This window comes from Sphingobacterium siyangense (assembly GCF_007830445.1).
GTDB classification, from domain to species: Bacteria; Bacteroidota; Bacteroidia; order Sphingobacteriales; family Sphingobacteriaceae; genus Sphingobacterium; species Sphingobacterium siyangense.
Genome location: NZ_VLKR01000008.1, coordinates 1 through 115,343 on the forward strand (window position 1 = coordinate 1; position 115,343 = coordinate 115,343).

General features: G+C 38.8%; 104 protein-coding genes (1 of these 104 running past the window's edge). 64 read left to right on the plus strand and 40 right to left on the minus strand.

Annotated elements, in window-relative coordinates:
• The 6 genes from IQ31_RS27300 to IQ31_RS08870 all read left to right on the plus strand — a co-directional run.
• On the plus strand, positions 1-332 hold a 332-nt coding region (locus tag IQ31_RS27300; protein ID WP_483259534.1), incomplete at its 5' end, for a transposase.
• Positions 319-2,658: an ABC transporter permease gene (locus IQ31_RS08850; protein ID WP_145327805.1), complete on the plus strand. Its 2,340-nt coding sequence runs from the start codon at positions 319-321 to the stop codon at positions 2,656-2,658. The genes IQ31_RS27300 and IQ31_RS08850, both read left to right, overlap by 14 nt.
• Positions 2,659-2,691: 33 nt before the next feature.
• Positions 2,692-5,097, plus strand: coding sequence for an ABC transporter permease (locus IQ31_RS08855; protein WP_145327806.1), 2,406 nt, complete (start codon positions 2,692-2,694; stop codon positions 5,095-5,097).
• Positions 5,098-5,134: 37 nt separating this feature from the next.
• Entirely contained in the window at positions 5,135-7,519 is a 2,385-nt protein-coding gene (locus tag IQ31_RS08860; protein ID WP_145327807.1) for an ABC transporter permease, read from the plus strand.
• A 247-nt stretch (positions 7,520-7,766) separates the two neighbouring features.
• On the plus strand, positions 7,767-10,172 hold the full coding sequence (locus IQ31_RS08865) for an ABC transporter permease (RefSeq protein ID WP_145327808.1): 2,406 nt from the start codon (positions 7,767-7,769) through the stop codon (positions 10,170-10,172).
• A 27-nt stretch (positions 10,173-10,199) separates the two neighbouring features.
• Positions 10,200-12,596, plus strand: a complete 2,397-nt coding sequence (locus IQ31_RS08870) for an ABC transporter permease (protein WP_145327809.1) — start codon at positions 10,200-10,202, stop codon at positions 12,594-12,596.
• Between the two features lie 148 nt (positions 12,597-12,744).
• Here the strand turns inward: IQ31_RS08870 and IQ31_RS08875 are convergent, their stop codons facing one another.
• Entirely contained in the window at positions 12,745-13,368 is a 624-nt protein-coding gene (locus IQ31_RS08875; protein ID WP_145327810.1) for a hypothetical protein, read from the minus strand.
• Positions 13,369-13,564: 196 nt separating this feature from the next.
• Here IQ31_RS08875 and IQ31_RS08880 point away from each other — a divergent pair, with 196 nt between their 5' ends.
• The 6 genes from IQ31_RS08880 to IQ31_RS08905 all read left to right on the plus strand — a co-directional run bounded on the left by IQ31_RS08880 (position 13,565) and on the right by IQ31_RS08905 (position 23,267).
• Entirely contained in the window at positions 13,565-13,789 is a 225-nt protein-coding gene (locus IQ31_RS08880; RefSeq protein ID WP_070566237.1) for a helix-turn-helix domain-containing protein, read from the plus strand.
• Positions 13,790-13,993: 204 nt separating this feature from the next.
• Positions 13,994-16,435: an ABC transporter permease gene (locus IQ31_RS08885; RefSeq protein ID WP_145327811.1), complete on the plus strand. Its 2,442-nt coding sequence runs from the start codon at positions 13,994-13,996 to the stop codon at positions 16,433-16,435.
• 26 nt (positions 16,436-16,461) lie between these two features.
• Positions 16,462-18,909 carry an ABC transporter permease gene (locus IQ31_RS08890; protein WP_145327812.1) on the plus strand — a complete coding sequence of 816 codons (2,448 nt, stop codon included), beginning with the start codon at positions 16,462-16,464 and terminating at the stop codon, positions 18,907-18,909.
• A 254-nt stretch (positions 18,910-19,163) separates the two neighbouring features.
• Positions 19,164-21,557, plus strand: a complete 2,394-nt coding sequence (locus IQ31_RS08895) for an ABC transporter permease (RefSeq protein WP_075991149.1) — start codon at positions 19,164-19,166, stop codon at positions 21,555-21,557.
• A gap of 101 nt (positions 21,558-21,658) precedes the next feature.
• Complete coding sequence (locus IQ31_RS08900; protein WP_046672265.1) at positions 21,659-22,318, plus strand: ABC transporter ATP-binding protein; 660 nt, start codon at positions 21,659-21,661, stop codon at positions 22,316-22,318.
• 97 nt (positions 22,319-22,415) lie between these two features.
• Positions 22,416-23,267 (plus strand): transglutaminase-like domain-containing protein, encoded by an 852-nt coding sequence (locus IQ31_RS08905; RefSeq protein ID WP_312352434.1) that lies wholly within the window; start codon positions 22,416-22,418, stop codon positions 23,265-23,267.
• A gap of 8 nt (positions 23,268-23,275) precedes the next feature.
• On the opposite strand, the gene IQ31_RS08910 is transcribed toward IQ31_RS08905, so the two are convergent.
• Positions 23,276-24,445 carry a hypothetical protein gene (locus IQ31_RS08910; RefSeq protein ID WP_075991148.1) on the minus strand — a complete coding sequence of 390 codons (1,170 nt, stop codon included), beginning with the start codon at positions 24,443-24,445 and terminating at the stop codon, positions 23,276-23,278.
• 179 nt (positions 24,446-24,624) lie between these two features.
• Between IQ31_RS08910 and IQ31_RS08915 the strand changes: the two genes are divergently transcribed.
• The 12 genes from IQ31_RS08915 to IQ31_RS08970 all read left to right on the plus strand — a co-directional run bounded on the left by IQ31_RS08915 (position 24,625) and on the right by IQ31_RS08970 (position 34,678).
• A complete protein-coding gene (locus IQ31_RS08915; protein WP_088160311.1) occupies positions 24,625-25,275 on the plus strand; it encodes an epoxyqueuosine reductase QueH in 651 nt (216 codons plus the stop codon).
• Positions 25,276-25,377: 102 nt separating this feature from the next.
• On the plus strand, positions 25,378-25,914 hold the full coding sequence (locus IQ31_RS08920; RefSeq protein WP_088160310.1) for a YceD family protein: 537 nt from the start codon (positions 25,378-25,380) through the stop codon (positions 25,912-25,914).
• 14 nt (positions 25,915-25,928) lie between these two features.
• A complete protein-coding gene (gene rpmF / locus IQ31_RS08925; protein ID WP_046672269.1) occupies positions 25,929-26,120 on the plus strand; it encodes a 50S ribosomal protein L32 in 192 nt (63 codons plus the stop codon).
• Positions 26,121-26,226: 106 nt separating this feature from the next.
• Positions 26,227-27,165, plus strand: coding sequence for a phosphate acyltransferase PlsX (plsX, locus tag IQ31_RS08930; RefSeq protein WP_075991146.1), 939 nt, complete (start codon positions 26,227-26,229; stop codon positions 27,163-27,165).
• Between the two features lie 7 nt (positions 27,166-27,172).
• Positions 27,173-28,162: a beta-ketoacyl-ACP synthase III gene (locus IQ31_RS08935; protein WP_046672271.1), complete on the plus strand. Its 990-nt coding sequence runs from the start codon at positions 27,173-27,175 to the stop codon at positions 28,160-28,162.
• Between the two features lie 74 nt (positions 28,163-28,236).
• Positions 28,237-28,716 (plus strand): acetyl-CoA carboxylase biotin carboxyl carrier protein, encoded by a 480-nt coding sequence (gene accB / locus IQ31_RS08940; RefSeq protein WP_075991145.1) that lies wholly within the window; start codon positions 28,237-28,239, stop codon positions 28,714-28,716.
• A gap of 73 nt (positions 28,717-28,789) precedes the next feature.
• The gene (accC, locus tag IQ31_RS08945; protein WP_075991144.1) at positions 28,790-30,145 is read left to right on the plus strand and encodes an acetyl-CoA carboxylase biotin carboxylase subunit; all 1,356 of its coding nucleotides are present in this window, start codon (positions 28,790-28,792) and stop codon (positions 30,143-30,145) included.
• Between the two features lie 76 nt (positions 30,146-30,221).
• Positions 30,222-31,082 (plus strand): twin-arginine translocase subunit TatC, encoded by an 861-nt coding sequence (gene tatC, locus IQ31_RS08950; RefSeq protein ID WP_088160308.1) that lies wholly within the window; start codon positions 30,222-30,224, stop codon positions 31,080-31,082.
• 13 nt (positions 31,083-31,095) lie between these two features.
• Positions 31,096-31,542 (plus strand): ribose 5-phosphate isomerase B, encoded by a 447-nt coding sequence (gene rpiB, locus IQ31_RS08955; RefSeq protein WP_088160307.1) that lies wholly within the window; start codon positions 31,096-31,098, stop codon positions 31,540-31,542.
• Positions 31,543-31,720: 178 nt separating this feature from the next.
• Positions 31,721-33,295: a M28 family peptidase gene (locus tag IQ31_RS08960; protein WP_088160306.1), complete on the plus strand. Its 1,575-nt coding sequence runs from the start codon at positions 31,721-31,723 to the stop codon at positions 33,293-33,295.
• Positions 33,296-33,450: 155 nt separating this feature from the next.
• On the plus strand, positions 33,451-34,383 hold the full coding sequence (locus tag IQ31_RS08965; RefSeq protein ID WP_145327813.1) for a DnaJ C-terminal domain-containing protein: 933 nt from the start codon (positions 33,451-33,453) through the stop codon (positions 34,381-34,383).
• Between the two features lie 4 nt (positions 34,384-34,387).
• The gene (locus IQ31_RS08970; RefSeq protein WP_088160304.1) at positions 34,388-34,678 is read left to right on the plus strand and encodes a chaperone modulator CbpM; all 291 of its coding nucleotides are present in this window, start codon (positions 34,388-34,390) and stop codon (positions 34,676-34,678) included.
• 22 nt (positions 34,679-34,700) lie between these two features.
• Here the strand turns inward: IQ31_RS08970 and IQ31_RS08975 are convergent, their stop codons facing one another.
• From IQ31_RS08975 to IQ31_RS08995, 5 genes are all read right to left on the minus strand, one after another.
• Positions 34,701-35,591, minus strand: coding sequence for a hypothetical protein (locus tag IQ31_RS08975; RefSeq protein WP_088160303.1), 891 nt, complete (start codon positions 35,589-35,591; stop codon positions 34,701-34,703).
• 16 nt (positions 35,592-35,607) lie between these two features.
• A complete protein-coding gene (locus IQ31_RS27630; protein ID WP_088160302.1) occupies positions 35,608-37,341 on the minus strand; it encodes an energy transducer TonB in 1,734 nt (577 codons plus the stop codon).
• Positions 37,342-37,371: 30 nt separating this feature from the next.
• Complete coding sequence (locus tag IQ31_RS08985) at positions 37,372-37,740, minus strand: BlaI/MecI/CopY family transcriptional regulator (RefSeq protein ID WP_075991136.1); 369 nt, start codon at positions 37,738-37,740, stop codon at positions 37,372-37,374.
• A gap of 150 nt (positions 37,741-37,890) precedes the next feature.
• Positions 37,891-38,295: an alternative ribosome rescue aminoacyl-tRNA hydrolase ArfB gene (arfB, locus tag IQ31_RS08990; RefSeq protein WP_075991135.1), complete on the minus strand. Its 405-nt coding sequence runs from the start codon at positions 38,293-38,295 to the stop codon at positions 37,891-37,893.
• Positions 38,292-39,011 (minus strand): DUF1003 domain-containing protein, encoded by a 720-nt coding sequence (locus IQ31_RS08995; protein ID WP_088160301.1) that lies wholly within the window; start codon positions 39,009-39,011, stop codon positions 38,292-38,294. Before IQ31_RS08995 ends, arfB begins: the two co-directional genes overlap by 4 nt.
• A 362-nt stretch (positions 39,012-39,373) precedes the next feature.
• On the opposite strand from IQ31_RS08995, the gene bshA reads away from it, so the two are divergent.
• From bshA to IQ31_RS09015, 4 genes are all read left to right on the plus strand, one after another.
• Positions 39,374-40,516: an N-acetyl-alpha-D-glucosaminyl L-malate synthase BshA gene (gene bshA, locus IQ31_RS09000; protein WP_088160300.1), complete on the plus strand. Its 1,143-nt coding sequence runs from the start codon at positions 39,374-39,376 to the stop codon at positions 40,514-40,516.
• Positions 40,517-40,590: 74 nt separating this feature from the next.
• Positions 40,591-41,295, plus strand: a complete 705-nt coding sequence (gene pyrH / locus IQ31_RS09005; protein ID WP_075991132.1) for a UMP kinase — start codon at positions 40,591-40,593, stop codon at positions 41,293-41,295.
• Between the two features lie 28 nt (positions 41,296-41,323).
• A complete protein-coding gene (frr, locus tag IQ31_RS09010; RefSeq protein ID WP_088160299.1) occupies positions 41,324-41,887 on the plus strand; it encodes a ribosome recycling factor in 564 nt (187 codons plus the stop codon).
• A gap of 231 nt (positions 41,888-42,118) precedes the next feature.
• Positions 42,119-43,102: a sugar phosphate isomerase/epimerase family protein gene (locus IQ31_RS09015; RefSeq protein WP_227550265.1), complete on the plus strand. Its 984-nt coding sequence runs from the start codon at positions 42,119-42,121 to the stop codon at positions 43,100-43,102.
• A gap of 44 nt (positions 43,103-43,146) precedes the next feature.
• Here the strand turns inward: IQ31_RS09015 and purE are convergent, their stop codons facing one another.
• The 8 genes from purE to glyA form a co-directional block, all read right to left on the minus strand.
• Complete coding sequence (gene purE, locus IQ31_RS09020) at positions 43,147-43,656, minus strand: 5-(carboxyamino)imidazole ribonucleotide mutase (RefSeq protein ID WP_088160297.1); 510 nt, start codon at positions 43,654-43,656, stop codon at positions 43,147-43,149.
• Between the two features lie 8 nt (positions 43,657-43,664).
• Positions 43,665-44,807, minus strand: a complete 1,143-nt coding sequence (locus IQ31_RS09025) for a 5-(carboxyamino)imidazole ribonucleotide synthase (RefSeq protein WP_088160296.1) — start codon at positions 44,805-44,807, stop codon at positions 43,665-43,667.
• A gap of 31 nt (positions 44,808-44,838) precedes the next feature.
• Complete coding sequence (locus IQ31_RS09030; protein WP_088160295.1) at positions 44,839-45,342, minus strand: NADH-quinone oxidoreductase subunit B; 504 nt, start codon at positions 45,340-45,342, stop codon at positions 44,839-44,841.
• A 2-nt stretch (positions 45,343-45,344) separates the two neighbouring features.
• Complete coding sequence (locus IQ31_RS09035; RefSeq protein WP_088160294.1) at positions 45,345-45,935, minus strand: NADH-quinone oxidoreductase subunit A; 591 nt, start codon at positions 45,933-45,935, stop codon at positions 45,345-45,347.
• 335 nt (positions 45,936-46,270) lie between these two features.
• The gene (gene ffh / locus IQ31_RS09040; RefSeq protein WP_075991125.1) at positions 46,271-47,611 is read right to left on the minus strand and encodes a signal recognition particle protein; all 1,341 of its coding nucleotides are present in this window, start codon (positions 47,609-47,611) and stop codon (positions 46,271-46,273) included.
• Between the two features lie 133 nt (positions 47,612-47,744).
• Positions 47,745-48,440, minus strand: a complete 696-nt coding sequence (locus IQ31_RS09045) for a zinc metallopeptidase (protein ID WP_088160292.1) — start codon at positions 48,438-48,440, stop codon at positions 47,745-47,747.
• A gap of 443 nt (positions 48,441-48,883) precedes the next feature.
• Positions 48,884-49,480 carry an RNA polymerase sigma factor gene (locus IQ31_RS09050; protein ID WP_075991123.1) on the minus strand — a complete coding sequence of 199 codons (597 nt, stop codon included), beginning with the start codon at positions 49,478-49,480 and terminating at the stop codon, positions 48,884-48,886.
• Positions 49,481-50,013: 533 nt separating this feature from the next.
• Positions 50,014-51,285 (minus strand): serine hydroxymethyltransferase, encoded by a 1,272-nt coding sequence (glyA, locus tag IQ31_RS09055; RefSeq protein WP_145327814.1) that lies wholly within the window; start codon positions 51,283-51,285, stop codon positions 50,014-50,016.
• Positions 51,286-51,570: 285 nt separating this feature from the next.
• On the opposite strand from glyA, the gene IQ31_RS09060 reads away from it, so the two are divergent.
• From IQ31_RS09060 to IQ31_RS09090, 7 genes are all read left to right on the plus strand, one after another.
• Positions 51,571-51,921, plus strand: a complete 351-nt coding sequence (locus tag IQ31_RS09060; RefSeq protein ID WP_046674047.1) for a HesB/IscA family protein — start codon at positions 51,571-51,573, stop codon at positions 51,919-51,921.
• A gap of 214 nt (positions 51,922-52,135) precedes the next feature.
• A complete protein-coding gene (ileS, locus tag IQ31_RS09065; RefSeq protein ID WP_088160291.1) occupies positions 52,136-55,549 on the plus strand; it encodes an isoleucine--tRNA ligase in 3,414 nt (1,137 codons plus the stop codon).
• Positions 55,550-55,552: 3 nt separating this feature from the next.
• On the plus strand, positions 55,553-55,939 hold the full coding sequence (locus IQ31_RS09070; RefSeq protein WP_046674049.1) for a TraR/DksA family transcriptional regulator: 387 nt from the start codon (positions 55,553-55,555) through the stop codon (positions 55,937-55,939).
• A 55-nt stretch (positions 55,940-55,994) separates the two neighbouring features.
• Positions 55,995-56,645 (plus strand): lipoprotein signal peptidase, encoded by a 651-nt coding sequence (locus IQ31_RS09075; protein ID WP_075991120.1) that lies wholly within the window; start codon positions 55,995-55,997, stop codon positions 56,643-56,645.
• Positions 56,646-56,734: 89 nt separating this feature from the next.
• Complete coding sequence (locus IQ31_RS09080; RefSeq protein ID WP_088160290.1) at positions 56,735-57,679, plus strand: M20/M25/M40 family metallo-hydrolase; 945 nt, start codon at positions 56,735-56,737, stop codon at positions 57,677-57,679.
• 182 nt (positions 57,680-57,861) lie between these two features.
• Positions 57,862-58,776: an SDR family oxidoreductase gene (locus tag IQ31_RS09085; RefSeq protein ID WP_088160289.1), complete on the plus strand. Its 915-nt coding sequence runs from the start codon at positions 57,862-57,864 to the stop codon at positions 58,774-58,776.
• A 14-nt stretch (positions 58,777-58,790) separates the two neighbouring features.
• The gene (locus IQ31_RS09090; protein ID WP_046674180.1) at positions 58,791-59,318 is read left to right on the plus strand and encodes an acyl-CoA thioesterase; all 528 of its coding nucleotides are present in this window, start codon (positions 58,791-58,793) and stop codon (positions 59,316-59,318) included.
• Positions 59,319-59,425: 107 nt separating this feature from the next.
• Here IQ31_RS09090 and IQ31_RS09095 read toward each other — a convergent pair whose 3' ends face one another.
• The 4 genes from IQ31_RS09095 to IQ31_RS09110 form a co-directional block, all read right to left on the minus strand.
• Positions 59,426-59,833 (minus strand): EVE domain-containing protein, encoded by a 408-nt coding sequence (locus tag IQ31_RS09095; RefSeq protein ID WP_075991117.1) that lies wholly within the window; start codon positions 59,831-59,833, stop codon positions 59,426-59,428.
• 27 nt (positions 59,834-59,860) lie between these two features.
• Positions 59,861-60,211: a gliding motility protein GldC gene (gldC, locus tag IQ31_RS09100; RefSeq protein ID WP_088160288.1), complete on the minus strand. Its 351-nt coding sequence runs from the start codon at positions 60,209-60,211 to the stop codon at positions 59,861-59,863.
• Between the two features lie 104 nt (positions 60,212-60,315).
• Positions 60,316-60,561: a hypothetical protein gene (locus IQ31_RS09105; protein ID WP_075991115.1), complete on the minus strand. Its 246-nt coding sequence runs from the start codon at positions 60,559-60,561 to the stop codon at positions 60,316-60,318.
• 6 nt (positions 60,562-60,567) lie between these two features.
• Positions 60,568-61,938 carry a DEAD/DEAH box helicase gene (locus IQ31_RS09110; protein ID WP_088163450.1) on the minus strand — a complete coding sequence of 457 codons (1,371 nt, stop codon included), beginning with the start codon at positions 61,936-61,938 and terminating at the stop codon, positions 60,568-60,570.
• 176 nt (positions 61,939-62,114) lie between these two features.
• Here IQ31_RS09110 and IQ31_RS09115 point away from each other — a divergent pair, with 176 nt between their 5' ends.
• Together IQ31_RS09115 and IQ31_RS09120 are read left to right on the plus strand one after the other, a co-directional pair.
• The gene (locus IQ31_RS09115; protein ID WP_145327815.1) at positions 62,115-64,253 is read left to right on the plus strand and encodes a S46 family peptidase; all 2,139 of its coding nucleotides are present in this window, start codon (positions 62,115-62,117) and stop codon (positions 64,251-64,253) included.
• A gap of 118 nt (positions 64,254-64,371) precedes the next feature.
• Positions 64,372-64,551 (plus strand): histone H1, encoded by a 180-nt coding sequence (locus tag IQ31_RS09120; protein WP_070562307.1) that lies wholly within the window; start codon positions 64,372-64,374, stop codon positions 64,549-64,551.
• Between the two features lie 58 nt (positions 64,552-64,609).
• Here IQ31_RS09120 and IQ31_RS09125 read toward each other — a convergent pair whose 3' ends face one another.
• The 7 genes from IQ31_RS09125 to IQ31_RS09155 form a co-directional block, all read right to left on the minus strand.
• Positions 64,610-65,401: a GLPGLI family protein gene (locus IQ31_RS09125; protein ID WP_088160286.1), complete on the minus strand. Its 792-nt coding sequence runs from the start codon at positions 65,399-65,401 to the stop codon at positions 64,610-64,612.
• Position 65,402: 1 nt separating this feature from the next.
• Positions 65,403-68,120: an outer membrane beta-barrel protein gene (locus tag IQ31_RS09130; protein ID WP_088160285.1), complete on the minus strand. Its 2,718-nt coding sequence runs from the start codon at positions 68,118-68,120 to the stop codon at positions 65,403-65,405.
• 253 nt (positions 68,121-68,373) lie between these two features.
• Positions 68,374-69,162 (minus strand): GLPGLI family protein, encoded by a 789-nt coding sequence (locus IQ31_RS09135; protein ID WP_088160284.1) that lies wholly within the window; start codon positions 69,160-69,162, stop codon positions 68,374-68,376.
• 18 nt (positions 69,163-69,180) lie between these two features.
• Positions 69,181-71,904: an outer membrane beta-barrel protein gene (locus IQ31_RS09140; RefSeq protein WP_088160283.1), complete on the minus strand. Its 2,724-nt coding sequence runs from the start codon at positions 71,902-71,904 to the stop codon at positions 69,181-69,183.
• 183 nt (positions 71,905-72,087) lie between these two features.
• On the minus strand, positions 72,088-72,441 hold the full coding sequence (locus IQ31_RS09145; RefSeq protein WP_075991110.1) for a hypothetical protein: 354 nt from the start codon (positions 72,439-72,441) through the stop codon (positions 72,088-72,090).
• Positions 72,434-72,985 carry an RNA polymerase sigma factor gene (locus tag IQ31_RS09150; RefSeq protein ID WP_088160282.1) on the minus strand — a complete coding sequence of 184 codons (552 nt, stop codon included), beginning with the start codon at positions 72,983-72,985 and terminating at the stop codon, positions 72,434-72,436. The genes IQ31_RS09145 and IQ31_RS09150 overlap by 8 nt, the downstream gene beginning before the upstream one ends.
• A 7-nt stretch (positions 72,986-72,992) precedes the next feature.
• Positions 72,993-73,307 (minus strand): hypothetical protein, encoded by a 315-nt coding sequence (locus IQ31_RS09155; RefSeq protein WP_145327816.1) that lies wholly within the window; start codon positions 73,305-73,307, stop codon positions 72,993-72,995.
• Positions 73,308-73,414: 107 nt separating this feature from the next.
• Here IQ31_RS09155 and IQ31_RS09160 point away from each other — a divergent pair, with 107 nt between their 5' ends.
• The 16 genes from IQ31_RS09160 (at position 73,415) to IQ31_RS09235 (ending at position 90,972) form a co-directional block, all read left to right on the plus strand.
• Entirely contained in the window at positions 73,415-74,785 is a 1,371-nt protein-coding gene (locus IQ31_RS09160) for a dipeptidase (RefSeq protein WP_088160281.1), read from the plus strand.
• Between the two features lie 61 nt (positions 74,786-74,846).
• Positions 74,847-75,749: a LysR family transcriptional regulator gene (locus IQ31_RS09165; protein WP_088160280.1), complete on the plus strand. Its 903-nt coding sequence runs from the start codon at positions 74,847-74,849 to the stop codon at positions 75,747-75,749.
• Positions 75,750-75,829: 80 nt separating this feature from the next.
• Positions 75,830-76,810: a c-type cytochrome gene (locus IQ31_RS09170; RefSeq protein WP_075991105.1), complete on the plus strand. Its 981-nt coding sequence runs from the start codon at positions 75,830-75,832 to the stop codon at positions 76,808-76,810.
• 31 nt (positions 76,811-76,841) lie between these two features.
• Positions 76,842-77,312 (plus strand): DsrE family protein, encoded by a 471-nt coding sequence (locus IQ31_RS09175; protein ID WP_075991104.1) that lies wholly within the window; start codon positions 76,842-76,844, stop codon positions 77,310-77,312.
• A gap of 5 nt (positions 77,313-77,317) precedes the next feature.
• The gene (locus IQ31_RS09180; RefSeq protein ID WP_088160279.1) at positions 77,318-78,232 is read left to right on the plus strand and encodes a substrate-binding domain-containing protein; all 915 of its coding nucleotides are present in this window, start codon (positions 77,318-77,320) and stop codon (positions 78,230-78,232) included.
• Positions 78,233-78,298: 66 nt separating this feature from the next.
• Positions 78,299-79,090 carry a lysophospholipid acyltransferase family protein gene (locus IQ31_RS09185; protein WP_088160278.1) on the plus strand — a complete coding sequence of 264 codons (792 nt, stop codon included), beginning with the start codon at positions 78,299-78,301 and terminating at the stop codon, positions 79,088-79,090.
• Positions 79,072-79,830, plus strand: coding sequence for an ABC transporter ATP-binding protein (locus IQ31_RS09190; protein ID WP_075991101.1), 759 nt, complete (start codon positions 79,072-79,074; stop codon positions 79,828-79,830). The genes IQ31_RS09185 and IQ31_RS09190 overlap by 19 nt, the downstream gene beginning before the upstream one ends.
• 122 nt (positions 79,831-79,952) lie before the next feature.
• Positions 79,953-80,174 (plus strand): DUF2795 domain-containing protein, encoded by a 222-nt coding sequence (locus tag IQ31_RS09195; protein WP_028072584.1) that lies wholly within the window; start codon positions 79,953-79,955, stop codon positions 80,172-80,174.
• A 147-nt stretch (positions 80,175-80,321) separates the two neighbouring features.
• Positions 80,322-80,789 carry a hypothetical protein gene (locus IQ31_RS09200; protein WP_088160277.1) on the plus strand — a complete coding sequence of 156 codons (468 nt, stop codon included), beginning with the start codon at positions 80,322-80,324 and terminating at the stop codon, positions 80,787-80,789.
• A gap of 350 nt (positions 80,790-81,139) precedes the next feature.
• Positions 81,140-82,129, plus strand: a complete 990-nt coding sequence (gene trpD / locus IQ31_RS09205) for an anthranilate phosphoribosyltransferase (protein WP_075991100.1) — start codon at positions 81,140-81,142, stop codon at positions 82,127-82,129.
• Position 82,130: 1 nt separating this feature from the next.
• Positions 82,131-82,757 (plus strand): phosphoribosylanthranilate isomerase, encoded by a 627-nt coding sequence (locus tag IQ31_RS09210; protein WP_075991099.1) that lies wholly within the window; start codon positions 82,131-82,133, stop codon positions 82,755-82,757.
• Positions 82,754-83,938 (plus strand): tryptophan synthase subunit beta, encoded by a 1,185-nt coding sequence (trpB, locus tag IQ31_RS09215; protein WP_075991098.1) that lies wholly within the window; start codon positions 82,754-82,756, stop codon positions 83,936-83,938. The genes IQ31_RS09210 and trpB overlap by 4 nt, the downstream gene beginning before the upstream one ends.
• 3 nt (positions 83,939-83,941) lie before the next feature.
• The gene (trpA, locus tag IQ31_RS09220) at positions 83,942-84,703 is read left to right on the plus strand and encodes a tryptophan synthase subunit alpha (protein ID WP_075991097.1); all 762 of its coding nucleotides are present in this window, start codon (positions 83,942-83,944) and stop codon (positions 84,701-84,703) included.
• Positions 84,704-84,887: 184 nt separating this feature from the next.
• Positions 84,888-87,353: a phosphocholine-specific phospholipase C gene (locus IQ31_RS09225; RefSeq protein ID WP_075991096.1), complete on the plus strand. Its 2,466-nt coding sequence runs from the start codon at positions 84,888-84,890 to the stop codon at positions 87,351-87,353.
• Between the two features lie 350 nt (positions 87,354-87,703).
• Complete coding sequence (locus tag IQ31_RS09230) at positions 87,704-88,123, plus strand: HYC_CC_PP family protein (RefSeq protein ID WP_145327817.1); 420 nt, start codon at positions 87,704-87,706, stop codon at positions 88,121-88,123.
• Positions 88,124-88,386: 263 nt separating this feature from the next.
• Positions 88,387-90,972: a TonB-dependent receptor domain-containing protein gene (locus IQ31_RS09235; RefSeq protein WP_145327818.1), complete on the plus strand. Its 2,586-nt coding sequence runs from the start codon at positions 88,387-88,389 to the stop codon at positions 90,970-90,972.
• Between the two features lie 52 nt (positions 90,973-91,024).
• Here the strand turns inward: IQ31_RS09235 and IQ31_RS09240 are convergent, their stop codons facing one another.
• Positions 91,025-91,603 carry a Maf family protein gene (locus IQ31_RS09240; RefSeq protein WP_145327819.1) on the minus strand — a complete coding sequence of 193 codons (579 nt, stop codon included), beginning with the start codon at positions 91,601-91,603 and terminating at the stop codon, positions 91,025-91,027.
• Between the two features lie 2 nt (positions 91,604-91,605).
• Positions 91,606-92,124 carry a KdsC family phosphatase gene (locus IQ31_RS09245; protein WP_145327820.1) on the minus strand — a complete coding sequence of 173 codons (519 nt, stop codon included), beginning with the start codon at positions 92,122-92,124 and terminating at the stop codon, positions 91,606-91,608.
• Between the two features lie 875 nt (positions 92,125-92,999).
• Between IQ31_RS09245 and IQ31_RS09250 the strand changes: the two genes are divergently transcribed.
• The 7 genes from IQ31_RS09250 to IQ31_RS09280 all read left to right on the plus strand — a co-directional run bounded on the left by IQ31_RS09250 (position 93,000) and on the right by IQ31_RS09280 (position 102,252).
• Positions 93,000-96,431, plus strand: a complete 3,432-nt coding sequence (locus tag IQ31_RS09250) for a hybrid sensor histidine kinase/response regulator (RefSeq protein WP_145327821.1) — start codon at positions 93,000-93,002, stop codon at positions 96,429-96,431.
• A 17-nt stretch (positions 96,432-96,448) separates the two neighbouring features.
• Positions 96,449-97,258 (plus strand): CheR family methyltransferase, encoded by an 810-nt coding sequence (locus IQ31_RS09255; protein ID WP_088163449.1) that lies wholly within the window; start codon positions 96,449-96,451, stop codon positions 97,256-97,258.
• Between the two features lie 6 nt (positions 97,259-97,264).
• Positions 97,265-97,825, plus strand: coding sequence for a chemotaxis protein CheB (locus IQ31_RS09260; RefSeq protein ID WP_198386032.1), 561 nt, complete (start codon positions 97,265-97,267; stop codon positions 97,823-97,825).
• 22 nt (positions 97,826-97,847) lie between these two features.
• Entirely contained in the window at positions 97,848-99,449 is a 1,602-nt protein-coding gene (locus IQ31_RS09265) for a response regulator (RefSeq protein WP_145327822.1), read from the plus strand.
• 176 nt (positions 99,450-99,625) lie between these two features.
• The gene (locus tag IQ31_RS09270) at positions 99,626-100,159 is read left to right on the plus strand and encodes a plastocyanin/azurin family copper-binding protein (RefSeq protein ID WP_075991088.1); all 534 of its coding nucleotides are present in this window, start codon (positions 99,626-99,628) and stop codon (positions 100,157-100,159) included.
• Positions 100,160-100,373: 214 nt separating this feature from the next.
• Positions 100,374-101,780 (plus strand): dihydrolipoyl dehydrogenase, encoded by a 1,407-nt coding sequence (gene lpdA, locus IQ31_RS09275; protein WP_075991087.1) that lies wholly within the window; start codon positions 100,374-100,376, stop codon positions 101,778-101,780.
• 67 nt (positions 101,781-101,847) lie between these two features.
• Positions 101,848-102,252, plus strand: coding sequence for an acyl-CoA thioesterase (locus tag IQ31_RS09280; RefSeq protein WP_088160268.1), 405 nt, complete (start codon positions 101,848-101,850; stop codon positions 102,250-102,252).
• Between the two features lie 85 nt (positions 102,253-102,337).
• Here the strand turns inward: IQ31_RS09280 and IQ31_RS09285 are convergent, their stop codons facing one another.
• Positions 102,338-102,637: a DUF3817 domain-containing protein gene (locus IQ31_RS09285; protein ID WP_046674086.1), complete on the minus strand. Its 300-nt coding sequence runs from the start codon at positions 102,635-102,637 to the stop codon at positions 102,338-102,340.
• Between the two features lie 245 nt (positions 102,638-102,882).
• On the opposite strand from IQ31_RS09285, the gene lpdA (IQ31_RS09290) reads away from it, so the two are divergent.
• A complete protein-coding gene (gene lpdA, locus IQ31_RS09290; protein ID WP_070560650.1) occupies positions 102,883-104,271 on the plus strand; it encodes a dihydrolipoyl dehydrogenase in 1,389 nt (462 codons plus the stop codon).
• Positions 104,272-104,352: 81 nt separating this feature from the next.
• Here the strand turns inward: lpdA (IQ31_RS09290) and IQ31_RS09295 are convergent, their stop codons facing one another.
• The 4 genes from IQ31_RS09295 to IQ31_RS09310 all read right to left on the minus strand — a co-directional run bounded on the left by IQ31_RS09295 (position 104,353) and on the right by IQ31_RS09310 (position 107,252).
• Positions 104,353-105,357, minus strand: a complete 1,005-nt coding sequence (locus IQ31_RS09295; RefSeq protein WP_145327823.1) for a LacI family DNA-binding transcriptional regulator — start codon at positions 105,355-105,357, stop codon at positions 104,353-104,355.
• A gap of 127 nt (positions 105,358-105,484) precedes the next feature.
• Entirely contained in the window at positions 105,485-106,015 is a 531-nt protein-coding gene (locus IQ31_RS09300) for an HAD family hydrolase (protein WP_145327824.1), read from the minus strand.
• Between the two features lie 77 nt (positions 106,016-106,092).
• A complete protein-coding gene (locus tag IQ31_RS09305) occupies positions 106,093-106,572 on the minus strand; it encodes an ATP-grasp domain-containing protein (protein ID WP_145327825.1) in 480 nt (159 codons plus the stop codon).
• Positions 106,573-106,601: 29 nt separating this feature from the next.
• Entirely contained in the window at positions 106,602-107,252 is a 651-nt protein-coding gene (locus IQ31_RS09310) for an ABC transporter ATP-binding protein (protein WP_208734186.1), read from the minus strand.
• A 172-nt stretch (positions 107,253-107,424) separates the two neighbouring features.
• Here IQ31_RS09310 and sucC point away from each other — a divergent pair, with 172 nt between their 5' ends.
• The 3 genes from sucC to IQ31_RS09325 all read left to right on the plus strand — a co-directional run bounded on the left by sucC (position 107,425) and on the right by IQ31_RS09325 (position 111,153).
• Positions 107,425-108,618 carry an ADP-forming succinate--CoA ligase subunit beta gene (sucC, locus tag IQ31_RS09315; protein WP_046674091.1) on the plus strand — a complete coding sequence of 398 codons (1,194 nt, stop codon included), beginning with the start codon at positions 107,425-107,427 and terminating at the stop codon, positions 108,616-108,618.
• Positions 108,619-108,937: 319 nt separating this feature from the next.
• The gene (gene asnS / locus IQ31_RS09320; protein WP_088160265.1) at positions 108,938-110,383 is read left to right on the plus strand and encodes an asparagine--tRNA ligase; all 1,446 of its coding nucleotides are present in this window, start codon (positions 108,938-108,940) and stop codon (positions 110,381-110,383) included.
• A 149-nt stretch (positions 110,384-110,532) separates the two neighbouring features.
• Positions 110,533-111,153, plus strand: coding sequence for an L-threonylcarbamoyladenylate synthase (locus tag IQ31_RS09325; RefSeq protein WP_120333498.1), 621 nt, complete (start codon positions 110,533-110,535; stop codon positions 111,151-111,153).
• 365 nt (positions 111,154-111,518) lie between these two features.
• Here IQ31_RS09325 and IQ31_RS09330 read toward each other — a convergent pair whose 3' ends face one another.
• From IQ31_RS09330 to tilS, 7 genes are all read right to left on the minus strand, one after another.
• Entirely contained in the window at positions 111,519-111,953 is a 435-nt protein-coding gene (locus IQ31_RS09330) for an SRPBCC domain-containing protein (RefSeq protein WP_145327827.1), read from the minus strand.
• Positions 111,954-112,208: 255 nt separating this feature from the next.
• Complete coding sequence (locus IQ31_RS09335) at positions 112,209-112,772, minus strand: Crp/Fnr family transcriptional regulator (RefSeq protein ID WP_088160263.1); 564 nt, start codon at positions 112,770-112,772, stop codon at positions 112,209-112,211.
• Positions 112,773-112,783: 11 nt separating this feature from the next.
• A complete protein-coding gene (locus IQ31_RS09340) occupies positions 112,784-113,056 on the minus strand; it encodes a DciA family protein (RefSeq protein ID WP_227550177.1) in 273 nt (90 codons plus the stop codon).
• Between the two features lie 46 nt (positions 113,057-113,102).
• The gene (gene recF / locus IQ31_RS09345; RefSeq protein ID WP_145327828.1) at positions 113,103-114,206 is read right to left on the minus strand and encodes a DNA replication/repair protein RecF; all 1,104 of its coding nucleotides are present in this window, start codon (positions 114,204-114,206) and stop codon (positions 113,103-113,105) included.
• 33 nt (positions 114,207-114,239) lie between these two features.
• Positions 114,240-114,560 carry a DUF4834 family protein gene (locus IQ31_RS09350; RefSeq protein WP_088160261.1) on the minus strand — a complete coding sequence of 107 codons (321 nt, stop codon included), beginning with the start codon at positions 114,558-114,560 and terminating at the stop codon, positions 114,240-114,242.
• Between the two features lie 89 nt (positions 114,561-114,649).
• Positions 114,650-115,144 (minus strand): hypothetical protein, encoded by a 495-nt coding sequence (locus tag IQ31_RS09355; protein WP_120333501.1) that lies wholly within the window; start codon positions 115,142-115,144, stop codon positions 114,650-114,652.
• A 144-nt stretch (positions 115,145-115,288) separates the two neighbouring features.
• Positions 115,289-115,343, minus strand: partial view of a tRNA lysidine(34) synthetase TilS gene (tilS, locus tag IQ31_RS09360; RefSeq protein WP_088160259.1) — the 3' portion only. 1,277 nt of this gene lie beyond the right edge of the window; 55 of the gene's 1,332 nt are visible here — the last part of the coding sequence; the start codon falls outside the window, past its right edge; its stop codon occupies positions 115,289-115,291.

Here is a 115,343-nt window from a genome sequence, read left to right on the forward strand (position 1 = left end):
CAGAAATAAAGGGCGTGAAAATCTCCATCCCAAGCACTCCAAGAAAAAAAGACACTGCTTATCAAAAGCAGACAAAGCGCAAAAAATTTAGAACCAGAGCGGCAATAGAACCTATCATCGGACATTTAAAAACCGATTTTAGGCTGGCAAAAAATTACTTCATGGGAGAAACGGGACCACAAATCAATGCATTACTAGCTGCAACCGCTTGGAACATGAAGAAAATGATGGAACTACTGAAACAGAAAATTATTTTCTTATTTTATAAGATACAAATTATGCTGTTTTCTAATCCTGTTTTTAAAAATAAATTAAATAGTGGGTTTTGTTAAGGAACGACTAAGTATTGGTTTTTCCTTGTGCCTTCTCGTATTTGCTCTTGTCATTGAAGAAAATTCGTATGACAAAAGCTGGAGAAATGCGGATCATCTCTTTCGGATTGTGACCATAGATTCAACGGCTGGCCTTGAACGCCAAATGTCCAGAACATTCGTTAATTTAAGTACGGAACTCAAACAAGTATTTCCGGAGATTCAAAATGAGGCTCGGATAGAATCCAGAAAATATTATTTAAAACCGCATGCAAGCTCAGCACAGTCCATAGGCATACAAGTTTTGGAGTCGGAAATAAATATCTTGGATATGTTGAGCATCAAGGTTCTCGAAGGCAATCCCAAACAGCTGGTCCAAGGAAAAACAAACTTGCTCATCGGCAAAGAATTCAAAGAAAAGTACTTTAAGAACGAAAATGTCATCGGCAAAGTCATCCAAAGTGCCGACCCCTATACCGATAAGCCATCCGATTATATCATTACGGGTGTTATGGATAATCTTCCCTATAATTCAACGCTCAGAACTTCCGCCATTGCTTTAGTCCCCAAAATATCGATGGAATTAAGCAAAGATGGCTCAGGCTACTACACCGAACAATTTGTACAACTAAAACCCGGGACACCAAGAATAGATCTTGAGCAGAAACTAAATCATTGGTATAAAGGGTACCTCAGTCCTAACACAAAACATGTGACTTCCTTTCGCCTACAGCCTATTCAGGATATATATATGGAGCCGTTAGGCAGTGCAGATATCAGCGGCAACCAAAAAACAACAAACATATTTGTGGGTGTTGCCGTTTTGGTCTTTATTATTTCCTGCATCAATTTTATTAATATTTACGCTGTAAGAACAGTTAAAAAATTAAGAGCACTTCATATACATAAAGTATTGGGGGCCAGCCGAGCCCAGATGATCAGACGAATGCTGATAGAAACAATCCTACTGTTTTTTATTTCTGCATTATGTAGTTTGGTACTTTTTAGACTTGGATTGTCCCAACTGGAACACTTTATAGGCTATGATCTCGCTTATATTAAATCCATACAGCTCCCGTTGCTATTGGCATTTATCATGACTGTAATTGCCCTTGGCCTGCTAATTGGTTTTTATCCAGCATGGCTGATCTCTGGTATTAAGAGTTCAGATGCCTTAAAAAATAAGCTATCAAAAATTCCCCATGCAGAAGTCTTTATCAAAAAAATGCTTATCACAACACAGTTCAGCATTGCCATTATCGTCATCATTGGCCTTATAACAATCAAGTCCCAACTCAGCTATATGCAAGCAGCTCCCTTGGGAATGGAAGTCAAAAATGTGCTAAACATTGATTATTTCAACAAGGGTACACAAAATACAAATATAAAAGATCGCATTGGTCAACTTACCGGGGTTGAATCGGTCAGCGTCGCTGCCTGGACGCCGACAATCGGGTCAGGCTACCTTGCCAAGACAATCGTTGACAAGGACGATCCAGGGAAAAATATCCAAGTCAGTTTCATCGGTGGCGATGTCGATTTGTCCAAAACTTTGGGAATCCAGTTGGTTAAAGGTCGATTATTGACTCCTGAAGATTATACGCATGTTGAAATGGATCTGGGAGAAGACGAAGGTATCAATAATGCCCTTGTGACCGAAAGTACGGCAAAAAAGCTTGGGATAGACAAACTCGGTATCCTGTATAAAGACCTTCAAATTATCCCCGTCGGAATCATTAAAGATTTCCATAGTGAGTCTTTTCGTAGCAAAATAGTACCGACAGTAATTTTGGCAAAAGATTTTAACGGAAGCGGCAATATGCTGATAAAAGTAGGGAAAGGACAAGAACAACAAATCTTTCGATCGGTATCTCAAATTATACAAAATACCTATCCTGATAAACACGTTTCCTTCCATTGGATAGATGAGTTGATTGCAAAACAATATGAAAAAGAGAGCAAGCAAGTGCAATTGTTTATCCTATTCAGTGCATTGACATTGTTGATCTCCGCCTTAGGAATCACAGGATTGATTATGCAAAATCTCGAACAGCGTACTAAAGAGATTGGCATACGCAAAGTCCTAGGCGCAACAGTGCTCGACATATCACGTCTCTTTTCAAAAGATTATCTCATCTTATCCACCTTGGCTATTTTTATTGCCAGTCCAATAGCGGGGTATTTTTCAAAAAAATGGCTCGAAGATTATGCTTACAATGTGGGCGTACAATGGTGGTTCTTTATCCTTGCCGCGCTTGCCATCTTTTTGATCAGCATCATTACTGTCAATTTCCAAACAATACGTGCCGCACTAAACAATCCAGTAGATAGCTTACGAAACGAGTAAATATTCATTTATAGTAATAGAGGGGGCCTCAATATGATCAAGAATAATTTAAAAATAGCATGGAGAAATTTAACCCGCAATTTCTCCACTTCGTTTATCAACATCGTTGGGTTGGCCATGGGAATTGCAACCTGCCTTCTGATCAGCTTATATGTGACCGATGAATTTAGTTTTGATCGTTACAACGAGCATGCAGACCGTATTGTACGTGTTGTTTTCAGAGGAACAGTAAAGGGCGGAACGATCAATGAGGCACATGTGATGCCACCTGTAGCTTCGACTATGAAGTCAGAGCTGCCCGAAGTTGAAGAAACTGCACGACTACGAATCGGTGGATCCCCCCTATTTGTCGTCAATAATAAAGTGTTTCACGAAGAAAAAATGGCTTTCGTAGATGCTTCTTTCTTCAAAATTTTCACGCTCCCTTTTATTAAAGGGGATTTGTCTACAGCTATTTCTTCCCCAAATTCTGCAGTGATTTCAGAATCCACCGCCTTAAAATACTTCGGCACAAACGATGTTGTCGGTCGAGACCTCATCATCAAAGACAGTCCAAATATCCTCAAAATCAATGGCGTAATCAAAGATGTCCCTCAAAACTCCCATTTTCATTTTGATGTATTTACCTCTTTGGATGCACTGGAAGATTCACGATCAGATTCGTGGATGACCTCCGAATATTATACTTATGCGCTGCTTTCGAAAAATGCATCACGTGAAAAGCTCGAAAAAAACTTAGCCATCCTATTCGACAAACATGTTGCCACACAATTTATGGCAGGTTTTGGCATGAGTTACCAAGAATACAAGAAAACGGGAAATAAGATCGGTCTTTACCTACAGCCGCTCACAGATATCCATCTATATTCGAATTTCAACTACGACCTCAGCGCTCCGGGGGATATACGTTACGTTTATATTTTTAGTGCTATTGCACTCTTTATGCTATTGATTGCCACAATTAATTTTATGAATTTATCTACAGCCAATGGCTTTAGGCGGTGTAAAGAAGTAGGTGTACGAAAAGTATTGGGTGCCGACAAACAAAACCTGATGCGACAATTTATGCTGGAGGGCGTCCTCCTGACTTATATTTCCTTGGGAATAGCTTTGGGAATTGTTTTACTTGCCCTTCCTCTATTTAATCAGATTTCAGGAAAAGAGATTGAAATCCAAAAACTTGACGCTTTTAAAATTATCCCCTTCCTGCTGACTTTTGGTTTAGTCGTCGGTCTATTTTCCAGCAGCTATCCCGCGTTATATTTATCCTCATTTAATCCGCTCCGTGTATTAAAAGGAAAAATAAGTCGTTCGACTAAAGGCCTTAATTTGCGCAGTGGGCTTGTTGTATTTCAATTCATCATTTCCGTCGGACTTATCTTTGGAACCGTGGTGGTTGTTCAGCAGCTGGATTATATGCGTCATATTAAACTTGGATACAACAAGGATAATGTCCTTATTATACCGAGCTGGCCTTTGGGGAAAAACGAAAAGACATATTATAATTTATTGATGCAAGATAGCAGAATCAAGCATGTCTCTCATTCGTCCTATCTCCCTGCCGGAGAAAGTAACAACAACAATTTTTTCATCTATCCAGATGGCAATACTGATCAATGGGTCAAAACGATTCGTTACGATATAGATGAAGAATATATTCCGGTTATGGGGATGCAGCTTAAAGAAGGACGAAATTTCACAAAAACATTTGGTAATGACAGCCTTTCTGTCATCATCAATGAAACCGCAGCAAAAGATCTAGGTTGGAACGATCATAGCCTTGGTAAAATATTGACCAATAAAGACAACAAAAGCTATCGTGTTATTGGTGTCGTTAAGGATTTCCATTTTCGCTCTTTACATGAGCAGATCTCCCCGCTTGTGATGGTTCTTAGCGATCAAGCCGGGAGTTTGATTCTCAAAACCCAAACAGCCGATATGGAGAAGCTCATTCAAAAATTAGCCTCTCTCTATCGTTCCTTTCCAACAGACATTCCATTCAGCTATTCCTTTCTGGATGACCGATACGCACAGACCTACCAAGCAGAAGTGAAAACGGGTAAATTACTGAGCATCTTTGCGGGACTGACTATTTTTGTGGCCTGCCTTGGTTTATTCGGCTTGGCTATTTTCACCGCCAATCAACGCAGAAAAGAAATAGGGATCCGAAAAGTTGTTGGAGCTACAGTTCCCGACATCACGCGTATGCTTTCCACGGAGTTCGTCAAACTTGTGCTAATAGCCATTATCATTTCTTCTCCCCTATCTTGGTGGATGATGCACAAATGGTTAGAGAATTTTGCGTACCGTATTGAGATGCAATGGTGGATGTTTGTGCTAGCAGGAGCGCTAGCCATTTTTATTGCTTTAATTACTGTAAGTTCACAAGCGATACGCGCGGCCCTAACAAAGCCTGTTGACAGTCTACGTGATGAATAAAAAACGTTTATAATTATCGATACAATAACCTCAAACAATGATTCAGCTATATTTTAAATCAGCTTTAAGACAATTATTTAAACATGGCTACTATACGATGCTGACGATTTGCGGGCTAGGGTTAGCCATGGCCTGTAGTTTGTTTATCTACATCTACAATAGTTTCCAATTGAGCTTTGATCAGTTTCACGTCGATAAAGATCGAACCTTTTTAGTCGTACAAGATTTAAAATTGGACAAGATAGAACACAGCAAAGGGGGCGCTTATGCCATGTATGACGCCATATCTCGTGAAATTCCTCAAGTAGAAAAAACAGCATTATATATCGATAATAAAAATCTTACGCTACGTATAGAGGATCAATTATATCAGACAGCAGGCAAAGCGTCATTTACTTCCTCCAGCTATTTCAACATATTAAATTTCCCTTGGATACAAGGCAAACCGGAGGAACTGGATCAACCCAATACGGTAGCCTTGACTAAAAGTATTTCAAAAATTTATTTTAAAGATGAAAACCCTATTGGAAAAATAATTTTAGTAGATGGCAAATTCCCCATAAAAGTCATCGGTATCATCGATGACAGCAAGAGAAATTCCGATTTTCGTTCGGATATCTATATATCGTTAAATTCACTGACAAATTTATGGCAGATTCCCAAAGATGATGGATTCTTTCTCAATTGGGGCTATACTAATTCAAGTAACAACATCATACTAAAACTAAAACATACATCCGATCAGGCTGCTGTGGAGAAAAGCATACAAAAGCTAATCACGAAATATTGGGACAAGGATGTACTTCAATATTTTCATTATAAGCTACTGCCACTACCCCATTTTCATTTTGACGCGAATTATGGCAAAGGGACCCAACGAACCTTATTGAACATCTTAGTTGTTATCGCCGTGGGCATTGGTGGTATGGCATTTATCAACTATAGTAATATCGTATTTGCCCAACAAATGAACCGGAGCGTAGAAATGGGGGTCAGAAAAATACTAGGGAGTTCCAAGCAGCAACTGTATTACCAGTTTCTGATCGAAACCTTGCTGTTGACAGCGTGCTCAGTCTTATTTGCGTTATTACTATTGAGTCTTTCCATCTCCTGGGCCAATCAATACCTATTTGAAGATGAGCCCGTGCAAATTATCAACCTGTATTCATTTTTGGGTACAATTGGAATACTTTGGGCCGCTACCGCACTAGTCACCTCTGTTTACCCGCTGATCTTTGTAAATCGAATGAAAATCCAGCAAGCCTTAAAAAAGTTGACCTTAGGCCCATGGAGCTTAACCAGAAAATCTTTTATTGTCGTACAGAATGTAATCGCCATGATTCTTCTGATTGCCACGTTCGTTATTGTCTTACAGGTAAACCATCTCAAGCAGACCGATATTGGCTTTAATCGTGAACAAGTGGTTCTCTTTCCCATGACGAATAACATGCTGAAATCAAAAGAGAAAATTGTACATTTCCTTCGTGATCGAACGGAAGTGCAATCATTTACTTTCTGCGACAATCCGCCATCACACGAAAAAGTATGGGGTGGAACTTTTCAATTTGATAACAGATCAGAATGGGAAAAATGGCCTGCTAAGTATGCAATCGGCGATTCAACCTATATCAGGACCTTTCATATCAAATTATTGGCCGGACGGAATTTTGATGACAATCCACAAAATCCAGAGTTTTTAGTCAATCAGCAGATGGCTACTACATTGGGATTTAAAAACCCAAATGATATCCTTGGCCGAAATCTGAATGCTGGCGGGCTCAATGAAGAGCACATCGGAAAAATTGTAGGTGTGGTTGCAGATTTTAGCACCAATTCGCTCAACGAGCCTATATCCCCTACCGTAATTGGCTACAATGAAAGCCGATTAAAAAACCTGGCCGTTAAGTTTAAGGGACATAAGCAAGATATATTATTGAAAACGCTAGCGCTACAATGGAAAAACTGGTATCCTGATGAAGTTTTCCAATATAAGTTTTACGATCAGCAAATTGCTAACCTTTACAAAAAAGAAGCGTTGGTTGAAAAACTTATCTGGATTGCGGCTATTGTATCGCTATGTATCAGCTCACTTGGTTTTTTAGGTTTGCTGTCCATCAATATCCTCAAACGCACAAAGGAAATTGGCATACGAAAAGTACTTGGCGCTTCCGTTTCAGGTATTGTCATTTTGCTATCTCAGGACTTTTTCAAGTGGATGGCTATTGCCTTCACCATTGCCACTCCTGTAGCATATTATCTCATGGAGCACTGGTTAACTAATTTCCCATTCCGAATAGAAATTAGCTGGTGGATCTTTTTCCTTGCTTTCTGCACTGGATTAATCTTGACGTTATCGGTCATTACACTGCAATCCATCAAGGCTGCAATAGCAAATCCGGTCCATAGTTTACGGAACGAGTGATTGACTGCTTCGGCATGGAAGAGGATCTCCAGCTACAGGCATCCGCCGAGCTGGAGATTGAATGCTGTACAATATTGAACGGCAAACTGTCCGATATCGAACAGCATTCAGCAGCACATCAGCAATAAAAAAACTAACTATCAACAACATACACACTTGGCCAAACATTTGTATTTTTAGTTTTCTATGTCGAGGCCCCATTATACAAACAGCTTCATGAACGGAATAAATTCTTATTACAAAGACAATGAACTTTACAAACTTTAAGATTGCTTGGCGAAATATTCGAAAGAAAAAAGTGCAGAACCTGATCAATCTAATTGGATTGACCTGCGGTATTACTTTTCTACTACTTGTAGGCGCCTATGTATGGGATGTACACCAAGTGAATAGCAATATCAAAAATATTGATCGGCAATTTTTGTTGCAAAGCAAGTATAAGAAAGAAGGATTTGGTATTAACTTAACCACGTTAGGGGCGCTCCCCAAAGCCTTACATGAGGAGTATCCTAATCTCGTCTCTAATTATTATCGGATTGATGGATTGACAGGTATCGTAGCAAACGGAGCAACAATCCATGAAGAAGGGATGTCTCTCGGAGATCCTAGTCTATTGACGATGTTCGGATTCCATATTCTAGCGGGTAACGCCAATACTGCCCTGAATAATCCTTTCTCAGTTGTCATCAGTGACAAAGCAGCCATAAAATATTTCGGCCATGCGGATGTACTTGGAAAATCGCTACAAATAAAAAATTTCAAGGGTGAAAAACACGATTTTGAAATTACAGCAATCATCAAATCCGATGTCCAAAATGCCATTATGGATCTCACAAAGAATATGCATGCAGACATATTTTTACCGATCATCAACGAGCAATTCTTTGGCCGATCTATAGACAATTGGAATAATCCATATATTGCCGGCTATATTGAATTGAAGCCAGGTGTCAGCTCGGAACAAGTAGATGCTGCCATAGAGACACTGGTAGGCAAAAATACAGATAAGGAATTTTTCAGCCAATATAGCCCTAGTTTAAAACCATTGAAAACCTATTATTTAGACGACAACCAGGGGGCTGTTCGCAAAATGATACAGACATTGATCTTGACGGCTATTTTTATCTTGATCATGGCCATTATAAATTTTATTAATTTTAGTATCGCTCAGCATATTACGCGATTAAAGGAAATGGGTGTTCGCAAGATGATGGGATCGTCTCGGGTGCAGCTTATTAGACAACTGATGACCGAATATATCCTGATCGTGGCCATAGCAACATTAATCAGTCTGCCAATCTATATCGTGACAAGCCCAATCTTTGAACATATCTTGATGCGCAAGCTCCCTACGTTAATGGAATTGCCGATTTATTTTTTTGGTCTACTGGGTATAATGACATTATTAATTGGTTTACTGGCGGGTCTATATCCAGCAATCAAGCTTTCCAATATAGCGGTACTTCCGGCAGTCAAAAATCAGTTTTCGACCTTGGGCGGCAAACAGCTGGTACGAAAAATTCTTTTGTTTTTTCAATTTGGGGTAGCCTTGCTGCTGCTGGCCTGCACACTAATTATTTCCAAACAGGTGGACCTATTTCTCCATAGCAATCTAGGTTACAACAAGGACTACTTATTAACCGTTCAAGTACCTAGAGATTGGTCCGAAAATGGTGTTCGCAAAATGGAGACTTTACAACATGAACTCAGCCAGCAACCAGAAGTAAAATCTGTAAGCTTATCTTATGAAACACCTGGATTACTGGGGTTCAATATGCAATCTGCATTCGGTACGGTTGAAAACAAAGAAATCCAGGTACAACGGATTACAAGTGATAGTCACTTTTTGGGAACCTATGAGATACCGCTAATTGCGGGAACTTTTCTTCCTAAAAACTATGCTACTCATGCGGATAATAGACCAGTCGTCATCAACAGAAAGGCTATGGATGATTTTGGCTTTAAAAATGCCGAGCAGGCTATTGGTCAGCAAATAGCAATCAATGATCCTAATTACAAAATGACTGTTGTGGGCGTTGCTGAAAATTTTGTAGCCAACACACTTCATCAGGCATCTCCGCCTATTATCTGGATAGATGTACATGAGAGCCTTCAATACCGATACCTCAGTATTCGCTTACAAAAAGGCTCTCTTTCCAATGCAGTACAACAACTAGAAAAAAAGTGGAAAACGTTGCTACCTGATGCACCGTTCGAGTATCAGTTTATGGATGAACGTATCAAAAGTTTATATGAAACTGAGTTGCAGCTGCATCGCGCTTCCCAGATTGCTACGGTTGTTTCGCTACTGATCGTGGCATTGGGACTTACCGGATTAATATCGCTTTCCATCCATCTGCGCAATAAAGAAGTTGGCATTCGTAAAGTACTTGGGGCTTCACTAGCACATTTGATGTTACTCTTTTCAAAAGAGTACTACGGAATCTTCCTATTTGCTGCATTTACGACAGTTCCACTGAGCTATCTATTGATGCAATACTGGCTACAAAATTACATTATCCGAGTAGAAATCAATGCATTTACCTACTTGTTACCATTGGGCACGTTGATTGGTTTGCTGAGTTTATTGGTTGGTATTATTGTATTTCGATCAACTCGGTTTAATCCAGTTGAAAAATTAAGAGATGAATAATCTAAGAAACCAATCCACATAAACAGTATGATAAAGAATCACCTTAAAACCGCTTGGCGAACATTGATGCACAATCGGATCTATTCGCTATCAAATCTCATCGGCTTAACCATCGCGTTACTGGTATTTATGTTAATTAGTTCACTTGTCATTGATGAGCTTTCCTACGACAGACAATGGGGCAACTCCAATGAGCTTTACCGAATGAGGGTGGTACCCAAAGAAACACAGGAAGGTGTCAAAACCAATATTTCAGGAGCTCCTGAAGGTCTCTCAAAGGTCTTGAAAACTAATTTTCCTGAAATTTTAGGTTATTCCACGATCAACAGTAGTTCACAGAAATTAACAATCGACGGTCTGTCAAAACAACTAGCTGAAATCAGTACCTTAGTAATTGACAGTGGTTTTTTCAATCTTTTTGATACAAAAATAATTGCAGGCAATCCAAAACAAATTATTGCAGGTGCAAAAAACATCACATTGACAGCCTCTGCTGTACAAAAATACTTCAGCGGAAAAGATGTACTCGGCAGCACATTCTACAATAAACCGCAAGAAGGGGAACCAGAGGCTTATTATGTCAATGCTATTATTGAGGATATTCCTCATAATTCATCCTTTCAGGCAGAAGCGCTCGTGCTGATGCCTAAGGTAAATGAATTCAATCCGACAGAGGCCGGCTCATTGCAAACACAAATTCTATTGCTCAAAAGCACAACTGATATTAACCACTTTTCGACCAAAATAAACAAATGGTACAATGGACAAAAACTGAATGACTGGGCGAAAAGTTTTAATCTTTTTATTGAACCCATCAAAGATATACACCTACAAAGTATTACAGGATGGGAGAATCCCATGCAAGATATTTATCTACTGGTGGGAATAGCGACACTTATTCTTATACTGGTCAGTATTAATTACATTAACCTAAGCTTTGCGCATGCCTTAAAACGCACACAACAGATAGGTATCCGTAAGGTATTGGGAGCAAGCCGAAGAAATCTAATCTTACAAATGGGCATAGAGAGTACGATACTCTTTGCCAGCTCTTTTCTGATCGCATTTTTCGGTTATATTCTTGTCAGTCCTGCATTTGAAAACTATTTAGAGCATCCACTGACAATGAGCTACCAGCATTCTTTATTCATGTTTGCTGGACTACTAACCACCTGGATAATTTTAGGCTGGTTGTGCAGTTTACCGACTGCGTTGTCTCTATCGAAAACACAGCCATCGCTTGAACTTCGGAAGCAGCTATCTTTCTTCAGACTTCCCTTAAATATGGCATTTACCAAAATACTGGTTGTCTTCCAATTTGCTATCTCCATCGTCGTAGCGATCTGCATGATGTCAATGCGGGCACAACTGCATTATTTGTATAGCAAAGATCTTGGCTACGAACCTAAAAATCTTTTAGCCATCAACTATACCTCTTGGGAAGGAAAGGATCAGGCTTTCAAACAGGAGCTATTAAAAAATTCATACATCGCATCGGTTAGCCTAACAAGCTGGACTCCCTTTAGCGGGGGCGCAGATTTTAAAATAGTAAAAGACCCTCACGATCCGAACAAAGAATTGCCTATTGTATTTGTTTATGCGGATTATGATTACATCAAAACAATGGGTATAAAACTCCTTGACGGACGTCCTTTGAGTGCGGACTATGCACTGGACAGATCATTTACGGATTCGGTACACAATGGGCAACCAGTATTTACAAACATGCTCGTTTCCGAAGGAACAGCCCAACGGCTCCCTTTTAAACTCAATAAAAGTTTAGAGCTCCTAAAAAATACACCAGTGGGTATATTTAAAGAATTTAACGGAGCAAGTTTAAAGTTTCCGATCGGTCCTTTTGCAATTAAGGCAGAAACTGAATGGGAAGGTGGCTGTATGCTCATTCGGGTAGAGGAAGGCAAGAAAAAGGAAGCTTTAGCATTGGTAAACAAGACATGGAACAAATTTTTCCCAAACCGGATAGCGCAGATCAACTGGCAGGAAGATCAAGTACAGAATCAATATAACAAAGAAAAAAAACAATACCAGCAATTAGCACTTTTTACCGGTTCCAGTATGCTGATTGCCATCTTAGGGATCGTAGCTATTGCTATTTATACGCTAGAACGAAGAGTAAAAGAAATTGGTATCCGTAAAGTACTAGGGGCTTCCGTAAATACGATCACATATATGATTTCCAAATCCTTTATCTTACTCCTCCTGATAGCTATTCTAATAGCTTTCCCTATAGCATGGTGGTTTACGCATAAATGGCTAGAAAATTTCTTCTATCATATAGATGTACCTATCGTTCTATTTATTTTCACAGGGTTGTGTATTGGTTTGACAACTTTAGCGATTATCGCCACCCGTATATTCCAGACAGCCCGTATTAACCCTGTCAATAGTTTAAGAGATGAATAAGAAAAATAAGCCGTAGGTTATCTAAGCTAAAAAGTGTATTAATTATTAACCAAATTTGGGTGTAGATCAGTTTATAATTGGTGTACCTACGGCTTAGGATCTTTGAAGCGATTTTTAGCTGTTTGCGTGTTGGACAGCTAAAAATTGCTTATTTCTTTTCAGTCGATTCCGTGGGAGCAGCTAAAATATAACCGAATCCGTATTGAGATGCTTTCCGAATAATTTTGCGGTCATCAGACCGATTAAGGAAATCATCTAGTACCTTAATCAGGTTTTTAGGATGTATATACCTTTCTAATTTAGCACAGCATAAGTTGTGTATTTCGTCAGGTCTCTTTTCCACATTAAAATATCCCATATCAATATTTTCATCCAAGAGAGTACTTATCTCTTTTACTTCTTCTATTGTCGAAATTTCATACGGGTCGAGATCATGTCGAATATCGATTAACTTAAATTCGATTACTTTTTGATCTTGCTCTACCTCAACTTTATACAGTTCATAAATAACGCGGTCACCCAATTTAGTTACATGCAATTCATATGTATACTTCTGTGACGACAACTCGATTCCGTAAGGCATCAATTCATTCATACTCTTTATTTCTAGTACAAGCTGCATGGCGACCAAATCATGAACAAAAATTCTTTTCCTTTTGAATGTCTCGACTTCATTTACAAAATCGAATGACTTTCCCATTAAAAAAGAAACTTCTTCGGGTGACAGGTGCCGCGAAATACGTTGTAGCAGCATACGATAATATATTTGCATGTTTAACTCTTCGCATCTTCTCCTATATACTTTTGTTTTTTGAATTTTCGCTGTTTTCATCATTGACACATTTAAATGATATAGATTTTCAATACAAAATAATAGAAAATATTCTAAAAATAAAAACATTTGTATAAATAAAAATAACATTTTGTATATTTATCTATACAAAACAAGAGCATACTAAATCATAACTATGACAAAACTAGGTGAATTTTTAGAGAAGAAATCCGTTAATAAATCGCGAATTGCGCGCAAAACAGGTTTAAGTAAGGCAAGAATCAATGAGTTAACGATGACCGAAACGGCTAAATTACGTTTGGATGAAATGTACCTGATCGCATTGGCTATTGATACAGATCCAGCTAAAATGATGTTCGAACTATGTGATCATCTCCAGCTGAAAGAGATTGAAGAGTAAGCAATTCTCTATTTACCATCAGCGCCTAGAACGTCTGTGCGATACTGAACGCCAAACTGTTCGATATCGTACAGACGAGCTTTTCAAATTTAAAACAACAAACTAGTTATCAATACATTAACAAAATGGCAATGCAATTGATTTCAGCTTAAAAGTCTGTTTTGATTATAACTACCAGTCATTCAGACCTTAAAAATTTCTGCTATGATAGGAAATAATCTCAAAATAGCTTGGCGGAATATGGCGAAAAACAAGCTATATTCATTCATCAAAATTGGTGGCTTTGCCTTTAGTATTGCGATCTGTATTCTTATTGTTTTATATATAAAACATGAGACCAGCTACAATAAGTTTTATCCGGCTATGGATAGAATTTACCGCTTGGTCGTTCAGTTACCCATAGAGAATAAAACCGAGCGCTGGGTTTCACTTTCTGCACCGGTAGCGCCAACCTTAAAAGCAGAAATACCGTCCATTGAGCAAACGGGGCGCATCCTACCTAATCCGTTATTCGGTGCGGGCAGCAATCAATTGTCATTAAATAACAGCCCAGATAGCCATTACGATGACGGATTTGTCTATGTCGACCAGTCTATTCTCGACATGTTTCCTATGCCAATGGTTTCGGGCCAGCTGTCCCATGCACTCGACAAGCCCAACACATTGGTTATTACCAGAAGCAAGGCCGAAAAATACTTTAAAAATGATCCAATTGGACAAACGATCTATCTCAACAACAATAAATCTAAGGCCTATACCATCACTGGGGTCATTGAAGATATGCCCAACAATTCGACCCTTGCCGGTTATAGTTTTTTTATGTCGCTCGCTGGAGAACCTTTTTATCAAGGCGAACAGACTGCTTGGCTCAATAACAATTATACCGTGTATGTCAAATTAAAACCCAACGTAAATGTTGCACTGGCTGAAAAAGAAATTTCAAAGAATTACTTAGAGATACATTATCTCCCTGAATATCTAAAATCAGGACGGAAACTTAATCCGCTTTTCAAACAGGCAAAAATAACTTTACAGAATGCACTCGACATGCATTTAAAATCTGCGGATATAAGCGACGATAAAGTTAGTACATTGAACAGAGGCGATATTCGCATGGTTTGGACCTTCGCAACAATAGCTTTATTTATTTTGTTCATTGCCTGTATTAACTTCATCAACTTATCGACAGCAAATGCAGCAACGAGAGCAAAAGAAATTGGTATCCGTAAGACTATTGGCTCCTCCAGGAAGCTGCTTGTTGGGCAATTCCTTGTTGAAGCAATTTGTTATAGTGTATTGTCACTGATTATTGGGCTCTTTCTAAGCTGGCTACTACTACCCGTATTCAACCATCTAGCCAACAAATCCTTGACCATTCCTTGGATAGCGGCGTACTTCTTTCCTTCTCTTTTGGTGGCCATATTGGTGATCGGTGGTCTTGCCGGAATCTACCCTGCATTGTACCTATCCAAATTTAAACCAATCACCGCACTGAAAAACAATGTCATTGGCGCTAAATCTTCGCTGTTTAGGAATAGTTTGGTTGTCTTTCAATTCGCGACCTCAATTATCCTTATCGTTGGAGCATTGGTAACCAATAAACAGATAAACTACATATTGGACAAAGATCTGGGATTTGACAAGGAACAAATCGTTGTGCTTCGCGGTATTGGAACATTATCGAAACAGCTTCCAAGTTTAAAAAATGAACTAAAGAGCCTCCCCAATGTTGCCTCAGTTTCCATGGGTGATTTTCTTCCAGTCCCCATCGATGGAGCCAAACGAAATGGTAATCCGTTCTGGGTCGATGGCAGAAAAGATCTTGATATGGCTACACAGGGCCAATTTTGGGAAATCGATCAGGATTATCTGAGCACATTCGGTCTTCATTTAAATAAAGGACGAAATTTTGATCCCACCAGAGCCACCGATAGCAGTTCGGCTATTATCAATCAGAAATTGGCCGACGAGCTTCACTTAAAGAATCCCATTGGTGCAAAAATCACCAATGGCAATACATGGACGGTCATTGGCGTAGTAGATGATTTTATTTTTGAGTCGCTAAAAGATAAGGGGTATGCAGGACTTTGTATGACATTACGAGGCAATCCCTCCCTCCTCTCTGTTAAGGTAAAACCGCAACATCTCAAAGAGACGCTCGCTGATATCACAGGAGTATGGGACAAATTTGCCCCAAATCAACAAATTAACTACAGCTTCTTGGACGAAGGTTTTGAGGCTCTTTATCAAGACGTGGAACGGACCAAGAATATATTCACTTGTTTCGCTCTTGTTGCCATTTTTGTTGCTGCGCTCGGGCTTTTCGGTCTCGCAACTTATGTGACACAGCAACGGACCAAAGAAATTGGCGTACGTAAGGTCCTTGGAGCCAATGCGATTAGATTACTCCGATTATTGTCTGGAGATTTTATAAAATTGGTGTTTGTAGCCTTGGTCATTGCTACACCAGTTGCGTGGTGGGCGATGAACCAATGGCTTACAGATTTTAACTATCGGATCGAAAAAAATTGGCTCTACTTCATTCTTGCAGGAATGAGTGCCATTTTAATTGCTTTAGGCACAATCAGCTATCAGACTTGGAAAGCCATTCGCGCCAATCCTGTGGATAGCCTGCGTGATGAATAAATACAAAACCGTAAAAGACTTTTATTATGATAGGAAATAATTTAAAGATCGCTTGGCGAAATATGGTCAACAACAAACTGTACTCGATCATCAAGATCGGCGGATTCGCTTTTAGCATTGCGATTTGCATTCTTATTATGCTGTACATCCGACATGAAACCAGTTATGATAAAATGTATCCCAACATGAACCGTGTTTTCCGTCTTATCGTTTCAGCACCCGATGGTGATAAAGTGAGGCAAACCTTTGCCTTTCCTGCCCCAGCAGCTAAAACCTTGCAAGAGGAAATCCCAAGTGTTGAATTAGCCGGTCGCATTTTACCCAATACCTTATTTGGTGCCGGAAGCAATCTGTTTACTGTAAATGGCCGCGCGGAGAACTACCTTGATAAAGGTTTTGTATATGTTGATCAGTCCATTTTGGAAATATTTCCGCTTCCGGTCGTACAAGGACAGTTATCACATGCGCTGGACAAACCCAATGCGATAGTCATTACCAAAAGTAGGGCTCAGAAATATTTCAAAGGAAATGCCGTAGGACAAACCATCTATTTGAACAATAATAAAAATGTTTTATACAACATAACGGCTGTGATCGATGATGTTCCAAACAATTCCAGTCTCTATGGTTATGATTATTTTATATCCCTAGCGGGGGAACCTTTTTACCCGGGTGAGCAAAACAATTGGGGCGCGACAAATTACATTACCTATGTAAAACTGAAGGAGAATACAGATATTGCCAACGCACAGCGTAGCATTTCAAAAAACTATATTCAGGACCATTATATTTTGCTCAACAAAAAAAATGGAATGAAAATATCGCCAGAAATGATGCAATCAACCGTATTGCTTCAAAACGCCCTTGATATGCACCTGCACTCGAAGAATATTTCGGAATATGGAATGGCGACACAATATCAAAGCGACATTAAGATGGTCTGGATATTTACGGGCATTGCATTTTTTATATTATTGATTGCCTGTATAAACTTCATCAACTTATCAACGGCGAATGCAGCAACACGAGCCAAAGAAATCGGGATTCGAAAAACCATTGGATCAAATCGACGGACACTGATTATCCAATTTATGACCGAAGCGATATGTTACAGTCTTATTTCACTCCTTATAGGGTTATTATTAGCCTTCCTGTTATTACCGCTATTTAACAATCTAGCCAACAAAGCGCTGTTTATACCGTGGACAGTGTGGTACTTTGTTCCTTCGCTGATTTTGAGCATGTTGTTCATCGGTATCCTTGCTGGCTTATACCCAGCGTTCTATTTATCAGGATTTCAACCTATCAACGCATTAAAAAGTAAATCGGTTGCTAACCCTAAATCTTCGTTGCTACGTAATGGACTGGTTATTTTCCAGTTTGCAACATCTATTATATTGATCATCAGTGCACTCATTGCAAATCAACAAATCAGTTTTATGCTCAATAAAGACATTGGCTTTGATAAAGATCAGGTCATTGTACTTCGTGGTGTAACGGGTATTGCCTCTCAGGCAAAAGAATTAAAAAATGAATTGAAAGCCATTCCAACAGTTCGTGATGTCTCCATCGGCGACTACTTACCGGTTCAATTGGATGGCGCAAAAAGAAATGGGAATCTTTTTTGGTCCAAAGGAAAAGAAGATCTTGAATTGGGAGAAGGCGGGCAATTCTGGAATATCGACGAAAGCTACCTCACTACATTTGGACTAAAACTTATAGCCGGCCGAAACTTCGATCCACATATCGCATCGGATAGTTCTGGTGCTATTGTTAACAAAAGAATGCTTGCAGATCTAGGCATCAAGGGAAATCCGATTGGTGCACAAATTACCAATGGCATGACGTGGACCATTATTGGTGTCGTCGACGATTTTATCTTTGAATCGATGAAAGATGAGGGCTACTATCCCGTTTGTATGACCCTCGCCAACAGCCCCTCCATGCTTTCCATCAAGACTAAATCTACAGAGATGTCCAAAACATTGGCCGACATTAATACCGCCTGGAACAAGTTTTCACCAAATCAAAAAATCGATTACAATTTCCTCGATGCCGGCTTCGCAGATCTATATCAAGATGTCCAACGGACCAAAAATATCTTCAGTTGCTTTGCTTTTGTAGCCATTTTTGTTGCAGCTCTGGGACTTTTCGGACTGGCAACTTATGTGACCCAGCAACGAACCAAGGAAATCGGTGTCCGCAAGGTTCTCGGCGCAAGTTCCATCCGATTACTCAAATTACTCTCCGGAGATTTTATAAAATTGGTGTTTGTAGCTTTGATCATTGCTACACCTGTAGCGTGGTGGGCAATGAATCAATGGTTGAGAGATTTCAACTATCGAGTAGAAATCAATTGGTTCTACTTTATTCTAGCGGGTCTCAGTGCAATCCTGGTTGCTTTCGGAACCATTACTTATCAAACATGGAAAGTCGTCCGTGCCAATCCAGTCGATAGTTTAAGGGATGAATAAAGTCAGAAGATCTTAAAAATTGGTGTTCGTTGCCTTGGTAATTGCCTTGCCTGTTGCTTGGTGGGCAATGAACCAATGGCTCAGGGGGCATGGATGTTCGATTCTGGACGTAAACTGTTCGAAATCGGACATCCGAAAACAAAAAAAACAACATAAAACACTTATAACAAAACAATTACAACAATGGCAAGGGGATTGTAATTTTAATTGAGTGAATTGGTTCGCATTAGTTTAAACATAATATCCTCCAAAAAATGGCAAAAAATGATTTCAAACTAGCTTGGCGCAAACTTTTAAAAAATAAAGGTTTTACTTTCTTAAATATTGTTGGTCTGACCCTGGGTTTTACGGGTTTTATCCTTTCCTATCAATATATTAATCGCGAAACGAGTTACGATAAATGGAACCCACATTTTAAGGATATCTACCAAATTGGCCTTGAATCGGAAGGTGCATTTACGGACGAAACTTCACCTTCACTGGCTCCATTGCTAAAACAGAGTTTACCTGATATTGTATATGCAGGAAGAAAAATAGTCTATAACTACGGTAGTTACCCCCTTTTTGGTGAAAAAACAGTCCTTATCAAAAACGCGGCATTAATTGATTCTTCTGCTGCGCAAATTTTTCAGGTAAAAAATGCGACTGGACCGCTCTATAAAAACAAAGACCAAAAGGAAGCGACCTTGGTCAAAAGTCCTATTGCCGAACAACTGTTTAAAAAAGAAGATCTAAATTTTGACAGTCCCCATTCGGTTCCAACTCAAAGCCTTGCTCTAGGTATGCAGGAGACGATTTATGGTACGATCAAAAAACAGAGTCTGTCCATCATTGATTACGATCTCCTTTTTATCCGCGAACCGCAGGATCTCTTCGCCGATAATAATCCTTTTTTGTATCAAACTTATATTCAGGTTCGTCCCGGTACGGATATCCCAAAGTTGACTAATCGCATCAATGCGCTTTACCAGAAAGAAATTGCACCAAAAGATAAAATACGTTCTTCTAGTTATGCCAAGGGAAAAATCTATTTGGATCCATTAGCCAATCTTCATCTAAGGCCAAAAACAGGTACTGACACAGCTTATATCATTACGTGGATTATTGGTATTCTCTCCGTTTTGATCCTCTTACTTGCCGCTGCCAATTTTGCCAATTTGATTATGGCACAGGCGGATCAACGCATTAAGGAACTCGCGCTTAAAAAAATATTAGGCAGCTCACGCTGGGCTATCGTCAGACAATTGGTACTGGAAGTATTTATCCTGACTTTCAGTGCTGCAATCTTAAGTTTCGTCACTTTGGCTCTCACAGGAAATATTCTACAAAAATGGTTCAACGATGATCTTAAGGGGTATATTTTGAGCTCGGAGACAATCGCCCAACTTGCTATTGCCGTACTATTGACAACAATTCTATCGGCAATATACCCAGCTATCGTACTCTCTGGCTTCAAATCCGTTAATCTCCTTAAAGGCGGACTAACATCAGTACTCAAAAAAGGAACTTTCCGCAATGCCTTATTAACCTTTCAAATCAGCATGGCGATTTTGTTTATCTCGGGTATGTTAATCATCCGGGGCCAACTTCAGTACATGCAGCAGGCAGATAAAGGGTTTGAGCCAGCGCAGGTTATCAATTTCAAGGGAGTAGGTATGTATTACAATAAAAACAACTACGAACAATTAAAGAGGCGATTAGAAAATGATCCGAGTATTGCATCTACCGCATCGGCGACCAATATTCCGGGAGAAGGTGAGCAGCCTCCCAAAATGGATTTTTCCTATGCCCAAAAAAACATTTCATTTGCACATGTCGGCATTGATCCTGGATACTTCAAGACGTTAAACATCTCCAGTACACAGGGGAATACCAATATTTCATTGGACCAATTGCTTCGCGATTCCTTAGCCCATTATGCTATTATAAACGAATCTGCAGCCAAAAATTTAGGACTTTCAAACCCTATGGGTGCAAAAATTAAGGGCTGTGATGTAGACTTTGAAATTGTCGGTTTAGTCAAAGACAGTAAAGCTTATGGCTTTGAGAATGTAGTTCAACCGACCATCTATTCATTTAAAAATGAATGTGGCACTATGCGTTTTCAGACGACACTTATGGTCAAAACAAAACAAGGCATGGTCGATCAGGCAATTCAAACAGTCAAAGCAGAGTGGGCGAAAAACCCAACCGCAAAAGACCTCCCCCTTGATTATTCCTTTATGGATGAGCAATATGCTTTACAGCACAAAAAACAGCAAGAATTGCAGACGGCTTTTAATAGTTTCACTAGCCTCTCCGTGATCATCGCGGCCTTAGGGCTGTTCAGTATGGCGGCATATCAGGCGGCATTACGAAAAAAGGAAATGAGCATCAGAAAAGTACTGGGAGCATCGGTACAATTGCTCTTTGTTCAATTGAACAAACCATTTTTCAAACTCTTTTTGATCGGTATTGGCATAGCCCTTCCACTAGCCTATATGCTCATGAATAAATGGCTTTCTAATTTCGCCTATCACATTCAGCTTTCCTGGTGGTCGTTTTTGATTCCAATATTTTGCATATTTATCCTCATATTGGTTTCCATCAGTTTCCAATCTCTCAAAGTCGCAAAAACCAATCCAATAGATAGTCTGCGCGATGAATAAAAGATAATATGAGCAGTGATGGCCTTAACCCAGAGTCGAACAATAATTATGGTTACCGGTAAAAATATAAATACGAATATCTAAGATCTCAATACTAAAAAATGATACAATTAAAAAATTTATTCAAGTGGTATAATGTAGGTGGTACACGCTCATTCGTCCTTAAAGATGTAAGTCTCGATATCGCTGAAGGTGATTTTATCTCCATCATGGGACCTTCAGGGTCCGGAAAATCGACTTTATTAAATATTATCGGTATGCTCGACGAGCCTGATGAAGGTGAATATATCTTTATGGGCGAGAATGTGTTGGAAATGAAAGCGAAAAAAAGAACGCAACTATACCAATCCCACATCGGCTATGTATTTCAAGCTTACCATCTCCTGGATGAATTGACTGTATATGAAAATATTGAAACACCTTTGATCTATAAGGACATTTCGAGCAAAGAAAGAAAAGCTATTGTTGCCGATATGCTCGATCGCTTTGGTATTGTTGGTAAGAAGGATCTCTTCCCAGCCCAACTATCCGGTGGCCAACAACAGATTGTAGGTATAGCGCGTGCATTAGCGGGATCGCCCAAGTTATTGTTAGCCGATGAGCCTACGGGTAATTTAAATTCCAAACAAGGCGAAGAAATCATGGATCTATTCAAACAGCTCAACGATGATGGTGTTACGATCATACAAGTAACCCATTCTGAAAAGAATGCCGAATACGGTAAAAGAGTTGTCAATATGCTGGATGGTCAGCTCAAATAATTGTATGCCAATTTAACCTGGATAATCCCTACGCAGTACATCAATTACGGTAGGGATTTTTTTAGCTCATATTTCGAATCAATTCTTTAACTTCGTTATGATGAATGAGAGAGAGTTGAAATCGCTAATATCCCTGTTGGACGACACCGACCAACAGATTATTCAGGAAGTGGAACACCAGTTAAAAAGCCAAGGTCCTGAGATTGTACCCTATTTGGAAAAATTTTGGGAATCAAGCTTCGATCCCAGAATACAGGGACGTTTAGAGAATATCATTCATGAAATTCAATTTGATCAGACCAAAAACGAGTTACAGATCTGGAACCTGAGTAACTCATTCAATCTACTGGAAGGATTAATTATCCTCAATAATTATCAATATCCTTCTTATGAAGACCACAAGATTATTTTGGCGATAGAAGATCTCAAAACTGAGGTATGGCGCGGTTTGCATTACGACATGAGCCCACTGGAAAAAGTGAACCTAATGAATCATGTTCTTTTTGGCTCTTTCGGCCTAACAGGAAATACAAAGGACTATCATCACCCACAGAATTCCTATATTGGTCAAGTACTCGATACCAAACAGGGGAATCCCTTAACCCTATCCTGCATTTATAGTATCATTGCACAAAAATTGGACATTCCAATCTACGGTATCAATTTACCAAAGCATTTTGTATTGGCGTATATGGATTCGGATGAAGAAGGGAATGAAAATGTGCTGTTTTACATCAATGCCTTTAATCGTGGTCAGGTTATGCAAAAAAGCGATGTAAATTCATTTTTGAAGCAACTGAACCTCAATCCAGATAGAGAATTTACCTATCCTTGCGACAATGTGACTATCATTAAACGAGCTTTGCGAAACCTAATGTCTGCCTACGAGGAACATGAAAGTTCAAACAAGCAACAGGAAATCAAAGAGCTTTTCCAGTTGCTTGCTTAAACTGCATGTTAGAAAACATTAGCTTCACGAGCATCTAAAAAGATATAATTAGGCGTCATGGAGCCATAGGTTTTCGCCGCAATATCGGGTTTTACATTGCCTTCACTTAAGCCAACCAATGGAAAACGCGAAATTGTACGATTCGTTAGATCAGAAACATAAAAGAATTTTCCTTGGTCCGTACGGTCATCAATCGCTACACCCCAAGGTTTTACTAAGCCTGTATTAGCCCCACCGACAACATAATCCGGTTCCACGTTCATTTTATCCGTGGTGCCGCTAAATAAGGTATTTGGATCTTTGAAAAATAGTACTTCACTACCGGAAGTTACCGCCAACAAGTTCTTTTTGGGAGCGTAGGATACCGAGCCTAATCCCGTTTTACCATTGATATATACTTTCATCATTGGCGTAAATCTAGTGGAAGCTACAATGGTATCGCGAGCACGGTCGATGAGTTCTTGTTTGAGTTGTGAATATACCGCAAAACCACTTTTATTTTCTGTTCCTTCATTATTAAAACCAACCAGCACCAATTTCTCATTACTATCACTCGTGATGCTGTTCAATAAGGTCAGTGAACTCGGAACAATGGTCCCCAGGTTAATCTGTTTGTCAATGATCGGTGCTCCGCCTTTTGATCCTACTTTTCCACTTGGTGTACTTATAGCATATAACATGGAGTTACCTGCTCCGCGATTTGTAACAGCCAAAAGAAATGGTGTTGTAACAGATCCAGAAGTACCATTTTGTTGGGCATAAGTATAATAAGCCAAACCCCTTACATTTGTAAAACCAGTATATCCAATAGCACCTGCATTACCAGGAATTCCATAGATCTCATTGGCAAATGGAATCACTTGAAGAAAAGTATCTTGTGCTGTAACACTTGCCTGAAAGATAGCCCGGGCTGCTGCATCAAAAAGAATTGGGCCACCACCTTTTGCCGGAGAAAGATATTGATAGATATTATCCAAGTTGGTTGTATCAGCCGGATCGATAATCATCATGTTTTTAAGCGCGGAATTGTTCTGGTCGTAATCCGAGAAAGAAACATACAATCTGGAGATCAAAGTAGCACCCGTTCTTACAGGTTCATCATCCAGTTTCTTGCATGATGTAAAACCTATTACACTAACAAAGAATAGGATAATACAGGATCGAAACGAAAATTTCATATATTTTTTATTAAAAATAGTGTATTGCGTTAAACATACAAATCTACTAATATATGCAGCATATAAACGAATTTATATGATTCTTTTAAGGGCAAACTCGTATAAGTAAAACGGAAATATTTGTCAATTCGCTACTTTTTGATTAAAATTGTCCTTGTTTTTTGTTAGCACATACGATTATGGAAAATAAAGAATTTGTAAGGGAGAGGTTGGCATTACCGGGAGAGGGCAAAAAATTACTTTTACACTCCTGCTGTGCTCCTTGTTCTGGAGAAGTGATGGAAGCACTCATTGCTTCGGATATCGATTTTACAATCTATTTTTACAATCCCAATATTCATCCCCGCAAAGAATATGATTTACGCAAAGACGAGAACATCCGATTTGCGGAAAAACATAATATCCCTTTTTTTGATGCGGATTACGATGTTGATCATTGGTTCGATTTGGCCAAAGGGATGGAGCAAGAGCCTGAAAGAGGCATTCGCTGCACCATGTGTTTTGATATGCGTTTTGAAAAAACGGCTGAGTATGCAGCTGCGAATGGCTTTGATGTGATTTCAAGTTCGCTGGGTATTTCCCGTTGGAAAAACATGGAGCAAATCAATGACTGTGGTTTACGTGCGGCCTCCCGCCATGAAGGGATGGAGTATTGGACATTCAACTGGCGCAAGAAAGGTGGTTCTGCCCGTATGCTTGAAGTCTCCAAAAAGGAGAAGTTCTATATGCAGGAATATTGCGGCTGTGCTTATTCGCTACGTGACACCAACAAATGGCGTATGGCAAATGGGCGCGAAAAGATAGAGTTAGGCAAAAATTATTATGAATAAGCCCTGTTACTGGTGTATATAAAGCTTTGCTTCGGAATATTTAAAAAAATATTTCTATCCTAATGATTTTATACATACCTTTGCAGGCTCAAATGCAAGATTGTGAAACATCTAAAACAATACAGAATTCCCTTTTCGGGGCTCAACGCTGGAAAGCACAATTTTGAGTTTGACATTAATAAAAAGTTCTTTGACTGCTACGAACATTCGATTGTAAAAGATGGCAATCTGAAAGCAGAAGTTGAATTGCAAAAACAAGAAAATCTATTGATTTTGCATTTTGATATCCAAGGCGAAATTCAATTGACTTGTGATACCTGCTTAAAAGAGTTTATGTCACCGATTTCAATTCAAGAACGAATATTAGTCAAATTCACGGATGAAGATTGGACAGATAATACCGAAGAGGTGTTGATCTTATCCAAAAGCGACCATGAGTTGGATATAGCTGAGTTATTATACGAATACATTAATTTAGCTGTTCCCTATATCGTAAAATGTGAAGAGCAGGGACAAGGTATACAATGTGATCCTGACATGCTCGCGTTATTTACAAGCGAGCCTGATTCAGAAGAACAAAAAGAAGAAGAAATTATCGACCCACGTTGGGAAGCATTGAGAAATATTAAAAATAACTAAAACAAAAATACGAGATGGCACATCCAAAACGTAAAACTTCTAAATCAAGAAGAGACAAAAGAAGAACACATTATAAAGCTGAAGCTCCAAGCTTGACAGTATGTAAAGAAACTGGCGCAGTTCATTTACCTCACCGTGCGTATACTGTAGACGGAAACTTGTACTACAACGGTAAATTGATCATTGAAAATACAGCTGTTGTCTAAGGTAAACCTTTCATAACACCAAAACATCCCAGACAAGCACTATTTTAGAAATTTGCTTTACTTTGGGATGTTTTTTGCGTATTATTGATTTACTAAATAATAACGGATGAAGATTGGTTTAGATATTTTAGGAGGAGATTATGCTCCTAAAGCAACGATAACAGGTGCTATTGAAGCACAAAAACAGCTTACTGGAGACCAAAAAATAGTCCTTTTTGGTAACACTGAAGAGACTAAACAATTAATCAATCAAGCCGGAGGAAATTCATCTGACTTTGAATATGTAGAGGCTCCAGAAGTCATTGCAATGGGTGAACATCCTACCAAAGCAATAACTCAAAAACCCAACTCAAGTATTGCGAAGGGATTTGAATATTTAAAAAACAAAGAAATTGACTCATTCGCTTCTGCTGGTAATACCGGCGCCATGCTTGTGGGCTCAATGTTCAGCGTTAAAGCTATCCCAGGCGTATTACGTCCTGCAATAGCATCCATTGTTCCCAAATTAAAATCAGGCTTCGGAATCTTATTGGACGTCGGCGCTAATGCGGACTGTAAACCAGAGATGTTGAACCAATTTGCAATCTTGGGAAGTGTCTTTGCCGAACATGTGTTTAATGTATCCAATCCTAAAGTTGGATTATTGAATATCGGAGAAGAAGAAGAAAAAGGAAACATCCTAACAACCTCTACCTACCCCCTACTTAAAGCCAACGACAAGATTAACTTTATCGGAAATGCAGAAGGCCGTGACCTGTTCAGTGACCATGCCGACGTTTACGTCTGTGATGGATTTACAGGCAACGTCGTCTTGAAACTCGCAGAATCATTTTATGTAGTGACGTTGAAAAAAGGTTTTAAAGATGATTTCTTCGACCGATTCAACTACGAGCAGTACGGCGGAAGCCCCATCTTGGGAGTTAATGCTCCTGTCATTATTGGCCATGGTATTTCGACACCTGAGGCCATTAAAAATATGGTTTTATTTTCAAGAGATATGATCGAGTCTAAGTTCATTGACAGCATCAGATCTATTTTCAATTAGAATATTTATGTCAAAGATTCACGCCGCAATCACGGCTGTAAATGGTTACGTTCCGGATTATATCCTTACTAACAAAGAATTGGAAACAATGGTCGACACCAACGACGAATGGATTGTTTCCAGAACGGGAATCAAAGAGCGTCGCATCTTAAAAGGTGAAGGGCTTGCTACTTCAGATCTTGCTGTACCTGCAGTTCAAGGTTTATTGAAAAAAAGAGGTATAGCTGCTACAGATATTGACCTTATTATCTTTTGCACAAGCACACCAGATATGCTGTTCCCTGCGACTGCAAATATTCTGGCCGATAAAATCGGAGCTACAAATGCATGGGGATTTGATCTTCAGGCTGCTTGTTCAGGTTTCTTGTTCGGTCTGAATACAGGAACACAATTTATCACTGCTGGTACACATAAAAAAGTCCTTGTTATCGGTGCAGATAAAATGTCTTCAGTAATAAATTATCAAGACCGTAATACCTGTATCCTATTTGGTGATGGCTGTGGTTGTGTATTGTTGGAGCCAAATGAAGAAGGAATGGGTATACAGGATGCTATTTTAAAAACCGATGGTTCTGGAGGACAGTTTTTGAATATCAAAGGTGGAGGTTCACTGAATCCGGCGTCGCATGCAACTGTAGATGCAGGATTACATTATGCTTACCAAGAAGGTCGTACGGTGTTTAAATTTGCAGTAACCAATATGGCTGATGTAGCACATGAAGTTATGGTCAAAAATAACTTAAAGTCAGAAGATATTGCTTGGTTGGTACCTCATCAGGCCAACAAACGTATTATTGATGCAACTGCAGAACGTGTGGGTCTTCCGGAAGAAAAAGTGATGGTGAACATTCAAAAATATGGAAATACCACCAGTGGTACTATTCCTTTATGCCTATGGGAATGGGAATCTCAATTGAAAAAAGGAGATAATCTTATCCTTGCAGCTTTCGGCGGTGGTTTCACTTGGGGATCCATCTATTTAAAATGGGCGTATTAATTGTCCATTTTATGGTATAATTTATTACTTTTGACAGTTAGAATTTTTTAGAAACAAACAAAACCTAGAATACTATGGGTATGGATATCAAACAAATTCAGGACTTGATTAAATTCGTTTCAAAATCAGGTGTGAATGAAGTCTCAATTGAAGAGCAAGATTTTAAAATTACAATAAAGACAAATCAAGAGCCTACGTACGTGACAGCTACTGTTCCTGCTGTTGCTCCAATTGCTGCTCCTCAAGTTGCACAAGCAGCGGCGCCAGCTCCTGTGGCTAGCCCTGCAGCACCAGCGGTAAACGCTGACGCAAACTTGATAACAATCAAATCACCAATGATCGGTACATTCTACCGTTCGGCTGGACCAGGTAAACCATCTTTCGTTAATATCGGTGATGATATCAATACCGGTTCTGTATTATGTATCGTTGAAGCTATGAAATTATTCAACGAAATTGAATCTGAAGTTTCAGGTAAAATCGTTAAGATTTTGGTAGAAGACGCTCAACCTGTTGAGTTCGACCAACCATTATTCTTAGTTGAGCCTAAGTAATTTACAATTACGTAAATGAATACATGTAGCCTCCAAAGGGCTACATTTTTTGCAAACTTCATAATTCAAGACAATGTTCAAAAAAATATTAATTGCAAATAGAGGCGAGATTGCCCTGCGCATTATCCGTACCTGTCGTGAAATGGGTATTAAAAGTGTTGCAGTATATTCGACTGCTGATAGAGACAGCTTACACGTAAGATTTGCGGATGAAGCAGTTTGTATTGGTCCTCCACCGAGTAGAGACTCTTACTTAAACATTCCAAATATTATTTCTGCAGCTGAATTGACAAATGCAGATGCGATTCATCCAGGATACGGTTTCTTATCGGAAAACGCACGCTTTTCAGCAATCTGTGCAGAATATGGCATCAAATTTATTGGTGCTACTGCAGAACAGATCGAAAAAATGGGTGATAAATCCCGTGCTAAGGATACCATGAAAAAAGCTGGTGTTCCAACCGTTCCAGGATCGGATGGTTTGATCTCAAACGTAAAAGAAGGTATTATATTAGCGAATGAAATCGGCTACCCAGTAATCATCAAAGCAACTGCCGGTGGTGGTGGTCGTGGTATGCGTATCATTTGGAAAGATGAAGAGTTCGAACCAGCTTGGGATTCTGCACGTGTTGAATCTGCTGCGGCTTTCGGTAACGATGGCATCTACCTTGAAAAATATGTAGAAGAACCGCGTCACATCGAATTCCAAATTGTGGGCGATCAGTTCGGTACAGTATGTCACCTATCTGAACGTGACTGTTCGATACAACGTCGTCACCAAAAATTGATCGAAGAATCTCCATCACCTTTTATGACTCCCGAATTGAGAGCTGAAATGGGAGAGGCTGCTGTCAAAGGTGCTAAAGCTGTAAACTATGAAGGTGCTGGTACAATCGAATTCTTGGTTGACAAACACCGCAACTTCTACTTTATGGAAATGAACACTCGTATCCAAGTAGAACACCCTGTAACGGAAGAGGTAATCAACTTTGACTTGATCAAAGAACAGATAAAAGTGGCCGCAGGAATTCCGATCTCTGGTAAAAACTATGAACCAGGAATGCATGCAATTGAATGTCGTATCAATGCTGAGGACCCTTTTAACAATTTCCGCCCTTCACCAGGTAAAATCACCAACTTCCACTCACCAGGTGGACATGGTGTACGTGTAGATACACACGTTTACTCTGGTTATTCAATTCCGCCGAACTATGATTCTATGATTGCTAAATTGATCACTGTTGCACAAACACGTGAGGAAGCAATTTGTACCATGGAACGTGCGTTAAGCGAATTCGTCATTGAAGGGATCAAAACAACCATTCCTTTACATTTGAGATTGATGCGCGACCCTAACTTTAGAGCCGGCAATTTCACGACAAAGTTTATGGAAACTTTCGACCTAACGGAATATCCAGCAGAAGATTAAATAAAATTATCTTTACATACATAAAAAATACCATTCTTTACAATAAGAATGGTATTTTTGTTTCCAAACAATTTTTATGAGTACACCTAATTCGAAAGATCTAATACAAGCTATTAAAGATAAAGGGAAGAATATAGAAGCAGAAATGTCTTTTTTTGACCACCTTGAGGTTTTGAGATGGCATTTGGTCCGTTCAGCAATTGCGATCTGTATCTTTGCAGGTATTGCCTTTACATTCTACGATTTCGTATTCAACGATATCATCATGGGGCCAAAGAATCTAAATTTTTGGACCTATCGCATGATGTGTAAAGCTGCAGATGCTTTCAATTTAGCGGACTTCTGTGTCAAGAAAATTCCTTTTAATATCATCAATACCGAACTAGCAGGTCAATTTATGCTTCAGATAAACTCCTGTTTATTGATGGCTTTGATGATGGGCTTTCCTTACCTTCTTTTTGAAATCTGGTTATTTGTAAAACCAGCATTGACCGATGTGGAAAGACGCTCTGCACGAGGGTTTGTCTTTTACTCCTCTTTATTGTTTATTTTAGGAGCGCTCTTCGGATACTATATCGTTGTGCCATTATCCATAAACTTTCTGGCAAATGTATCCCTAAGTGATGAAATCGTGAACCAGATTACCATTGATAATTACCTTTCCACGATAGCAACATTAACATTGGGCTGTGGAATTGTTTTCCTACTGCCGATACTGGTATTTATTCTCTCGAAAATAGGCATTATGACCCCTGAATTTATGCGGGCCAGCCGTCGTTATGCAACTGTAATTATTTTAGTGATAGCCGCTATCATTACACCTTCTGCAGATGTGATCACCATGTTGACCGTTGCAGCACCAATGTTCTTATTATATGAGATCAGTATTATGGTTTCTGCGGATGTCAAAAGAAAAAAATTAGCACAAGAAAAATAAAATAACAATAAAAATGAGCAGCGTAAAGAAAATTGCGATTGGAAGTGACCATGCTGGTTTTGAATACAAAACAGCTTTGGTAAGCTTTTTGAATGAACTGGGTTATGAAGTAACAGACTTTGGAACAAACTCTCCAGATTCAGTTGATTATCCAGATTTCGCACACCCAGTTGCATCAGCAGTAGAAAATAAAGAAGCTGATGCCGGAGTCTTGATTTGTGGAAGTGCAAATGGTGTTGCTATCACAGCTAATAAACACCAAAATATTCGTGCTGCTATCTGTTGGTTGGAGGAAATTTCGGCTTTAGCCCGTCAGCATAATGATGCGAACGTGGTATGTATCCCAGCACGTTTTATCGACCTTGACCTTGCTAAAAAGATCGTCAACACATTTATGAACACGGAATTCGAGGGTGGACGTCACGCTAACCGTGTAAACAAAATAGCTTGTAGCTGTTAATAAATTAACATTTTTTAAGAAGCGGATGAAAGGTAAACTACACTTTTCATCCGCTTTTTTTTATATATTGTGCAGATACTGACACCTGTTATAAGATTAAGCAGATGATGCTCGCTTAATCCGGTTAATTAGCATTACAAAATAAAGCGTTGAAAGTCGCACTAGTAAAAAATAAACAATGAAAAAAATATACAACCTGCTTTGGATCGCATGCTCCCTAATGAGCTGTGCAAAAGCACAGGACGTAAACAGTAAATATGCAGATGAAATCACAGTAGAGTCGACGCAGAAGCATCTGCGCACTTTAGCTTCTGTCGATTTTGAAGGCCGAGGGACCGGCCAAAAAGGTGGGCGCCTGGCAGCAGAATATATTGCCAATGAATTTAAAAAATATGGACTTAGTGCGCCTGTCAATGGATCCTATTTCCAACCCCTGCAGCTAATTCGCAACAGCTTTAAGGTAAAGCAATTTAGTATTAACGATAGACCCTTCCAACATGGTAAGGACATTTTTGTCATTGGCAACAATGAGAACAAGTTCTTCGAAAGCAATGAAATTGTGTTTATTGGCTATGGCATAGATGATCCCAAGTATTCGGATATCTCAGGCATGGATCTCCACAATAAGATCGTTATGTTGATCAATGAGAATGAGCCAACAGATGAGAAAGGGAATTCATGGATTACCAGCAAAAAGGCTGCTTCGGACTGGGCAACAACCCGAAATAAAAAAGTCAAGGAGATCCTTAAACACAGTCCCAAAATGGTACTAGCCATCAATAGTCAGCTGTCTCAACTTTTGGAGGATGCAGGAGACCGTGCTATTGAGGGCCGTTATAATTTAGCGGTGGATCAACCTGCGCCTGAAAAGTCGCCCATGATCCCCGTGGTCAATATTACAGACCATGCAGCAAATTATATTCTAAACCTAGCAAGAACCAATCTTGCTACTGTGGTTGCAAAAATTAATCGTACGGGACAACCGAATTCCTTTGCTATTTCAACAAATTTTAAAGCTGAGTTTGGCACCAATGCGGCAACTTTAGCCGATCCTAATATTCTTGGCTACCTGGAAGGAACAGATAAAAAAGACGAAATCGTTGTGATCGGGGGCCACTATGACCACGATGGAATGGATTCCAAAGGAAATATCTTCTTTGGGGCCGATGACAATGCCTCGGGCACAACAGCTGTCCTTGAGTTGGCACGTGCTTTTTCTAAAGCTAAATCAACCGGAAATGGCCCACGGCGCAGTATTTTGTTCATCACCTATGCGGCAGAAGAAAAAGGTTTACTGGGTTCCAAATTCTATACAGAAAATCCCATATTTCCATTGAAAAACACCGTTGCCTGCATTAATATTGATATGATCGGCCGTGTTGACGACAAACATCTCAAAGGTAATCACGATTATATCCATGCGATCGGTTCAGATAAATTGAGCTCGGAGTTATATCAGATCAATAAAAATGAGAATGAAAAACATACGAAACTGGAGATTGACTATATGTATGACGATCCAAAGGATCCTATGCGCCTCTACTATCGCTCCGATCATTATAACTTTGCCAAGAAAGGTATCCCATCTGTATTTTACTTTTCGGGCTTGCATCCGGACTACCACACACCTGCAGATACCTATGACAAGATCGACTTTCCATTGATGGTTAAACGTGAAAAGCTCGCATTTTACACCGCATGGCAAATAGCCAATCGGGAAAATCGCCTGGTGGTTGACAATAATAAAGAGTAGGGTCAAATTATCGCCTGTAAAAAGGATTACTTTATACTGTATAAAAAAGCAAGTAAACAATCATTTACTTGCTTTTTTTATGTATTAAAATGACCTTTAGCATAAACCTTTTATCCACAATTTTTGTTACCTTTAATACAAAACAAGTATAATTTATGGCTTTTGTAGATTACTATAAAGTGCTTAGCATTGATAAAACAGCTTCAGCTGATGAGATCAAAAAAGCATATCGAAAACTAGCCCGTAAATACCATCCTGATGTCAACCCCAATGACAATGAGGCAAAACAACGATTTCAGGAGATTAATGAGGCAAATGAAGTATTATCCGATCCCGAAAAGCGCAAAAAATATGACCAATACGGTGAACACTGGCAACATGGAGAGGAGTATGAAAAAGCGCAGCAACAATACCGTCAGTCCCAATCCGCCGGAGGAAATCCATTCGGAGCTGGGGGAAATCCATTTGGTAGCGGCGGCTCCCACGAGTACACCGGAAACTTTGATGATGGGCAATTCTCGGATTTCTTCGAACAGATGTTTGGCAGCAGACGCGGGGGAGGCCGCCAAAGTACATTTCGTGGACAGGACTTTAATGCCGAACTCAGCTTAACCTTACAAGAAGCTTACACGACACATCAACAGACCTTCAATATCAATGGAAAAAGTATCCGCATCACGATTCATGCTGGAGTGGAGGATGGTCAAAAAATCAAACTGAAAGGATATGGCAGTGAGGGCATCAACGGGGGGCCGAAGGGAGATCTCTATATCACAATTAACATCACACCAGATGCCCGTTTTAAACGTCAGGGGAATGACTTATACACTACACTTGATGTAGACCTTTATACAGCTATTCTAGGCGGCGAAGTGACCTTAGATACGTTCGGCGGAAAGGTTAAACTGAAGATTAAAGCCGAAAGTCAAAATGGCGCAAAAATGCGACTTAAAGGAAAAGGATTCCCCTTATACCGCAAAGAAGGTGAATTTGGCGACCTTTATGTCACATTGAATATCCAAATGCCCAATAATCTGTCTGCCGAAGAAAAGGCATTGTTCCAACAGTTGAAGGATTTAAAACAATAATCTTATGGAAACGACACTCATTAAAGTCATCGACTTCTGCCAGTCCAGAAAGGTTGAAACAACCTTTCTGCAAAGCATGGAGGAATACGGACTCATACATATTGTCATTCAACAAGAAGAACAATATATCGATGAAGAGGAGCTCCAAAAATTGGAGCGTTTTTCAAATCTCTATTATGACCTTGAAGTAAATCCTGCAGGAATTCAGGTTGCTAGCCATCTATTGGAAAAAGTTGAGCAGCTCCAAAATGAAATTTTGCATTTAAAGAATAAATTGAAAGCCCTGGATTATTGATCCAAGGCTTTCAATTTATTCTTTAGAATTCGACATCCCGCTCTGTATTCACCTTAGTCTGCCAAACAATTTTGTCTTGCAATGTGGTATACAGAATTTCATAATCCCCTTTACAGGTCACAAAGGACCCATAAAAATCTCCGGGCTTCATCACGCGGTAAACAACCAGCTTTCGTTCTCCGTCAACTTCGCCATAAGCTTTCATTAACATATAGCCTGTTTTATTCACCTTTTCTTCAGGGATTTTATAATCCAAATGCGAACGGCTACTACCATCATCGGGGCATAAAATCTCTGTGCGGCTCGGGGTAAATTTATAACGATCGCGATACATAGCAACATTAGACATGACCACATCCTTCGCCCACGCGATATCGGTAAAATCCTCAGGGAAGAGAAAGATCAGCGACACCATTTTCTCTTGCCAAAGGCGCCCATTAAAAGGTATTACAAAATGAAGCAGTTTTTGCCCTTTAAAAGTTGTAGTCGTATAAAAATATCGCCCCTCCTTATTTTGCTCCCGTTGAAAAGAACTTAAATCAAGTAGGTGATTTTTTTTCCCTTTTACATTTGGCGAGTTGTTGACTACAGCAAGCATGTCATACTGATATTTTCCTTCCAGATGTCCAGAAAACAAAACCTGATACGCGGTATCTGAATAGCGTAAATGGCGCAATACACGACGAAATCGATTGTCAACCTGCTTTGCATTAATTGGATTAGTCTTACCTTGCCAATTTTTATCCTCCATAATATCATCTCCGAGGAATACGGTGAGCTCTTTGTTAATATTAACAAAATACTCATCTCCTTGTACAGCAAAACCGTTGGGAACCACTTTATAGGACTTACAGGAAGAAAGCATGGCCAAAACCACAATAAAATAGAAAATTTGAATGAATCTGCTCTGCATATTTATGATCTAATCTTTACTTCTTTAAATTTAAACGAATCGGCAATGTGTAAGCCACGCGTACCGGTCTACCGTTGACTAATCCCGGTTTCCATTTTTTCGCACCTTTTAGGAGCTCCAATGCCGCCTCTTTGGTTCCATAACCAAGATCTTTTTTTACATCAACATGGGATAAACTACCATCCTTTTCGACAATAAAAACCACTTCAACAATGCCATTAACCTCCCGTTTAATTGCTGCTTCAGGAAAAACAAAATTATCGCCTACCCAGATCATAAAAGATCGCATTCCCCCAACAGGTGTTGGTTGCACCTCAACTTTATCAAAAGTTACTAAGTCGGACTGAAAATCCAATGAAAGATTCCAGCGGTCGCTCTCATTTTCCGTCCTTATCGATTTTACTTCCTTGAGTTGTTTTTCCGTCTCTTCACCAGATTCAGCGCCCGGGAATGAATGAGATGACATCCGGACCTTTCTGCCCAATGTGTCGGTTTCCTCCCAATAATAAGTTGTTTTTCCGCCAACGGTAACGGGCAAGGAAAGCAGCGATCGAACGACTTTCCCATTGACGATTGCAGGTTTCCATTTCCCACTTGCTTTTACAGCATTTTCCACAGCTGATGCCAGGCCATAGCCCAAATCATTCTTAGCCTTTATATGGCTCAACTCACCGTTTTTCTCCACGATGGCTGTGATGACAATTACCCCGATCACATTATTCTTGATTGCTTCATCACTCACATGGATTCTACTGGCCAATCCCACGACATACTTTTTCATTCCTCCAACTGGAATAGCCAATACCTCCGGGTCTTTGTATATCTTCCTGTCTTCATTTACCTGTTCGTTTTTTAACTCCTCAGGTTGGTTCGATAATGCCTGGTCATCAATCACAGTTAACCTATTGACGCTTTCTTCAACATCCGCTACCATATCCTTGGCCCTACTCGTATTAAAGACCAACGTAGACCCCGCTACCACCAATAGCATGGGCAACACAATCACATATAACAAGCGTTGTCTTTGTACAGATTTAACTTTAAATAACATCGTGATGCGCTGCTTTAAAAAAGAATGATTGGAAAACTCATGTGAAAAAGCCAATTGATCTGTACGTAATGCATGAGCAACCAGCATTTCTGCATAAGCCACTTTATCGGTCGAGCATATTTCATCTACAATATACTCGTGTTGAAACCTTATTTCCTTTTGAAAGAAATACACAACAGGATTGAACCAATTAAAAATTTTCAGCAGCTCAATCAACACCAAATCGTAGGAATGCCCCTGGGCAGTATGGACCTGCTCATGCCATGCAATATTCTCCTTGTTTTTAATCGATTTTCCAATCACAATCCTATTAAAAAAAGAAAAACTCAGGTATTCGGGAGAAGAGCGCATTACCCGAACAAGTTGCCTGATACGCACCGCCAGGAAAAAAAAGGCGACGGCCACTCCTATCCAATAGATCTTGGTAAGAATATCCAATAGAAAAAGAGGTTTTTCTTCGATCGGACTCCCGATTTCGACATCCATATATGTTCCTAAATCGACCTGTGGAATATGATTGGAAATCATCTCTGTCTTGGGCAATTCAATAAAAATACCCACGGGAGCTAGTAAAGAAAATGCAACCATTCCAATCAGATAGATCCGATTCCATTGAAAAAAAGTAAGTTTTCTAAAAATCAGTTTGTAGAGCACAAAACTGATAATCAATGAAATATTGACAATCAATAAGTAAATCATAATCAAAAGTTTATAAAAGAGTATTGGTTGTTATTTATTACGTTCGATGATGGACAAGATGTCATCAAGTTCTTTGATGTCCAACCTGTTCTCTTCCAGAAAATAAGAGAGCATACTTTTGGGCGAATTATCAAAATAATTGGTTAATAACTTACCTGTAATACCTTTCTTATATTCCTCTTTTGAAATCTTTGGTAAATATTGATGACTTTTACCAAAGGATTCATGCGTTACAAAGCCCTTCGTTTCAAGAATACGAACGATGGTCGAGACCGTATTGTAAGCAGGTTTCGGTTCCGAAAGTCGATCAATAATCTCTTTGACAAAGCCACGGCCCATCTCCCAGAGCTCTTGCATAATCTGCTCTTCAGCTTTCGTTAACTCTTTAAAATCCTCCATAACTCCTCAAGAATAAATTAAATACCTGAATAATAAATCAATAGACAAGTTATAACTAAAAACATAGTTTAACAACTAATAAATTAGTTTAAAAACCAATAGACTGATAATCAACTTATTATTTTTTGTCAATACGGAATATTGTCATATTTATTCATCGAAATTCTTTTTCCTTGAAGCTTTCAATTGAGATTGTTGTTTCTTTCGATCCAGCCTTTTGAGAACACTCGAATACGGAGTTTTGGTTTTCTTACGAGGTTTTGCTGGCACAAGTGCGGCCGTCAATATACGCTTAAAGCGATCGATTGCGATTTCTTTATTGCGGACCTGCGACCGGTCGATATCGCATTCCAATTGCAGTATTCCTTCTTTATTTATACGATTTGCCAATGCGGTGAACACCATTGCTTTTTCCTCAGCAGAAACAGCTGTCGATAGCGCAACATCCCACTGCAGCAATACTTTCGATGACACCTTGTTTACATGTTGTCCACCTGCTCCACCCGACCTGGAAAACCTAAACGTAAGTTCTCCTATTACTCCTTCTAAATTCATTTATTTTTAAATGCTTCTTCTATTTTTTCCATCTTTTTTAATAGAAAGCTCAATTTTTCCACTTGATCCCGTTGTACTTCGACAAGTTCTTGTTCTTTGCGGATAATGAGATGATCTATTTTTTCATGTAATTCCCTGATTTCGAGTTCAGCCTTCAAGTTGACCATATAGTCATTTCTTGCGCGTTCACGATCCTTATCTTCCTGTCTGTTTTGACTCATCATAATAACCGGAGCCTGCAAGGCCGCCACACAGGACAAAATCAAGTTAAGTAAAATAAAGGGATACGGGTCAAAGCCTTTATTATTTAACCAAAAGATATTGGCTGCAATCCAAACAATCAAAAATAAGATAAAGGAAATAATAAAGGTCCAGCTTCCACCAAACTCAGCCACTTTATCTGCAACCCGATCTCCTACGCTGACTGACTCCTTATCATCTCCGTCCAGACTTGCGCTGATTACTTTATTTTCCTTAAAGCTATTGATTACCTGCTGATCCAATTGACTTAATTGCCCCGACTCATCTTTCAGAAATTCGGAGATATAAGTTTCCTTAAATCGTGTCAACTCGCTTGCGGCGATATACTTGTCCTTACTAAAACTTGGATATTCCTTTTTTATCAGCTTAAAAATAGGTTGTCGGATTGAAGCCCCCAAAATGCGTTGCTCCGAAGGAAATTGCTGTCCTGAAATATCACTTATAAAGTTATCCATATACCGATTTAATGTCTATTTAAAGATAGTGCTTTTTAACCAATCAAAAAATTCACAAAACTATGGCAATTGGTTTTTGTTATTTTACGCATAAATAGACGAAATTTGCAACACAAAATTCAGGAATAAGCGTTATCAATTTTTCATGTTAGCATGAAATAATTTAAAAAGACAATTGTTAAGGTAAATAACTTCGTCGATGCCTTATGAATAAAAATAGTTTATATGTGATAGACATCACATGTCTTGGACGACAACACGCAGAATACTAACATTAGGTTCCTTGGAACCTTTAAACACAAATTAAACAGCGCGTATAACGGAATGCCGTTAAAAATATACGCTCAGACATAATTACGCAAATGAAAATAGGAATTGTTTGTTATCCCACCTTTGGTGGAAGTGGTGTTGTTGCAACCGAACTAGGAAAGGCTTTGGCCGCTAATGGACATGAGATCCATTTTATCACCTACCGACAACCCGCACGTCTGGATTTCTTCTCTGAAAACCTATACTACCATGAGGTAGCTGTTTCGCAGTATCCACTTTTTGACTTTCTACCCTATGAATCTGCATTAGCCAGCAAACTGGTTGATGTTGTTCGTTTTGAAAAGTTGGATTTGATTCACGTCCACTATGCCATTCCACATGCATCGGCGGCATTTATGGCAAAACAGATCTTACTCACTACATATGGCATTAATATTCCTGTAGTAACGACCTTACATGGTACAGATATTACACTGGTTGGTAAAGACAAGAGTTTTAGTCCTGTTGTTACATTCTCCATCAATCAATCCGATGGCGTAACTGCGGTATCACAGAATCTGAAAGATCAAACGCTCCAATATTTTGATATTACGCGCGATATCAAAGTGATTCCAAACTTTATTGATCTGGACAGGTTCAGCAATAAAGATCGGACACATTTCAAAAAAGCCATTGCACCGGGCAATGAACGCATATTGGTCCATACTTCCAACTTTAGAAAAGTCAAAAATACAGAAGATGTCATTCGTATTTTTAAGAAAGTCCATGATGTCATCCCTTCCAAGTTATTAATGGTAGGTGACGGTCCTGAGCGTCGAAATGCGGAGGAGTTATCCAGAGAACTTGATGTATGCAAAGACGTCCGTTTCTTGGGGAAACAGGACGCAGTGGAAGAAATATTATCTGTATCAGATCTTTTTCTGATGCCTTCAAGTTCGGAAAGTTTCGGTCTTGCGGCTTTAGAAGCCATGGCTTGTCAAGTTCCAGTCATCTCTTCCAATACCGGAGGTTTACCCGAGCTGAATGAAAATGGTGTAACTGGATTTCTCAGTGCTGTTGGTGATGTTGAAGATATGGCGAAAAACGCGATTTATATCTTGGAAGATGGAGAACGCTTAGAAAAATTTAAGGAAGCGGCATTAAATCATGCAAAAAAATTCCAATTGTCTAATATTATGCCTTTGTATGAGCAGTATTACCAAGAAGTCATTAATCAAACAATAAAAGCACAATAAATATCACTTTAAGGCTTAAGGGATGAAAAAAATATTTTATCTTTGACCTTTGGAAAATTTCCAAAAAAACAATTATGAAATACAAACGTATCTTATTAAAACTTAGCGGTGAATCCTTAATGGGTGACCAAAGCTATGGTATCGATATTAACCGTGTATCACAATACGCTAATGATATCAAAGAAATTCACGATCAAGGTTTAGAAATTGCAATTGTTATCGGTGGCGGTAATATATACCGTGGTCTAAGCGCTGAAAAATCAGGTATGGACCGTGTTCAAGCAGACTATATGGGCATGCTTGCCACAGTCATCAACAGCATGGCTCTTCAAGATGCGCTTGAGAAAGTTGGGAAAAAGACACGTTTGCTTACTGCGATCAAAATGGAGCAAATCTGCGAACCATTCATTCGTAGAAGAGCCGTTCGCCACTTGGAAAAAGGCCGTATTGTTATTTTCGGAGCTGGTACAGGAAACCCATATTTCACAACGGATACCGCTGCATCTTTGCGTGCAATCGAAATCAATGCCGATGCTGTATTGAAAGGAACCCGCGTGGATGGTATCTACACTGCAGATCCAGAAAAAGATCCTAGTGCAACAAAATTTGAAGAAATATCATTCACAGAGGTTTATGAGAAAGGATTAAATGTCATGGATATGACAGCCTTTACCCTTTGTCAAGAAAACAAATTACCGATCATCGTATTTGATATGAACAAACCAGGCAATTTATTAAAACTTGCCAATGGTGAACATGTCGGAACTGTGGTTAAATAATTTAAATCTGTAAAAAACGTAATCTTATATGAACGAACTAATTTCAATTGAATTGGACGATTGTAAAGACAAGATGTCCAAAGCAGTTGCTCACACCGAATCCGAATTAACTAAAATTCGTGCGGGTAAAGCTTCTCCATCCATGTTAGATGGAATTTCAGTAGACTATTATGGCAGCGCCACTCCACTTTCACAAGTGGCTAACATTAATACAACTGATGCACGGACTATTGTTATCCAACCTTGGGAAAAATCGCTCATCAACGCAATTGAAAAAGCTATCACAGACGCTAACCTAGGAATCAACCCACAAAATGACGGTATCGTTATTCGTCTGAATATTCCTCCTTTGACAGAAGAAAGAAGACGTGATTTGGTTAAGAAAGTAAAAGAAGAAACTGAAAAAGGCCGTATTGGTGTTCGTAATATTCGTAAGGATGTTAACGAGTCCATCAAAAAATTAAAAAATGACGGTGCTTCAGAAGATGAAATCAAAACTGCCGAAGGTGAAGTTCAAAAGTTAACAGATGCATTCATTGTAAAAGTTGATAAATTGGCTGAACTGAAAGAAAAAGATATCATGACTGTTTAAGTTTTCCTACTTGAATAGAAAAAAGGTCTGAAAAATATTCAGACCTTTTTTATTGGTATGAAGACCTCCCCACTCCCCCCTTAAAACGGACTCTTACCGACCTACAATACCTTGGCTCTCCGAAGATTTTATAGTTTATAAAATCAACATACTCTTCAAAAATATTCCTTGTTACACCATTGATTTCTGAACAAATAATTGTACATTGTACACTAACAAGTAATCAATTATATGATGAACAATTCTCGCCGTCAATTTTTAAAGCAAGCTGGAATAGGTCTTTCGGCAGCTTATCTGGTGCCCAACTTTATATCTTGTCAAAATAAAGCCGGTGCAATCAGCGACAATCCATTACAGAATATAGGCGTACAGCTTTATTCCATCCGCGATTTAATGGATAAAGATCCGAAAGGATCTTTGGAACAAATTGCCAAAATTGGGTATAAACATGTTGAGCTCTATGGAATAGATGCTACAGCCAAACAGTTCTGGAAATTGCCCTACAAAGAGTTGAAGAAAATATTGGATGATAACGGTCTAAAAACACATTCAGGCCATTACGATATGTCCAAATACCTCAGTAAAGCTCATACCGACAAAGAAGACCTTGCGGTTTATTTTGATGCAGCAAAAGAACTTGGTCAAGAATATGTGATTGCTCCTGTAACACCGATGTTTGATCTGAATGCATTGAAAAAAGACGATTATCTCTATGCTGCAGAGCAATTGAATAAGGCTGGTGAACAGGCTAAAAAATTAGGTCTAAAAGTTGCTTATCACAACCATTTCTGGGAATTTAGGGATCTAGGCAATAATACGACGGGTGAAGAGGTGATGTTAGCATTCACTGAGCCTGATTTGGTTGATTTTGAATTAGACCTTTTCTGGGCAGAAAAAGCGGGTAAAAACCCGATAGCTTTGTTTGAAAAATTCCCCAACCGTTTTAAACTTTGGCATGTCAAAGATATGGATAAAACAAAATCCAATCCTATTGAATGGCCCAAAGATGGGAAATTGCCGATTGAGCAAATCTTCAATGATATCAAGTATACCGAAGTGGGGACCGGAAGCATCAACTTCCCTGAAATCGTCAAAGAAAGGAATAAAGCCGGACTTAAATATGCTTTTGTTGAGCAAGACAATATCTATATGCCAAATAAGATGGAAAGTCTCAAAAAAAGCTACGATTATGTACAGGCAAATCTGACAAAATAAAAAAGGGAGCAATGCTCCCTTTTTTATTTTGTCAGATTGTCAGCTTAAAATTCGGTATCTTCTACCTCCACTGCTGTCTCGATTACTTTTCTCGCCAACTCTTCTTTAAATTCGATGATATTCTTGCTGATTGTTTCATCATGTGTACCAAGAATCTGAGCCGCCAATATACCTGCATTCTTCGCCGCATTTAAAGCGACAGTTGCTACAGGAATACCATTTGGCATCTGAAGAATAGAAAGTACCGAGTCCCATCCATCAATGGAATTTGATGATTTTACAGGCACGCCTATCACAGGTAAATGTGTAATAGAAGCAACCATTCCTGGCAAATGCGCCGCACCACCCGCTCCAGCAATAATAACTTTCAAACCACGAAAAGCTGCATTTTTCGCATAATCAAACATACGTTGCGGTGTACGATGTGCTGAGACGATCGTTACCTCAAATTCCACCCCAAGGGCTTTGAGCACATCTATAGCATCCTGCATAACAGGAAGGTCTGATTTGCTTCCCATGATAATGCCTACCTGGGCCTTATTATTGACTGACATAGTATTGTTTAAGCTTTAACTTTTAATATTTCTTGTACTTTTCTTGCATTGGAGATCGCTTTCTCCCGATCATCATTGATGATACAAACATGGCCCATCTTGCGGAATGGCTTCGTATATTTCTTTCCATATAAATGGATATATACGCCTTCCATTGCCAACACCTCTTCTACTCCCTCATATTTGGCCAATCCTTCATAGCCAGGTTCACCTAACAGGTTAATCATAACGGCATTCGTTCTGCATCTGGTATCACCTAACGGTAGATTGAATATAGCCCTTAAATGCTGTGCAAATTGCGACACATAATTACCCTCTATTGTCTGGTGACCACTATTATGAGGGCGCGGAGCCAATTCGTTGACCAAAATATCACCATTTTTCGTTAGGAACATCTCTACAGCCAATATACCCACGATCTGCAAATCATCGGCAATCTTTTTTGCTATAGCCTCTGCGCGTTGTTGAATCTCTACACCATACAAAGACGGCGCAATCAAAAATTCCACCAAGTTAGCCTGAGGATTAAATTCCATTTCCACCATTGGAAATGTAGACACCTCCCCCTTATCATTCCGGGCAACAATGACCGCAATTTCCTTTTCAAAATCTACCCATTCTTCAATTAAGCTAGGTTCTTCGAACGCATCTTGTATATCCTGCTGGGTGACAATCTTCTTTACCCCTTTTCCATCATATCCATCCTTACGTAATTTCTGGATATAGGGTAAGCTTAATGAGGCATTTACTAAATTATCCTTATTGGATATCAATTGAAACGCCGAAGTTGGTATATCGTTTTGTTTAAAAAATTGCTTTTGTAGACCTTTATCTTGAATCAGACGAATGATACGTGATTGTGGATATACAATTACTCCCTCTCCTTCCAGTTTCTCCAAAGCATCTACATTCACCTTCTCGATCTCGATCGTGATCATGTCCAGATCCTTACCGAAATTATAGACCGTTTCAAAATCGCCCAATGAACCACATTCAAATTTATTGCACAACTTGCGACAAGGAGCATTCTTATCCGGGTCCAATACATGAACATTTACATTGTAATTAATGGCTTCCTGGATGAGCATTCTTCCCAGTTGACCACCGCCAAGAATACCCAATTGCAATTCACCATAAAAATCTTTTGCCATAATTGATTTAAAATCTTATAAAATTTATCTTTTAAGCTTTTCCGCTGAACAATTGCTCACCTAACAAGCTTTCTTTGTCTATCTTTTTTTGCAATTCAATAAAAGCACCAATTAGCGCCTCGGGACGTGGTGGACATCCCTGGACATAAACATCCACAGGGATAATGCGATCCACCCCCTTGACCACATGATAACCATGCTGCCAATATGGACCACCACAGTTGGAACAAGAGCCCATCGAAATAACATATTTAGGATCTGGCATCTGTTCATATAGTTTCTTGATACGATCGGCCATCTTAAAGGTAACCGTTCCAGCAATAATGATCACGTCGGATTGCCTTGGAGAAGGCCTTGGAAATACGCCCATCCGATCTAAATCGTAAGTTGAAGCCATTGCCCCCATCATTTCAATGGCACAGCAAGCAATACCAAAGCTCATAGGCCACATTGAAGATAATCTTGCCCAATTCAGCAAATCATCTAATTTGGCAACAATAACACCATTATTCTGCAATTGACTATCTAAACTCATGCTTACTCAGTTTTTTTAAATCGAGGTTTAAAGGCTGGTTTCGGTGTCGACACCTGTTCATCTATCGTTGTTTTGTGCGCGACAGTTTCATCTACAACCAGTGCATAATCACGCACCTGATAAGTCTTACTATTCAGGCTTGCATAGGCGCTATCCGGGATAGGTACAGGAACTTTAGGTAAGGACACATTTGGTTTAACCCATTCTAAATCGCCCTTTTTCCAGACAAAAACCAATCCTAGAATTAAAATACCAATGAACATAGCCATTTCAATCATGGTAAACCATCCCCACCTTCCATCTGCCGCAATATATTCAGACTGTCCAAATACAGTGGCCCATGGAAAAATAAAAATAAGCTCCACATCAAAAAGTAAAAATACGAGGGCGATCACATAAAACCGTGGATTAAACTGAACCCAAGAAGAACCAATGGGATCCTCTCCACATTCGTAGGTACCAGATTTGATGGGATTATTCTTTTTCGGAGAGATTAAACGTGCAAGAAAAATGGTCGCACAGACTAACAGCGCCCCTATCAGAAGAATGATAAGGATTTTGCCGTATTCCGATAATTGCGCGGGGTCATCCATAATAATTACAAATTTAACAAATATTTCGTTCACTCGGGTGAGGAACTTGAAATTACGAATTATTTCTTTAAAAACAGTTCGAATTTTACGGAATCAACCAGCAGTATCCTGTCCGCAAGTAACCTAGATTCATCTTGTACAGCGCATAGTAGAAACGAAAAAATTAATCAAAAAGGCAACACAATGATCAAAGCCTTCATGACTTCGCAGACTCCAACAGCAATGAAAGCGGAATGAAGATTCTTTCTGGCCAATAAGATTAGACACTTTCAGAAAAAAAAATAGGGCATCGTATAAAACGATGCCCTTCTTATGATGTAACTATTCTCTAAAAATTACATTTTTCCTGGCATTTTGGGCATATTACGCATCATTTTAGCTGCCATCGCTGGATTAGACATCTGCTTCATGACTTTACGCATATCACCAAATTGTTTCAATAACTTATTCACTTCATTAATATCAGTACCTGATCCTTTCGCAATACGTAAACGACGTTTTTGATCAATGACATCTGGATTTTCGCGTTCAAAAGGTGTCATGGAATCGATAATCGCTTCAATGGGTTTGAAAGCATTGTCATCTACTTCAATATCTTTCATTGCTTTACCAACACCAGGGATCATTCCCATGAGGTCTTTCATATTACCCATTTTCTTGATTTGTTGAATCTGGGATTTAAAATCGTTGAAATCGAATTTATTCTTACGGATTTTCTTTTGGAGCTCTGCAGCTTGCTTCTCATCAAACTGTTGCTGCGCACGTTCCACTAAGGATACGACGTCACCCATACCCAAAATACGGGATGCCATACGATCAGGGTGGAATACATCCAATGCATCCATCTTTTCACCTGTACCAATAAACTTAATGGGTTTATTAACGACAGATTTAATCGACAATGCAGCACCACCACGTGTATCACCATCCAACTTAGTCAATACTACACCTGTAAAGTCCAGACGGTCGTTGAACGTTTTAGCCGTATTCACGGCATCTTGACCAGTCATTGAATCCACAACAAATAGGATTTCGTCTGGTTTTGTCGCTTCTTTAACTGCAGTAATCTCTACCATTAAAGGCTCATCGATCGCCAAACGACCAGCTGTATCGATGATTACGACGTTATTTCCATTACGTTTTGCTTCTTCCACACCGGCTTTGGCAATCGCAATAGGATCGTTAGATTCACGATTCACATACACTGGTACGCCCACTTGTTCCGCGAGCACTTCCAATTGATCGATCGCTGCAGGACGGTAAACGTCACCAGCCACCAATAATGGTTTTTTATTCTTTTTATCTTTAAGGTACAAGGCCAACTTACCTGAGAACGTTGTTTTACCAGCACCATTCAAACCCGCAATTAAAATGACTGTTGGATTTTTTCCAGTCTCAAGCTCTGTAACAGATCCGCCCATCAAAGCTGTCAACTCATCATTCATGATCTTCGTCAACAATTGGCCCGGGGAAATACTTGTCAGTACATTTTCGCCTAAAGCTTTTTGTTTAACATCGTCGGTAAAAGTTTTGGCAGTTTTATAATTCACATCGGCATCCAACAACGCTTTGCGAATTTCTTTCATCGTTTCTGCAACGTTGATCTCGGTAATACTACCTTGTCCTTTTAATACTTTAAAGGCCCTATCTAACTTATCTTGAAGATTTGAAAACATAAAATCTGAATCTTATTCTATATAAACAGCAAAGTTAAAAAAATTGTCTATAGTAACCTCATTAACACACCATAAAAAATGCGACTATAAAAAATAATCGCATTTTTGTAGGGTAAAGTTACAATACCCGTATTTAATCACTTCTACGGCCACCGAATAAAATCGATGCATAATATAAAAGTGTCACCAACGCACTTAACGCTGCTACAACATATGTCATCGCCGCCCATTTCAAAGCATCTTTTGCACCGTCATGCTCTTCACCATTATAGGTTACACCAGCATGGTTTAACCATTCCAGCGCGCGGTTCGACGCATCAAACTCGACAGGCAAGGTGATAAAAGAAAATAAGGTTGTAATAGCCAGCGCCCCAACTCCAACAGCTAAAAGCCATGGATTACCACCTTTAGAAAAAGCAAACAGCATAACGCCCAACATCAATACCCATGAAGTCATTTTGGAAGCCGCATTGACCATCGGTACCATTGCCGAACGGAAACCCAACCATTTATAGGCTTTGGCGTGCTGTACAGCGTGACCACATTCGTGTGCCGCTACCGCTGCAGCTGCAACACTGCGACCACTGTAAACTTCAGGGCTTAAATTAACGGTTTTATCCGACGGATTATAGTGATCTCCCAAACGATCTGGGATAGACAATACCTTTACATCATATATACCGTTATCATTTAACATTTTTTGCGCAATCTCAGCTCCAGACATCCCGTTGCTCAAAGGCATTTCGGAGTATTTCTTAAATTTGTTTTTGAATCTTGTTTGGACAATTAGGCTTACCACCATTATTCCAATAAATAAAATCAAGTACATAGCTATTCAATCGTTTTATAGTTATAATATGACTATCAAACCTTATTCCAATCGTTGAAAAAAGGTATATGCATAAATTTCTAAGATAAAAAAAGTCTTTGACCTGACAAAAAGAACAGGTTCTTCTGATCTCCACATGACATAATTGCCACATCATTTGGACAAATAACTCCGCTTTCAGCTTCGGTCCAACGAAACACTTACACTGATTAACAAGAATTCAATACGTATACTCATCGGTCATTTCTGAAGGCGAGCAGTTATTTTAAGTTCAATCAGGAGCAGATTATTGAAGGAAATGGCTTTTGAAGGCATGATGCGCAAAGGATTGTAGCATTGCCTTAATGACAAACAAACGGTGGGAAAATACAAAAGCAGCTAAACTTCCCTTTGATCCCAATTAGAATGTAAATAAAAAGGGGCGTCTTGTAATGCCCCCTTTATTATAAATAGCCCATTTGCAGGGTAAGATCGGTACCTTCAATCATCTTACGTAAATTACTCAATGCGTAGCGCATCCTTCCCAAAGCAGTATTGATACTTACTTCGGTTATTTCTGCAATATCTTTAAAACTCATATCACAAAAATGTCGCATAATGAGCACCTCTTTTTGATCGTCCGGAAGTTTTTGGATCATTTTCTTAAGATCAACATCAACCTGCTGTTTGAGCATTTTTGACTCTGCGCTTTCATCACTAAATTCGAGCACCTCAAAAATATCAAAGCCATCAGCATTCACAATATTTGGAGCACGTTTTGCTTTTCTAAAAAAGTCAACAATCATATTGTGTGCTATACGAATAGCCCAAGGTAAAAACTTACCCTCTTCATTATATTTACCGGATTTTAATGTGTTGATGATTTTAATGAAAGTCTCCTGGAAAATATCTTCAGCAAGATATTCATCTTTTACTTTCATATATATAGAAGTATATATTTTCGATTTATATCGATTCAACAATGCCTCTAGACCGGACTCTTGGCCACCGACATACATTTGGATCAACTCTTGATCGCTTTTACCTTTTAGAAGTCTCATACGTCACTTACTTTTTTAGCAGTTCGCAAATAAATTATCAGTTCTGTGTTAAAATGTAAATGTTTGCCGTATAAACTATCCTTTCTTATTGTAAAACAATCAATTAATCTAAAACCAAATTACCGCAAAATAAATGAGTAATCAAATTATTACAATTTATTTTAAGGTTTTTTAACATTTAAAAATAAGTTATCTACCTCACATTTCCAAACCGAGCTCTTAAGGCAATACTCCCATTCCCTCCGAAACAAGCTAGAACCAGCAGTTGTACATGAGAAGGACAACACGCCAATGAGGCATTATTCAATCCGAACTTTATAGGGAGTTAATAGGGACCTAATAGGGACCTCATTCGGATGAATCCCTATTTGAACCGTATAAAATACGGTTCAGGTTATTATATAATTCCCGTGATAAGTTAAATTGGTACGGGCTTATACCATACATGTTATGCTGAGAATAGCTGTAGGAATAAAAAAAAGCGGAACCACCGCATCGGTGATTCCGCTTTTTTTTATTCCTAGGGGAATTTCTTATTTATACAATGGGAACTCAGCCATCATTGCTCTTAATTTGCCATGGATCAAATCCAGTTGAGCATCGTTAGATGCATTTTTCAATGCCTCATCGATCAACTCGCCAATTTGTATAATTTCATTCTCTTTAATACCACGTGTTGTAATTGCAGCAGTACCAAAACGTACACCTGAAGTCACAAAAGGAGAACGTGTATCAAAAGGAACCATATTTTTATTTGTTGTAATACCGGCTTTACCTAATACAGCTTCAGCTTCTTTACCAGAAATATCTTTGTTGCGAAGATCCACCAACATCAAGTGATTGTCTGTACCACCAGAGATGATCTTGTAATCTCTTTCCACAAAGAATTGTGCCAATGCAGCTGCATTTTTCTTTACCTGAACGATATATTCCATATACTCATCGGATAAAGCCTCACCGTAAGCTATTGCTTTCGCTGCGATTGTATGCTCCAAAGGACCACCTTGTGTACCTGGGAATACAGCTAAATCCAATAATTGCGTGATTGTACGGATTTCACCTTTAGGTGTTTTGATGCCCCATGGATTTTCAAAATCTTTACCGACCATAATCATACCACCACGTGGGCCACGAAGCGTTTTGTGTGTCGTTGTCGTAACGATATGGCAATGTGGAAGTGGATCATTCAATAAACCACGAGCGATTAAACCTGCAGGGTGAGAAATATCAGCCATTACGATAGCACCTATTTCGTCTGCAACTTTACGAATGCGCGCATAATCCCAATCACGAGAATAAGCCGAAGCACCACAGATGATCATCTTTGGTTTTTCACGAAGCGCTGTTTCTTCCAATTGCTCGTAGTCAATTAGACCTGTATCTTCTTTTACACCATAAAATAATGGTTGATAGATCTTACCAGATAAGTTCGCTGGTGAACCGTGTGTCAAGTGACCACCGTGAGATAAATCAAGACCTAAAATTTTGTCACCAGGTTTGATTGTCGCCAAAAAAACAGCCGCATTCGCTTGAGCACCAGAGTGAGGCTGAACATTTACCCATTCTGCGCCAAATAATTGTTTTGCACGATCAATTGCGATGGTTTCAATCTCATCCACAACTTCACAACCTCCATAGTAACGTTTTCCTGGGAGGCCTTCTGCATATTTATTTGTCAACACTGAACCAGCAGCTTCCATCACTTGTTTTGAAACAAAGTTTTCTGAAGCAATTAATTCAATACCTTCTTCTTGGCGTTTAAGCTCATCAGCTATTAAATTAAAAATGGCTTGATCTCTTTCCATTGTTTTTAAATGTTGTAAAGTAAATTTTGTAGTTTATTTTAATGCCTCAAAGATAGCATATTCCATAAAGAATATCGACAAAAAGTCCTATTTTATTAAATATTCTTAGAAAAACAGCCTTATTTATGCGAATTACCTAATTAGGTCAAGATCATTTTATGGTGCTATCGGACAGAATAAGCGTACGAAGAATTGAATGTTTCGAAAATGTCAAAAAATTCCGGTCAAGCATTTTGCCATTAAAAAAATGTATTTTTGTATTGGATTGGCTAAAACACTATTACAATGAGTACAGAACATACAGCAGTTGCTCCTGTTTCCTTAACAGAAGGGGCAATCAAGGAACTAAATAAATTAAAGGATCAACAAGAAATCTCTGATGATTTTGGTTTACGTGTCGGTGTTGAAGGCGGCGGTTGTTCCGGTATGAGTTATATCTTGGGCTTTGACCAGAAAAAGGACGGCGATAACGAATACGAAATTCAAGGAATTCGCATCTTTATGAACAAAGCACATGGCCTATATCTTGCCGGTATGGAAATCGACTTCAAATCGGGACTCGATGCAAGGGGCTTCACATTCAACAATCCCAATGCAACAAGTACCTGCGGATGCGGAAGCAGTTTTTCAGCATAACTGAATTTCAGCAAGAATGAAATAACAAAGGGACTGCCATGGGTAGTCCCTTTGTCGTAGCAGATGCTTCCATCATTTTCGCCAGTTGATCAAGGGGGAGATTTCAAAAAGTTCAACCTCGATTTAATGATATAAGCACAACAAAGCCCTCTTTCATTTTCCATCATAAATCACTAAATTAGCGACCTTTAGAAAAGAAGCATACAACAGTCTGATGTACAAAGAATATAAGCAGTTAAATTTACCCGAGATAGGTAAAGAGATTTTGACCCGTTGGGAACAGGAAAAAATATTCGAAAAAAGTATCAATAATCGTCCTGAAAGCAAGACCTATACATTTTTTGAAGGTCCGCCTTCTGCAAATGGAATGCCTGGAATTCACCACGTGATGGCACGTACGATTAAGGATATTTTCTGTCGTTACAAGACTTTGAAAGGTTACCAAGTGAAACGAAAAGGCGGCTGGGATACCCATGGTCTGCCCATTGAACTTGCTGTCGAAAAAGCTCTTGGAATCACAAAAGAGGATATCGGCAAAAAGATTACTGTAGAACAATATAATGACGCTTGTCGCAAGGAGGTAATGAAATATACCGATGTATGGAATGACCTAACCACCAAAATGGGCTATTGGGTTGACCTTGAGCATCCTTATATTACTTACAAGAATGAATACATCGAAACCTTATGGTATTTATTAAAAGAACTTTACAAAAAAGGTCTTTTGTACAAGGGGTATACGATACAACCTTACTCTCCGGCAGCAGGTACGGGATTGAGTTCGCATGAACTTAACCAGCCCGGCACCTATAAAGATGTTAAAGATACCACCATCGTTGCAGAATTTAGACTGATCAAAAGTCAGCTTCACCCAGCTATAGAAAAATTAGTTGACGACGATGCGGAGGATGTAGCATTCATTGCCTGGACGACCACGCCATGGACTTTACCGTCCAACACAGCTTTGGTTGTAGGCAAGAAAATAAATTATGTTAAGATCCGAACTTTCAATAAATATACCGGTGCTCCTGTATCTGTCGTGTTAGCGAAAGATTTGATCAGCAAACATTTTAAAGCGGAAGGAGAAAATGCATCCTTCCAAGACTATAAATTGGGCGACAAAGTAATTCCTTGGGAGCTTGCAGCAGAATTTGTAGGCGAAGAACTTGTTGGCTTGCGCTACGAGCAATTGTTGCCTTATATCACCAACGAGGACTTACAAGAAAATGCTTTCCGCGTTATTCCAGGCGACTTTGTTACGACTGAAGACGGTACCGGTATCGTTCACGCTGCTCCTACTTATGGTGCGGATGACTTTCGTGTAGCAAAAGAACATGGTGTACCGGGCATCTTGGTGAAAGATGAAAATGGAAAAGAGGTACCTACTGTTGACCGTACCGGACGTTTTGTAAGTGAAATCACAGATTTTGCCGGAAGATTTGTCAAAGAGGAATATTACAGCACAGAGGAACGTTCAAAAGAAGACTTCAAACCCACAGACGTGTTGATCTCTATCAAACTAAAAGAGGACAACAAAGCTTTCGATGTCAAAAAATATGAGCATACCTATCCACATTGTTGGCGTACAGACAAACCTGTTCTATACTATCCATTAGATAGCTGGTTTATCCGCACGACAGCAGTGAAGGAAGATTTGGTTGCATTAAATAAAACCATCAACTGGAAACCTGAAGCAACCGGTACCGGCCGCTTTGGAAACTGGTTAGAAAACTTGGTGGACTGGAACCTTTCGCGTTCGCGTTACTGGGGAACTCCACTTCCTATCTGGCGTTCAGAAGACGAAAATGAAGAAGTTTGTATCGGCTCCTTACCTGAATTAAAATCCTTATTGGAAGCTTCTTTGACCTCAGACGTTTTATCTGACGATGAAAAAGCGAAAAATAAAGCTTACTTGGATAAATTCGACACCGAGCAACTGGATCTTCACCGTCCATATGTTGACGATATCGTTCTTGTTTCTGATGCCGGACAAAAGTTATTCCGCGAACCTGATCTGATAGACGTATGGTTTGATTCAGGCGCAATGCCTTATGCACAATGGGGATTGGATCACGAAAAACTAGCCAAAGGCGAAGAGTTTCCTTTTAAAGCTGGATTTGATCATGCATACCCTGCAGACTTTATCGCTGAAGGAGTTGATCAAACACGGGGTTGGTTTTTCACCTTACATGCGATTTCTACAATGATGTACAAATCGGTTTCCTTCAAAAACGTGGTTTCCAATGGCTTGGTGTTGGATAAAAATGGAAATAAGATGTCCAAACGCCTAGGCAATGGTGTTGATCCATTCTCGACGATCGATCAATACAGTGCCGATGCAACACGCTGGTACATGATCAGCAATGCCGCACCATGGGACAACCTTAAATTCAATATGGAAGGATTGGATGAAGTCCGCCGTAAATTCTTTGGTACTTTATATAATACCTACGCTTTTTTTGCATTGTATGCCAATATCGATAAGTTCTCGTATTCAGAACCAGATATCGCTTTGGAAAAACGTCCTGAAATTGACCGTTGGATTATCTCCTTGTTAAATTCGTTGACCAAGGAGGTAGACGAATACTTAGCGGATTACGAGCCTACAAAGGCCGCGCGCGCTATTCAAAACTTTGTTGATGAACATCTCAGCAACTGGTATGTCCGTCTTTGCCGTCGTCGTTTCTGGAAAGGAGATTATACAGAAGATAAAATTTCGGCCTATCAAACACTTTATACATGTCTTGATACGATTGCGAAATTGATGTCCCCAATATCACCTTTCTTCTCGGATAGATTATTCCTGGATTTGAATTCAGCCACTAACAAGGAACAAGTTGAATCTGTTCACCTGGCGAATTTCCCGGTTTATAATGAAAGTCTAGTCGATAAAGATCTGGAAGAACGCATGGCTTTAGCGCAGGATATCTCATCGCTGACACTTTCTTTACGGAAGAAAACTTCCATCAATGTACGTCAACCATTAAACAAAATTTTGGTTCCGGTACTTGATAGTGCTTTCCAAGAAAAGGTAGAGAAAGTAAAAGATCTGATACTTTCTGAGACCAATATCAAAGATATCGAGTTCATTACAGATACCACTGGTATTATTAAGAAAAAAATAAAACCAAATTTCAAAGCTCTTGGCGCGAAAGTTGGTAAGGATATGAAGTTAGTTTCTTCGTCTATCCAATCGTTGACTATAGATCAAATCAGCACGTTGGAATCAACAGGCGAATTGGCCCTAGCAGGCACGCCATATACGATTTTACTGAGCGATGTAGAAATTATAGCAGAAGACGTTGAAGGATGGCAAGTAGCGAATCTAGGTAAATTGACCGTAGCATTAGATGTACATATCACCGAAGAATTGAAAAAAGAAGGTTTGTCAAGAGAATTGATCAACCGCCTACAAAATCTAAGGAAGGATAAAGGATTAGAAGTCACTGATAGAATTAACGTAAAGTTAACAGCTGCTTCAGAAGTGGTCAATGCTGCCAACGAAAATTTATCGTATATTTGCACCGAAATTCTGGCCGATTCATTGGTATTTGAAGATTCACTAACTGAAGGAGAGACCATCGAGATCGATGGCAAAGAACTTAAGGCATTAATCCAAAAAAATTAAATTATGGCAAACAACAACGAGAAAACACGCTATAGCGATTCAGAATTACAAGAATTCAAAGATATTATCTTGGACAAGCTTAGAATAGCAAAAGAAGAGCTTTCCTCGTTGACCGCAACGCTTAATAACAGTAATGCTAATGGTACCGACGATACTGCTGGAACGTACAAGACATTGGAAGACGGTTCAGCTACTTTAGAAAAAGAGCAAACAAATCAATTGGCTGCTCGTCAAAAGAAATTTATCGACAACCTAGAAGCAGCGTTGGTGCGCATCGAGAACAAAACGTATGGTATCTGTAGAGAGACCGGAAAACTGATTCAAAAAGAACGTTTGAAAGCTGTTCCACATACAACGTTGAGCATCGAAGCGAAAAACAAACAATATTAATTTTAGGCATTAAATATATGGTCTTTGCTTAGGCAAAGACCATTTTTATAACACAATGAAGGGTTATACGAAACCGATCGCGCTCATCGTAGCGATACTTTTAATAGATCAATTGTCAAAAATATGGGTTAAGCTCACAATGACAATTGGACAAAGCCACCATGTATTGGGCAAATTTTTCCAGATTCATTTTATTGAAAACAATGGAATGGCCTATGGTATGGAATTTGGCGGTGATTATGGAAAATTATTTTTGACGGTATTTCGTATTTTAGCCGTAGCTGGTATTGGATACGGCCTGCATTACATGATCAAAAATAAGTATAACCGTGGTTTCATCTTGAATGTTGCCCTAATTCTTGCCGGTGCCTTAGGAAATATCATCGATTCTGCTTTTTACGGTGTCATCTTTAGTGAAAGTACCTGGTATGATAAAGCAAGTTTATTCCCAGCAGGTGGTGGTTATTCTTCCTTCCTGCACGGAAAAGTGGTCGATATGCTTTATTTCCCATTAATTCAAGGCAACTTCCCTTCTTGGGTGCCCTTTTGGGGCGGTGAAGAGTTCCTCTTCTTCCGACCTGTATTCAACATTGCCGACTCGGCAATTTCTGTTGGGGTGGTTTTGATCCTGTTATTTCAAAAACGGTATTTCAAAACAGAAAAAGAAGAGAAATCCAGCATCCACAGTGAAATCGTTGAAGATTAACGAAATATCCCTAAAAGCCTTGTTAATCCCAAGGCTTTTATTTTTTTGTACATATAACCCAATACAACTATCTAAACTCTACTATTAGCATGAAAAACATTAGCCTACTTCTGACATTTTGCGGCCTACTAGGAATCCAAATAGCACAGGCACAACAGATCGAAGTTTCCAACTTAAAGAAACATATCTATTACCTCGCTGACGACAAAATGCAGGGACGGGGAACGGGCAGTAAGGAAGTATTTCAAGCTGCAGATTATATTGAAAAGGAATTCAAAAAATACAAACTTGAGCCTAAAGGTGAAAAAGGGTACCGCCAATCCTTCAAAGCCAAAGTCTGGAAAGTAAAAGTTGCAGACAGCATTCGCAATGCAGATAATATCATTGGATTTATTGACAATGGTGCAGACTTAACAGTTGTTATAGGCGCACATTACGATCACTTGGGAACAGGTCGTCAAGGAAGTTCAAAAGACTCCTTAGGAGTAGGCAAAATCCACAATGGAGCCGACGATAATGCCTCTGGTACTGCTGGTTTATTGGAGCTCGCACGTTACTTTAGCAGCAACAATGAAAAAGAACCCTACAACTTGTTGTTTATTGCTTTCGGAGCGGAAGAATTGGGATTAGTTGGTTCCAAATATTTTACGGAACACCCTACCCTACCATTGGAGAAAATCACAGCCATGCTCAATATGGATATGATCGGCCGTTATAATCCCAGCAATGGCCTTGCTGTAATCGGCTATGGAACAAGTAGTCAATGGCCAGCTATATTCAAAGATGTTCAGGCACCTATAAAATTTAATCTTAGCAAGGATGGCAACGGCGGATCTGACCAAACTTCATTCTACAAAAAGAATATACCGGTGTTGTTTTTCCATACTGGTGGACACCCAGACTATCATATGCCGACCGATGATGCCGATAAAATCGATTATAACGCTTTAAAATCCATTTTGGATCTAGAAAAAACAGTAGTTGAAAATATCATGAAACAATCCAGTAAAATGGATTTTATATGGACCAACTAAAACAAAAAAGGCGGATTTGTGTCTAACAGCATGTGATAATCTAGCTTTTTATATGCTCAAATACTATAACAGAGATTAGTAAATTAGTTTGTAGACATACACGAATAAACTAAACAGCGCACTTAAGACCCTGCAAACGAGTCTTTATAAACAGGTGCTTGGATATCATTTAATTATTGTTGATGAAAAAAATTCTAGTGACAGGGTCCAATGGATTCCTTGGCCAAAAAGTCGTTGATTTACTTGCTAAAAATGACCAATATGATGTTGTCGCCATTTCAAAGGGTCCAAATCGTAACCCGAATCAAGTGAATTATGCTTTCTTTCAGGTAGACCTATCGGATCGGGAAAAACTGACAGATTTTTTATCTGCACAAACTTTTGATGCAATTGTACATACAGCAGCTATGACCAGTGTGGAAGCTTGTGAAGCAGATCAAGCAGCATGTCAATTGCTTAACGTCGATCTCGTAGCCGATCTGGCTTCCTATTGTACTGCACATCAGACACAACTGATCCACTTATCCACGGACTTTGTATTTGATGGCAAAAAAAATGCGCCTTATGATGAAACAGATCTCCCCAATCCACAAAGTGAATATGGGAAGAGTAAATATGCTTCCGAACAAGTGCTTGTACAATCCAACTGTAATTATGCTATCCTTCGCACGATATTAGTATATGGGATCAATGCTGACCCCAATCGTTCGAATCTAGTATTATGGGCTAAAAGTAAGTTGTCGCAAAATGAACCCATAAAAGTAGTCAATGACCAATGGAGAATGCCTACCTTTGTGGATGATTTAGCTTATGCTTGCCAACTCGCTATTGACAGAAAAGCGCAGGGAATATTTCATATTTCAGGAGCAGAATTAATGTCGATCAATGAGGCAGTCTACAAAATTGCAGACTACTGGCAACTAGACAAAGGACTGATTTCAGAGATCAGTGCTGCCAGCATTGGACAGGCGGAGAACAGGCCACGGCAGACAGGCTTTGATCTGACTAGATCTAACGCTGAATTGGGTTATGTGCCGACGTCATTTATGGATTCTTTGGCAATCATAGATAATCAATTCAAAACGTTTGGACGATAATGACAAATAATGATATGATAGAGAAATTTGCGCGAGAGTCATACACTGAGATGAACGAATTGGTATTACCCAACGACACAAATACTTTTGGGAATTTGATGGGTGGCCGTTTATTGTATTGGATGGATATCTGTTCGGCTATTGCTGCTCAAAAACACTGTAGCAATGTCGTCGTAACAGTATCAGTCGACAATGTATCTTTTAAGCGCTCCATTAAACTTGGTGAGGTCGTCACGATACAAGCTCAGGTAACGCGTGCGTTTAATAGTTCTTTGGAAGTACGCATGGAAATTTTCGCGTCTAATTTACCGGAAGGCACCCGTGTAAAAACCAACGAAGCTTATTATACCTTTGTTGCTGTTGATGCGGATAACAATCCTAAAGCTGTGCCTGTATTAATTCCGGAAACAGATATAGAACACAAAGCTTACGAAGATGCATTACAACGAAGAGAACTGCGCCTTATTCTCGCGGGGAAATTAAAGCCTGAAAATGCAAAAAAATTAAAAGCGCTGGTCAGTCTTTTTAGCCAAAAGAACTAATGCTTGATGTTCATGACTTACATACCTTGTAAATAATCAAAAAGGGAAAACGATCGTTTTCCCTTTTTTTATATCCCCATACACTGGGTCGATTTATTTGCGCTAGCTTACGCGTTGCCAAGCGCTAAAATCCGATCAAATTCTTCTGGCTTCAAAGGCATTACAGACAAACGTCCTTGTCTGACCAAGGCGATATCCTGCAACTGCTCATCAGCCTTAATGGTTTCCAACGTAACGGATTTCTTCAGCGTCTCTACAGGTGCCAGATCCACCACGACCCAACGCTCATCATCTGTTGTCGGATCTTGATAAAATTCCTTGACGACTTTGGCCACCCCCACAACTTCTTTTCCTTCATTGCTATGGTAGAACAGAACCAGATCCCCTTCTTTCATAGCTTTGATATTATTCCTAGCTTGATAATTACGAACGCCATCCCAAAATGTACGGCCATCTTTATTAAATTGTTCCCAGCTATATTTAAATGGTTCAGATTTTACTAAGAAGTATTGCATGGTCAAATTTCTGTTAAGCGTTAAAAACTATTGTTGTGGCATTAAAACTTCCATTTTATCTGCAAAATGCGCACAGTAATCACGCAAGTCGCCAATAACTTTTTCCGCCATCGGATCACCGCCTGAAGAACGGATAAAAGAGTCGCCCAATGTTTGCAGCGTTTCATAGAAAAAACGTTTCATCTCATCGTAGGGCATATCTTTAGTCCAAAGATCAATACGCATTGAATTTTTATAATGTGAATCCCATAGGGCTAAAAACATCGCTTTTGCAGGTAATTCCTCCGCATTATTTCCATCTGTAGAAGACCACATGATATTTTCAGGCACGTTGTTTTCATCTAACTCTACCTGTAATTTTATTTCAGCTTTTTTCATTTTAATATTATTGAGCTATTTATATTGAGCTATGTTTTTTGAAACAGGAACTATATTTGCCATCGATTCACAACCTAACTCGTCTTTATTTTTAATTTTACTTCTTACCCAAAGGTTACTTTGACAATTAAACTGGTGACACAAACGACTACCAAAAATGCCAATTGTAATAACCACATTTTTTTATTTGGCTTTACAAAGACCCTAAATACAATATCAATGACGGTCAATATCAACAACAATAGGATAAATGCGCCCCAAGTAAATAAGGCCTTTTCGTCATTGGGGTTTTCCATAACAAACCAGGCAACAAGGCATGCACTAGCGATATTTAGTGGTGTAAAGCGCACAATAAATTAACGTTTTTTAAAATTACGATTTGTTCCTCCCGATTTTCCGCCTGCAGACTTACTTTTACTTTTTGCTTTTGGTTTAAATCCGGAAGCTCGTTGTGCCTCCCGCACTTCTTTCTGTTTGATAACGTATTTTTTCTCGTGAAAAGCACCTTGGAAATCTGGATCATCTTTCCGCTTTTGATTATCAATCTCTCGTGCAATATCCTGTTTTTCATGAAAGGGTGTTTTCTCTATAAAAACATCCTCTGGTAGTGCGTAGACAGGAATACTTTGCTTGATCAATTTTTCGATTTTGCGAACATAATATTTCTCAGCATCATTACAGAACGTGATAGCATCCCCCTCATTGAAAGCTCGCCCGGTACGTCCAATACGATGCACATAATCTTCTATAACAATAGGTACTTCAAAGTTGATCACATGGCTTACATTAGAAACGTCAAGCCCTCGCGCCGCCACATCCGTTGCGACCAAAATACGAATATTCCCTTCCTTAAACGCATTGATGGAGTTGATACGTGTATTCTGACCTTTATTGGCATGAATAACACGAACCTCATCTTTACCGTATTTACGTTCCAAAAAGTGGAAGACATTATCTGCTACCTGCTTTGTTTTACAGAAAACAATCAGTCGACTAAACGCTTCATCATCTTTCAAGAGATGTTGAAGTAAATTCAATTTTGTCTTTTGGTTAGGAACGACATATAGCGCCTGACTTACCGTCTTGGCTGGTGTAGCTTGTTCGGACACCTCAATAATGGTCGGAAACGCTAAGAAATCACCTGCAATTTTGCGAACAAGCTCACTCATTGTTGCTGAGAACAATAAGTTCTGACGTTTGCGTGGCACAATTTCAAGTACACGATGGATCTTACTAATAAAACCCATATCCATCATCTTATCGGCCTCATCCAAGACCAAAAATTTGAGTGATTTGACAACAATGTGCCCTTCGAGGTACAAGTCTAAAAATCGACCTGGAGTTGCCACGATAATATCCACTCCTTTTTCGAGTGCTTCTATCTGAGTTTTTGGTCCTAATCCACCATAAAGTACCACTGAACGCAAATCAAGATAAGTAGAAAACAACTTAATATTTTCTTCGATCTGCATGGCCAATTCTCTCGTTGGTGTCAAAATCAACGCACGCGCATCATTTCCCTGAGCATATTTTAGCTTCATCAGCATCGGCAAAACGAATGCCGCTGTTTTTCCAGTTCCCGTCTGAGCGATTCCCATCACATCCTGCCCGGCCAATATTGGAGTAATTGCCTTTTCTTGGATCTCTGTCGGTTGTTGATACCCCGCCTCCGCTATCGCATTTAAGATCTGTTTATTGAATTTAAAATTTTCAAATGATTGCTGCATCTTGCAAAGATAAGGAAAAGAGTCCATTTGACTTTCCTTGACCACCAATACGGTACACATTTACTTTCAATTGACATAAAAATTGGTAAAAAGCATATTATAAAGTCTAATATTTTGGTTTTTAAGAGAATTAAAGCATTTTTGTAGGGTATAAACAAACTTTTTATCAGGTTGATATGAAAAAATTATGGATGTGTTTGTTGTTCATCACAACAAGCTTTGCTGCATTTGCCGATGAGGGAATGTGGTTTTTAATGTATCTAAAGCGTCTGAATGAGTCAGATATGCAGAAAAAAGGGCTTCGCTTAAGTGCCGAAGAAATCTACAGCATTAACCACTCTAGCTTAAAAGATGCAATCGTACAATTCAATGGTGGCTGTACTGCTGAGATCGTTTCTGATCAAGGCTTGGTATTCACCAACCATCACTGTGGATATGGTGCTATTGCTGAACTTTCTACACCAGAAAATGATCATTTAACAAATGGTTTCTGGGCCAAATCCAAAAATGAAGAGTTAAAGCCTAAATCTTTGTCGGTTCGCTTTTTTGTGCGCATGGATGATGTTTCAAAACGAATCTTAGGTTTGGTCAACAACAAAATGGCTGAAGATGAACGAAAAAAAATCATTGCTGCTGAAATTGCCAAAATTCAAAAAGAGAATAGCGAAAATGGTAAATATGTGGTTGAAGTAAAATCATTCTACCAAGGCAACGAGTATTATTATTTTGTATACCAAGATTACAATGATGTCCGTTTGGTAGGAACACCCCCAAATAGCATTGGAAAATTTGGCGGTGATACGGATAACTGGGAATGGCCACGTCATACCGGAGATTTCTCAATTTTCCGCGTTTACGCCGATAAAAATGGTAATCCAGCAGAGTATGCACAAGATAATGTGCCTTTGAAACCTAAACATTTCCTACCTGTCAGCTTAAAAGGTGTTCAAGAAGGAGATTTCGCGATGATCTTAGGCTATCCAGGTCGTACCAATCGTTGGATGCCCGCTGGAGGAATCAATCAGAATGTTAAATTCGCTTATCCAGCTTGGGTAGAAGCTTCTAAAACAGGTATGGATGCCATGAAAAAATTCATGGATCAAGACCAAGCTGTAAAATTGAACTACGCTTCAAAATACTCTCAGGTAGCTAATTACTGGAAAAACCGTCAAGGAATGATTGATGCTTTGACATTACATAAAACTGCAGAATCTAAAGCAAAAGACGAAGCTAAATTTGACAAATGGGCAAATAAAGCTGCAAACAAAGCAGAATACGGTGATGTCATCAAAACAATCAACGAATTTTATGCTTCGACAAACGAGAAAGCTAGACATGACAACTATTTAATGGGCATGTTGCGTTCTAGTGCAATTGCAGCTTTACCGAACACAATTGGATCAGGTTTAGAAGTATATACTGCTGGAGATGAAGCAAGAAGAAATGCTATTCTTCCTCGTTTAAAATCTGCCATCGATGCAGGTTATGAAAAAATGTACATGCCGCTTGAAGAGCAAGTATTGATTGACGAATTGAATCTTTATGCTAAAAAAGCAGGAAATATTGCACCATATATTGCAGAATTGGCTGCAAAAAATAATGGTGACTTTACGGCTTATGTCAAAGAATCTGTGAAGAACAGCATCTTCGCTTCTGCTGAACGTCTGAACAATTACCTGGAGACCCCTAACGCTGAAATTTTAGCCAATGACCCATTGTATAAACTTTCTTCAGCCTTACTTAACAGATACCGTCAAGTAGATCCTAGCTGGAAAACACAAGACGACAAATTTGAAGGTGCTTATCGTAAATATGTCGCTGGGGTATTGGCTTCGAATCCAAAAGGTAAATTCTATCCAGATGCGAACAGTACGTTACGTTTAACTTACGGTTCGATCAAGGGCCTACCACAAGATCCCCGTAATGACGCTGACAAAAACTTTTACACGACGTTAAAAGGCACTATTGCGAAGTACAAAAAGGGCGACGAAGAGTTTGATTTACCACAACGTTTGATGGATTTGTACAATAATAAGGACTATGGTCGTTATGCCGACAAGAAAGGATATTTACCAGTGAACTTCCTAAGTGACAACGACATAACAGGCGGAAACTCAGGTTCACCAGTAATAAATGGCAACGGCGAATTAATTGGCCTAGCTTTTGATGGTAATATTGAAGCTATGGCTGGTGACGTGATCTTCGACCACAAGCTACAACGTACAATTTCAGTTGATATCCGTTATGTATTATTTATCATCGATAAATTTGCAGGAGCAACCAACATTATTGACGAACTTAAGATTGTTGAATAGTTTTTTTTAAGCTTTTTCGATAAAAAAAAACGAAATTTATTTTCTATTTGATTCGTTTTTGTATATTTAAGGAGTGTTTAGGAAAAACCATAAAAACTAAAATTATAATTATAAAAAAATGGAAAACTACGTAAAATTAAAAGAGTTAGTAGCTTCTATCGAAGCTGATGCAGACAAGTTCTTCAACAATGGTAATTCTGCAGCTGGTACACGTGTACGTAAAGGATTACAAGAAATCAAAACCTTAGCACAAGAACTTCGTAACGAAGTTACTGCTAAGAAAAACGACGGAAAATAGTTTTTTCGAAGTTAAACATAAAAAAGGCCTTCAAATGAAAGGCCTTTTTTGTTGGCTTTTACAGAAATGTACAGGCCATCACCAAATTGTAAATCTTAATACCCAGGTAATCACCGAAAGAGGCCTTCAGTTTATCATAAACCTGCTGCCTGGTCAAGGGTTTATCTTTCTTCTTTAACAAGGTTGCCGATGAAGGGTTTACGGCTCCCAACTCAACCTTCGTTGCAAACATATTGTAATGCAGCTCTGGAACCGCCAAACCAAGGATCATCCCCGGTAGTCCATTAAAGGCCGAAGGACCTCCCGAAACAGGGATTTGATCCGTATAAAAAGCAACGGCATAGATGGAATCCAATACAAGTCCATTGGCCCTACGGCAGGGGTAACCTGCGATTTCACGGTATTCATTCGTGATTTTCCATTTGATCTTTAATGTCGAATCTGCCAAGACAACCCGTTCCCCGCCTAACTCAAAGACAGAATTAAATGCTTTACTTTTCAAATTTTGGTAGCCACTTATCCCTGACTCAAAAATTCCAGACCGCATCAGCCCGCTAACAACATCCGAATACTCTTCAGCAATATGCTCATAGAGGACCTCATCATTGGAAAATGTCAGTTTCTTTTTCAACACCTGATTTTCGGGAATCTGCCCGATCATTTCTTTGATAGAGCTACGTGTATCCTCGTCTTTTGCATAGGTTGCATAGCGTTTGAGCAGGTTTTTAAGAAACACGGTTTTGTCATAGGTAATTGTTCCTTGCGTAGGAAAATAAGCATATTGTCCAAAAGCTGTGGCTCCCCAGAAAAGGAACAGCAATAGGACGAGTAAATTTTTGATATCTTTCATTTTATTTCGATTTTACGAGCATTTTATTTATTTCCCAAGTCAGCTTAACCATATAATATCTACTGATTGTGTTGTATCGGCGTTCGGTCAGTAGTGTCCCGTTTTGACTTCTGTCAAAACCCACATTCTGTTTGAGGAGGTCATTAACCATAAAAGTCAATTCCAACTTTTCATCTTTTCGGAATTTTTTTGATAATGCAGGGCTCAGCACAAATCGTTCAAATTTTTTACTGTACACCGCCGTAGGAGCCTGATAATTATAGCTAAAATCTGCCCGAACAATAAATTTCGCTGGCAGAAAGTACTTTAGGTTTCCTTCAGATGAAAACGTAAATCCCTTACTATCTTCCATTGCGCCAATGGAATTATCTTGAATAAGATAGCCTGGAGACAATTCAATACCAAAGTCCAAGCCTTTCGTTGTCGATCGCTGTAGACTATAATTGAACCCATAACGCTGCACTTTGGCATTCGCCAAAACAGTATTGACATAGTTATAATTGTTGCTGAAAGATACCGATGGACCGCCACCATGTCTCAATTGAATTTTTTTCCATAATTTGCCGTAATACATTGGCCTGATGCTAATTTGATTGTTGCTATTATGATTCAAATTTCCCCAAACAAATGTCGTCTTACCCAGTGAATCAATCGTTGTATTTTGCACCAATGCATTGTTTGTACGTGATGCACTTAAAAAGACACCTATAAACTTATCTTCCAATACAGAATAGGTTCTAAAGCTTAGGTTCAAATTATTGGTGTAAGATGGTTTCAAATTTTCATTACCTAAATATTCATTCAGCGGATCCAAATTTGACCGCAGTGGCTGGATCTGATTTAAAGAGGGCAAACCATTGGTACCCTGATATTCCAAATTGATCGATTTATTTTTTTGTATTTCATAATTAACATCAACCACCGGATTATATACAAAAAATGATCGTGAAAGTCTCGAATTCTCCATACGGTTTAATTGCGACAGATTACTATTTTCGAACTTATTCGAGACATTGACCACTAGCTTTTCTAGGGGCTTGTAATTAATTGCGAAATTATAGGTGTTTTTTATCGTTTTATATAAGAAATCATTGCTATACAAACTATCTAGTCTATCAAAAGTACCGGTATTCTGATTTTTATCGAAAGACCTAACTGCGTTGTTATTTCTGTTGAGATTCAATCCATATTCGAAAGAAAGGATAATCTTTTTTGAAAGCGGTTCGGAATAAGCAAATTCACCCCCAGTGGAAAAAGAGCTATTTTTAACAAATTTCTTCTGGTCGAGAGTCGAATCTCTTTCAGCATTCCCTTCTTTGTAAAATCTAAGTTTAGAAAACAAATCTTGCTCACCATCCTGTTTATTGCCCGATGTAAAATAGTTGAATGATAACGAACGGCCTTTCTTTTTAAAACGTCTTACATAGAGTGCTGAGGCATTATACTGTTCTGACCTAGAATCGTTCTTAAACTTTCGCATGTTATCGTTGATCTTTTGATCAAATTGATTAACAGTAGTTGATTGTGTCTCTGAAGAACTATTATCATGCCTTTTGTTTGCACCTGCCCAAACCGTTAAATCCGACATGGAATCGACCTTAAATTCATATTTCAAACCAATATTATGCTTTCTGTTTTCATTTGACGCCAACGTGCTGCTGTTGCTAGTCAATATCGTGTCGCGTGCCGCATTGCGTGTGAACAAGCTGCGATCCAAATCAACATCGGATCGGATATGCTTATAGTCGATCCGCCAAGCATGTTTTTTGTTAGCGGTTTTATCTGAATATAGAAATCCCGTATTCAAGGACTTAGGAATACCTTCACCATTAAAATTATCGCCTCTATCGTAGTCTCCCCCCATGTTTGATACTTCCTCATAACTGAGCCCACTCTTGCCTGTATTACTTGCAATCAAATAAGCCGAAGCTTTAAACGATTGATTAAAATAGTTCAAAAAGCCCTGTCCAGCGTAGAATTTATCACTACCTCCACCAACATCCACTTTGCCGAATATTCCACGTCTAGCCTCCTCTTTTAACTTCACGTTGATTGTCTGTGTACGTTCACCATCATCAATCCCTGTTTTCTCAGCCTTATCAGACTTCTTTTCATAGACCTGAATTTTATCAACCATATCAGAACGAATATTCCGGCTTACTAAAATAGGATCGTCACCAAAGAACTCCTCCCCGTCAACAAGCATTTTCTTCACTGTTTTTCCTTGGGCAGTAATTTTTCCAGAGGCATCGACGGTAATCCCAGGTAGGACTTTCAACAAATCTTCAACTTTAGCGTTTTTTTCCACTTTAAAACTTCCAGCATCATATTCCGTTGTATCCCCCTTGATACTAATGGGCACCCGTCCCATAACAATGACTTCCTCCAGCAAGGTTGCGCTGCTGGTCATTCCAATAGACATGTTACTGTAATGCTGCCCTGGCAGGATCTCCGCGTAATATTCACCGTATTTCGGATAGGTTACAATGATAAAATATTGTCCAGTATCAGGCCGCTCAAGAGAGAACTTACCATTTTCATCCGAACGGGCAAAATTGGTCAAAATGGAATCTTTAGCTGTTAACAACATAATTGTTGCATTATGCAGCTTAAGCTGATCTTTTACATCAGTGATTTTTCCTTCAATACGGGATTGAGCATGAACTATTCCGCAGAAACAGAATAAAATAAGTAAAAGTAGTTGCCCCACTCTTTTCATAATATGGTTTGGATAGTATATAATTATATAAATAATAAAATTCGTGCACAAAACTAATATTTTGTTTCAGTTAATTTAAGTTTATCTCAAAAAAAATACAAGTAATAAAAAGATATTAAAAAAATAAAACAGACCATTGATTAACAACATAATACAAATTAAAAATCATAAAAAAAGCTCTTCAAAAGAAGAGCTTTTTTATCTAAACAGTTAGAAATACACAACATATTATGTGAACAGCATGCTGTGATTTTTATAAATTGCCAAGTTCCATAATAAATTGAACAGTTTCTTTATTCATATGTTGAGACAGCACACCTGTAATCTGATCTGTCATGGCTTTTCTTGTCATTCGTTTTACCTTCGTATTCTCAAATTTCTTTTTGTCCATCACAACTGTGTTGCTGAGTTCAACTTTTGTTGCAAAATAGGAGACGTGCTGACTAGGTACAACCAAGCCTAAAATCATTCCCGGAAGACCATTGATGGATTCGGGGCCGCCACTGATAGGGATTTCATTGCAGTAGTATCCAATGACATAAATGGAGTCTGGTGTAATACCATTGGCTCTCCTGCAATTGTAGCCAGCGATATCGCGGTATTCATCTGTGATTTTCCATTTGATGCGTTTCATGGAATCCTGAACGATGATTTTTTCACCTACGATATCGTTGTATCTCAAAAAGGATCGGTTGGACATATTTGAAAGTGTTGCTGCATCAAAGTCTAGCGCAAGCATCATAATATACTGCTTAATCTCTGCATCCAGGCTCTCGTCTTTTACCGATTCGAACAACGTCTCCGTGGTATTGAATTTCATTGACTTCTTTAACACGGCACTTTCTGGTAATCTCGGTATTATACGCTCAAAAAACTGTTTTGAGTTATCATCGGCCTTAGCGATGAATTTTTTACTTACGATATTCTTCATATACATCGTCTTATCGTAGGAAATAGTTCCCGATCGACCAAACAATGTATACTGTGCTTTAAGACCTAAGGCTGAACAACAGAAGAAGAGAAAAAAGATATATTTTAACATTGTATTTCGCTTAATATTTTATAAAAACATTTTTGTAAAATCCCATGATAGTTTAAGCATATAATATCTGCGTATCGTATCATATCGACGTTGCGTAAAGACAGAAGTCGATGCCGAACGACTAAAGCCCTTGTTCTGGTTAAGAACATCGTTGATCATAAAATCCAACACCAACGATTCATTTTTCAGGAATTTCTTGCTTACACCTGGATGCAACAAAAACTGCTCAAACTTCTCATCAAAAGCTTTGGTGGCCGCCTCGTAGGAGTAGGTATAATTGGTATAAACCTTAAATGTTTTGTTGAAAAAATACTCCACACTTCCGTTGGAAGCGAAAACAAAACCATTACTGTTGGTATTGCGTTCCAAACTTGATTTCATCAAACGATATTGCGGACTAAAGTTCAGGTCAAAATTTAAACCTGTCTTGGTATCTCTCTTGAAATTATACGTAAAATTAAAGTTCGTCGTATTGACTTTATTCAATTGGTGATTGAACATATTATAATTATCACTCATATTCACATAAAACTGTGGCGAGTTGGACAGGCCAAGTTTTTTGCTCAGCTTGAAATAAACTCCAGACCATACGTTCAAGGAAGTATTTGTCTTACCATCAACATTATTCCAAGTATATGTATTAATCCCTTTTAGGGTATCAATATTCTGCGTAATCGGGTTCTTTTCGGTAGAGATATTACCACCGACATAAACATAGTTTCCGGTCAACACACGGAACGAATTATAATTCAGATTTAATGAGTTTCTAAATGATGGTTTTAAGTTTTCATTTCCCAAATAGCGATTAATCTGGTCTGAGTTATCCAAGATCGGTTGGATCTGGCTTAAAGAAGGTAATTGATTTTTACCGGTATAGTTCATCCATAACCCCTTAGTTTTTGTAAAGGAATAACCTGCACTTACATTTGGATTATACGTAAAGTAACTTCTTGTAATCCCCTCGCTTGTATAGTTATTGAACTGTTTCAATTTGTCATTATTGAAATTATTAGCCACAGTGAACTTAAATTTTTCAGTTGTATGAACTACAGCCAATTTGTACCTATTGCTGCTTCTATCAAAATCGTAGTTATTACTGAAACGACGATCCAATTGAGTATAATTTCCGGCTCCATCAATATTGAAAGACTCCACGATGGAACTACTATTACTTTGCTCAATTCCTGTTCCCACAACAAGATTCCAAATTTTGGATAAAGGTTCGGTATAGGAAATTGAAGCGCTTAGCACGTCACTTGTATTGTTACGCACCTTACTTTGATCTGTAGTTGAATCCGTTTTTAAGCTATAATTTCTCAGGTCGGAATTTAAATGTCCAGTACCTTTCATCTCATTTCTTTTCCATTGACCATCGAATGTAAAAGAACGTCCTTTTTTCTTGAATTTGTGCGTAAAATAAGTGCTAAAATTGAGCTCGTTGATATTATTTTTCACCAATTCTCGAGTATTCTCAGCAATAGTTGTATCTGCATTTTGGCCAAACTGATAAGCTTCACGCTTGTTATCTGACCAAAGATTCTTTCTTGATGCCCCGCCTCGTATGGTTAAGAGATTTAACGAATCTAATTTCAGGTCATATTTCAGATTCGCACGATGCTGGTCATTTTCAGAATCTACATTCTTCACCGATTTGTTATTGATCAAACCGGTCGTAATCGTTTCATCATTTCCATCGCTGCTCAATCTTCCATATTTATAGTTAATGTTGACTGTATGTTTATCCTTATCAAATTTATCCGAGAAGTTAACGCCCGAATTTATAGCCTTAGGTACACCAATAACCCCTTGTCCAGAAAAAGGATCCGTAAAATTAGACCAGCTCATTGATCCGTCATCACCATAGGAAACACCTGAATCACCACCATACTTTTGTGCATCCTGCCAGTTCATGCTCGTAGTACCATTATTACCGAAAAGCCCATAAACTGATATTTTCTGCGATCCCTTAAACTTGTTCAACATCAATTGCCCCATATAATAGTCGTCGGTTCCACCGCCAAGAAGCGCTTTTCCGAACATGCCATTTTTAGAGCCTTCTTTTAGCTTTACATTGATCGTTTGCTCACGCTGACCGTCATCCACTCCTGTTCGCTCTGCCTGCTCGGATTTTTTCTCGTATACCTGAACTTTATCCACCATATCCGATCGGATATTTCGTGTCACCAGTGTCGGATCATCACCGAAAAATTCTTCACCATCTACCAATACTTTTTTGACTGTTTTACCTTGTGCAGTAATCTTTCCAGATGCATCAACCGTGATGCCAGGCAAAGCTTTCAACAGATCTTCAACCTTGGCATTCTTCTCAACTTTAAAACTACCGGCATCATATTCTGTGGTATCACCTTTAATTGTGATTGGGATGCGTCCAGTAACGATGACTTCTTGTAATAATGTGGCTGTATTGGTTAGGCCAATAGCCAATTTGGAGTAATCCACTCCAGATTGAATCTCCGTATAAAAATCGCCATACTTGGGATAACTCACAATCAGCACGTAAGCTCCTGTATCGGGCTTGGCTAAGGAAAAAAGACCATTTTCGTCAGATCTCGTAAAGCCTGTTAATATGGAATCTTTAGCGGTCAACAGCATAACTGTTGCGTCTGATAACTTTAGTTGGTCCTTTACATCACTTATTTTTCCAGCAATCTTGGATTGGCCCAAAGCCAAACCAGGAATAGCAAAAATGAAAAATAAGAGAATTTGTAAAACTCTTTTCATAAAATTGTTGGATAGTAAATTAATATCAATATAACATTAGTAGATAAAACCAATGTTTTGTTACAGTAAATTTAATTTTATTTCTTAAAAATTGGATTTTGGTTCATAGTTCCCCATTCGAGCAAAATAAGAGGTCCTTTTTACAGCAGCTCAGATCCGATGTATTCATACAAAAGATCTTCACTATACCTGATAATGCCTCTTCTTTTGCATATTGATCAAACGCCACAACTGAAGACAGAAAAAGCATATCAAAACAGCAAAAGATAACTGGCCACCAATCGTGCTATAATTTTTAAGATCCGGGGCAATGTCTGCAACTTGAATTTTGGCCATCAGATAATTATTGAACATCATGCCACAAACAGTCCCAAGAAGAAAAAATGTAATCGCATACTTTTTATTTGACAGGGCTTTCTCTTTATCTTTCTCGAGCGCAGCAATACCGTTCATGATACGTTGTTCAAAATCATCAAATGGCATTTCTATTTTACTCATTTGCATAACTTTCTTGAATTTTTCCTGTTCCTTATCCATAATACTCCGCTTTTTTAATTAACTGACTTAAAATGATCTGCATATTTTTACGGGCCCGGTGCAAGATCACTTTGGTATTCGCTAATGTCCAGCCCATAATCTCTTTAATTTCATCCATCGACTGTTCTTCGAGATAGAACAACCGTAATGCAACAGACTCGCGAGCGGGCAGAATAGTGAGTGCATCGTTGATCATTTCTTTTCTTTCGTGGTCGATTATTTCATCCAATACGGAATCTTCATGCGACATGTCATGGTGGGATAGATCAAAATTGACCAACTCCAGTTTCTTATGACGAATGGCATTAAAAGCAACATGCACAACAATTCGGTAAAACCAGGTACTAAATTTCGATTTCCCTTTAAAGGAAGACAGCGATTGATAGCATTTTATAAATGCATCCTGAACGGCATCTTCTGCCAAATGCTCTTCCTTTACAATAGAAAGAGCGACAGAAAATGCCATATCTTTATACGTTTTTATAAAATAACGATAGGATTCCACATCGCCTGATAGAACTTTTCGAATATAGATTTCATCCATTGGCGGGTTAAATATCGCGTTTTTTATCCAATCGGTTAGCAATTATCATTGCAACACCCGCAGAAATAATCAAAATTGCGACCGCAAGTGAATCTGGCAAATCAGTATTCATGTAGTTGTCCAAAATTCCCACAATGAATAATCCTATTCCTATACCAAGTACCAAAATCCCGGGCTTTTGCCAATCTAGTGACTCTCTTTTCTTATTTTCACCCGGAATCTGTACAGCCACGCTCCGATACCGCATAATAAAATAAACACACAAGGTGATACATGTAAATAGTCCGATTCCTAAAATGGCTCCTACTGATTGCTTTTCCATAATTATTTGAATTAGTTTTTACATTAGTCGCAACCATCCCCGAAAAGGTTACAACAAATTGAGTTAAATGTCTCGATTTGTGTAAATTTGTTTCAAACACAAACAATATGCAAAACATTAAAGAATATGTAGAAGCAAACAAGCAACGTTTTTTGGATGAGTTGTTTGATTTATTGCGTTTACCATCAGTAAGTGCCGATCCTAAATTTAAAGGAGATGTTGAAAAAACTGCTGAATTTGTTGCTCAGAAATTGCGTGAAGCCGGAGCCGACAATGTAGAAGTTTGTCCTACCGCTGGTAATCCAATCGTTTATGGAGAAAAAATTATCGATCCGGCACTTCCTACAGTGTTGACATATGGTCATTACGACGTACAACCTGCTGATCCATACGAGTTGTGGGATACCCCTCCTTTCGAACCGACGGTTCGTGATGGCAAAATCTATGCACGTGGTTCTGCCGATGATAAAGGTCAGTTTTATATGCATGTAAAAGCCTTCGAATACATGATTAAAAATGATGCATTAGCATGCAACATCAAATTTATGATTGAGGGTGAAGAGGAAGTGGGCTCAGTCAATTTGGGCACATTTGTTAAAGAAAATACAGAAAGACTGAAAGCTGATGTTATTGTTATTTCCGATACATCGATGATCAGCATGGCTCAACCATCGTTAGAAACTGGCTTACGTGGACTTTCTTATGTTGAAGTTGAAGTTACGGGGCCTAATAGAGATTTACACTCCGGCGTATATGGTGGAGCAGTAGCCAATCCTGCGACGATATTAGCAAAACTGATTGCATCATTACATGACGAAAATAATCATATCGCTATCCCTGGATTTTATGATGATGTTGTCGAATTGACGGCTGAAGAACGTAAAGCATTAAATGAAGCACCTTTTGACATTGAAGAATACAAAACTGACCTGGGTATCCAAAATATCTGGGGAGAAAAAGGTTTCACAACATTAGAACGCACCGGTATTCGCCCAACCTTAGAAGTAAATGGTATTTGGGGTGGTTATATCGGTGAAGGCGCCAAAACAGTATTGCCTTCAAAAGCGAATGCAAAAATTTCAATGCGTCTTGTACCAAACCAAAACTCTCACCGTATTACGGAGCTTTTCAAAAAACATTTTGAATCTATTGCACCAGATTATGTGAAAGTAGAAGTTAAACCTCATCATGGTGGTGAACCTGTCGTCACACCGACCGACAGTGTTGCTTACAAAGCGGCAGAAAAAGCCCTGCATGACACCTTTGGTGTTAAACCTATCCCAACGCGTGGTGGTGGTTCGATCCCAATCGTCGCTCTTTTTGAAGAAGTATTGGGTTTAAAGACTGTACTCTTAGGCTTCGGACTAGATAGTGACAACCTACACTCTCCCAATGAAAAGTATGGTATTGAGAATTACCTTATGGGAATATCAACAATTCCTTTATTTCATAAATATTACGCGGAACTAAGCAAATAATTTAGTTTTTCATTAGATAAAGGGTTATTTTTAAATTTTAGAAATAACCCTTTATCGTTTTATGGATTTTGATTTTCGTTTAATTGTATTTTACACTGCGGCTCAGCACCTTAATTTCACCAAAACGGCTTCGGCCCTTTTCATCTCACAACCAGCCGTAAGCAAAAACATCCAAGAACTAGAGAAGAAACTTGGCGTACCACTCTTCGAAAGAAAGGGCAACAATCTTAATTTAACCGATTCAGGTCAAATTCTCTATAAATATGCCCAACAGATTATCAATCTGTATAATCAGGCGGGCCAAGAAATACAGGAGTTGCAGGAAGGGCGAAAAGGAAAGCTGGTCTTAGGAGCCAGCACAACCATCTCCCAATATGTTTTACCTGCTCTGCTTGCCGATTTTCTATCCCAATATCCCAACAACCGTATCCAGTCTTTTCAATCCAATAGCCGCAGTATTGAGGAGCAGCTTATCGACAAAACATTGGATTTAGGTATCACGGAGGGGTCTACCGACAACCGGGCGCTGAAATACATTCCTTTTATGAAGGATGAGCTAGTTCTGGTCACAAATAGCCAAAACCCACTATTAGCTCAATTAAAAAATCCAATATTATCCGATATCACGCGCTTACCTTTGGTACTACGCGAGCAGGGCTCAGGTACACGAACAATTATTGAGAATGCACTAAAAGATAAAAGCATTAATCTATCCGAAGTACAGATAGAAATGATCTTGCCTTCAACAGAGAGTATCAAAGGCTACCTTGCTCGTCGCAACAGCTTTGCTTTTTTATCTATTTATACAGTGCAAAAAGAAGTGTTAAATAATCTATTGACCATTGTTGATATTCCACAATTGACAATAGAACGTTATTTCTATTTTACCCATTTATATGGAGGCCTTGCCGGTACGCCCAACCAGTTTCTGCAATTCTGTTTGCGGCAAAACTTCAAGTTATAACCAAATGTTATATCTCATAAACAAACTTCGTTTTAATTCCAGATTTGAGGCGGCTAGATTTGTACAAATGAATTAGCGTAATGGAATATAAAAAACTAACAGATTATTTAAAGGCACTCAGCTGGATCATTGTAGCATTGGTTATTACATGTACGACCTTATGTGTATTTCCACTAAAACATGAGGAAAACAAAAAGCAAACAGATTCTCTTGAAATGCGCAACGACTCGCTTATTACGCACGTTTCCCAATTTAAGGAAATCTCATTCAAAGATAATCCCGAAGGTAAAATGGCCAGTTATGGTGAAAAGCTAATCAAAAATACATACGATTATTTCTATGATGGGGAGGTCAAAATCGGAAACAAGCTTGCCTGCAGTAGCTGCCATCTCAATGGAGGCACAAAGGCTTTTGCTGCCCCTTATGTCGGGCTCACCAATGTCTTTCCAACCTATATTGGACGAGAAAATAAGGTTGAATCACTTGAAGAGCGCATCAACGGTTGCTTTGAGAGAAGCATGAACGGCCGAGCCATTCCTGAAAATAGCAAGGAAATGAGAGCCATTATCACCTATATTAAAAACATCAGCATAAATACAGTTAATAAAGGTCGGTTGGCAGGCCAAGGATTTATAAAAATGGATATTCCCAATCGTGCCGCGGACTTGAAACATGGTCAATTGGTTTTTGAGAATAAATGTACAAGTTGCCATGGAAAGGATGGTCAGGGGCTACCACAAACAGCGGGAAAAGGATATCAATATCCACCCTTATGGGGAAAAGACAGCTACAATGATGGTGCTGGAATGGCACGATTGCTTACCGCGGCTCGTTTTATCAAAGCTAATATGCCTTTAGGCGCAACTTATGATGCACCTCAATTGAAAGACGACGAGGCCTATGATGTCGCAGCATATATCAATTCTTTCGATAGACCTCAAAAAACAAACAAGCAATTGGACTATCCTAATCTAAGCAAAAAACCCAAAGATAGCCCCTATCCACCTTATGCCGATAACGTTAGTACAGAACAACATAAACTCGGACCTTTTAATTTTTAAACATAAATACCCCATTAAATCAATAATAAATATGAAAAAACAATTTACAATCGCTTGCATTTTAGTAGCGATAATGACTATTCAAGCGAAAGCACAGGACAATAAATTGTTGCTCAATAACCATCAATATAGCGGTGCCGTTGCTAAGAAAAAAGCGTATAAAGCCATTTATCAGCTGGACAGCAATGATCCAAAAACAATTGAAAAAGCAATCCGTAATATTAACAATGTCTTGAAAGACCCACGGTTAAAAGGACACTTACAGATTGAGTTGGTTGCATTTTCCGGTGGTACCGAAGCTTACCTAAAAAAGAACAGCCAATATGAGAAACCTTTGAAAGACCTCGTCGAGAAAGGCGTTATCGTAGCGCAGTGCCTGAATACGTTGGAAGAGAAACATATTGCCAAAGAAGAACTATTTGATTTTATAGGCTATGTTCCTAGCGGAAATGGTGAATTAATCTTAAGAGCAAATGAAGGTTGGGTTATCGTTAAACCATAAGTATAATGAAAAATTTTCTACTGCTTGGTCTAACAATAGCATTATTGGGAGCCCAGGAAATTAAGGCACAAGAACATCGTTTTGATCCCCCCTGGAATAATCCACCAGAATCGGCTCTAAATTTTACGGTACCCGGGATAGACAATATTCCAGATTTATATGGTGATATCGAGAATCCGCAGCTTACTGTCTTTTTCGCTGGCAATCAATTTATGGTTGTCGATGATCTACTTGCATCATTCAAAAAAGAATACCCACAATACGAACGTATTTTTGTTGAAACCCTGCCGCCGGGCATTTTAGCTAAACAGATTAAAGGCGGATCAATCACGATAGGGAATCTACGCATTACCCATAAGCCCGATATTTACACAGCGAGCAAACGAGCGATCAACGAGATGGCAGATTACTTCAGCCATACACAGGTTTATTGCTACAACAATATCTGTTTGATGATTCCAAAAGGAAATCCCGCTAATATCAGAACATTGAATGATCTGGGGAATGACAAAGTTCGTATCAGCATGCCTAATCCCCAATGGGAAGGAATTGGGGAGCAGATCAAAGCATCCTATAGAAAAGCCGGGGGCGAACAACTCGTCAAGAAAATCATGGAAGATAAGGTCAAAGATGGCAGCACTTATCTGACCAAGATCCACCATAGGGAGAGCCCCATGCGTATATTGTATGGACAGGCCGATGCGGCTCCCGTTTGGGCTTCTGAAGTCGTTTACCAAAAACTAATTGGCCATCCAGTTGAAGGGATCACCATTCCTGATGTGCAAAATACAACTGCAACTTACGTCGCTGCAAAGCTGAAAAACGCGCCGCATGCGCAGGCTGCAGATGACTTTTTAAAATTCATGGACTCGCCAACAGCCAAGAATATTTACAAGAAATATGGTTTCACAGTAGACTAAAAAAGAAAATGGATAATTAATTATCCATTTTCTTTCTTTACTTTAGGTCAAAATTAGTTGACTTGTATGATCCTATTGCTCAAAAAACTCCATCGGTATTGGTATTTTATCAGCGTTCTACTTGTTTTTCTTCTGTTTTTCCCTTATATCTATTTTTTAGCACGACGTCCCGAAAAAAACTATGCTAGAATCGCCCGTATGCGACGCTGGGTATCAGTTGGTGGTTCGGCCCTAGCTGGTGTATTTTTTAAGGTGAGCTATGAATCAAAAATAGATTGGAACCGTTCCATGGTATTGTGTCCCAATCATACTTCGGTCTTGGATATAACAGCCCTCACCTATTTGTGCCCAGCTCCTTTTTCATTTATCGGAAAAGCTTCATTGCTTAAAAATCCGGTTACACGTATTTTTTTCAAAACAATAGATATCCCGGTCACAAGAAGAAGTAAAGTTTCTTCTTTCAAGGCCTTCCAACGTGCCAATGAACTCGTCCGAAATGGTAGAAGTGTCGTTATCTTTCCAGAAGGAAAAATCGATGATGGTTTCCCCCCGCAGATTCACGCATTTAAATCCGGAGCCTTTCGAATCGCTATTCAAAATGACGTTCCCACAGTGCCCATTATCATAGAAAATGCCTGGGATATCTTTTTCGATGACGGCTCGAAAAGGGGATCTCGCCCAGGAATAGTTAAAATCCATGTATTCAACCCGATAGAAACTAAAGATTTTAACGATGATAATGCATCGGAACTAGAAAAAGTTGTATACGACAAAATGCATTCCTATTGGATTATGAAGAATAAATCGTATTTTCATAACCTAGAGAACCTCCAAAAAATATGTCAGGAAAGATCTTAATCGAAATCAAGGATATTGCTAGAGAATACCAAATTGGTGCGGAAACAATTCATGCCTTAAGCTCCGTTACACTCAACATCCATAAAGGAGAATTTGTGGCCTTAATGGGGCCTTCAGGATCAGGCAAATCCACGTTAATGAACATTCTCGGTTGCTTGGATACGCCAAGCCGAGGAGAATACATCCTCAATGGGATTAATGTGAGTGACATGACTGACGATGAACTCGCCGAAGTAAGAAACAAAGAAATTGGTTTCGTCTTTCAAACTTTTAACCTGTTACCAAAGAATACAGCACTTGAAAATGTTGCGCTTCCCCTAATTTACGCGGGCTATAATAAAGTTAGACGTGAGGAAAAAGCTACTGCAGCATTGGAAAGTGTCGGCTTAGGGCATCGTATGGATCATAGACCTAATGAACTATCGGGTGGACAACGACAACGTGTTGCTGTTGCAAGAGCATTGATCAACGATCCTTCCATTATACTTGCCGATGAGCCAACAGGAAACCTTGACACCAAAACGTCCATTGAAATTATGGGCCTACTGGAGGAAATTCACTCCAAGGGTAATACCATTATTCTAGTCACACATGAAGAGGATATCGCATTACATGCACACCGTATTGTACGCATGCGAGATGGCTTGATCGAAAATGATTATCCAAACCCAGAAATCAAATCAGTGTCACCAAGACTTGATGCGTTAAACGAAAAGGGAAGTGACTTTGAGAATATCTAAAAATATTATAACGCTAAAAACCAACAACTTATATTAATACAGCAAAAATAACACGTGATTTACTTGCTTAAGTTAAATTAAATCATAGTTTTGCGAAAATAGAGAACTTAAATTGTTTTTATATGTATTGGACATTAGAATTAGCTTCGCATCTAGAAGATGCACCATGGCCAGCAACAAAAGATGAATTAATCGATTACGCTATTCGTTCGGGTGCACCTGTTGAGGTGATTGAAAACTTACAATCTCTTGAGGACGATGGTGAGCCATATGAAAATATCGAAGAAATTTGGCCCGACTATCCAACAAAAGACGATTTCTTCTTCAATGAAGATGAATACTAAAAAATAAAAAACGCCTTTATTCAAAAGGCGTTTTTTATTAAAGACATCGCCCTCTCTTCGGAGACAACTCAGTACGATATCCATAACCTCCCGAAGGTTTTTATTCCATAGTTTTAATCTATTTTGATGAAGACAAGTCTTACAAGTATGAAGATAAAATTAAAGCTATTGTTGTTCATGTTTATTGGCTGTATTGTCAGCCAAAGCCTATTTGCTCAGGAACAACAAACTTCCAATGAACAGGTTGTTGTTTTAAAAAAGTTTGTCCAGCGCTTGAATGATCCTAATTTAGCGACTGATATTATTTTAAGCCAAGATCTAATAACATCAAAAAAACTGGACGAAGATCTACAGGAATACCTATTGGCAAGCATCGATGAAATCAGGATAAATGTACAGAGCAAGGATATCAACCAACTGGAATATCTTAGCTTTGCTCAAACAGGAAGAAAAGAAACAAGTGATATCGATCTCGAAGGTATTGACCCGCAACAAGTCTACTTTGTCAAATACCTCAAGCGTTTTGTATTTGCAGCAGTCATCCGTGATAGCAAAATTGCCTCTTTTACATTAGTTTCCAAAGGGAACAATAAAGCTCATTTTGTATTCTATTAGTTTTCATTGCCCCTATTTTATCAGACGCCTGCTGTTAGAATCCTTAAATATCACGCTTAGTCTTACACAAATGCACGCTTATCAGGTTTTATTTTAAAGTATATTTGTGAGCAATATTAAGCCAAAGATGCTTTCTTAAAAATTTTTCAATAAAAACACTTGCATTTTATAATTCTATCAACCATATTTGTATTAATAAAAATAACAATGATAACAACTGTATCAAATAAAGCTTGGTGGTGGCACAACGAATAACGTTGTGGCAAACTCCTATTGCATTATTTGATTAATACGTCAAGATATGATGGGCTTGCCTAAATAAGGTAAGCCCTTTTTTTATTTAAATTACCATGAAAGAAATTTTAGCGCATTTATTTGAATACAAGACATTTTCTCGGCAAGAAGCCTACGAGATCCTAACCAACATTGCCATGGGCAAGTATGACAGTCACCAAATTGCGGCATTTATGACGGCTTATGGTATGCGCAGTATTCGCGTTGAAGAGCTTGGAGGGTTTAGAGATGCGATGTATGATTTATGCCTCAAGCTGGATTTTAACGGTTATGATTTAATTGACCTTTGCGGTACAGGTGGGGATGGTAAAAATACCTTCAATATCTCGACAATAGCATCTTTTATCACTGCTGGGGCTGGTTACCATGTCGCAAAACACGGTAATATCGGGGTATCTTCGAGCTGTGGTTCATCCAATGTCATGGAATATTTAGGCTATCAGTTCAGCAACGACAAGGCTGAGCTACAACGCCAACTTGATGAAGCCAATATCTGTTTCCTACATGCGCCATTGTTTCACCCTGCCATGAAAACCGTTGCCCCGATACGTCGTGCATTGGGTGTTAAGACTTTCTTTAACATGCTGGGTCCATTGACAAATCCTTCCAATCCTAGATTTCAGTCTGTTGGTGTATTTAGTTTGGAATTAGCACGACTGTATGGTTATCTATACCAAAATACCAACAAACAATATTCCATTATTCATGCTTTGGACGGTTATGATGAGATATCCATGACCGGTGATTTTAAGGTAATCAACAACCAAGGAGAGAATTACTACAACATGGAAGAACTTGGTTTTACCCCAGTCTCAGCTCAGGAGTTGACGGGAGGTGAAACGATAGCAGATGCCGCCCAGACATTCTTATCTATATTGAACAATCAGGGTACAGATGTGCAGAACAATGTTGTTTTGACGAATGCCGCATTTGCGATTAAGACCTTTAATCCCAAAAAATCTTTTGGTGACTGTTTTTATGAAGCTGAAAGTTCATTGATGGGAGGTAAAGCTTTGCGCAGTTTCCAAAAACTAATCAAAAAATAAAATGGCGATCAAAGTAAAAGTTTGTGGCATGAAATATCCCGACAATATAACCGCTGTAGCCTCCTTGGGCATCGATTATATGGGATTCATATTTTATGATCAATCCAAACGTTATGTTGGTCAAAGCTCCTCCTCATACATTAAGGACCTTGACAGCCTAAGTAAGGTCGGAGTTTTCGTCAATGCCAGCCTTTCAGAAATTCTAGATAAAATAACTGAATTCCAACTAAATGCAATTCAACTGCATGGAAATGAATCTGCGGAATACTGTCTTGAATTGAAAGAAAAATCAGCAGTTAGCATCGTGAAAGCCTTCGGAGTAGATAAAAACTTTGACTGGATACAGCTGGATCCTTACGCTAAAATTGTAGACTACTTTTTATTTGATACAAAAAGTAGTTCCTATGGTGGTACAGGAGTACAATTTGACTGGTCCCTATTGGACCAATACAAACTTACTACCCCCTATTTTCTCAGCGGCGGTTTAGATCCCGAAAATATCAAAACAGCGCTAGAAAGAAATGATCCACGGCTATATGCACTGGATTTAAATTCAAAATTTGAAGTAGAACCCGGCTTAAAAGATATTGAGCTATTAAGCCACAGTATAAATACTATTAAAAAATGAGTATATATCAAGTCAATGAAAAAGGATATTATGGTCCCTTTGGAGGAGCCTATATCCCTGAGATGCTCTATCCCAATGTGAAAGAGCTACGTGAAGAATATCTCAAAATTATCGAAGAAGAGAGCTTTCAGGAGGAATTTAACCAACTGCTCAGCGATTATGTCGGACGTCCTTCTCCATTATATCATGCCAAGCGTCTTTCTGAAAAATATGGAACTACGATTTACTTAAAACGGGAGGACCTTAACCATACCGGAGCGCATAAAATCAACAATACTATTGGCCAAATTCTATTAGCGGAACGCTTGGGTAAAAAGCGCATCATTGCCGAGACAGGCGCAGGACAGCATGGCGTTGCCACAGCTACCGTTTGTGCGCTGAAAGGTATACAATGTGCAGTGTACATGGGAGAAGTTGATATTCAACGTCAAGCTCCAAATGTAGCACGGATGAAAATGATGGGGGCCGAAGTTATTCCCGCAACATCGGGCTCCAAAACGCTAAAGGATGCGACCAATGAAGCTTTGCGAGATTGGATCAACAATCCTGTCGACACCCATTATATCATTGGGTCTGTTGTGGGACCACACCCTTATCCCGATATGGTTGCTCGCTTTCAGTCTATTATTTCTGAAGAAACGAAAAAACAACTATTAGCAAAAACAGGAAGAGAAAATCCAGATATCGTATTGGCTTGTGTCGGTGGAGGCTCCAATGCGGCAGGTATGTTCTATCATTACCTCGATGAAGAATCGGTTCAATTGTATGCCGTAGAGGCAGCTGGCCATGGTGTTGATTCAGGCGAATCCGCTGCGACAACAGCACTAGGAAAAGAGGGCGTTTTACATGGAAGCCGATCTATACTGATGCAAACAGCGGATGGCCAGGTCATAGAACCTTACTCCATATCGGCAGGACTCGATTACCCCGGTATTGGCCCTCAACACGCTTGGTTATTCAAATCCGGCAGAGGTAACTATGTAAGTGTGACTGACGACGAAGCGATGCAGGCAGGTCTTGAGCTTACCCGACTAGAAGGTATCATACCGGCTATTGAGAGTTCTCATGCCCTGGCTTATTTGGAAAAAATACCTTTTAAAGGTGATGAGACTGTCGTTGTCTGTCTTTCTGGACGTGGTGACAAGGATCTAGATAATTATATGAAATACTTTGATTTTTAAGGCATGAATACAATTGAAAAAAAAGAAGGTACTCCCCTTTTATCGATATATTTTACAGCTGGATATCCAACATTGGACAGCACAATAAGTATTGCCAAGAAATTGGAAGAAGCTGGCGCGGACTTTTTGGAAATCGGTTTTCCTTATTCCGACCCAGTGGCAGACGGGCCTGTCATTCAGCACAGTTCAGAAGTCTCTTTGGCAAACGGCATGACCGTAAAAAAGTTGTTCGATCAATTGATTGACCTCCGTAAACATGTTAGCATTCCCGTATTTTTGATGGGCTACTTTAATCCTGTGCTCCAATTTGGTGTTGAAAGATTCTGTGAAGAATGTAAAAATGCAGGTGTAAACGGTGTCATTATACCTGACCTACCCATGGATGAATACGAAGAACTTTACAAAGAGACGTTCGAGAAAAATGGGATTGCAAATATATTCATTGTAACACCGCAGACTTCTGAAGAACGAATCAGAAAAATAGACAGCCTTTCCAGGAGCTTTATTTATTTACTTTCTTCCAATGCAACGACAGGTAAAACACTTGATGTTGGAGACGATACAGCTGCTTACTTCAAGCGGATACATGATCTTCAATTAAAAAACCCATTGATCGTTGGTTTCGGTATCTCCGATAAACCTACCTTTCAAAAAGCAAGTAAGCATACGGCCGGTGCCATTATAGGTACAGCATTTGTCAAACGGCTAAAAGAACCGGATTATCTTACACAGATTCCAGCATTTATTGCGTCTATCAAAGCTTAATATGTAGGCTAGAAATTAGCAAAGCGTTAATTTTTTAATAAGAGTTCGGTCTAAAGTCTTTTTTCTTGGATCGAACTCTTATTTTTAAGGCAGTTTTCGAAAATGTGATTTTTCGAAGAGAATAACTTTGTTGCCTTGATCAACCAAGCAATAGGCAGCCAATCAAATCAATACTGTTATAACCATGGATACGCGAAGAGATTTTTTAAAGAAAGCGGCTATGCTTGCTGGGGGAGCTTCTATCTCCCATGTTATTCCATCCGCTATTGCGAAAGCGATGGCTATAAATCCAGCATTGGGCAGCACATTTTATGATGCCGAGCACGTTGTTTTATTAATGCAGGAAAACCGTTCATTTGATCATGCCTTTGGAACACTGCGTGGTGTAAGAGGCTTCAATGATCCTAGAGCTATCCGTCAACCCAATCGGAATAAAGTTTGGTTTCAGACGCAAAAATCCGGCGAAACATTTGCTCCTTTCCGATTGGATATCAAAGATTCAAAAGTCACCTGGATGGGTTGTCTCCCGCACAACTGGACCGACCAAACAGATGCTCGCAATAAAGGCAAGATGAACAAATGGTTGGATGTAAAACATTCCGGATTTAAAGAATTTTCGAATCTACCGTTGACTATGGGACATTATAGTCGCGAAGATATTCCATTTTACTATTCTCTCGCGGACTCTTTCACAATCTGCGACCAACACTTTTGTTCGAGCATCACCGGCACGAATCCGAATAGGCTTTATTTCTGGACAGCCAATATCCGGGAAAATCTTACAGGAAAAGCCTTGGTTTGGAATGGAGACTCCGAGTTTAGCGGGAAAGCAACATGGACAACTTTCCCCGAACGCCTTTCGGAATTAGGCGTAGACTGGAAAATCTATCAAAATGAAATTTCTTCGAGCAGCGCTGGTTATAGTGGCGAAGCAAATAGCTGGCTCGCCAATTTTGGTTGTAATCCGATGGAATACTTCCCCCAATATCAAGTCAAATATCATCCGCGCTATCGTCAGCTCCTGACATTAAAACAAGAAGATCTCGAACGCAAAATTAGCGAAACAACAGCTGGCGAAGCGCTTGAAAATTTAAAGAAAAATCTCAAACATACGCTAGAAGAATTACAGCTATATACTGCCGAGAACTTTGAAAAGTTCGATGAGCGGACAAAAGATATTCATCGCCGTGCTTTTGTTAACAACAGTGCACAGCCCGATTACATGGAATTGGAAACAATGCATTATCAAGAAGGGGGACAACAGCGCGAGTTACAGATCCCTAAAGGGGATGTTCTGTATCAATTCCGAAAAGATGTCGAGGAAGGTAAACTTCCAACCGTATCATGGCTGGCTCCACCGCAGCTTTTTTCTGACCATCCTGATTCTCCTTGGTTTGGCGCATGGTATGTTAGCGAAATCATGGACATTCTTACCCAAAATCCAGAAGTTTGGAAAAAAACAATCTTTATACTTACATATGACGAGAACGACGGGTATTTTGACCACTTTGCCCCCTTTACAGCTCCAAATCCGGATGATACAGAAAGCGGAAAAGTATCAGCGGGAATCAACCCTGGGTTAGAATATGTACGCCGCGATGAGCAATATTATCCTGAAAGCGGAAGAGAAAGCAATATCGGTCTTGGCTATCGTGTACCGATGATCATTGCTTCTCCATGGACCAGAGGTGGTTGGGTCAATTCGCAAGTGTTTGACCATACCTCCAGTTTACAATTCCTAGAGAAGTTTATTAACCACAAAATCAAGAAAGATATAAAAGAAACCAACATCAGCAGTTGGCGGCGTACAGTATGTGGAGATTTAACTTCGGCATTTAGGCCCTATCATGGCGAAAACATTAACAAACCGATTGTACTAGAACGGGAACCTTTTATCCAAGAGATTCACCAAGCCAAGTTCAAAGGCCTTCCCATGGGCTTCAAAGCGCTCAGCGCAATGGAGATCAAACAAATAGAGCAAGACCCCAGCAGTTCTCCCTACTTCCCAAAACAAGAAAAAGGGCTCCGGGATTCATGTATCCTTCCCTATGAACTTTATGTGCATGGCGAATACCAATCCAAAGGGGATTACTTGGTCACATTTGAAGCTTCAAATAAAATTTTTGGCAAACATGCTGCGGGCTCACCTTTTACCGTCTACCATGCTGCTAGCTACAAAGGAGAAGTTGGAACCTCAAGAAATTATGCTGTTTCTCCTGGAGATCGTGTAACGGACCAATGGTCGCTAGACGCCTTCGATAAAAAAATGTACCACCTCGAAATCTATGGCCCAAATGGATTTTATCGAGCGTTTAAAGGTGACACAAACAACCCAGAGTTAAAGGTCCGCTGTACCTATGAAAAAAGTAAAAATGAATCCGCGTTTACTGGGCGTTTGTCTTTTTCATGTACAAACAAGGGGAAAACAACCCAGCAACTTGTTTTCGAGGATATCAGCTATGGAAAAGAAAAAAGGAGTCTGCAACTTAAAGGTGGGCAATCCATTAGGATACATTTTGATTTGGCTAAGCAAAACTTTTGGTATGATTTCCGCCTCACCTGCGCCGGTTTTCTAAACTTTGAGGAACAATATGCGGGTCGTGTAGAGATTGGAAATGCGGGAAAAAGTGATCCTCTATTAAGCCGATAAACAAAACGAAAGGGAGCATTTAAAAAATGTTCCCATTCTTATAACATCTTCCTGGAATAGGTAAATTTCAGGAATTAAATTACATACGCTGTTATCCGATAAAGTGTTCCGAAAAAAGATCGAACACACTGTACTATTCCTGTATACGACGAACCAGATGATAGAATCCCTTGTACAATAGAATTGCCCCAACAATCAAAAAGATAGCTAACAAATACGAGCTGACCGGATTGATAAATAATAAATACATAACTCTGGTAATTTTTGGTTTTTCATTTGTTACTACAAGTTATAACATTTATCCAAAATATTACAAAAAAAAATTACATATTTTCTTTATTTTTGCTTCGATGAAGAAAATTGCACTATTTATCGGCTTATTTTTCTATTTGCTCGCAGCAAGTGGTGCCTCACTGCATCTTCATTTTTGCCAAGGGGAAACAAAAAGTGTATCGTTATCGGAAAGCCATACTATGGCCTGCCCTCTTTGTGCCAAGTCTGCAAAAAAACAGCAGAACCACTGTCATGAAACAGGAAGCTGTAAAGATGTTAAGATCGAAGCACAAAAGGTCGATCACTTCAGCCGAGTAACACAAAATCTTGATTTTAACACTTTTTCTCCCGCAATAGTTACGCTTCATTGGATACTTAATTATTATCATTTCTCTGGGGAGGAGGACGATTTTTCTAAATTAAAGTATACCGATTTTGCGAGCGATAATAGACAGAACCCACCTGTTTTTATTCTCAATCAAAATTTTAGAATTTAATATCACCTCTTTTCACCGAACGCAGTTCATTTTCTTGAATTGACCGAAGTCCAGTATAGTTTTTATATTTCGTGAGAACGGCAGACTGTCATTCCCAACATTGATCTTTCCGTAGCTTGTCACGGAACAAAAAACAGTGGATTTTAAATCATTCAGCAAAAATAGTAGAACTGAAAAAATAAATCCGTACCCCTTGAATGTGGTTGCGTGGTATCATGAAGGTAAAAATTAAATGCTAGTTGAAGCGAATACTCTTAATTAAAATGATGAATCAAATTTTCAAAAAAATATATACGACAACCATTCTATCCTTATTTTTTCTGGCATTTGTACAGGCACAGACCGACAGTACGAGGACTCTTACAGTGGCTGGGAACTGTGCCATGTGTAAAAAACGTATTGAAACTGCCGCAAAAATGCATGGCGTAGAAACGGCCGTTTGGAATGCAGGAGACAACTTATTGCAAATCAAATATAACCCCCAAAAAGTTCAACTGGAGACAATCAAGAAAAATATTGCTCAAGTTGGTCATGATGTAGACAACTTGGTTGCCACTGATGAATCCTACGCTAAACTCCATGAATGTTGTATGTATCCGCGATTGGAAAATGGCAAAATACCCGAAAAGAAAACTGTAACAACCGATAACCATGACCATCCACATACAGTTACCGGTGTTGTCGTTGAAGAAAATGAAAAGGGGGATCTTAAACCCATTATTGGTGCCAATTTACACTGGGCCAACCTTCCAACCAAAAACACAAGGACAAACGAAAATGGTGTTTTTAAATTGGACCATAAAGAAGGATTCAACAAATTGGTTGTAAGTTATGTTGGGATGAAACCTGACACCATCACCATCAAAGATCTTCATGAAGTCATCATGATTACAGCAAAAGGAAATGTGTTGATGGAAGTCGAGGTAAAAGGAACACGACGCTCAAATTACATCGACCGTATGACACCTGCACGACTGGAAGTTCTTACAGGAAAGGAGTTATTCAAAGCGGCGTGCTGTGACTTAAGCGAGAGCTTTGAAACCAATGCCTCCGTCGATGTCGTCAGTGCTGATGCTGTAACAGGCAGCAAACAGATTCAAATGCTGGGCCTTAGTGGTATTTATACCCAATTAACCGTTGAAAATTTACCCGGACCTCGTGGGCTCGCTTCTCCTTTAGGTTTAAATTCTATTGCAGGAACATGGATTGAATCAATTCAAATCGCGAAAGGTATCGGTTCCGTAGCCAACGGTTTCGAAAACATGGCCGGACAGATAAACGTCGAATTGAAAAAACCTCAAAATTCAGAAAGATTGTTTTTTAATGCCTATGCTAACAACATGGGACGCACAGATGTCAACTTAAATCTTTCACAAAAAATTGGTCAGCATTGGTCCACCGCAGTTCTGTTGCACGACAATTTCATGTACAATAAATCCATGAACTTTAGCCACAACGGATTTAGAGATATACCCGTTGGCAATCTATTCTCTGGGGTCAACCGTTGGTTCTATGAAAATGGAAAAGGACTTATGGTACAATTTGGGGTAAAATATCTCAATGACGACCGTACAGGCGGGCAGATTGATTTTAACGAAAAGACAGATAAGGGTACAACGAATCGCTATGGTTTAGGGTTTGATATTGAACGTGTAGAAGGTTTCGCTAAAATTGGTTACGTGTTCCCCGAAAATAAGCACCGCAGCATAGGTCTCCAGCTTGCAGGGTCAAATTACAATCAAAAAAGCTATTTTGGGCTCAATAACTACAATTCGGACCAACAAAATGGATATGCTAACCTCTTATTTCAAGATATTATCGGCACTGTCGCTCACAAGTATCGCGTTGGTGCCTCGATTAATTATGACAATTACAATGAGTGGTATTTAAAAGATCAAAACTTCAAAAGGAAAGAAGTGGTTTCGGGAGCATTTGCAGAATATACCTATAGTCCATCAGAAAAATTTGATGCCATTATCGGTCTCCGCCAAGACTACAATTCCCTGTACGGTTGGTTTACAACACCACGCATCCATTTACGTTATGCACCGATTGCGGGAACAACGGTTCGAGCTAGCTCAGGAAGAGGTCAACGTACAGCAAATATATTCGCAGAGAATACGGCCGTCTTGGCAAGTAGTAGAAAATTGGTTATCCAATCGCCTAATATATACGATAAAGCTTATGGCCTACAACCTGAAGTCTCCTGGAATAGCGGAATAGCAATAGACCAAAGTATGCGGATCTTTGGACGTGAGGCTTCGGCATCCGTTGAATTTTTCCACAACAGCTTCTCTAACCAGGTCGTGGTCGATTACGAAAATCCCCGAGAGATCAATTTTTACAATTTGAATGGGAAGTCTTTCTCCAATAGCTTACAAACAGAATTTCGCTTTATGCCAGCACCACATTTTGAAACGAGATTGGCCTATCGCTTACTTGATGTCCAAACTGATTTTGAAAGTGGCAGAAAGACCAAACCACTATTGGCCAAACACCGTGGTTTTGTCAACCTAGCTTATAATCACCATTCTGGCTGGAGTGTAGACTATACGTTGAATGTAGTTGGACAAAAACGCATTCCGTCAACAGCAGAGAACCCTGTTGAATATCAAATGCCTACTGCATCAAAAGCTTATGCGACCATGAATGCGCAGATTAGCAAAACTTTTGGGAAAGAGAAAAACTTCACTGTATATGTGGGCGGAGAAAATCTGTCTAATTATTTCCAAAATATGCCAATACTTGCAGCGGATCAACCCTTTGGAAACTATTTTGACACTTCAATGCTTTGGGGACCATTAACAGGACGCATGTTCTACACTGGAGTTCGTTATTTCATCAAATAATAGCTCAGCTAAAAAATCAATGAATAATAAAAAAGCGGCTTTTGCCGCTTTTTTACATTAACTTTTTCAATTCTTGATAAAGCTTTGCCGTTGGCAATCCCACCACATTATTATATTCTCCCTCCATTTTTTTTACAGCGATTAAGCCGATCCATTCCTGTATTCCATAAGAACCCGCTTTATCTAATGGTGAAAATTTAGTAACATAATGATCGATTTCATCCGCATCTAATTCGTAAAAATAAACAGTTGTCGTTTCGACGAAAGTGCTAATCTTACTCTCCCATGAGATCGCTACGGCAGTCAACACCAAATGTTTCTTACCAGACAAGTTTGTTAGCGTTGCTCTGGCTTCCTGTTCATCTTTGGGTTTACCTAAAATTTCGCCCTTATCCGATACGACAATAGTATCAGCACAGATAACCAAACAATCGTCTTTATCCCCAAATGCCTCCGCTTTACAAATAGCGATTTGGCGAACGACCTCTGCAGCGGATAAATTCGGATCCACGTATTCCTCCGTTTCCCGAACGTCGACTTCAAATGTCAGCCCAAGTCCTGCTAACAGCTGTTTTCTCCGTGGAGATTGAGACCCTAATATAATTGTTCTATTTTTTAGATTTTTCAACATCCTTATATACTTTTTACTGTTTCATCCTCATACCATTTGCCTTGTACTTTCATGACCTTTTCGATCAATTCACGCACAACTCCCTTTCCGCCACAAAAACCAGACACATAATGTGAAATTTTCTTGATCTCTTCTACTGCATCTGCCGGAGAAACAGCTACGCCAACAGACTTCATGCAGCTAAAATCAGGGATATCGTCACCGATGTACATCAACTGATTTAATTCAAGCTTGTAATCATAAGCAAGTTCTTTCATTTTAGACAGTTTGTCAGTAACTTTTGAATACACTTCTTTGATTCCCAAACCTTTCATCCGCTGCTCGACCCCTTTCGAACCTCCTCCTGTGATAATAAAAATAGGATAGCCTTTCTTGATCGCCAACTGCATAGCATAGCCATCTTTTATATTAAATGTACGTAACTGATGCCCTTCTTCATTAACTTGTACAGTACCATCAGTCAATACACCATCTACATCCAATACAAATGCTCTTATCGATTTAAATTCGGTCAATACCATAAAAATTTATTTTTGTAAAAGTAAGGCATTTCGAGTAATAATTCGCGTAGCGATACTGATCTAATTGACAGGGCTGTCAGATAATTATTCAGTTAAGCCGGAATATCATTTGTGTGTCACAACATAGTTGTATTAGCAACTTATTCTCAAAAATATTTGGATGCTACTGTATATTTACCGTATCTTTGTAGAAGATAATTAAAGGTTATCTCGCTATGAAACACTAACAGCAAGCAGTCAGAAGAGTTATTTACTTGAAGCTTGCATAAGATTTTAAAAAACAATCATTTTTAGTTTTCACGGCACAACACGGCAACTAATTTAGTTTAGAAGCCCTTAAAGAGTCTTTTCATAATTTAGGTTTATAATTGGTTAGTAACGAACCCTGGTGCCCATCATCAGGGTTTTGTTTTTATAAGCATTTTTTCTTCTTCTATTTAATAGACTTGACCGAACCATCTCCCTACCAACATATAGCTAAAAACAATTTTCAATCAATTTTTAGACAGTGATCAGTCACTGCTTATTCAGTTTATACTGAGTGATCACTGAACAAGCACTGAACAATCACTGAACGAGCACTGAACAAACACTGTTAAAATGCCTAATTTGATCACTACTTGATCCCTACTTGCTGCAACTCAGAATTAAAAGACAAAAAATGGTATGAGCTACGCTTACGTAACAAAAAATCGCTATTGCGCGGTAATCGATTATTTTGGGATGCCCCATGACTGTTTATAGGTTTGCTTCTATGCTGACTTTTGATTATTTTAGGAATAGCAAGTTTTTTTGTTATTTTACATATATCTTTTTCCCCAGGTACCATCGAAACACAATACCTACAGAAAAGTAAACGATAAACTCATTCTAACATGAATCGAAAAAATTATAGAAAGCAAATTACCATAGGAGTGATAATTTCTTTTTCGCTTATCTTCCTTTCAGCCCTATATTTTTTCATATCGCTGCATCATAATTTAAATAACGAGCGAAGTATTGTTCGTGTTGCCGAAAATAGATTCAATATTATTAATGAAATCAAATCAAGTGTAGACGAAGTAAATGACATCAAACTTGATTACCTGAATAAGAAAGACGCTTCACTATTTATTCCTTATAAAATGGAATTTAAAAAAATGGACGAACTGTTGCGATCTTTAAGTTTGAAAGATGATTTCTATCATGTTCAGCCAAACAGCACTGAAAACATCCGAAAAGATATCGTTGCATTTTACGACTTTGAGCAGGATATCGATCACACAGAGGAAACTCAATCCATATCCCATAATATTCACGAGCGAAAGGCCTCGATATTAAATCAGATCGATCTCATGTCGAGAGATCTATTAGACCAACGGGCAAGACTCTTAGAAAAATCTAGAAATGAACTGCAACTGGCCCAGTACATTACTTACCTTTTCATCGCCATTGGCTTAAGTGGCTTCTTCTATATTCTCGCTAAAATTTCCTCGATCTCTAGATTTCTGAGGTCTACAGTGAAAAGTCAACAAGAATCCAATAAAAGTCTCCAACTATTGCAAGAACAGACCAATGGTGATAACTGGATTTTGAATGCGATTAATGGCATTGACGAACAATTACGCGGTGACTATACAGACAAGAAAATTGCCGAAATAAGCCTACATGCTATTGCTTCCACGACAAAAGCATTAGGTGGGACGATTTACATTTTCGATGATAACTATCAGGAGTATCAGCTTTGCCACAAAATTGGTATTTCTTCCACACAGTATATCAAACGAACGTTTAAGGAAAACGATGGTATTTTGGGCGAAGTCGCAAACAATCATGAAGTCGTTAAAATAAAAGACGTCGACCACAAGCATCTTATCTTAGAAACCTCGTTATCCGATCGTTTAGAAGCCGAGATCTATATTGTACCCTTCTCTTATGAAAACCATTGTGTCGGTATCATGGAAATTTGTTGCCCCATTACCAATGAGAAAGACGAGCAACTACGATTTAACTTCCTGGATAAAGCAAAAGATAACATTGCCGTTATCATCAAAGTAGCCCAAACTCATGGGAAGCTTGCCGATCTTTATGAGGAACTTCAACAACAAACCGAGGAATTAGAGACGCAACAGGAAGAATTGAGAACAACAAATGAGGAGTTAATCCATAAGACCCATTTGTTGGAGGCTTCTGAGGAAGAGCTTAGAGTACAGCAGGAAGAACTTATCCAAACCAATAATGAGCTTGACGAGAAGGCCAAATTACTCTTTGCCCAAAATGAAGATCTGGAAAAAGCCCGTCAGGCCATAGCCCAGAAAATAGAGGAAGTAGAGCTATCTAGCAAATATAAATCTGAATTTATGGCCAATATGAGCCATGAATTGCGGACACCACTTAATAGTATACTCATTCTTGCCAAATTACTTCAGGATAACAAAAAGAAAAACCTCAGTGAGGACCAAATAAAGTATGCTTCTGTTATTCACAGTGCCGGTTCAGATCTCCTACATTTAATTAACGAATTGTTGGATCTGGCAAAAATTGAATCTGGCAAAGTTGACGTCCAAAAGGAACGTATCAACACAAACTACCTTGTCAATTATATTAAAGATTTTTTCAGTGATACCGCAGCTTCGAAAAATATTCACTTCTTACTCGATGTCAATGTAAATGCACCGCAGGAATTCATTGGTGATGAACATCGTATACAACAAGTCCTAAAGAATTTATTATCGAATGCGTTCAAATTTACAGGTGAAAAAGGCGAAGTTTCTTTAGCGATAGAAGCTGAAGCAGAAAATCTTCTTTTTACGGTTAAAGATAGCGGTATTGGCATTGCTCCTGAAAAACAAGAGCTAATCTTTGATGCTTTTAAACAGGAAGATGGCTCAACGAGTCGTAAATATGGTGGAACTGGTTTAGGCTTATCGATATGCCGCGAAATTGCTAGCTTATTAAAAGGGAAAATAAACTTATCCAGTAAGGTTGGTGAAGGTAGTATCTTTACCTTCAGTATCCCGCTAGAACAGGAGATTCAAATTTCAGTCCCGAAAGTAACATCGATCGAAAAAGAAAGTAATCCGCCGCCACAAATTCCAAAGGAAAATCCTATAGTCGAAAAAACGAAGTCGATCGACAACGATGGAAAACACAATAAACTGCTGATTATTGAGGATGATTTTATTTTTGCAGATATTCTAAAAGACTACGCCGAACAAAATGGCTACGATGTATACATCAGCTATGATGGGCAAGATGGTTTACAAAAGGCACAGAATTTACGACCTGCCGCAATTATCTTAGATATCATGTTGCCTAAAATGGATGGTTGGGAAGTTCTTCGTAACCTCAAAAAAATTGACAGCACCAAGGAGATCCCCGTGCACATGATGTCGGCAGGAACATTTTTACATGATGAACCTATTTCTGCCGGAGCCATCGGATTTATGGCTAAACCTGTGTCAGAAGAATCTTTGGCTGAAACATTCTTAAAAATAAAAGCATCGACTAGTCATCCATTGAAAAAAATTCTGCTGGTGGAAGATCAGGAAATCCAAAGCGATTTTATCAAACAATCTTTAGAAGAACAGCATATTCAGATATTTCAGGCCTTCAATGCAAAACAAGCCCTCGATCTATTAGATCAAGAGAAATTGTTTGACTGCATCATTATGGACCTGAATCTCCCTGACAAATCAGGCATTGAACTCCTGAATGAAATCAAATCGAACAATCAATTTAAGGATTTACCCATTATCATCAATACGGCAATGGAACTCACTACAGAGCAGACTTCCGAAATTTTGCATCATAGCCAGGCGATGGTCCTTAAATCGGCTAAATCAAATAATCGCCTGATTGATGAAGTTAATTTATTCCTAAATAAAATTCGCAGTGATAAGCACGAATACACGATGTTCAATCACTCAGGAGCCTCTGTAATTGCGGAAAACAATTTAGCTTCCAAAACAGTATTACTCGCAGATGACGATATGCGGAATATTTTCGCCCTGAGCACTGCATTTGAAAGCTATGATATGAACATTGAAATTGCCAACAATGGTCAGGAAGCTTTAGATATTCTTGAACGGAATAAACAGATTGACCTTGTTTTAATGGATATCATGATGCCCGTTATGGATGGTTATGAGGCTATTGAAAAAATAAGGGCAAACAAGAAATTTGCAAACCTTCCTATTATTGCTGTGACAGCGAAAGCAATGAAAGGGGATAGAGAAAAAACAATTGCTGTTGGAGCAAACGATTATATTAGTAAACCGGTTGATGTTGACAAATTAATATCTCTGATGCGCGTATGGCTGAGTTAACCGATAAAATAGTAGCAATGATAAGTTTTGAAGAGTTGGAAGAAGTTATTGATATAGTCAAAAATCTCCACGGCTATGATGTGTCCGGCTATACAAGAGCTTCCTTAAAAAGACGTGTGACTAGAATAATGGAACTTAACAAGCTCAATCTACAGGAGCTAAAGTCCAATTTGATTAATCAGCCCGGATTCAGCACCTATTTCCTACAGGAAATTACAGTCAATGTAACTGAAATGTTTAGGGATCCTGATTTTTATAAAGCTGTAAAAACGGATGTATTTCCCTATCTCGCTACTTATCCACATATAAAACTCTGGAGCGCAGGCTGTTCTACTGGCGAAGAAGTTTATTCGCTGGCCATATTGTTAGAAGAAGCAAATCTTTACCAACGTGCATTTATTTATGGTACCGACATTAACGGCAAAGTGTTAGAAAAGGCAAAACGCGGTATCTATTCGCTCGCGAAAGTTAAAGAATACTCGGAAAATTTTATTAAAACAGAACCAAAAAACTCACTGTCGGATTATTATACAGCGATGTACAACGCAGCTACCATTAATAATAGTCTGAAAAAAAATGTCCTTTTTTCCATGCATAGCTTGGTGTCCGATGGCGTTTTTAATGAATTTCAACTGATTACCTGCCGTAATGTATTGATCTATTTTGATACTGAACTGCAAAATAAAGTCCTGGATTTATTCTATCATTCACTATGCCATCTGGGCTTCTTATGTTTGGGAGCGAAAGAATCTTTAATCAACTATAAAGACGCTGCTAAATTTAAGGTCGTAAACAAAAAACAGAATATTTACCAAAAAATTGGTTAGTAGGTGATGGAAAGGAAAATTCTTTTGCTAGCGGGGTCTGCCGGTGGGTTTAGTGTCATTCTAAATATATTAAAGTCATTGGAACGACCAATCCGCATACCCGTTATTGTCATTGTACACAGAAACCCTAAATATGCTTCTAGTATTGAGGACACGCTTTCCAAAGCGCTTGTTCAAAAAATAAAAACTGCAGATGATAAGGAACCGATAGAAGATGGGACTATTTATTTTGCCCCTGCTGGCTATCATCTTTTAGTTGAACCAGACTATAGCTTTTCTTTGGATATCTCGGAACCTGTTCAATACTCAAGACCATCAATTGATGTAACTTTCGAATCTGTAGCCGAAATATATAAAGAAAATTGTACCGCTATCTTATTCTCTGGAGCGAATCAGGACGGTGCACAGGGATTATTAATGATAAAACGATACGGCGGGACGACTTTTGTACAAGACCCTACGACGGCTGAAGTTCCCATCATGCCCGAAGCAGCTATTCAACTCGATGCACAGGAACGCATTTTGAGCATTCAAGAAATAAAAGATTACATCAAGCAATTGACTTAAAATTGTATTTAGATTTGCTATAATGAAGAAGATAAATATATTGATTGTCGATGATAAAATTGAAAATATTATCAGTCTTACAGCACTGCTGGAGGATATCGAAAATATAAATATAGTGACGAGCACGGATCCCAACGAGGCTTTAAAAATCTGTTGGAAAGAGGATATTGACTTAGCGCTCGTTGACGTACAGATGCCAGAAATCAATGGTTTTGAATTTGTTTCCTTCCTAAAGAAGAATCCGAAAACAAACCATATTATCCCCATTATGGTAACAGCGATTTCAAAAGAAGACAAATACCTCATTCAGGGACTTAATAGCGGAGCTGTGGATTATCTATATAAACCACTGAACCCGGAAGCGACCATCGCAAAAGTAAAATCTTTTGTTCAGCAATTACTGATACAGCAGGAAATTAAAGAGAAAAACATTGCCTTAGAAGAATCAAAACAGGCCATTCTCAAAGCTAAAGAAGAGGCAGATCTTGCCAGAAAGTCGAAAGAAACCTTTTTAGCCAATATGAGCCATGAGATTCGTACGCCTATTAATGGTATTATGGGCATTACACAGATGTTAAAGAACTCCCAGCTCACTTTAGAGCAAGAAAACTGGATCAATAAACTGGACTCTGCCTCTCAAAATCTGTTGACTATTATCAACGACATATTAGACCTATCGAAAGTCGACTCAGGTATGATGAAACTTAACATGGAGTCGACATCAGTGCACGATATTACAGATGATCTAAACAACCTCTTTATTGATAAAGCCAACTACAAAGGGTTGAATTTTTCAATTGATGTAGACGATCGGATCACAAGTTATTTTCTGACAGATCCACTACGGTTGAAACAAATATTGACCAACTTTATCTCCAATAGTTTCAAATTCACCTCGGAAGGTTCTGTTGTATTAAAAATTCAGCTTCTAACAGAGGATAACCATAGCATCTGTTTACGGTTTCAGGTTATAGACACAGGAATCGGCATTGTAGAAGACGCCCTGGAAAAAATATTTATTGCGTTTGAACAGGGAGAAGATAGTATCACCAAAAAATTTGGCGGTACAGGATTGGGCCTCGCAATTGTAAAACGTATTGCTGCGCTGCTCAACGGTCGGGTTTTTGCATCGAGTGAATATGGTAAAGGAAGTATATTTTCCTTTGAATGTACTTTCGACAAAATCAAAGACAAACCCGTAGAAAAAGAAACGCAGATACTCTATACGGAATTGCCCAAGTTCAACTTTCCGATGATCCTGATTGCTGAAGACAATGAATTAAACAGTTTTATGCTGGCAAATATCCTGAAGAGCTGGAATTGCGAAATCACTTTGGCAACCAATGGCCTCATTGCATTAGAGGAAATCAATAAGAAAAAAATTGATTTGGTGTTTATGGATGCCCATATGCCGCTCATGAGTGGTTTTGAAGCGATCAAGGAAATACGTCGAAACACGAATCCGACAATCGCAAACATGCCGATTATTTCCATTTCAGCCTCTGTGCTCCAAGCCGAACAACAGGAAGCGCTCGATGCCGGAGCCAATGAAGTTGTCGGAAAGCCATTCGATCCTATCAAATTATATAAAACAATTGATACTTTATTGTCAAAATTGAAATGATAGTTTCAATTTATCAATGAAATCATTAATTTTAGAACATAATCAAGATGTTTTGATGTTATTTCTCATGAACGTGTATCCAGAAAGGAATTACGTTCGTCATAACTTCATCACTAAACCGCTAAAGGCTGCGGAAATGCCTACAATAAATAAAAGATAAACAAACAATCATTCAAATGAAAAAACTTTTTATGATACCAGCAGTTGCAGTTGCTTTATCAATTGCATCTTGTGGTGGAAACAGTGACAAGTCTGAAAAATCAACTAGTACAGAAGCGACAACTTCAACAGAAAGCCAAGCAACAGAAACAGTGCCTGGAATTGAAAACGTGGCTATTTCCAACAGCTTATCTTTAGAAGGTAACGATCAAATGAAATATAATAAGGATCTATTCCGTGTAAAAGCGGGTGAGCCAGTAGAATTATCTTTCAAAAATGCAGGTACTATGCCAAAAGAGTCCATGGGACATAACGTAGTTATCCTAAAACCAGGTGTTGACCTTCCAACTTTTGGTGCTGAGGCTGCTGCAGCTGCGGCAGACGAATATATTCCAAAATCAGCTTTATCTTCAATTGTTTCCCACACAAAATTATTGGGACCTGGGGAAACTGATAAAATCACTTTTACACTTGAAAAAGGAGTTTATACGTTTATTTGTAGCTTCCCTGGTCACTATGGTGTCATGCAAGGAAAAATTGTTGCAGAATAACGAATAAGTAAAAAAGGATATTCAAAATATGAATATCCTTTTTTCAATTTTATCCCCCCACTAGCACCGATTCATTGTTCCCCGAGGTGCATAATTTCCATTCTTTTATCAAAAAAATGTAAAGTAAGGATCTTTGGTCACAAATCGTAAGTTTTGATTTCCTATCCCATTAATAATCATTAAATTTGTGGTACAAAAAAATAAAACGTAATCAATGCAATACGACGTAATTGTAATCGGAAGTGGTCCAGGCGGATATGTAGGAGCTATCCGTTGTGCCCAATTAGGATTAAAAACAGCTGTTATTGAAAAATATAGCACATTTGGTGGTACTTGTCTTAACGTTGGATGTATTCCTTCAAAAGCGCTTTTAGATTCTTCGGAGCATTACCACAATGCTGCGCACAATTTTGATGCATTTGGCATCAGCTTGAAAGATCTGAAAGTAGACATGGCAAAGATGATTGCTCGTAAAGACGATGTCATTGCCCAAAATACTGCTGGTATTACCTTCTTATTTAAGAAGAATAAAATTGACAGTTTTCAGGGTGTGGGTTCATTTGTGGACAAAAACACCATCAAAATAACGAAAGCAGATGGTTCTACAGAGCAGATCACTGGTAAAAATGTAATTATCGCAACGGGATCGAAACCGACTTCATTGCCTTTCCTACCTGTTGATAAAAAAAGAATCATTACCTCAACCGAAGCACTTAACCTAAAAGAGATTCCAAAACACCTTATTGTCATTGGTGGTGGTGTTATAGGTTTGGAACTAGGTTCAGTTTATGCTCGTTTGGGTTCAAAAGTTTCTGTTGTTGAATTTGCAAAATCTATCATCGGTACAATGGATGGTGGCTTAGGAAAAGAACTACAACGTGTTTTGAAAAAATCATTGGGCATGGAGTTCTATTTAGGTCATAAAGTAACTGGAGCTTCCGCGAAAGGTAAAGTTGTAAAAGTAACTGCTGAAGATCCAAAAGGACAAGAAGTCACTTTAGAAGGCGACTATTGTATCGTAGCCGTTGGTCGTACCGCATATTCTGAAGGCTTAGGATTAGAAAATATCGGCATCACAGTAGAAGAAAGAGGTAAGAAAATCCCTGTTAATGCCCATCTGGAAACAGCTGTACAAGGTGTATTTGCAATTGGTGATGTGATCACTGGAGCAATGTTGGCACACAAAGCTGAGGACGAAGGTGTATATGTTGCAGAATATATTGCAGGTCAAAAACCACATATTGATTATAATTTGATTCCAGGTGTTGTTTATACTTGGCCTGAAGTTGCTTCTGTTGGAAAGACTGAAGAGCAACTTAAAGAGGCAGGTGTAAAATACAAAGCTGGATCATTCTCTTTCAAAGCTTCTGGTCGTGCAAAAGCATCTGGTGACACGGATGGTTTTGTAAAAGTACTGGCAGACGCGACAACTGACGAAGTATTAGGTGTACATATGATTGGTCCTCGTGCAGCAGATATGATTGGTGAGGCAACCGTAGCTATGGAATACCGTGCATCTGCAGAGGATATCGCACGTATTTGCCATGCACACCCAACCTATACTGAAGCAATCAAAGAGGCGGCGCTAGCAGCTACAGCAAACAGAGCAATACACGCTTAGGCGATAAATATCGGATACTCAAGGGGAAAAGGAAACTTTTCCCCTTTGTCATAAATACCTATACACGATGAATTTTTATACAAGAAAATGGGTCAAACCCGAAGACCTAAATCCCAATGGAACATTATTTGGAGGAACACTACTGCGATGGATTGATGAAGAAGCAGTCATCTATGCTATCGTTCAATTAGGAAATCCCAAAGTGGTTACGAAATTTATTTCAGAAATAAACTTTGTAAGCTCAGCCAAGCAAGGCGATATTCTCGAACTGGGTATTGAAGCGATCAATTTTGGAACAACATCTTTAACGATGCGCTGCGAGGTACGCAATAAAATATCCAGGAAAACAATTCTATCGATCGATAAATTGGTCTTTGTAAACTTGGATGACGATGGTAATCCAGCTCCTCATGGAAAAGATAGCATTACCTATGCGTATATGGGGATTGAAAAGACAGGTAGAGATGATTAAACATCTCCCCTGTCTTTATTAATTTGGTATCTCCCCCCTACCTAACCCTTTGCAAAAATTCATGCATTTGTATTTTTTAAACAAACTATGATTTCTGTCTCTTTCCTTCAATTTCTTTTTTAAGATCCAATTCCACCCAAAAGCCAAAAATAGGGATCAAAGAAGCCAAGAAATATTTCACCGCCTTTAATATAGGCCACTTGTATTCTACAGTTGACATGATCAGCATAACGACGAAGATAACGACAAAGAAGCCATGAATGGAACCAGCTATTTTGACTGCTTCGGGGATTCCCGCGAAATATTTCAACGGCATGGCAATAAAAAACAAGCAAATGGTGGAGATTGCTTCCCACAGGGCGATCTGTCTGAATATTCTTAACATAATGATAAACTGTGTATTGTGAACTTCAAAAATAAGACTCTAAAAACGCTTTAACTATTATTTTTCCCCCTTTGACCAGGATGTGACATTCAGCTAGAAACAGCGACAGTGTTTTATCAGAAACCGCCAATTTTACAATAAATAGTTCATATTCATCAGAAAAAATGCGTACTTTTGAATGAATATATGCTTCACAGATTTTGTCATTTGAAGCTATAACACTCAACTACAGAATATTTATTTATATGAATTACGACATCATTGTAATCGGTAGTGGTCCAGGCGGGTATGTTGCTGCCATTAGAGCCGCTCAGTTAGGGTTCAAAACAGCGATTATTGAACGCGAATCATTAGGCGGAATCTGTCTAAACTGGGGCTGTATCCCTACAAAAGCATTATTGAAAAGTGCTCAGGTATTTGAATATTTAAACCATGCCGCTGATTACGGCATCAATGTTCAAGGTGGTGAGGCTGATTTTGACGCTATTGTCAAAAGAAGTCGCGGGGTTGCTGAAGGAATGAGTAAAGGTATTCAGTTCTTGATGAAAAAGAATAAAATCGACGTCATCAATGGAACTGCAAAAATTAAAAAAGGTGGTAAAATCGATGTGAAAGGAGCAGACGGTTCTACTAAAGAATATTCGGCAAAACATACCATCCTAGCGACTGGTGCACGTTCACGTGAATTGCCTAATTTACCTCAAGATGGTAAAAAAATCATCGGCTACCGTCAAGCAATGACACTTCCTAAACAACCAAAATCTTTAGTTGTTGTTGGCTCAGGTGCTATCGGTGTTGAGTTTGCTTATTTCTATAATGCAATCGGAACAAAAGTAACTATCGTAGAATTTATGGATAGAATCGTTCCTGTTGAAGATGAAGAAATTTCAAAACAATTAGAGAAAAGCTTAAAGAAACAAGGTATCACCATCTTAACGAAATCTGAAGTTCAATCCGTTGACACAACAGGTGAGTTGAGCAAAGTTTCTATCAAAACAGAAAAAGGTATTGAAGTTATCGAAGCAGAGATTGTATTATCGGCTGTTGGTATCGCTCCAAATATCGAAAATATCGGCTTGGAAGAGGTTGGTGTAAAAACTGATCGCGGCCGTGTTGTTGTAGATGATTTCTACAAAACAAACATCGAAGGTGTATATGCGATCGGTGACATTGTTAAAGGCCAAGCCTTGGCTCACGTTGCCTCAGCAGAAGGGATCACTTGTGTTGAAAAAATCAAAGGTCTACATGTTGAGCCTATTGACTACAATAATATCCCTGGCTGTACATATTGTTCCCCAGAAATTGCTTCTGTAGGTTATACCGAAAAAGCGGCAAAAGAAGCCGGCTATGAAATTAAAGTTGGTAAATTCCCATTCTCAGCTTCAGGAAAAGCTTCAGCTGCTGGTGCGAAAGATGGCTTTGTTAAAGTTATCTTTGATGCTAAATATGGTGAGTTCCTAGGCGCACACCTTATCGGAGCCAATGTTACAGAAATGATTGCAGAAGTTGTTGTTGCCCGCAAACTGGAAACAACAGGTCATGAAATGATTAAAACGATCCATCCTCACCCAACAATGAGTGAAGCGATTATGGAAGCTTGTGCTGATGCTTACGGTGAAGTGATCCACTTGTAGTATTAAAACAACTAAAACTAAAAAGGGGAAAATCGTTAGATTTTCCCCTTTTTAGTTTTATGATCGAATGGTTAATAGCGATTACATAACCAATCGCGACTTAAAGACGATCTGTTGATCGATAATTTCGGTGTTGTCAATGCGTTCAAATAAAATTTCAGCGGCTTTACGCGCTTGCATTCCCGGAAATTGCTCTATGCGTCCCATTGGCGGATTTTCCATATATTGCCATAACGGATAGTTGGCATAACTAATAAAGAAAATATCTTGATTTAAGACAAGCCCCTTCTGTCTGGCCGCTTTCATCAAATCAAGTGTAACAAAGTCATTAAAAGATATAATTGCAGAAGGTCGCTCAGACATCGCAAATATACTATCCATAGCCTTTTCATTTCCTTCCGTACTCAGGTCTGTTTCGATGATATTCTTTTCTAGAATATCCATACCATTCCTTTTCATGGCGGATAGATAAGCTACTTTTCGATCTTCACTAGCCGGCAAGGTTTTCGGCCCATTTACAAGGGCAATAATTTTATGTCCACGCGCTACGAAAGCATCCACAGCTTCGTTCATACCCGTAGAAAGATCGCTTTGTACTTTATTGATATTGGGTAAACTAGGCACACAGTCAAAGAAGACAATCGGGATACCAGACGCTTCCAATTTCTCAATGAATTCTAAATTGGTCGTCTTTTTACCTATAGACATCAAAATCCCATCGACACGATGGTTTTTAAATGTTTTTAAGATCTGTTCTTCACGCTCGGGGTCATCCAGTGATTGTCCCATCAGCACAGTATATCGGTGTTCTGATGCAACATTTTCAATTTCACTAATGGCGAAAGAAAAAAACGGTTCAGACAAACTCGGTAAGATAACAGCAATCGTAAATGTTTTACGCTGCTTGAAGAATATAGCCGTTTGATTGGGTTCATAATTCAATTCTTCGGCCATTTTTTTTACGCGCATTGTTGTCACCAATCCAATACTAGGATGATCATTCAATGCTCTAGAAACTGTCGAAGGACTGATTTTCAGCTTCTTGGCAATTTCTTTAATCGTGGCAGGCTTGTTCACTTTATTCATAAATCCAAGGGCTTTATATAAAAATAGGGCTTTTATATCCCTAATCATAATTTTTTCTCAACAATATCGACGACGACTTTAATAACAATTATTGTTGGTAGATTCAACAAAGATACTGACTGTAAACTTAGTCTACAAATTGAATTGCGGTCGTGTCCACCGTAAACTCATTTGCGAGGAACTCCAATGGATCAATTCCCCTAAAAACAAGTTCATCCTTAAAGTAAACTTTTACAGCATCCCCATATTCACCCCAATCCACAAATTTGACTTTATTGAGTTGTTCTAGCGGATTTCCTTTCGTCAAAATACAAACATGTTTATCTGCGGCTTTTAACTGCCTAAACAGCGTATTAATATGATCAAACAAATGTAACCGTAGTGGCAAAATTGCATTGACATGAAGCCGCTCAAAATTCTCCTTATATTTTTGATCAAATCCAAAGGTTTGCTGCGCATGTTCGAACAATAAATTCTCACCTTGATGCTCGAGGTGATTTTTCATAAATTGAACCAAATCTGCTTGAGCCGGAACAGTCTCTGTAAATTCTATAAAATTAGCAAAAAGATAATATACTTGAAGTAAGTAATCCTTTTTAGGAAAAACAACATCATCTAATTCAAAAACATATACCTTTTTTTCTTCTGGGAACATCATGATATGTAAAAGCTTAAAATTAAGGGCTGTGTCAACAGGGTTAAAACCTTAATGACACTAACCACAAAAATAAGATTCTATTTGGATACACAGATTAATGCTAAATCCTCCCCGGAATCCGAAGCAACAAACAATCCATCCAGTGATCTTTCGAAAGTCGCTGAGTCCAATAAATCGTTGCCCTTTGACAGAAGTCTATAAGGCAAATCAGCTGGCGGATTTTCCATAACAGGAATAGTTTCAAGCAGATCTTTATCGGGGACAAGAACTGAAATCTGATATTCCTCAAATAAAACTTTGGCTGCAGCCAATGGTTCCAGCTCAAAACCACCTAAAGGCAGCACATAATCAACCTGTTGGTCTAAACTTAATTTGAGTATCTCATGTGCAAAAGTAGGAAGAAGACCTTTTGGAATTTTGGCATATTTCCCTGACGCTAAAAGCAATTCGGGAATGTCTTCTGAACTTGCATATAATATTTCGAAATCAGCCCCAAGTCTTTTAGCGATACGCATCGCCAAAGGTCTAGTCCCGAAAGTTATGAGTATTTTCTTCATTAAAAATATAGTTATAATCCGGATTACTGTTACACGACTAACCCATCGCGCATATGTATCGTTCGGTCCGAAATTCGGGCAAGTTCCTCATTATGGGTAACGATAATAAATGTCTGCTGAAATTTATGTCTAAGATCAAAAAACAACTGATGCAAAGCTGCTGCATTCTCTGAGTCAAGATTACCCGAAGGTTCATCTGCCAAAATAATGGAAGGATCATTGATCAGAGCACGAGCCACAGAAACACGTTGTTGTTCTCCGCCAGACATTTCAGCAGGCTTGTGATCAATACGATGAGAAACCCCTAATAGTTCAAGCAATTCTCTTGCTTTAGCTTCCGCCTCGGACCTCCCCTTTCCTTGAATAAAAGCTGGAATACACACGTTTTCCAAGGCTGTAAATTCAGGCAGCAAATGGTGAAATTGAAAAACAAAACCAATATGTTCATTTCGGAAAGCACTGAGCTTTTTAGCATTCAATTTTTGAACATCAACACCATTGATGAAAACCGCTCCCTGATCAGGCTTATCCAAGGTACCAATGATGTGCAACAGTGTACTTTTACCAGCTCCTGAAGCACCAACAATACTGACGATTTCCCCTTTTTCAACAGCGATATCAACACCTTTCAAAATTGGTAATGACCCATAAGCTTTGTGAATTCCTTTGGCATGTAACATCATAGGACAAAGATAAATAAATTTACGATACCACGAGTTTGAATAAATAAGCTGTTATTTCTCTATTCCAGCCATTTTATTTTGTCTAAATGTCAAAAAATAGATAAAAGAGCAACTTATCCCTTGTCTTATCCCCCAAAAAATTATATTTTTACGCCAAATATTTTTGCAAATGAACATTCACGAATATCAAGGAAAGCAAATACTAAAGAGCTTTGGTGTGCGCGTACAGGAAGGTATCGTAGCAGATACTCCAGAGCAAGCTGTGGAAGCGGCCAAAAAAATGAAAGAAGACTACAATTCTGATTGGGTTGTTGTTAAAGCTCAAATTCACGCTGGTGGCCGTGGTAAAGGTGGTGGTGTCAAGTTAGCTAAGAACTTAGATGAAGTCAAACAAAGAGCAACTGACATCATTGGCATGCAATTGGTAACGCCTCAAACTGGACCTGAAGGTAAAAAAGTAAACAAAGTTTTGGTAGCTCAAGACGTTTATTATCCTGGCGAGAGCGAAACAAAAGAATTCTACATGTCTGTATTATTAGACCGTGCTAAGGGACGTAACATCGTTATGTACTCTACAGAAGGTGGTATGGACATCGAAGAAGTTGCAGAAAAAACACCACACTTGATTTTCAAAGAAGAAATCGATCCAAAAGTAGGCTTACAAGGATTCCAAGCACGTAAAATTGCTTTTAATCTTGGTCTTTCTGGTGCTGCACACAAAGAAATGGTGAAATTTGTTGCCGCTCTTTACAAAGCATACGATTCTACAGACTCTTCTATGTTTGAGATCAATCCGGTATTAAAAACTTCAGACGACAAGATCTTAGCAGTTGATGCGAAAGTAAATCTTGATGAGAACGCTTTGTACCGTCACCCAGATTACGCTGCTATGCGTGACGTAACTGAGGAAGATCCAACGGAAGTTGAAGCTGGTGAATCAAACCTAAACTACGTTAAATTAGATGGTAACGTAGGTTGTATGGTAAATGGTGCTGGTTTAGCAATGGCTACAATGGATATCATCAAATTAGCTGGTGGTGAACCTGCAAATTTCTTGGACGTAGGTGGTACTGCAAATGCTGAAACTGTAAAAGCTGGTTTCAATATCATTTTAAAAGACCCTAACGTAAAAGCGATCTTAATTAATATCTTCGGTGGTATTGTTCGTTGTGACCGTGTTGCTCAAGGTGTAATTGATGCTTACAGCGAAATCGGTAACATCCCTGTTCCAATCATCGTTCGCCTTCAAGGTACGAATGCTGAAGAAGCGAAAAAATTAATTGATGAGTCCGGTTTACAAGTTTATTCTGCAATCTTATTGAAAGAAGCTGCTGAATTGGTAACGAAAGTATTGAAAGGTTAATTCCTTTAATCATCATAACAAAAAACGCGGACTAGTTATAGTCCGCGTTTTTTGTTTCTACTCTTCCTATCGTTCGCCACACAGACAAAAAGTTCTCTTAGCAAACCTATATTCCGTAGCAAAACGAGCTGTGTGCCATTTCCCAATCTTGGAGTTTTCACCTGTCTTTATTTCAACATATATTTTCCTTGTGCAGGTTAACGAACCATCTTTAAGTGAATTAAATCAACATTTATAACCAATAAACCAACAGAATAGCTTATTTTTGTATTGCTTTTTTAACAAAGCATCTTTTACAAGTCAATCTCCAAAAATTAAGATGGAACACACAAGAATAAAGGAACTATTGAATGCCACAGAATTTGGCAAAGAGGTCGTTGTTAAAGGTTGGGTAAGAACTTTCCGCAACAATCAGTTTATAGCAATCAATGACGGTTCGTCAATCAATAATATTCAAGCAGTTGTCGATTTTGAAAATACACCTGAAGATATCTTAAAACGTATCACCACTGGAGCCGCAGTTCGCGTAAAAGGTCAATTGATAGAATCACTGGGTAAAGGGCAAAAAGTTGAGGTTAAAGCTACTGAAGTTAGTATTATTGGCGACTCTGACCCCGAAAAATATCCATTACAACCCAAAAAGCATAGCTTAGAATTTTTACGTGAAATTGCACATTTGCGTTTCCGTACCGGAACATTCAATGCGGTATTCAAAGTGCGTAATGCTTTAGCATTTGCGGTACACAAGTTTTTTCAGGAAAACGACTTTGTCTACATGCATACACCAATCATCACAGGTTCGGATGCGGAAGGTGCTGGAGAAATGTTTCAGGTTACAACCCTGGATTTAAAAAACCCGCCACGCAAAGAAAATGGAGATATCGATTTCAAAGAAGACTTCTTTGGAAAACCGACGAACCTTACTGTATCGGGCCAATTGGAAGGTGAGCTTGGTGCCATGGCATTTGGAAACATCTATACGTTCGGTCCGACATTTAGAGCGGAAAACTCAAATACAACACGTCACTTAGCCGAATTTTGGATGATCGAACCTGAAATGGCTTTCTATGAATTAGAGGACAATATGGACTTGGCCGAAGCTTTGCTGAAATATGTGATTAAATATGCTTTGGAAACCTGTCCAGAAGAAATTGAGTTCTTAACCAATCGTTTGTTGGAAGAAGAGAAATCTAAGCCTGCTGCAGAACGTTCAGAATTAAATCTTGTTGAGAAATTAAACTTCGTATTAACAAACGATTTTGAACGCGTTACCTATACCGATGCCGTTGAAATATTAAAGCGTAGCAAACCAAACCAAAAGAAACAATTCAAATATTTAATTGATGATTGGGGTGCTGATTTACAATCGGAACACGAACGCTACTTGGTTGAAAAACACTTCAAGAAACCTGTTATCTTAACAGACTATCCGCGCGAAATCAAGTCCTTCTATATGAAGCAAAATGAGCCGGATGCGCAAGGAAGAAACACCGTACGTGCCATGGATATTCTTTTCCCAGGTATTGGTGAAATGGTCGGTGGTTCGCAGCGTGAAGAAAATCTTGATCGCTTACTCGATCGCATGGCTGAAGTTGGTATTCCTGCAGAAGAAATGGAGTGGTTCTTGGATACACGCCGTTTTGGATCGGTACCGCATTCAGGATTTGGCGTAGGTTTTGAACGCCTCGTTTTATTCACGACAGGAATGACCAATATTCGCGACGTCATTCCATTCCCACGTACGCCGAAAAACGCAGAATTTTAATATAAAGAACAACAGCCAAAACAAAATATTTTGGCTGTTGTTCTTTTAGATATAGCGTATCTGAATGCAGATAATAACCATTGCCCTATTGACATCCTACAACAGCGGCTAAGATTAAACCTAATTCAGGTACTTAACAAAAATAGAAAATGCTTATTAAGATATATAACGACAATCCTAACCCTAAGGCAATAGAACAGGCCGTTGATATTCTACGGCGTGGAGGTGTAATCATCTACCCTACTGATACCGTATATGGTATCGGCTGTGATATCACGCAACAAAAAGCCATAGAACGAGTATGTGAAATTAGAGGTCTAAAACCAGAAAAGGCCAATCTATCATTTATATGCTATGATTTAACAGATATTTCGCAATACACAAAATCCTTCGATACCTCCGTATTCCGTGTATTAAAAAAAGCCTTGCCTGGACCTTTTACCTTTATTTTTAACGCAACAACTAAAGTCCCTAAGCTACTAAGTTCCAAAAAGAAGACTGTGGGTATACGTGTGCCAGACAATAATATTGTTCGTGAAATTGTCAAACAATTAGGCAACCCTATTGTGACAACCTCCATTCACGATGAAGATGAAATTATTGAATATTCTACTGATCCCGAATTAATTCATGAAAAATACGAAGATCTAGTTGATGCTGTTATTGATGGCGGTTATGGCGATAATGTCGCATCTACCGTGGTCGATCTTACAGAAGGAACTTTTGATGTTATTCGTGAAGGAAAAGGTGATTTGGAGCAATTCCTATAAAATCAACTTTCAATAGATACTCCCCTTATTAACTATTTGCAAAATTCCCAACAACAGCATTGTTGGTAATTTGTGTATAAACTACCCCCATCAACATACTTATCAACAAAACAGGCTACTTATTAACACAAGAAATGTTAATAAGTAGCCTGCCGACCTATATACATTAACATAAAATGTGCATAAGTACTCCTTTATCAACACTTAATTGTTAATAACGCAAACCAAAAGGATTCAAAAAAACAACAAAATGTGCAAAACTAAGGGGTTATACACATAAAAATGTGCATAAGATAACATTCATCGACAAATTTGTTAAATATCGTGTTTATAAATAAACTATACTAACAGATCCCTGTGGAAAGTTAAGAACGATACGCTACCCGTCTTTTTATCGCTATATTGAAAAGTTCAAATCCGCGCTTTGTTTCTATCAGTAGTTTTCCCAGAAAAGGAACCAACAATCCAGAAAACAATTCACCTTGGACAAATCTAACTTGCGTAGCGCCCACTTGCTCTAACCTAAAATAATGCTCGCCATCAAAAATACCTGGAAAGAATAAATCTCCTTTCCAGCGCAGCTCGCTATTCTGTTCAATAGACAGGAATTTTGGATTCATTTTGATCTTGAATCCGTTTGGTTGTTCTAAAAGGACTTTGCAGCGTTTTCCGACTACCGGTTGCTTTTCAAACTGTTTGATTGTTGGGCTCCATTGGGAATAAGCCTTAAATTCACTTAATACCTGCCAAACCTCTTCTGCTGTTGCATCAATGAGAATACTCGTTTCAATCTTTTTCATTTTGTACTTTTTATCGCTGAAACGACAAAATAGCTCAAGCTTCTTCAGCTGTCTTCAAATAACGATAAAACGTATGTGATGCTATTCTAGTTTCATCTTAATTTCAATTATTACAGCTACAAACAAACTATTCCAAGCTTATTATGAACCGTATAAATACATAAAATTTTGGTTACGTGTTCGATTAAGCAAGTTGTTCGTTAACAGCTACAAGACAAAACTAGAAAAAGACAGGCAGCTCGCTCTTGACTTTTATCAAGAACTTATTTTTGTTCGAATACGACTCAAGGTTTCTGGGCTCATACCCAACACGGAGGCGATATATTGAAGGGGAACTTGTTGGAATAATAATTTATGTTGTTCAAAGTATTGGACATACCTTTCTTCCGCTGTTAGACAAATAAAATCCGAGATTCGCTGCTCCATGGTACAAAAGCATTTTGCCAAAAAAGCCTTCTCAAATTTATTCCATTCCACAATTTCGGATTCCATTCGCTGGTAATCGGACTTTGACAAACGGTATACCGTACAATCGCTAATGCATTGGAAATTCCATATGGAAGCCCTGTCAAACATGAAAGAAGCAAGATCTGTCACAAAATGATTCCTTGTACCTATCCATTGCGTAAACTCTCCTTTTTTTGACCAAGCATATTGACGGATTAATCCGGATTCTATCACAAACAGATTGGAAGAGTAATCGCCCGCCTTGATCAGATATTCACCTCGTTTTAATTCAATACGCTCGAAGTTTGAGAAAAGTTTTAAGGCACTAGCCTCAGAAATAGGAAAAAAATCTCGAAAGAGTTGATCTAACATGAAAGGAGGTTTTATAAAATCACGACTTCTTCAATAATGACGTGACCTACATATTCATTTACCCTTCCTAGAATTTGTCTTCGCATAAGCGCCAATTCATTCTTAATCACAGCAGACTCCACACGTACGAACAGTTTTTTATCACGAACATATAGCTGCTGTGTGCGATTAGCGATAGCTTTACCAATCAATTGAGGCCAAACAGATGCGATCGAAGTTTCATCAAATTTTCTTCGTAGTTTATAAGCCTCAAGAAGACGCTCAACCCCCTCCTTAATTGTCATATCGTCGCTTGATCGAATGAATTCCAGGCTTTTTTTAGTTTGCTTCTTATACATTGACTTGTCCTCCTTCAATATCAAATATACGAACAGGTCGGCTGATTTCGTCAAAGATTCGCTGAATTCTCACGGAATCCGTATCTGTCAGGAAAATCTGTCCAAAATCATCTTCTGAAACCATTTGCATCAATTTATGTGTACGGCGATCATCAAGTTTATCAAAGATGTCATCCAAAAGAAGTAGGGGCTTAAAACCCTTTTTCTGCTGGAGATAAGAATATTGTGCAAGCTTCAGGGCAATTAGAAAAGATTTTTGTTGGCCCTGAGAACCAAACTTCTTTAAAGCCATTCCACCGTGAATGGTAAAGATCAGATCATCTTTATGTATTCCTTGCGTTGTGCGTTCCAGCATACGGTCACGTTCCAAATTCTTCTCCAAAATATTTAGAAAAGAATCTGTCATTAAAGGCGATTCATATTGTAATTGAACAGACTCTGCATCCTCGGTGAGGAACTGATAGTGTCGGTCAAACTCCGGCTGAAACTCCTCCATAAAAGACCTTCTTTTTTGAAAAATAATATTTCCAACTTCTTCAAGTTGAAAATTGAGAATTTCGATTAGGCCAAGATCCAATACACTGGTTTGACGTGCTTGTTTAAGGAGACTGTTACGTTGGGCTAAAAACTTATTATAAATAATCAGGGTATCTAAATATTTATTATCTGTTTGGGAAATCACATTATCCACAAACTTTCTACGCTCTTCACTCCCATCTGTAACGATGATGCTATCGTTTGGGGATACCATGACCAAAGGAAATAAGCCGATATGATCAGCCAGTCGCGGGTAATCCTTCTTATTTTTTTTAAATTGTTTTTTCTGATTTTTTTTTAGGCTACAAGAAATGAAATCACTAATGGATTCTTTATCAAATTCACCCTGTACCATAAACCAATCATTTCCTGATTTGATATGCTGCGAATCAATTGGATTGAAATAACTTTTACAGAGTGATAAATAGTGAATCGCATCCAAAAGATTGGTTTTACCAACACCATTATTCCCTGTAAACGCATTTACCTCGGGGAGAAATTCCAAAGATGATTCCGAGTAATTCTTGAAATTTAGAACAGAAAGTTGCTTCAGCCACATAGCACAAAGATACGCTATTTGGATTGCTAAAAATTATTTTATTTCCTCAAAATCCACAAACTCACCAGCAGTTTCAGTCCCTTTGCGTTCAGGGCTTTCTTTCGGTGGAATGTAATCGACATGTACCTTACCTTCGGGCTGAGACCTTTTACTTTCCTGTTGCCCTTGACCATTAAATTCATAATAAAAGGTACCACCTGATCCTTGGCTACCGTATGCTCCACCCTGCTGCTGCGCTTTTTTCATCAACTTTTCAGCTGCTTTACGCATTGCAAATGGTAAAAATAATCTAAATAAGAATCTTACTACAAAGTAAACAGCGAATGTAATAAGTATAAATTTTAAAAATGCCATAGTTAATTCGTTGCTATTTTATCAAATTTAACCAATAACTCGATAAACTGTTGTCTTTAAAATGTCAGATAAGAATTTATTAACAAATTTTAAGACTTTCCTAATCGCGCTTTTGTTTCCATAATAATTCGATAGAGCTCTTCCTGGCGCTGTGTACCCAACACGTAGGTAAGACCATCTTTATCTGTTAAAAAAACAGCATTTTTGCCTCCAGCGAAGAATTTAATCTTTCCTTTAGTGTGCAGATTATAAACAGGATTATTGAAAAAGAATGTACTATAAGGCGCCTTTTCTATTTTTGTAATGGAGGCAAGATCGATTTTGACGACTCGAGTAGACCATAGTCCACTAATAAGTATATGGTCTTGAAATACTTCCGTACGAAATAATACCATATACATCATGACAATAGATGTGATGATAATCCCTACTCCTACAATAAAGAACAATTGGCTCGATATCAAATGGTCTAAATTCAAATAAAATGCCGTAAAACAAAAAAGTACGAGCACTAAACGCACGCTGATCCAAACACGGTCACGACCTAAATATTGATTTTCCGAATAGAGTACACCTTCTTTCATTTACTTAAGATTTAGCTATTAATTTGGAGACTTCGCACCATTGTCTCTTACTATTTGAACTCCTCATTAGTATCATTTTTGCTGCTATAGATTTTGTATCATTCAGGATCCTTCCATCATTTTTAGCAGCAACAATTTTTCTTGCTAATCAGTTCTGCAAACTAAAGTAAGGACTTTTTTTGTATTGGCGGTAATTTTA

Bases quoted from the DNA above. Each gene is read 5' to 3' on its own strand.
- IQ31_RS08855 (WP_145327806.1), top strand. From the start codon at position 2,692: ATGATCAAGAATAATTTAAAAATAGCATGGAGAAATTTAACCCGCAAT.
- IQ31_RS08860 (WP_145327807.1), top strand. From the start codon at position 5,135: ATGATTCAGCTATATTTTAAATCAGCTTTAAGACAATTATTTAAACAT.
- IQ31_RS08865 (WP_145327808.1), top strand. From the start codon at position 7,767: ATGAACTTTACAAACTTTAAGATTGCTTGGCGAAATATTCGAAAGAAA.
- IQ31_RS08870 (WP_145327809.1), top strand. From the start codon at position 10,200: ATGATAAAGAATCACCTTAAAACCGCTTGGCGAACATTGATGCACAAT.
- IQ31_RS08875 (WP_145327810.1), bottom strand. From the start codon at position 13,368: ATGCAAATATATTATCGTATGCTGCTACAACGTATTTCGCGGCACCTG.
- IQ31_RS08880 (WP_070566237.1), top strand. From the start codon at position 13,565: ATGACAAAACTAGGTGAATTTTTAGAGAAGAAATCCGTTAATAAATCG.
- IQ31_RS08885 (WP_145327811.1), top strand. From the start codon at position 13,994: ATGATAGGAAATAATCTCAAAATAGCTTGGCGGAATATGGCGAAAAAC.
- IQ31_RS08890 (WP_145327812.1), top strand. From the start codon at position 16,462: ATGATAGGAAATAATTTAAAGATCGCTTGGCGAAATATGGTCAACAAC.
- IQ31_RS08895 (WP_075991149.1), top strand. From the start codon at position 19,164: ATGGCAAAAAATGATTTCAAACTAGCTTGGCGCAAACTTTTAAAAAAT.
- IQ31_RS08900 (WP_046672265.1), top strand. From the start codon at position 21,659: ATGATACAATTAAAAAATTTATTCAAGTGGTATAATGTAGGTGGTACA.
- IQ31_RS08905 (WP_312352434.1), top strand. From the start codon at position 22,416: ATGATGAATGAGAGAGAGTTGAAATCGCTAATATCCCTGTTGGACGAC.
- IQ31_RS08910 (WP_075991148.1), bottom strand. From the start codon at position 24,445: ATGAAATTTTCGTTTCGATCCTGTATTATCCTATTCTTTGTTAGTGTA.
- IQ31_RS08915 (WP_088160311.1), top strand. From the start codon at position 24,625: ATGGAAAATAAAGAATTTGTAAGGGAGAGGTTGGCATTACCGGGAGAG.
- rpmF (WP_046672269.1), top strand. From the start codon at position 25,929: ATGGCACATCCAAAACGTAAAACTTCTAAATCAAGAAGAGACAAAAGA.
- plsX (WP_075991146.1), top strand. From the start codon at position 26,227: ATGAAGATTGGTTTAGATATTTTAGGAGGAGATTATGCTCCTAAAGCA.
- IQ31_RS08935 (WP_046672271.1), top strand. From the start codon at position 27,173: ATGTCAAAGATTCACGCCGCAATCACGGCTGTAAATGGTTACGTTCCG.
- accB (WP_075991145.1), top strand. From the start codon at position 28,237: ATGGGTATGGATATCAAACAAATTCAGGACTTGATTAAATTCGTTTCA.
- accC (WP_075991144.1), top strand. From the start codon at position 28,790: ATGTTCAAAAAAATATTAATTGCAAATAGAGGCGAGATTGCCCTGCGC.
- tatC (WP_088160308.1), top strand. From the start codon at position 30,222: ATGAGTACACCTAATTCGAAAGATCTAATACAAGCTATTAAAGATAAA.
- rpiB (WP_088160307.1), top strand. From the start codon at position 31,096: ATGAGCAGCGTAAAGAAAATTGCGATTGGAAGTGACCATGCTGGTTTT.
- IQ31_RS08960 (WP_088160306.1), top strand. From the start codon at position 31,721: ATGAAAAAAATATACAACCTGCTTTGGATCGCATGCTCCCTAATGAGC.
- IQ31_RS08965 (WP_145327813.1), top strand. From the start codon at position 33,451: ATGGCTTTTGTAGATTACTATAAAGTGCTTAGCATTGATAAAACAGCT.
- IQ31_RS08970 (WP_088160304.1), top strand. From the start codon at position 34,388: ATGGAAACGACACTCATTAAAGTCATCGACTTCTGCCAGTCCAGAAAG.
- IQ31_RS08975 (WP_088160303.1), bottom strand. From the start codon at position 35,591: ATGCAGAGCAGATTCATTCAAATTTTCTATTTTATTGTGGTTTTGGCC.
- IQ31_RS27630 (WP_088160302.1), bottom strand. From the start codon at position 37,341: ATGATTTACTTATTGATTGTCAATATTTCATTGATTATCAGTTTTGTG.
- IQ31_RS08985 (WP_075991136.1), bottom strand. From the start codon at position 37,740: ATGGAGGATTTTAAAGAGTTAACGAAAGCTGAAGAGCAGATTATGCAA.
- arfB (WP_075991135.1), bottom strand. From the start codon at position 38,295: ATGAATTTAGAAGGAGTAATAGGAGAACTTACGTTTAGGTTTTCCAGG.
- IQ31_RS08995 (WP_088160301.1), bottom strand. From the start codon at position 39,011: ATGGATAACTTTATAAGTGATATTTCAGGACAGCAATTTCCTTCGGAG.
- bshA (WP_088160300.1), top strand. From the start codon at position 39,374: ATGAAAATAGGAATTGTTTGTTATCCCACCTTTGGTGGAAGTGGTGTT.
- pyrH (WP_075991132.1), top strand. From the start codon at position 40,591: ATGAAATACAAACGTATCTTATTAAAACTTAGCGGTGAATCCTTAATG.
- frr (WP_088160299.1), top strand. From the start codon at position 41,324: ATGAACGAACTAATTTCAATTGAATTGGACGATTGTAAAGACAAGATG.
- IQ31_RS09015 (WP_227550265.1), top strand. From the start codon at position 42,119: ATGATGAACAATTCTCGCCGTCAATTTTTAAAGCAAGCTGGAATAGGT.
- purE (WP_088160297.1), bottom strand. From the start codon at position 43,656: ATGTCAGTCAATAATAAGGCCCAGGTAGGCATTATCATGGGAAGCAAA.
- IQ31_RS09025 (WP_088160296.1), bottom strand. From the start codon at position 44,807: ATGGCAAAAGATTTTTATGGTGAATTGCAATTGGGTATTCTTGGCGGT.
- IQ31_RS09030 (WP_088160295.1), bottom strand. From the start codon at position 45,342: ATGAGTTTAGATAGTCAATTGCAGAATAATGGTGTTATTGTTGCCAAA.
- IQ31_RS09035 (WP_088160294.1), bottom strand. From the start codon at position 45,935: ATGGATGACCCCGCGCAATTATCGGAATACGGCAAAATCCTTATCATT.
- ffh (WP_075991125.1), bottom strand. From the start codon at position 47,611: ATGTTTTCAAATCTTCAAGATAAGTTAGATAGGGCCTTTAAAGTATTA.
- IQ31_RS09045 (WP_088160292.1), bottom strand. From the start codon at position 48,440: ATGTACTTGATTTTATTTATTGGAATAATGGTGGTAAGCCTAATTGTC.
- IQ31_RS09050 (WP_075991123.1), bottom strand. From the start codon at position 49,480: ATGAGACTTCTAAAAGGTAAAAGCGATCAAGAGTTGATCCAAATGTAT.
- glyA (WP_145327814.1), bottom strand. From the start codon at position 51,285: ATGGAAAGAGATCAAGCCATTTTTAATTTAATAGCTGATGAGCTTAAA.
- IQ31_RS09060 (WP_046674047.1), top strand. From the start codon at position 51,571: ATGAGTACAGAACATACAGCAGTTGCTCCTGTTTCCTTAACAGAAGGG.
- ileS (WP_088160291.1), top strand. From the start codon at position 52,136: ATGTACAAAGAATATAAGCAGTTAAATTTACCCGAGATAGGTAAAGAG.
- IQ31_RS09070 (WP_046674049.1), top strand. From the start codon at position 55,553: ATGGCAAACAACAACGAGAAAACACGCTATAGCGATTCAGAATTACAA.
- IQ31_RS09075 (WP_075991120.1), top strand. From the start codon at position 55,995: ATGAAGGGTTATACGAAACCGATCGCGCTCATCGTAGCGATACTTTTA.
- IQ31_RS09080 (WP_088160290.1), top strand. From the start codon at position 56,735: ATGAAAAACATTAGCCTACTTCTGACATTTTGCGGCCTACTAGGAATC.
- IQ31_RS09085 (WP_088160289.1), top strand. From the start codon at position 57,862: ATGAAAAAAATTCTAGTGACAGGGTCCAATGGATTCCTTGGCCAAAAA.
- IQ31_RS09090 (WP_046674180.1), top strand. From the start codon at position 58,791: ATGATAGAGAAATTTGCGCGAGAGTCATACACTGAGATGAACGAATTG.
- IQ31_RS09095 (WP_075991117.1), bottom strand. From the start codon at position 59,833: ATGCAATACTTCTTAGTAAAATCTGAACCATTTAAATATAGCTGGGAA.
- gldC (WP_088160288.1), bottom strand. From the start codon at position 60,211: ATGAAAAAAGCTGAAATAAAATTACAGGTAGAGTTAGATGAAAACAAC.
- IQ31_RS09110 (WP_088163450.1), bottom strand. From the start codon at position 61,938: ATGCAGCAATCATTTGAAAATTTTAAATTCAATAAACAGATCTTAAAT.
- IQ31_RS09115 (WP_145327815.1), top strand. From the start codon at position 62,115: ATGAAAAAATTATGGATGTGTTTGTTGTTCATCACAACAAGCTTTGCT.
- IQ31_RS09120 (WP_070562307.1), top strand. From the start codon at position 64,372: ATGGAAAACTACGTAAAATTAAAAGAGTTAGTAGCTTCTATCGAAGCT.
- IQ31_RS09125 (WP_088160286.1), bottom strand. From the start codon at position 65,401: ATGAAAGATATCAAAAATTTACTCGTCCTATTGCTGTTCCTTTTCTGG.
- IQ31_RS09130 (WP_088160285.1), bottom strand. From the start codon at position 68,120: ATGAAAAGAGTGGGGCAACTACTTTTACTTATTTTATTCTGTTTCTGC.
- IQ31_RS09135 (WP_088160284.1), bottom strand. From the start codon at position 69,162: ATGTTAAAATATATCTTTTTTCTCTTCTTCTGTTGTTCAGCCTTAGGT.
- IQ31_RS09140 (WP_088160283.1), bottom strand. From the start codon at position 71,904: ATGAAAAGAGTTTTACAAATTCTCTTATTTTTCATTTTTGCTATTCCT.
- IQ31_RS09145 (WP_075991110.1), bottom strand. From the start codon at position 72,441: ATGGATAAGGAACAGGAAAAATTCAAGAAAGTTATGCAAATGAGTAAA.
- IQ31_RS09150 (WP_088160282.1), bottom strand. From the start codon at position 72,985: ATGGATGAAATCTATATTCGAAAAGTTCTATCAGGCGATGTGGAATCC.
- IQ31_RS09155 (WP_145327816.1), bottom strand. From the start codon at position 73,307: ATGGAAAAGCAATCAGTAGGAGCCATTTTAGGAATCGGACTATTTACA.
- IQ31_RS09160 (WP_088160281.1), top strand. From the start codon at position 73,415: ATGCAAAACATTAAAGAATATGTAGAAGCAAACAAGCAACGTTTTTTG.
- IQ31_RS09165 (WP_088160280.1), top strand. From the start codon at position 74,847: ATGGATTTTGATTTTCGTTTAATTGTATTTTACACTGCGGCTCAGCAC.
- IQ31_RS09170 (WP_075991105.1), top strand. From the start codon at position 75,830: ATGGAATATAAAAAACTAACAGATTATTTAAAGGCACTCAGCTGGATC.
- IQ31_RS09175 (WP_075991104.1), top strand. From the start codon at position 76,842: ATGAAAAAACAATTTACAATCGCTTGCATTTTAGTAGCGATAATGACT.
- IQ31_RS09180 (WP_088160279.1), top strand. From the start codon at position 77,318: ATGAAAAATTTTCTACTGCTTGGTCTAACAATAGCATTATTGGGAGCC.
- IQ31_RS09185 (WP_088160278.1), top strand. From the start codon at position 78,299: ATGATCCTATTGCTCAAAAAACTCCATCGGTATTGGTATTTTATCAGC.
- IQ31_RS09190 (WP_075991101.1), top strand. From the start codon at position 79,072: ATGTCAGGAAAGATCTTAATCGAAATCAAGGATATTGCTAGAGAATAC.
- IQ31_RS09195 (WP_028072584.1), top strand. From the start codon at position 79,953: ATGTATTGGACATTAGAATTAGCTTCGCATCTAGAAGATGCACCATGG.
- IQ31_RS09200 (WP_088160277.1), top strand. From the start codon at position 80,322: ATGAAGATAAAATTAAAGCTATTGTTGTTCATGTTTATTGGCTGTATT.
- trpD (WP_075991100.1), top strand. From the start codon at position 81,140: ATGAAAGAAATTTTAGCGCATTTATTTGAATACAAGACATTTTCTCGG.
- IQ31_RS09210 (WP_075991099.1), top strand. From the start codon at position 82,131: ATGGCGATCAAAGTAAAAGTTTGTGGCATGAAATATCCCGACAATATA.
- trpB (WP_075991098.1), top strand. From the start codon at position 82,754: ATGAGTATATATCAAGTCAATGAAAAAGGATATTATGGTCCCTTTGGA.
- trpA (WP_075991097.1), top strand. From the start codon at position 83,942: ATGAATACAATTGAAAAAAAAGAAGGTACTCCCCTTTTATCGATATAT.
- IQ31_RS09225 (WP_075991096.1), top strand. From the start codon at position 84,888: ATGGATACGCGAAGAGATTTTTTAAAGAAAGCGGCTATGCTTGCTGGG.
- IQ31_RS09230 (WP_145327817.1), top strand. From the start codon at position 87,704: ATGAAGAAAATTGCACTATTTATCGGCTTATTTTTCTATTTGCTCGCA.
- IQ31_RS09235 (WP_145327818.1), top strand. From the start codon at position 88,387: ATGATGAATCAAATTTTCAAAAAAATATATACGACAACCATTCTATCC.
- IQ31_RS09240 (WP_145327819.1), bottom strand. From the start codon at position 91,603: ATGTTGAAAAATCTAAAAAATAGAACAATTATATTAGGGTCTCAATCT.
- IQ31_RS09245 (WP_145327820.1), bottom strand. From the start codon at position 92,124: ATGGTATTGACCGAATTTAAATCGATAAGAGCATTTGTATTGGATGTA.
- IQ31_RS09250 (WP_145327821.1), top strand. From the start codon at position 93,000: ATGAATCGAAAAAATTATAGAAAGCAAATTACCATAGGAGTGATAATT.
- IQ31_RS09255 (WP_088163449.1), top strand. From the start codon at position 96,449: ATGATAAGTTTTGAAGAGTTGGAAGAAGTTATTGATATAGTCAAAAAT.
- IQ31_RS09260 (WP_198386032.1), top strand. From the start codon at position 97,265: ATGGAAAGGAAAATTCTTTTGCTAGCGGGGTCTGCCGGTGGGTTTAGT.
- IQ31_RS09265 (WP_145327822.1), top strand. From the start codon at position 97,848: ATGAAGAAGATAAATATATTGATTGTCGATGATAAAATTGAAAATATT.
- IQ31_RS09270 (WP_075991088.1), top strand. From the start codon at position 99,626: ATGAAAAAACTTTTTATGATACCAGCAGTTGCAGTTGCTTTATCAATT.
- lpdA (WP_075991087.1), top strand. From the start codon at position 100,374: ATGCAATACGACGTAATTGTAATCGGAAGTGGTCCAGGCGGATATGTA.
- IQ31_RS09280 (WP_088160268.1), top strand. From the start codon at position 101,848: ATGAATTTTTATACAAGAAAATGGGTCAAACCCGAAGACCTAAATCCC.
- IQ31_RS09285 (WP_046674086.1), bottom strand. From the start codon at position 102,637: ATGTTAAGAATATTCAGACAGATCGCCCTGTGGGAAGCAATCTCCACC.
- lpdA (WP_070560650.1), top strand. From the start codon at position 102,883: ATGAATTACGACATCATTGTAATCGGTAGTGGTCCAGGCGGGTATGTT.
- IQ31_RS09295 (WP_145327823.1), bottom strand. From the start codon at position 105,357: ATGAATAAAGTGAACAAGCCTGCCACGATTAAAGAAATTGCCAAGAAG.
- IQ31_RS09300 (WP_145327824.1), bottom strand. From the start codon at position 106,015: ATGATGTTCCCAGAAGAAAAAAAGGTATATGTTTTTGAATTAGATGAT.
- IQ31_RS09305 (WP_145327825.1), bottom strand. From the start codon at position 106,572: ATGAAGAAAATACTCATAACTTTCGGGACTAGACCTTTGGCGATGCGT.
- IQ31_RS09310 (WP_208734186.1), bottom strand. From the start codon at position 107,252: ATGTTACATGCCAAAGGAATTCACAAAGCTTATGGGTCATTACCAATT.
- sucC (WP_046674091.1), top strand. From the start codon at position 107,425: ATGAACATTCACGAATATCAAGGAAAGCAAATACTAAAGAGCTTTGGT.
- asnS (WP_088160265.1), top strand. From the start codon at position 108,938: ATGGAACACACAAGAATAAAGGAACTATTGAATGCCACAGAATTTGGC.
- IQ31_RS09325 (WP_120333498.1), top strand. From the start codon at position 110,533: ATGCTTATTAAGATATATAACGACAATCCTAACCCTAAGGCAATAGAA.
- IQ31_RS09330 (WP_145327827.1), bottom strand. From the start codon at position 111,953: ATGAAAAAGATTGAAACGAGTATTCTCATTGATGCAACAGCAGAAGAG.
- IQ31_RS09335 (WP_088160263.1), bottom strand. From the start codon at position 112,772: ATGTTAGATCAACTCTTTCGAGATTTTTTTCCTATTTCTGAGGCTAGT.
- IQ31_RS09340 (WP_227550177.1), bottom strand. From the start codon at position 113,056: ATGACAATTAAGGAGGGGGTTGAGCGTCTTCTTGAGGCTTATAAACTA.
- recF (WP_145327828.1), bottom strand. From the start codon at position 114,206: ATGTGGCTGAAGCAACTTTCTGTTCTAAATTTCAAGAATTACTCGGAA.
- IQ31_RS09350 (WP_088160261.1), bottom strand. From the start codon at position 114,560: ATGGCATTTTTAAAATTTATACTTATTACATTCGCTGTTTACTTTGTA.
- IQ31_RS09355 (WP_120333501.1), bottom strand. From the start codon at position 115,144: ATGAAAGAAGGTGTACTCTATTCGGAAAATCAATATTTAGGTCGTGAC.